Origin of the sequence: Halogeometricum pallidum JCM 14848, from assembly GCF_000337095.1 — an archaeon.
GTDB lineage: Archaea > Halobacteriota > Halobacteria > Halobacteriales > Haloferacaceae > Halogeometricum > Halogeometricum pallidum.
On record NZ_AOIV01000024.1, the window covers coordinates 1 to 111567 of the forward strand.

A 111567-nucleotide genomic window follows, 5' to 3' on the forward strand; every position below is an offset into this window, starting at 1 on the left:
AGATGTGTATAAGAGACAGCCCATCGGGAGCGCGAGCGCCAGCGTCCCGAGGCCGAAGACGAGCGAGTTGCGCACCGCCGTGAGGGGTCTGACCTGATAGCTCGTTCCGGTCCGCTGGCGTTCGAGCAGGAACAGGTAGTGGTCGAGCGTGAACTCGCCTTGTGGACCGGCGACGCTGGCGAGGAGCATCGACGCGACGGGGGCGACGAACACGAGGGCGACGACGACGCCGTAGCCGGCCACGGCGAGTCGCGTCGCGGCGGCGCGCCGCGCCCACGACGCGGGCCACAGCGGACGGCGACGCCGCGGGCGCGCCCCCCGACCGCTCGACGCCGTCCGCGCCTCGTACCGGAGGTAGCCGTACGTCAGACCGAGCGAGACGGCCGTTTCGACCACCGCCAGCGACGCCGCCTCCGCGAACGCGAGGTTCTGAACGCGCGAGTAGATGAACACCTCGACGGTCGCCAACTGGTAGCCGCCGAGGGCGAGGACGATGGGGAACGACGCGAACGTGAAGACGAACGTCAGCGTCGCGCCGACGGCTATCGCGGGGAGCAGTTGCGGCAGCACCACGTCGCGGAAGGCGCGCCGAGGCGACGCGCCGAGCGTTCGCGCCGTCTCCACCGCCGAGGCGTCGACGCTCTCCCAGGCCGCCGTCGTCACCCGCGTCACCAGCGGCGCGTTGTAGAACGCGTGTGCGACGAGTATCGCCGGCAGCGAGTACAGAAGCGTCACTTCGGGCAGTCCGAGGGCCTCCAACAGCCCGTTCAGCGTCCCGTTCCGGCCGAACGTGGCGACGAAGCCGATGGCGACCATGATGGAGGGCATGACGAACGGCAGGATGGTGAGCGAGCGGAGCGTCTCCCGCCCTGGGAACTCGAAGCGCGCGAGCACCCACGCGCCGGGGAGGCCGAGGGCGACGGAGGCGACGGTGGAGAGGAGCGCCTGGTACGCCGTAAACCGGAAGATGTCCCGGTAGAACGGCGAGGTGAGCACGTCGAGAATCGGTGCCGCCGTCCACTCGCCGCCGACGGAGACGGCGTCGACGAAGACGGTGCCGACGGGGTAGTAAAAGAGGAGACCGAGAACGACGGCGGTGAGGGCGGCGACGGCGGTCAGCGCGCGGCGTTCGCCCCACCGGAGGAGGGCGGCGACGCGGCGCACGCTAGTTCCCGACGAACTGTCGCTCCCACGCGCTGGTCCACTCATTCAGGTTCGCTTGCAGGGCGTCGTACGTGAAGGTGACCGCCTCCGGCGGTTCCTTCGCGTACTGCGCGAACGACTCGGGCAACTCCGCCGTCGTCGTCGCGGGGTACTGGACGTTGCGGACGGCTATCTCGGCCTGCACCTCGGGTCTGAGCACGAAGTCCATGAACGTGCGAGCGAGTTCGGGTCGGTCGGTTCCCTCGAACATCGCCATCCCCTCGGGGTTGGCGTAGCCCTGCCCGTTCGGGAAGCGCAACCGGTGCTTCGCCAGGTCCTCACCCTCCTCGTGGGCGTACACCTGGTCGGTGGAGTAAGAGACGACCATCGGCGCCTCGCCGTTCGAATAGGCGGTGTAGGAGGTGGTCCAGTCCTCGAGGACGCGCACGCCGTTCTCCTGCAGGTTCCCCCAGTAATCGAGGTAGCCGTCCTCGCCCTTCGCCTTGATAGTGTGGNGGTCCAGTCCTCGAGGACGCGCACGCCGTTCTCCTGCAGGTTCCCCCAGTAATCGAGGTAGCCGTCCTCGCCCTTCGCCTTGATAGTGTGGAGTAAGAACGCCTTCCCCGTCGCACTCGACACCGGGTTCTGCGTCAGCAGGTCTCCGGAATACTGCTCGCGCAGGAGGCCGTCGAACGTCTCCGGCGCGGCGAACCCGCCGTCGCCGAACGTCTCGTCGTAGACGATGCAGATGTACCCTGTGTCGTACGGGACGGCCCGTCCCCGCGGGTCGAACTCCAGCGACTCCTTCACCGTGTCGCGTCGGTCGAGGCCGTCGACGGGGGGGAATAGGCCCGACTCGAGGTTCTCGTCGATGCGGATGAGCATGTTCACGTCGAGGCCGACGTAGAGGTCCGTCGGGATGTCGACGTTCCGCATCGCGCGTTCGATGTAGTAGTTCACCTCGCTGTCGGGCGTCTCGTACCGCACCGTTGCGTCGAACTCCGATTCGAACGCCCGTTTCAGCCACGGCCCGGGACTCGTGCTCGGCGCGTCGACGAACGCGCCGTACGTGCCGATGACCAACTCCGGCACCTCGCCACCCGCGGTGCCCGTGGTCGTTCCCTCCGCGGCGGCCGACCCGGTTCCGCTCCCCGTCTCCGCTCCGCCGCCGTCCGTCGCCGTCCCGTTGCCGCCGGCGCACCCTGCGAGCGCAGCGACGCCGCTCGCGCCCGCCGCCGCGAGGAAACTTCGTCGGTTCATTACCCGGTAGTTTCACCTGGTGTTACTTAATCCGTGCCATCGACGGTCGCGGGCCGCCGCGGTCGCGCTTTCGTACCCGCTCCCGTTCCCGTTCGGGTCGCTCCCGTCGATTCCGCGTACCTGACTCTCAGTGAGGAACGACTTTGTACGTTCCCGTGTATCTGCAGTCGTGACTCTCGAACGTCGGCACGTATTCGGCGGGTTGTTCATCGTCGCCGGCGTCGCCGCCGCGTTCCTCCTCCGCTCGGTGCTCGGGACGGTGTTTTTCTCCGTCACCGTCGCGTACGTCCTCTGGCCCCTCCGGCAGGCGTTGGTGCACCGCGGCCGGTCGCTCCGCGTCGCCAGCGGACTCGCCACTGCCGCCGCGTTCCTCGCGGCGTCGCTCGTGCTCCTCCCCCTCGCCGTCGTCGTCTACCTCCGGTACGACTCGCTCGTCGCACTCGTCCGCAGCCTCCCCGACGAAGTCGTCGTCGAACTGTTCGGCATGGTCTACCGCGTCACGCTCGCAGAACTGGTTCCGGTGGTCCTCGGCTTCCTCCGGACGCTGGCGGGTTTCGTGGCTGTCGCGACGCCCGTCCTCCTCGTCAAGGTGACGCTGTTCGTCTTCGTCGTCTACTCGCTGCTCGTCCACGGCGAGGACGCCCGCCGCGCCGTTCTCGCGCTCGTTCCCACCTCCTACCAGGGCGTCGCTGGGGCGATGAACCGACGCGTGCGCGAGACGCTGTTCGCCATCTACGTCCTCCAGGCGGCGACGGCCGCCGGAACCTTCGCCCTCGCGCTTCCGGTGTTTCTTCTCCTCGGGTACGAACCGTTCGTCACGCTCGCCACTGTCGCCGCCATCCTCCAGTTCATCCCCATTCTCGGTCCGAGTTTCCTCCTCGCCGGACTGGCGGCGTACCACCTCCTCGTCGGGGAGGTGACGCAGGCGATTCTCGTCGTCGGCGGCGGCGGAGCGGTGGTAGCGTGGCTCCCGGACGTGCTCATCCGTCCGCGCTTGGCCCGTCAGACGGCCGACATTCCGGGCAGCCTCTACTTCGTCGGCTTCTTCGGCGGTGCGCTCACGCTCGGCGCCGTCGGCGTCGTCGCCGGCCCCCTCGTCGTCGGCCTGTTCGTGGAGACGGCGTCGCTGCTGTCGACGGAACTCCACCCGGAGTCCGTCGAGGACGGCGAGTAACCGCCGACGACCGCACCCGGTCAGGCCGTCTCAGTCTCCGTTTCCGTTTCCGTCGGACCGCCGCGCTCCTCCCACTCGGTGAGGCTCCCCTCGTAGAACGCCACGTCCTCGTATCCAAGCGACCGCAGGACGACGTACGTGTGGCTGATGCGTCGCGCCGTGTTGCAGTAGAGGACCACGCGCTCGTCGGGCGTCACTCCGACACTCTCCAGCACCGCCTCCAGTTCCTCGGGGGATTTCAGTCCGCGCGTCTCGTCGTCGACGAGTTCGCGCCAATCGAGGTTCACCGCGCCCGGCAGGTGTCCCTCCTCGTACTCCCAGTCCTCGCGGGTGTCGACGACGACGGTGTCCCCGTCGTCCAGGCTGTCCAGCACGGCGTCGTAGCCGACCAGCGGCGAGCGCTCGGGTTCGCGCACCTCGTACGTCGTCTCCCCGTACGCCGCCGCCTCCGTCGTCGTTTCGCGCTCGCGGTTCCACGCGCTGTAGTCGCCGTCGAGCAGGTGGAGTCGGTCCGTCGGGTGGCCGTACAGTTCCGCGGTGACGAGGAAGCGCGCGGCGAACACGCCGTGGGTGTCGTCGTAGGCGACGAGGTGGTCGTCGGGTCCGATTCCGACGGCGGACAGCAGCGACTCCCACGCCTCCTCGCCCGGGAGCATCCCCTCGTCGCCCTCCGAGGACCGGAACTCGTCGAACGGCACGCTGACCGCGCCGGGGAGGTGACCGATGCCGTCGAACTCCCAGGCGTCGCGCACGTCCACGAGGCGAACTGTTTCCGCGTCCGCTCCCTCGCTCGCGTCCTCCGCGTTCCCCTCACCGGCCGTTTCGTCGCCGACGCTCCCGTCGCCGCCCGCGCCGAGTCGTGCGGCGACCCAGTCGGGGGAGACGACGATGTGCTCGTACATGCGACCACGTTGCCGCGGCGACGCCTTCAACCCGGCCGGTCGGGGTGTCGTTCGCCGGGCGTCAGAGAACGCGGACGATGTTGCCGACGCTCGTCGGGGCGAGTGACCACGTTCCTCTCCCGCGGACTGTCTCTCGCGGTTACCTCGAATATACCGGCAAAATCGCCCTCGTAATGTGATGATGGGCAGTACGCGCCGTAGATACGAGAATTAAGCCGGAGGCGTGCGTAGGGGGGAACGTAATGACATCCGACGGCTACGCGAAGGACGTGCTCGTCTCGGCGGACTGGGTGGAAGACCACCTCGACGAGTTCCAATCCGACGACTCGGAGTATCGACTCGTGGAAGTGGATGTGGACACGGAAGCCTACGACGAGGGCCACGCGCCCGGCGCCATCGGCTTCAACTGGGAGACGCAACTGCAGGACCAGACGACTCGCGACATCCTCGACAAGGAGGACTTCGAGGACCTCCTCGGGAGCCACGGCATCTCCGAGGACTCCACCGTCGTCCTGTACGGCGACAACTCCAACTGGTTCGCGGCGTACACCTACTGGCAGTTCAAGTACTACGGCCACGACGACGTGCGCCTGATGAACGGCGGCCGCGACTACTGGTTGGACAACGACTACCCGCTGAGCGAGGACGCCCCCGACTTCGACGCCGTCGACTACGCCGCCAAGGGGCCGTACGAGTCCATCCGCGCGTACCGCGACGACGTGGATCACGCCATCGGCGAGGGGCTTCCGCTCGTCGACGTCCGCTCGCCCGAGGAGTTCTCCGGCGAGATTCTCGCGCCTCCGGGACTGCAGGAGACCGCCCAGCGCGGCGGCCACATCCCCGGCGCGGAGAACATCTCTTGGGCCGCGACGGTGAACGACGACGGGACGTTCAAGTCGGCCGACGAACTCCGCGATCTGTACGCCGACCAGGGCATCGACGGCTCCGAGACCACCGTCGCCTACTGCCGCATCGGCGAGCGCTCCTCTATCGCGTGGTTCGCGCTCCACGAACTGCTCGGCTACGACGAAGTCGTCAACTACGACGGCTCGTGGACCGAATGGGGTAACCTCGTCGGCGCGCCCATCGAGAAGGGTAACTGAACGGCGAGCAAACGTCACTTAGCCGCGCGGGCGTTCGGTCGCGCCCCCGGACGGCGGCCGAGCGCACCGACTTGACCTGACTCCGATTTTTCTCCGACCGTTCCGTCCGGAGTCCCGACTCCCGAAGCGTTTCTGCTCGCGAGGACGGCGCGCGGACGCGGAGGGGTGAGGCGGGTGTGCGGTCAGGCCGACTCCGCGCGCGGCAGCGATATCGAGAACACGGTCCCCTCGGGGTCGCGGTCCTCGACGCGAATCTCGCCGCCGTACGACTCGATTATCTCCCGCGTGAGATAGAGTCCGAACCCAGTTCCGTTGCTCTTGAGGCCCTTCCGGCCCTTCTCGAACATCTGCGCTCTCACCTCGTCGTCGACGCCGGGACCGTTGTCCGCGATGCGGACCGTCGTCTCTCTCTCGCTCGTCTCGACGTCGACCCAGACGCGGGGCGTCTCCTTGTCGTTGTGCTGGACGGCGTTGACGAGGAGGTTCTCGAACGCCTCCGTCAACAGGTCGTCGGCCAGCACCGTACCGGCCCCCGCGACGCTCTTGCCGACGTCGAACTCCGCGCAGTCGAACGCCCGTCGGGTTCGTTCGACCTCTGCGCCGAGCGCGGTTCCGAGGTCGGTCGGTTCCAGATCTCGCTCGTCGGTTTCGTCGACCGCTCTCATTAGCGTCCGAACCTTCCCGACGAGGTCTATCATCTCGTCCGTCCGCGTCTCGACCGTCTCCAGGTGGGTCGCCGCCTCGGGGTCGACCGCGCCTTCGAGCATTTCGACGCGAGCCCTGACCACGTTGAGGCTGTTCAGCAGGTTGTGGCGGACCAGTCGATTGAAGAACTCCAATCGCTCGCGTTCGTGCGTCAGTTCCCGTTCGTGGTCGATGACCGCGATGGCGAGGCCCACTATTTCGCCGAGTTGCGTGAGAATCTCTCGCTCCTTCTCGTCGAACGCGCGTTCTCTGGTGGTGTAGACGGTCAGCACGCCGTACCGCTCGTCCTCGTACGCGACCGGAATCGACGCCACGCCGGTGATCCCCCGCCTTGCCAGCTCCTGCCACGGCTCCGTGTCGGGTCCGACCTCGGTGTCTCTCAGGACCTGCGTGTCGCCCGTGCGGGCGGCGCGGGCCGCGAGGCCGCCCGCTCCGAGTTCCAGTATCTCCTCGGCGTCGGGGTGGGTCGCGTCGGTCGACGGTACCACGTCGCTGCCTTCGACGGTGCCGAACCAGGCGAAGGCGTACGAGTCAGACTCGGTGAATCGGTCGCACACCACCTGTTCGACCTCCTCGCGAGTAGACTGCTCGGCCAGTTCCCGGTTGATGTCGCGGGCGGTCTGGTTGAGGTTGTCCAACGCGACGAACTGGTCGGTCCGACGCTGCTTTTCGAGTTCGTAGCGGACCCACTGGCCCATCAGGTGGTGGAACGCCTCGTCGGCCGCCGAAATCTCCTCGCGCGGCCGTCGGCTGACGAACCAGAACGTCCGGTCGTCGGCGTCGTCGAACTCGAGGTGCGTTCCGAGATACGTCCGGACGCCGAACTGCTCGTAACAGAGGTTCTCCTCGAACTCCTCGGTGTCGGTGATAGCACGGGTCCCGCCGTCGGCGACGGCCACCCGACAGTACGTCTCCGAGAGCGGGTACTCGCTCCCCGGGACCAGGTCCTCGTGGTCGCCGTTCGTCACTTCGACCTCGAATCGGTCGGTCTCGGAGTCGACCCGCGCGAGGCCGCCCATCTCCATGTCGAAGCGCTCACAGCCCAGATCCATGAGGGCCAAGAGCTTCTCCTCGAAGGTCCCGTCGACGTCCGCGACAACCTCGTAGAGGGCGTGCAAATCGCGTTCGTGGTCTCGAAGCGCCACCCTTGACTCCTCCTGTTCGCGGAGCGTCCGGAGTCGCCTGTCGACTCTGTCGCCCGGTCGGTCGGGACCCAGCACTTCCTCGGGCGGCGTGTAGTAGATGTTCTCCGAGACCGTCTCGCCCTGAGCGATCAGCGGATGCGTCTCGATGACCTCGTCGATGACGCCGTCGGGGAACCGCGTCCGGTCGTACTGACAGAGGAGGGAGCACTGGTCGTCAGCGGCGAGGGAGTCGAGCATCGCCTCGTACTCGACCAGTCCCTCGGGAACCGACTCGCCGTCGAGCGCCAGCGTCATCTCCGCCGTCGCCCGGAATTCTCCGTAACCGCCAGATGCCACGTCCGCGAGCCTTTCGTGCCAGAATTCGAGCATCGCCTCTCGGTCGAACTCGCCGCCGGGGCGACGCGACTCCGGCGGCGCCACCACGGCCAGCGCGCCGGAGTCGAGTGCGGCGTCGACGTCGATACCCCGGTCCCGCAGTTCGGCGAGAATCGCGTCCGGAGAGCCGTCGTCCGCGACGTAGAGGCACTGCTCTCCCAGTTCGAGACCGCGGCGGAGGAACGATGCGACGGCGTCGAACTGCTCGTCGCGGTCCTCGTAGACGAGCGCTTGGTGCCCGCCGTCGTGGTCGTGACCGGCCGGTTCCGGCCCCGTCGGCCCTCGAATCGTCCGACTACCTCCGGCCTTCTCGTCAGTCTGCTCGGGGGTCCTTTCCTCCTCCCTGTCTCCGCTCCCCTGCAGCGTAGTCATTCGCCTTGTCGTGGGAGAGCGTCCCGAGCACAAAAACTCTTGTCGAAGAAATTCATCGAACGCGGTCACTCGCTCGGTTCGGCGCCGACCATCTCGCACGGGCGCCAGACCGGGTACTATCCGACGATAATCGACGCGATTTGCGGCGTGAGGAACGCCTCGACGAACGCGGCGACGACGAACAGCGGAACGAGACCGAGGAGCACGCGGTAGGCGTGGCGAATCGCCGCCGCGAGGCCGTCGGCGCCCGTCCGACCGCGAGCGACGCGGAGGCCGACGCCGCCCAACCAGAGACCGATGCCGCCGCCGAGGACGAGCGCCGGTACCTCGATGACGCCGTGCGGGACGACGAGGGCGACGAACAGTTGGGAGTCGAACACGCCGCCGAGTGCGCCGACGATGAGGCCGTTGAACGCGAGACTCGTGACCGAGGGAACGCCGAAGGCGACGCCGCTGTACGCCGCGTCCGCCGCGACCAGCCAGTTGTTCACCGCGAGGTTGACGAACGTCGCCAGCGGGAACGCGCCGAACACCGCGGATATCTCCCCCTCTATCGGGACCTCCACGGCGTACGGCGACGTGGCGGCCCACCCGCCCGCGAGGCCGCCGGCGAAACAGACGGCCGAGGCGACGTTCGCGAGCGGGTGGTCGCGGACGAACGCGCCCAGCGCCCGCAGGCCGCCGCCGTAGGCGTCTCGGAGCCGGTCGCCTATCGGCGGCGTCTCCCGCCGCGGCAGGTCGCGCTCGTCGTACAGCGCGGTCTTGAAACCGTCGAGCACCGGCGGGACGAGGACGGCGCCGACGAGCGAACTCACCCGCGCCGCGCCCCCGAGCGACGCGACGAACGCCACGCCGCCCGTCAGCAGGAGCGCCCCGAGGGCGACGGCGACGTACCCGACGAAGTCGGCGGGACGACGGAACGGGAACGCGGCGCTCCGACGGACCGCCGCGACCGCCCCCAGACCGTCGACGACGACGGCTTGCTCAGCGAAGGCGAACAGCAGGAGGACGGCCAGCGCCAGCAGAGCCGACAGCAGGGCACCGGCGAGCACCCCGAGGACGCCGGCGACGCCGGTACCGTGAGACAGTGCGACGCCCAGCAGGCCGAGGAGGACGAGCGGAACGGCGGACACCGCCAGCGCGGCGAGGAGCAGCAGGTGAATCCCGAGGAAGCTGAGCCAGTCGTCGCGGGCGCCGAGGAGTGCCGCGCGGACGCCGTCGTCGCCGCGGAGCAGTCCGAAGACGCCGTGGACGCTCGCGGCGTTCGCCACCGGCGAGACGACGAACGACAGGAGGAGCGACCCCAGCAGACCGAGACCGAGCAGCGCCAGCACCTCCGGGGAGAGGAGGTTCATCACGGCGTCGCCGAGTCCCGGGGGAATCGCGTCGGGATTCACCGACCCGTCTTCCACCGCGCCGACGTCCACCTCGCCGGCGATTTCGAGCACTCGACCGAGGCTGCCGTCGAGCGAGACGAGGGCGAAGGCGGCGAAGACGGCGAGCAGCATCGGGACGCGGGCGACGCCCGACAGACCGGTCGCGAGGAGGTACACCGGCAGGACCGACGAGGAGTACTCCGAGAGCATCCGACCGCCGGCGCGGAGAGCCGTGGAGACGTTCACGGGCGTACATCTCAGAGAGTCGTCATAACGCTGTGGGATTCGACGGCCGCGTCGGTTCGATGGCTACAAGCGGCGAGGTACCCTATCGCGTCCCATGAACGCAGACGACCTCGCAGACCGCATCCGCGACGACCACGAGACGGCGTTCTCCCGCCTCGGTTCCTCGAAGGCGCTGTACGCGTTGACCGGCGGCGAGATGGAGGCCGAGTCGGTCCGCGCCGCCGCGGCGACCGACCACCACGCCGTCGCGGACCTCCTCGACGACTGGGCGATGGCCGAACACGGCGACGCCGCGCCCGTGTTCGCGGACCTCGCCGAGGAGACGCGCGAACACGCCGAGTCGCTCGAACCCGACGGCTACGAACCCGCGGACGACCCCGACCTGTACGACCGCCTCGCGTTCGAGGACGAGACGCCGGGGCGCGTCGGCGCTCTGCTGGGACGGTACCTCGTCGTCTCCGAGTACGTCGGACAGATGGTCGGCTTCTTCATCGGCGACGCCGACCCGAAGGCGGCCGACGAGTTCCGCACGCTCCGCTCGGCCGTCGAGGACGAACGCGACCGGGTGCTCGACCTCTTGGACGACGTCTGCGGGGGCGACGACGACTGGGACGCCGCGGGTGAGGCGGCCGACGCCGTCGTCGAGGCGGCCTACGACGACTACGTCGAGACGCTCGAATCGATGGGCGTGAAGCCGAAGAACGTCTGTTAACCCACCTTTCTTTTCGGGGGTCCGAGCAGACGGCGAAGCCGTCTGCTCGAACCCCCGGAAGAAAGCTGGACCAAAGAATCGCCGCGAGGCTCACTTCGCTCGCCTCGCGGTACTACACGCTACTCTCCGCACCGCCTCCGCTTCCACTGCACCGCTCTGAACGCCCGGACCTCTCCCGACGACCGCGTTACTGAGGTCGTGTCACTCGGTTCCGTACACTTGATCGCGAGAACCGTCACCGTTTTCCACCCGAAACGAAGGGGTTTGGGAATCGGTCTCAGACACCTTCGACGCCCTTGCGGTACTCGAACACGTGGTCGCGGGCGGCCTGCGTGCGTTCGCTCACCTCGCCGGACGTCTCGCGGGCTATCTCCGAGAGAATGTTCATGTGACGGTCCAACCGTCCGTGGTCGGGGTCGCGGTCCGACATCGCCAACTCGGCCAACGCCTCGGCCTGTTCGGTGAGTCGGTCCTGCGTCTCGCCGTCGGCCGCCTCTGCGGCCGACCGGAGTTCCTCGCTCGCAGCCGTGAGTTCGTCTTGCGACATGCGTGGACAATCGGAGACGGCGGTAAAAAAGCGGTCGGTGGAACGGCGGTCAACGGTCGGTAACGCGGCGGCCGACGGTCGGAGCGCAGTTCAGTTGTTCTGACGACGCTGACGGAGGTACAGCGCCATCGCGAGTATCGTCTGGGGCCACTGGCCGACGAAGAGGGCTCGCTCGGTGTCGCCCTTGACGTAGTACTCGTACATCGAGAACGCGATGGACGCCAGCGACGCGAAGAGGAAGAGGTCCGTCCCCTTTGCCTCCTCTAGCTGGGCTTGGTTCGACTGCTGGTTCTGCTGCGATGCGGCGTTCGACTGCGATGATTCAAACAGGCTCATGCATTAAATTCGTAGGGCTGGATTTGATTAATTATATCGGCAAGACACTTTTCCGTGTTCCTCCCTGCAACCCCTCTCACCGACGTTCACGGCAGTTTGAGTGTAACGACCGCGCGGCTAAAGTGCCTCCGTCTCCACATACTGACAATGAGTGATTCCTCCGACTCCGGCGGCGCACTGACGCCGGACCGTCCCGGAGCAGACCGCCAGTTCCGCGTCGACGCGCCCTTCGACCCCGCCGGTGACCAACCCGAGGCCATCGAGCAGTTGGCCCGGGGGTTCCGGGAGGGCATGGAGAAGCAGACACTCCTCGGCGTCACCGGGTCGGGCAAGACCAACACCGTCTCCTGGACCGTCGAAGAGATACAGAAGCCCACGTTGGTCATCGCTCACAACAAGACGCTCGCCGCGCAGTTGTACGAGGAGTTCAAAAACCTCTTTCCCGACAACGCGGTGGAGTACTTCGTCTCCTACTACGACTACTACCAACCGGAGGCGTACGTCGAGCAGACGGACACCTACATCGACAAGGACATGTCCATCAACGAGGAGATAGACCGCCTGCGGCACTCGGCCACCCGGTCGCTCCTCACGCGCGACGACGTCATCGTCGTCGCGTCCGTCTCGGCCATCTACGGCCTCGGCGATCCGGCGAACTACACGGACATGTCGCTCCGTTTGGAGGTCGACGACCGGATGGACCGCGACGACCTGCTCCGCAGACTGGTCGACCTGAACTACGAGCGCAACGACGTGGACTTCCACCAGGGGACGTTCCGCGTCCGCGGCGACACCGTCGAGGTGTTCCCGATGTACGGCCGCTACGCCGTCCGAATCGAGTTCTGGGGCGACGAGATAGACCGGATGCAGAAGCTCGACCCCTTCAAGGGGGAAGTCAAATCCGACGAACCCGCCGTCATCGTCCACCCGGCGGAGCACTACTCCATCCCCGAGGACCAACTGGAGACCGCCATCTCGGAGATAGAGGAGTTGATGGAAGAGCGCGTCCGGTACTTCGAGCGACAGGGCGACCTCGTCGCCGCCCAGCGAATCGAGGAGCGGACGACGTTCGACATCGAGATGCTGCAGGAGACGGGCTACTGCTCGGGCATCGAGAACTACTCGGTCCACATGTCGAACCGCGAGTCGGGCGAGGCGCCGTACACCCTCCTCGATTACTTCCCCGACGACTTCCTCACCGTCATCGACGAGTCCCACCAGACCTTACCACAAATCCGCGGGCAGTTCGCGGGCGACAAGGCGCGGAAGGACTCGCTGGTCGAGAACGGCTTCCGCCTCCCCACCGCCTACGACAACCGTCCGCTCACCTTCGAGGAGTTCGAGGAGAAGACCGACCAGACGCTGTACGTCTCGGCGACGCCCGGCGACTACGAACGCGAGCACTCCGAGCAGATAGCCGAACAGATCGTCCGTCCCACCCACCTCGTCGACCCGAAGGTCGAGGTGTCGCCGGCGACCGGACAGGTCGACGACCTGATGGACCGTATCCAGAACCGGATCGAACGCGACGAGCGGACGCTGGTGACGACGCTCACGAAGCGGATGGCCGAGGACCTCACCGAATACCTCGACGAGGCGGGCGTCGACGTGGCGTACATGCACGACGAGACGGACACGCTCGAACGGCACGAACTCATCCGCGACCTGCGACTCGGCAACATCGACGTGCTGGTCGGCATCAACCTCCTCCGCGAGGGGTTGGACATCCCCGAGGTGTCGCTCGTCGCCATCCTCGACGCCGACCAGGAGGGCTTTCTCCGCTCGGAGACGACGCTCATCCAGACGATGGGGCGGGCGGCCCGCAACGTCGAGGGCGAGGTCGTCCTCTACGCCGACGAGACGACCGACTCGATGGCCTCGGCGATAGAGGAGACGCAGCGACGCCGCGAGATTCAGACCGATTTCAACGAGGAACACGGCCACGAACCGACGACCATCGAGAAAGAGGTCGGCGAGACGAACCTCCCCGGCAGCGACTCCGACTCCTCGCGGTCCTCTTCGGAGCAACCCGCGAACGAGGAGGAGGCGCGCGAACGCCTCGACTACCTCGAAGACCGGATGCAGGAGGCCGCGGACAACCTCGAGTTCGAACTCGCCGCCGACATCCGCGACCGGATGCGGAAGATACGAGAGGAGTTCGACGCGTTCGAGGCGGACGAGGGCGTCGAACCCGAGGCGGACCCCGAGTTCTGATCCGGTCGCGGTGACGGCCCATCCGTCGCTCTTCGGCAGTGAAGCCCAAAAAACCGCAGCGTCCGCTGCGGTCGTCGAACCGCGCGACGTGATACGGTTACGTGCTGGTGCTGGTGCTGGTGCCCGTGCCGGTGCTGTTGCCGCCCCAGTCCCACACGCCGTTGTCGATGTTGTTGTCGATGTCGATGCGGTAGCCGGCGGCGTTGCCGAGGTCGGCGCTCGGGAAGTCGATGGAGAACTGCCACTCGTCGCCGGAACCGAACGTCTGGATGTCCTCGCCTTCGGTGTTGTCGAACCACGCACCCAGCACGTCGTCCGTGTCGTCGAGCAGCGTCGCCTGCACTTCGATCTGCTCGTAGGTCTGGCTACCGGTGTTTCGGACGGTACCGGTCAGGCGCGCGCCGGCGCCGTCACCGTCGAGTCGCGTCAGTTGCGTGTCGGTGACCTCGAGACCCTGCGGGATGTTCCCCGTGTTCTCCTCGAGGTCCAGAGCTCCAGACGAGGTGGTTCCCTGTGCAGTCTCTCCCTCGGTGCCGGTTCCCATCTCGGTACCGGTTTCGGTCTCCGTGCCGGTTCCGGTCCCGGTCTCGGTTTCGGTACCTCCGCCGGAATTACCGGAACATCCTGCCAGGAGACCGCCGACCATCGTCGCACCTGCCGCCTTAACGAAGTTTCTCCGGAACATGTTATCGCCGTGCCAGTACATTATGTCCTGACAGTGTTAAAATCGGTGGCCAATCATGTGATAATAATCCTGACAGCGAACGGGTGCCGGCGCTCGGATATGGGGTTGGTACCAGGTCTCTAAGGACCGCTGGAACATCAAGACTTTTTACCGAATCGTCGTTACGGGCGGGTCACGATGCTCTGCGACACGGCCGACGACCGCGCCGAACTCGACCGCCGCGTCCCACTCCCGACGGGAGGGTTCTCCTGAATGAGCGACGGTGACGGCAGTCCGGCGAACAGCGACGACACTGTCCACTCCCGGCACCCCTCGGCGCGGACGGCCGCCGACGGCACCGACCACTGACTCCTAACGATGAGTTCTGACACCTCGGACCCCCTGCAGAAGACGTTCCTCAAGTATCAACACGTGTTCGTGCTCCTCGCGCCGGTGGTGTTCGTCACCACGGTCCTCCTCGCCGCGCCCACCCAGGGGAGCGTCGGCGTGGACTACTGGCTGGAGTTCTGGTGGCTGTTCCCGGCGTTCCTGCTCGGCGCCACCATCGTCAACACCGTCGGAATCAGCGGGTCGGCGCTGTTCGTGCCGTTCCTCATCTTCATCTTCCCCCTGTTCGCCGCCCCGTTGGCACCCGAGACCATCGTCAAGGTCGGTCTCATCAGCGAGGCGTTCGGCCTGTCGAGTTCGTCCATCGCGTTCATCCAGTACGGCCTCGTCGACCGCCGACTGGCGCTGACGCTCGTCGGCGGCGCCATCCCGTTCGTCATCGCGGGCGCTCTGCTGTCGTTCATCATCCCCGAAGTGGTGTTCCACTCGCTGCTCGGACTGGCGCTGCTGGCGGCGTCGTATCTGCTGTTCCGCGCGGACCTCGGCCACGACGAGTCGAGCAGTAGCGACGAGGCCGTCGCCGACGGCGGCCCCGTCGACCCGGACCTGCCGAACGACGCGGAGAAACTCGGCCCCGCCGGCGTCGACACCGACGCCGACGGCAACGTGACGCGCGTCGACCGCGACGGCGACGACTACAGTTACACGCGCGGCGGCTACACCCGTCGGTTCGCCAACTACAGCATCGGCGGTCTGTTCCAGGGTCTCGCCGGGTTCGGCGTCGGCGAACTCGGCATCATCTCGCTACTGGGCACGAAGGTGCCCGTCCGCGTCGCTATCGGCACGAACCACATCGTCGTCGCCCTCACCGCCATACTCGCCTCCCTCGTCCACGTCTTCGGCGGCGGACTCGTCGGCGGCCACTCGCTCAGTCTGGCGACGACGCCGTGGAACATGGTGGTCTTCACCGTCCCGGCCGCCACTCTCGGCGGGCAGATCGCCCCCTACGTGTCGAACGCCCTGGAGACGGACACCATCAAGAACTTCGTCGGCGTCCTCTTCGCCATCATCTCGGTCGCGCTGTTCGTCATGGCCGCGGGCAACGTCCTCTGAGGCGCTCTCGCCGTTTCCCTACTGGCTTCCGGCGTCGTCTGCGTCGCCGTCTTTGTCCTTGTCCACCAATCCCTCGCCGTCGTTGAGGTCGCCGTCGCCGTCGAAGCCGTGGTCGCCCAGTTGCTCGGAGGGCGTTGACCCCTTGTCGTCGACGTACACGTCGGCGTGGCCCTTCTCCATCCGCAGGCCGTGCCAGTCGATACCCCACTCGGTGAGGCGGGCGACCGTCTCCTGTGCGGCCTCCCACGGGCGCGCCGTCCAGACGATGATGGTGTGGCCCTGCCGGTACTGGTAGTTCACCCACTCGACCATCTCCTCGTCCGGTTCCTCGGCGCGCTTTGTGATGTAGGACTCCTCGCCCTTCGTCAGCGTCTTATCGAAGTCGACGGCGATTCGCTGGTGCTCGTCGGCGTCGAACGGTTCCTCGCCGTCGAGCATCACACCCTCGCCGTCGGTGTCACTGTCGCTCATCCCCTCTCTCGAGCGTCGCCAGCGACAAAATCGTGTGGGCCGCTCCCAGTCGCTATCGGTCGCCCGACTCCGCTCGACCCTCGGACGCGTTCCCGGCGACCGCCTGTACGCGCATCTCGACGTACCGTCCCGACCAGGTTCGGAGATGCCGCAGTACGCGGGCGACGACGCCGCCTTCGGCCGTCGGCCGCGGTACCGACGCCCCCTCCGGTCCGGTCGGACCGCGTTCGTGACTCATGGCCCCATATTATGAACTATTGTTCATAAGGTTTGTGCGACTCTCACGGGCGTCGAATGCTACCAACTAACACCTTCACTCGCGTAAAACCCGACGTGACCGACGAGTTCGAACTCCGCGAGGCGACGGCGGCCGACCGCTCGTACGTGCGGACGCTCCTCGAACGCGAGGGTCTGCCGTCGAGCGACGTCGGAGAGTCGCCCGCCCGCTTCTACGTGGCCGTCGAGGGCTCCGACGCCGTCGGCGTCGGCGGTATTGAGGCGTACGGCGACTGCGGCCTCCTCCGCTCCGTCGTCGTGGAGGCGGCCGCCCGGGGCGAGGGGACGGGGGCGGCGCTCTGCGACGCGTTGGAGGCCCGGGCGCGCGACGCGGGCGTCGAGACGCTGTATCTGCTCACGACCACCGCGGCGCCGTTCTTCGCCGACCGCGGATACGCCGAGACCCCTCGGACCGACGTGCCCGAGGCGGTGGCTCGGACGGCGGAGTTCGAGGACCTCTGCCCGGACGCCGCCACCTGCATGAAGAAGTCGCTGTGAACCCGGAACGCCGCGGTTCTACCGTTCCCGCGTCTCTTCGAGTTGAATCTCCCGCTCGCCGGTGTCGCCGTTCGCCAACTTCTCCACCTCGCCCAGAATCTCCTCGATGTCGTCGAGGCCGATGAGTTCGCGCGTTTCCTCGTCGAAGTCTCTGCTCTCCAGTCCCGCCGACTCCTGCACGTCGGAGTCGCTCAACTGCCGGCCGTAGCGGCCGAGGAGGCTGGTGAGTTCCTGCGGGAGGACGTACGTCGTCGACGGCGATTCGCCGATGCGTCGGAGCGACTCGAGTCCCCTGTCGATGATGGCGCGTTCACCCATCGACTCGGCGGATTTTGCTCGCAGTACCGTCGAGATGGCGTCACCCTGCGCTTCGAGTATCTGACTCTGCTTTTCACCCTGCGCGCGGATGATGTTCGACTGCTTTTCCCCTTCGGCCTGTTCGACGGCGGAGCGCCGCTTCCCCTGCGCTTCCAGAATCATGGCGCGGCGGCGGCGTTCGGCGGACGTCTGCTGTTCCATGGCGTTCTCCACTCCGGGCGAGGGCCGCACTTCGCTCACCTCGACGGACTCGACTTCGACGCCCCACTCGTTCGTCGGTTCGTTCAGTTGCTCGTGGATGCGGCGGTTTATCTCGTCGCGTCGCGACAGCGTCTCGTCCAGTTCCATGTCGCCGATGACGGCCCGCAGCGACGTCTGCGAGAGATACGACACCGCGTTCCGGTAGTCGTCGACTTCGAGGAACGCCTTCTTGGCGTCCTTCACGCGGATGTAGACGAAGGCGTCGGCCGTCACCGGGGAGTTGTCCTCGGTGATGGCCTCCTGCGAGGGGACGTTCAGCGTCTGCGTCCGCATATCGAACGGGTACGTCTTCGAGACGAACGGCGGAACGAGGTTGAAGCCCGGTTCGAGCAGTCCGCGATACTCCCCGAACACCGTCAGCGCCGTCCGTTCGTAGGCGTTCACTAGCTCGACGGCGCTGAGCACCGTGGTGACGACGAGGACGAGGGCGAGGGCGCCGAGGAGGACTATCGGGTCGAACCCTACCACCCCGAGCACCACGAAGACGGCGAGGACGCCGGCGACGCCGGATACCAGCCAGTCCGGAGGGCCGTTCGCGGACAGGCGGCCGAGTTCGCGGAAGAGGTTGGCCATAGTCGTCCCTTAGTGTCGACGGCATTAAGGGTACGTCCGCTCTGACGCTCCGACCCGCGAATCCGACGACTTTTCTTCTCCGGCGCCGACGCTTGGACGTGTTCAGCCTCAACGTGTCCGTTCCCGGCCGTGTCGAACGCCTCGCGTCCGAGCTCCACCCGGCGTTGACAGCGTTCGATTCGATCCGCGAACGGCACTCGCTGGTTATCAAACGGTTCGACACGACGCTCGACGACGACGCGAACTCGCTCCCGCGACTCCGCGAGCGACTCCGCGGGACGCTTCGCGGCGTCGAACCGTTCGAGGTGCGTATCGACGGTATCGACGCCTTCGAGATACCCACGCGCGGCGAGGGACCGGTCGTCTACCTCGGAGTCGAGAGTCCGGGGCTGTTCGACCTACACGACCGACTCTGCGAGGAGTTCGGCATCGTCCCCGAACTAGAGGGCGACGACTACACTCCGCACGTGACGCTCGCCCGCGGCGGGCGAATCGAGGACGCGCAGGCGCTTGCGGAACGCGACGTCGAGAGCGTTCGCTGGACGGTCGAAGAGGTCCACGTCTGGGACGGACGCTACCGCGAGGGCGCCGTGCGCATCCCGCTCTAACTCTCCTCCCGGCGCTTCAACTGCATCCCCATCGGCTCCTCGGGGTGCATCGTCAGCGACCCGCGGAGGTCGAACGGCTCATCTCGGACGTAATCGAGTTCGTACGCCTGCGTGACGGTTGCGAGGATGAGTTGCGCCTCCATCATCGAGAAGCGCTTGCCGATGCAGTGGCGCGGGCCGCCGCCGAACGGGAAGTACGAGAAGCGGGGCCGCTCGGCCCGGCGCGCCGGGAGCCACCGGTCGGGGTCGAACTCCTCGGGTCGGTCGTACCACCGCGGCGACCGGTGGACCACCCACTGCGGCAGCATGACGGCCGACCCCTCGGGGATGCGGTACCCGCCGAGGCGCACGTCGACCTGCGGTTCGCGGAAGATGACGTACACCGGCGGATACAGTCGCATCGCCTCTTGAATCACCCGCTCGACGTAGTCGAACTGTCGCACGTCGGCGGCGGTGGGCGTCTCGCCGCCGCACACCGCGTCGACTTCCTCCTGCACCTTCGTCTCCGCGTCGGGATGCTGTGAGAGCAGGTACCACGTGTACGTCAGCGTCAGCGCCGTCGTGTCGTGCCCGGCCAGCAGCATCGTCATCATCTCGTCGCGTATCTGCCGGTCGGTCTGTTCGCCGCGCCCCTGCGCGCGCAGGAGCACCGAGAGGAGGTCCATCGGCGGGCCGCCGTCGCCGTCCCCGCCCTCATCGCGGGTCACGGCGGCGCTCGGGTCGTTCTCGGTGCCGCGTCGTGCCGAGACGACGTCGTCGATGATGCCCTCCAGTACGGCGACGGACTCGGCGTACTCGCGGTTCTCCCGCGTCGGCGCCCAGTCGGGGACGAGAAAGCGCATCGGGTCCGGTTCGAACCGCTTGCCCAGCGGTTCGAGGTTCTCCTGTACCATCTTCACCCGTTCGTCGCCCAGCGACGACCCGAACATCGCGTCGACGATTATCTTCACCGTCACGCGCGCCATCTCCAACTGGACGTCGCGCACCTCGCCGTCCGCCCACCCGTCGACCATCGACTCGGCGTGGTCGGTCATCGTCTCGCCGAGCGACGAGATGCGCCCCGGGCCGAACGCCGGTTGCGCCAGTTGGCGCTGTTTCCGCCACGTCTCGCCCTCGCTCAGGAGGAGTCCGTCTCCGAGAAGCGTCCCGATGGCGTCGTCCTGGAAGTCGGGTTTCCGGTAGCGCGCGTCGTCGCTCACCAGCACCCGCTCGATATCGGCGGGGTTCGTCAGCATGTAGGTGTCCAGCGGTCCGAGTCCGAAGCGGACCACGTCGCCGTACGTCTCCGACACCTGCGTCAGGAACGTGAACGGGTCCTTCGCGTACTGCCGTCCGCTCCCGAACAGCGGTACGCCGTTCGGACCCGGCGGTCGGATACTCATGCGGGCGCTTAGCTTGCACACGTATGAGTGTCTCGGATGGTCGGGAAAGTGACAGCTATCGCCCCGTTCGCTACGGCCGCGGCGGTTCGCCCGCGTAGGCGTCGTGGTCGCCGTAGAAGTTCAGCATCGCGAACTTCAGCTTCTGCGCGGAGACGTCGACGAGTTCGGCGCGCTCCTCGGACGGGAACGACGAACGGACGCCGTACTTGCCCATCTCCGAACTCATCCGCGTGTAGCGCTTGTCGGCGAGGACGCGCACGCCGAAATCCTCGGGCGAGCGGATGACCCGCCCGAGGGCCTGTCTGGTCTTGCGGATGGTCGGAATCTCGACGGCGTAGCGCCACCCCGCCTCGCGGCGGCCGCTGTACGCTCGGTCGTAGGCGTCCTGAATTGCCTCCAGCCGCTCGGAGAGATGCGGGTACGGCACGCCGACGACGACGACGGTCCGCGCGTCGTTGCCGTCGAAGCTCACGCCCTCCGCGAGCGTCCCCCACAGCGAGGTGAGCATCACCGCGCCGTCGCTGCCGACGAACTTCGCGCGAATCTCCTCGGTGGGCGTCCCCGCCTCGTCGAGGAACAGGCGGTCTGTCACCTCCGGTCTCGACTCGAGACGCTCGTGGTAGCGCTCCGCCTCGGCGTAAGAGGGGAAGAACACGAGCGTGTTGCCGGGGGTGAAGCGCGAGGCGTCGGTTATCACCTGGGTCAGCTTCTCTTGCGTCGCCGGCTCTTCGCGCTCGGAACTGAACAGCGCGGGCGTCTCGACGGCCAGCGTTCGCCGGTTCTCCTCGGGGTATTCGAGCCCGTACGCCATCGTCACCGGGTCCGAGAGGCCGAGGACGTCCTCCATCACGTCGAACGGCCGAAGCGTCGCGGACATAAGGACGCTCGCGTGCACCTCCTCGAACAGCGCTTCGGTCACCTCTCTCGGGATGCAGGTGTACAGTTCGGCGCGGCCGTACACCTCCTCGGTGCCGCCGTCGCGGCGCACGGAGCACATCGGGTGCTGGCCCAACTTCGCGCCGTCGGCCATCCACGCGCCGACGAACTCGGCGGCCTGCAGGGTCTGACACTCCTTGCGCGTCGTCGTCTCGCCGTTCTTGTAGGCGTCCTCGTACTCGCCGTCGAGGCGCTTGCCCAACTGGAGGGCCAACTCCACCTCCGCGTCGATGCCGCGGCCCTCGTACTGGTCGAGGAACGTCAGCGTCAGGTCGTCGCGTCGGTCCCGGTTGGCGATGGGCAGGTCGTGCCAGTTCTCGCCGACCTGTTCGCGCTCGCCGAAGCCGAACGCCTCGTCGTACGTCTCCCGCAGGGCGTCGAGGAACGCCGAGAGGACGTTCTCAGCGGCGTCGGCGCGCGAGTCGTCGGTGTCCTCCAGTTCGTCCAACGCCTGCCGGAGCGTGTTCTCCGTCAGCGTCCGACTCGCGTGGTCGCGGGCGGCCGACTCGATGTTGTGCGCCTCGTCGAAGACGGTGATGACGTCGTCGGGGTCGCGGTCCAACCACCGGAAGAACTGCTCGCGGATGTTCGGGTCCAGGAGGTGGTGGTAGTTGCACACCACGAGGTCCACCCCCTCCATTCCCTCTTTCAGCAGTTCGTAGCCGCACAGTTTCCGCTCGTCGGCGTACTCGTAGATGTTCTCGGGCGTCCGCACGTCGTCGAACAACCACGAGAAGAACTCGTCAGTGTCCTCGGTGAGGTTGTTGTAGTAGTACTCGCAGACGTTGCCCTCCCGGAGGTCCTCCAGTTCCTCGTCGATATCTTCGAGTTCGTCGGTGACGGCCGTCCGCGCCTCCGCGGCGCCGTCTTCGCCCGCGCGCATCCGGTCGACGAGGGCGTCGGCCTGTTCGGAGAGTTCCTCTTTGTCCTCCTCTCTCTCCACGAGACTCCGCGTCGTGTCGCGGAGCGTCTGACACTCCTGGTAGTCGACGCCGATGTGACACATCGACGACTTGCCCTTGAACACGACGGCGCGAATCGACTCCGTCCGGGTGATGGCGCGCGCGTCCTCGACGAACTGGCGCATCTGCTGGTGGACGTTCGTCGTGATGACCACCGTCTTGTCCTCGCGGCGGGCGTACTCCAGGGCGGGGACTAACGCCGATAGCGTCTTGCCCGTCCCCGGCGCGCCCTCGATGAGCACGTCTCGCCCTCCGTCGAGGGCCTCGGCGATGCCGTCCATCGCCGCCTCCTGGTTCGGGTACGGGCGGTCGTACGGGAAGAACCGCATGTGTCCGCTCGTCTCAGCCACACGCGTTCTTGCGCGCCATCGGTTATAACATCCCGGTTGGCGATATCCGCGACTCCGGTTACGACGGCTCGAAAACATTCTCGGCGTAACTGTCGACTCTGACTACCAAAACCGGTTTTATTAACGGGTCCTTCTCTGCGTCCGAAACATGTCCGTTCTCAGTAGCGTGGCGGTCGCGCCGTTACAGACGACGCCGAATCCGGACCCGTGGCCGGACTCGGTGAACGAACTCCTCGCCCAGTACGGTGGACTCGTGGGTAAGGCCATCGCCTTCGTCGTCGCCTTCTTCGTGGTCTGGACGCTCGCGCGCCTCGTTCTCGTCCCAATCGCCAAACGCCTGCTGAAGGGGGCGGGCTACGACGAGACGGTGTTGAGCCTCGCGGACAGTCTCCTCGGCGCGTTGGCCGTCGTTCTCGCCATCGCCATCGCGTTCACTGTCGCCGGCTTCGGGCAGGTCATCGCGGCGTTCGCCACGCTGGCCGGCGCGTTGGCGCTGGCGCTCGGATTCGCCGCGCAGGATCTCCTCTCGAACTTCGTCGCCGGCGTGTTCATCCTGAAGGACAAGCCGTTCGAGGTGGGCGATTGGATCGAGTGGAACGATATGTCCGGACGCGTCGAGGACATCGACCTGCGCGTCAGTCGGGTGAAGACGTTCGACAACGAACGCATCACGGTGCCGAACTCCGAACTCGCGAACAACGCGGTGAAAAACCCCGTCGCGTACGACAAACTCCGGCAGAAGTTCGTCTTCGGTATCGGCTACGACGACGACATCGAACACGCTCGGTCGGTCATCGTCGACGAGGCGGAGACGAACCCCGGCATCCTCGACGACCCCGCGCCCGACGTGCGCGTGACCGAACTCGCGGACTCCTACGTCGGCCTCCAGTCGCGCTTTTGGATCGCGAACCCCTCGCGCTCGGACTTCACGCGCATCCGCTCGGACTTCGTGCAGTCGGTCAAAGAGCGTCTCGACGCCGAGACCATCGACATGCCGTACCCGTACCGCCAACTCACCGGGGCGGTGGAGACGACGGTCACCGACTCGGAGTCGCGGTCGACGGCGACCGACGACTGACGCTTCGGTCGGACGATTTCCCGCGACTGTTCCGCGTCGTCTCCGGTGCCGCCCTCGGCGAACCGCCTCGCACTCACTCCCTCGACGAACCGGTAATATTCTCCCTCTCTCGACCTAAACCTATCCCCTTCGTGCGACTCGCACACCCGCCCGGAGCGGCGTTATGTTCCTCTCTCACGCTACTGATTAGCATGTCAACCGAAACAGCCACGCAGACGGTCGAATCGACGTCGAACGACGACTGGCAGAGCGGCGTCGCCGCCGGACTCCTCGGCGGCGTTGCGATGGGGGCGCTGATGGCGGTGCAGATGCCCGGCGTCCTCGAGGTGGCCATTCCGTCGATGTACTTCCTCGCCGGTGTCCTCGCCGGCTTCACCGTTCACCTCGCGCACGCCGCGGTACTCGGAATCGGCTTCGCGGCCGTCGCGGCGACGCGGCCCGAACTCTCGACGGGCCGAAGCATCGCTCTCGGCGTGGCCTACGGCGTCGTCCTGTGGGCCGTTCTCGCCGTCCTCCTGATGCCCGTCTGGCTCTCGGCCGTCGGGTCCCCCGCTCATCCGTCGCTTCCGAACATCAACCCGGCAAGCCTCGTCGCTCACGTCGTCTACGGCGCCGTCCTCGGCGCGACCTACCCCGCCGTCCGGCGTCGACGCTGAGCGATTCCACGTCCGCGTCGCCGCCGAGAAACCGTCGGCGGCGCGGACAGTCGACCTCGGGACGCAAACAGCCTCTTCAGTCTCACGCCGCTACTCAGTGTTATGTTCGGTGCATACACTGTCGGAAAGAAGGCGGCGAAGTTCGGATACAAACGGCTCGGCATCCCGGGAGCGGTGGCCTCGGGCGGTCTCGCCCTCGTCGGCTACGTCGCCGTGCGACGGGCGCTGAAGTCCGCGGTGAAATCCGAGAACGTCTCCTCGGCCATCGACGCCGAGGAAATAAAGACCGCCGTCGACGAGGACGGTCTCTCTGCGGTGACGAACGAGGAGACGCTGGATAACGCGATAGACGAGGACGAACTGGAAGGCGTCGTCGACTTCGAGGAAGTCGGCTCGTCCGTCGAGACGGAGTCCGAGGAGTTGACCGACGGAGACGACGGCGTCGACGTCGTCGGTTCCGACGAGGACGTCGACGTGGTCGACCCGTCCGACGAGACGGACGTCTCGGGGTCGGTCGACGTCGTGGACGCGACGGACGAAGCGGCCGACGGCGAGGACGTGAGCGAGAACGAACCCGAGGACGCGAGCGACGACGAGAGCGAGAGCGACGAGTAAGTACGCGTTATCGCTACTCGCTCCGCCCGTCGTCCAGCAACTCCACCAGTAGCCCCTTCTGGGCGTGCAGGCGGTTCTCGGCCTGATCCCACACTAACGCGCGGTCGGATTCGAGCACGTCGTGGCTTATCTCCTCGCCCCGGTGGGCGGGCAGACAGTGCATCACCTTCGCGTCCGTTCCCGCGAGGAGGCCCTCGTTCACCTGGTAGCCCTCGAAGGCGGCCAGTTTCTCGTGGCGTTCGCTCTCCTGTCCCATCGATATCCAGACGTCGGTGTACACCACGTCGGCGTCGGCGACGGCCTCCTCGGGCGTCTCCGCGATGGTCGGTTCCCCGCCGTACTCGGCGGCGTGGGCCACCACGTCGTCGTCGATGCCGTAGTCGGCCGGCGTGGCGACGGTGACGTCGAGTCCCGCCATCGCCGCGCCGACGACGAACGACTGACCGACGTTGTTGCCGTCGCCGACCCAGGCGGCCTGCACGCCGTCGAAGCCGCCGAACTCCTCTCTGATGGTCAGGAGGTCCGCGAGCGTCTGGCAGGGGTGGGCGTCGTCGGTCAGACCGTTGACGACGGGCACGTCGGCGTACTTCGCTATCTCCTCTAAGTCCGAGTGGTCGAACAGGCGCGTCATCACCGCGTCGACGTAGCGCGAGAGGACCCGCGAGGTGTCCGACAGCGGTTCGCCGCGCCCGAGGTGGATGTCGTCGGGTCCGAGGAAGATGGCGTGCCCGCCCAACTGCGTCATCCCCGTCTCGAAGGAGATTCGCGTGCGGGTGCTGGGCTTTTCGAACACCATACCGAGCGTCTGGTCTTCGAGGCGGGCGTCGTCCGCGCCCGACTTGATGGCCGCGGCGCGGTCCAGTACCGTGACGAGTTCGTTCGTGCTGAGGTCGTCGATGTCGAGAAAGTGTGTGGTTTCGAGCATCCCTATCACTCCGTGAGCGTCTCGCAGACGCCGGTCAACACCTCGACGGCGGCGTCGTACTCCGCGAGGTCGAGGTGTTCGTTCGGCGCGTGGTCGAGATCCGAGTTGCCGGGGCCGTACGTGGCCATGGGACAGTCCCACTCGCCGGCGTAGATGTTCATGTCGCTGGTGCCGGTCTTCCGCAGGAGGCGGGGGTCGCCGTCGGCCTCCCGGATGGCGACGCGGAACGCCCGCGCCACCTCCGTCCGCGGGTTCGTCATCACGGGCGGGATGGGGCGGTTCCAGTGGACGCTTCCCTCCGTGAGTTCGCCCTCCGCGACCTCGCGCACGTCCTCGATGCCGAACCGCGGCGGGACGCGGAACTGCACGTCCACCTCCGCCTCGACGGCCAGTCCGTCATCCGTGGGGCCGCCGTGGAACGAGACGGGTTTCGTCGTCACGGTGTCGAAGACGCCCTCCTCCTCGTCGGCCTCGAAGAAGTCGGCGGTGCGCGACCACCAGTCGACGGCCGACTGGATGGCGTTGTTCTCCGGCCGCGAGGAGTGCCCGAGTTCGCTCGTCCCCACGTACGTCCCCGAGAGGATGCCGCGGTAGCCCAGCGTGATTCCGTCCCACCCCGAGGGTTCGCCGTTGATGACGGCGTCGGGGGCGTCCCTGTTCTCGACGAGGTGCCACGCCCCCTTCGAGGTGGTCTCCTCCTCGACGACGCCGACGAAGGAGACGCCCGTCTCGACGGCGGCGACGGCCATCGACGCGAGGGGGCCGGTGGCGTCGACGCTGCCGCGTCCCCAGAGCACGTCGTCCTCTATCTTCACGGGGACGTTGCCGGGGACGGTGTCGATGTGCGAGGTGAGAAGCACCGAGTCGTCGGCGGGCGCGCGCACGTTGCCCACCTCGTCTATCCACACCTCGCGGTCGTGCGCCTCGAAGAACGCCTTCAGGCGCTCGGCCGCCTCCGACTCGTTTCCGGAGACGGCCGGGGTGGCGACGAGGTCCGCCAGCAGCGTCTGCGCCTCGTTCAACCCGTCCGTCAGACCCGCCTGCACGTCGAACTGCATCGGTTCGTCGCCGGATCCGTCGGCCGCGTGCGCCGACCCCTCGGCGTCCGCGGCGGTGCCGTTCGCTCTCGTGCTCGCAGTCCCGTCCGCGGCCTCGTCGGCGACTCGCTCCTCCTCGCTTCGCTTCTCGTCGGTCAGTCGGGCGCTCATTTCAGCACCTCCGTGAACGCGGCGACGAACTCGTCGGCGTGGTCCTCCGTGACGACAAGCGGCGGCAGCAGGCGCACCACGGACCGACCGGCGGGTAGCGCCAACACCCCCTCGCTGATGGCGAGGTTCTTCAGGATGCGGTTCGCGCCGCGCTTCACCTGGATTCCGAGCATGAGACCCTGTCCGCGCACTTCGCGCACGGGCAGGTCGTGCTCCTCCGCGGCCGCCTCTAGCTCCGATTTCAGGTACTCGCCGACGGCGGCGGCGTGGCCGGGAACGTCCTCCTCGACGATGGTTTCCAGCGTGGCGTTCGCCGCCGCGCAGACGACGGGGCCGCCGCTGAACGTCGACCCGTGGTTGCCGGGTTCCTCGGCTATCCAGTCGGCGACGAGCGTCGCGCCCAACGGGAGGCCGTTGGCGATGCCCTTCGCGGAGGTGAGGATGTCAGGTTCGACGCCGGCGGCCTCGCAGGCCCACAGCGTCCCCGTCCGGCCGAGACCGGTCTGAATCTCGTCGAAGACCAGCGCCGCCCCGGCCTCCGCCGTGGCCTCGCGCGCCGTCTTCAGATACTCCGTCGCGGCGGGGTGGATGCCGCCTTCACCTTGGACGGGTTCGAGGAAGACGGCCGCCGTCTCCTCGTCCACCGCCTCGGCTAACTCCTCGGCGTCGCCGTAGGAGACGAACTCCACGTCGCCGGCGAGCGGTTCGAACGGCTCTTTGTACTTGTCCTTCCACGTCATCGCAAGCGACCCCATCGTCCGGCCGTGGAAGCCGCGCTTGGTGGCGATTATCTTCGAGCGACCGGTCGCCGAGCGCGCGAACTTCATCGCCGCCTCGTTGGCCTCCGTCCCGGAGTTACAGAGCCAGACGTTCTCCAGTCCGTCGGGCGCGACGGCGGCCAGCCTGTCGTACAGTTCGGTGCGGACGTCCACGGGGTAGGAAGCCTGCACGTACGTCAGCTTCTCCGCCTGCTTTTGCACCGCCTCGGTGACCGCCGGGTGGTCGTGTCCGAGGGAGGCGACGGCGTAGGAGGCGCCGAAGTCCAGATACTCGGTGCCGTCCTCGCCGTACAGGTACGCGCCCTCCCCGGACTCGATTTCGATGGGCTTCTCAGAGAAGACGAATCCGCTCATGCGTCCACCTCCGCCGCGACGGCGGCGGCGTCGACGTGCGTCCCGCCCCCGCCAAGCGCCTCCACGATGGGGTCGTTCGCGTTCGCGTCCGCGACGATGACCTTCGCGGCGCCGCCGGTCAGCGCCTCCTTCGCCGCCATGACCTTCTTCGTCATGAACCCTTCCGCGGCCGATTCGAGCGCCTCGAACTCCGCGGGCGTCCGGACCGACTCGATGAGCGTCGACTCGTCGTCGGGGTCCTCGTAGACGCCCGTCACGTCCGTGAGCACGACGAGTTCCGCGCCGAGGGCGCCCGCGACGGCCGCCGCCGCGCGGTCCGCGTCGGCGTTGACCGCCACGCCGTCGTCCGCCAGCATGGGGACGGTGACCACGGGCACGTAGTCGTCGCCGAGCAGCGTCTCCAGCAGGTCGGCGTTCACGCCGGTTATCTTCCCGGAGTGGTCGCCGCGCTTGATCATCTTCTTCCCGTCCTCGACGACCCGCACGGCCGACTTCCGAGGGCCGGTGAGCAGGGCGCCGTCGACGCCCGAGAGGCCGAGGGCGTTCACGCCCGCCCCCTGAAGCGTCGTCACGAGGTCGGTGTTGAGTTTGCCGGGCATCACCATCGAGAACACCTCCATGGTGCGCTCGTCGGTGAACCGACCGACGACGCCCGAGGGCGTCTCGACGTAGGTGGGTTCCTCGCCGAGTTCTTCGAGGGTGTCGTCCACCGCCGTCGACCCGCCGTGGACGACGACCACGTCGCGGCCGTTGGCCACGAGGTGCGCGACGTCCTGCACGGCGCCGGCCGGGTCAACCGCTCGCGCGCCGCCGACTTTGACGACCACCGGCGGTTCGTCCGCCGGAACGGTGCCGCCGTCGGCGCGGAGCGCGGCGTCGTTGTCGGCCAGTTCGTCGTGCATCGCGCACAGTTCGTCGCGTGTGTAGTGGGTCATCGGTGTGGGGTTGGAAGTCGTTCGTGTGGTGGTGAGGTGCTGCGTGGTCAGTCGTGGCCGGACGGCGCTCAGGGCGACCCGACCGGGTGCAGGCCCGTGAACTCCAGACCGGCCGTCTCCTCCAGTCCGAGGGCGACGTTCGCGGCGTGGACCGCCTGCCCGGCGGAGCCTTTCATCATGTTGTCGATGGCCGAGAAGACGACCACCCGGCGGTTCGAGGGGTCGAGTTCGAAGCCGACCTCCGCCATGTTGGTCCCGGCTACCGACTTCGGTTCGGGGTAGCGGTAGACGCCGCCGCCGCCCGCGACGGTGCGGACGAACGGTTCGTCGGCGTAGCTTCCCCGGTAGGCCTTCCACAGGTCGCCCTTCGAGACGGGCGACTCCGGGAAGACGTGACAGGTCGCGCTGGCGCCGCGAACCATGTCCACGGCGTGGACGGTAAAGGAGACCGAGAGGCCGAGGAACTGCTCTATTTCGGCCTCGTGGCGGTGGCCGATGGGCGCGTACGGACGGACGATGCCCGAGCGCTCGGGGTGGCTGGAGGCGTCGCCGCCGCCGGCGCCGCCCTCCGAGGAGCCGACTTTCACGTCGACGACCACCTGCTCGTCGCCCGCCAGGATTCCGGCGTCGAACATCGGCTTGAGACCGAGAATCGTCGCCGTCGCGTTGCACCCGCCCGAGGCGATGAGGTCGGCGCCGGGGAGGTTCTCGCGGTTTATCTCGGGGAGAGCGTACTCCGCCTTCTCCAGGTACTCGGGGCAGACGTGCCCGCCGTACCACTCGTCGTACTGTTCTTCGGTGTTCAACCGGAAGTCCGCCGAGAGGTCGACCACCGTGTCGGCGGCCTCCTGGAACTCGTCTATCTGCTCCATCGAGACGCCGTGCGGCGTCGCGGCGAACAGCGCGTCCACGGATTCGAGGTCTTCGGGGGAGGTGAACCGCAGGTCCATCTCGCGCAGGTTCGGATGGACGTGGCCGACGGTCTTGCGCTCCTTCGAGCGACTCGTCGCCTGCGCAACCTCGAAGTCGGGGTGCTGGTAGAGGAGGCGGAGCAGTTCGCCCCCGGTGAAGCCGCTGCCGCCGACGACGCTTGCGGTGTACTCGGCCTCGGTCGTATCCGCCGCGTGCTCCCCGCTCATGCGGTCGCCTCTGCGAAGCCGGCTTCGTTCTGTACCTTCGCCTCCAACCAATCGACGACGAGGGCGGGCACGTCCGCGTCGACGGCGTCGTTCAGCGCCTTGAACTCGACGGTGTGGTTGACCTCGTGGACGGTGTAGTCATCGCCGGTCTCCATGAGGTCGACGCCGAGCAGTCCGCCGCCGACGGCGTCGGAGGCCTTCTCTACGAGTTCGCGGACGCGGTCGTCCACCTCGAACGCCTCGACTTCGCCGCCCTTTGCGGCGTTCGTGAGCCAGTGGTCCGACGAACGCGTCATCGCCGCGATGGGTTCGCCGTCGACGGCGAGCACGCGGATGTCGCGGCCGGGTTTCTCGACGAACTCCTGCACGTAGAACACCTTGTGCTCGTAGTTGCCGAGCGTCGATTTGTGTTCGAGGATGGCCTCGGCGGCCGATTCGGAGTCGATTTTCGCCATCAGCCGACCCCACGACCCGACGACGGGCTTCAGCACGCAGGGGTAGCCGAACCGCTCGATGGTCTCCATCGCGCCGTCGGTGGTGAACGACACCTCCGTGTTCGGGGTGGGGACGCCCGCCTTCTCGAGGGCGAGGCTGTTTTTCACCTTGTCGGCGCAGACGTCCGCCGTCTCCGCCGAGTTCACGACGGGGACGTCGTAGTTCTCGAGGAACTTCGTGACGTACAGGCTGCGGCTCGTCGCCAGACAGCGGTCGAGGACCACGTCCACGTCGTCGAGTACCGCCGGCGGTTCCGCGATGTCGAACTGCTCTTTCCGGACGTCTATCTTCGTCACTTCGTGCCCGCGCTCGCGAAGCTCCGAGAGGAGGAGCTTCTCGTCTCTGCGTATCCGGGAGTAGAGCAGTCCAACGTTCATCTTACTCGCCCCAGTCCTCTTCGAGTTCGGGCGCCTCCTCCAGTGTCACGGGGTCGACGGAGACGACCTCCAGTTCCGCGCCGGTCGCGGGACTGTCCACGATTTCGCCGACTTCGACGTCGGCGGGAATCTCTATCTCTTCGCCCGTCACCGGGTCTTCGGCGGTAATGGTGTCTGCCATTGTACTCCTCGCTCGGCTGTGAGGAGACTTAAACCCATCGAACTTATTGGAGAATTGAAATGAACGGAGACGGCTCTATCGGGGTCAGAAGGTCGAACAGGCCGGCCGTGCGAAATCGATGTCTGATTTCATATGTTAGTTGTCCCCGGGCGGGGACGGTCGTCGCGGCGGTCGCGGGACCGGTCGAAGCGGCTTCGCGTCGATGCAGCGCGTGGCGGTCTGCACGGTGTTCGAATCAGTCACGGGACATCACCTCTACGTCCGCCGCGAGCCTCTCGGACGCCGAGTCGAGCGCCTCCCGACGCTCGGCGAGCGCTTCCCGGTGAGAATCGAGGTCCGTCGACGCCTCGTCGAGTTGGGCCGCGACGGCAGCGGGGGCGGGCCCGCCGGCGGAGTCGCGGCTCTCGACGGAGGCGACCGGGTCGAGCGCTTGCTCCACGTCACTACGGCTCACATACTCGAAGAGGGACGCATCTAATACGTCCTCCGCGGATGCGTCAAGTGTTGCGAGGTCCGGCGTTCCGTCCCCGCCGCGTTCGGCGGCGGCGGCGACGACTTCGTGCGCCGTGCGGAACGGGAGGCCGGCCATCGCGAGGGCGTCCGCGACGCCCGTCGCCGTCGAGAACCCCTCGCCTGCGGCCGATTCGAGCGTCTCCGCGGGCCACGTCGCCGACGACACCGCGCCGGCGGCGACGGCCGTCGCCTCGGAGACGATATCGACCGTCTCCCAGGCGTGCGGCGTCGCGCGTTGCAGGTCGCGGTTGTACGCCCGCGGGAGCCCCTTCAGCGTCGTCAGGAGGCCGGACACGCCGGATGCCGCGTCGCCCGCGACGGCGCGGACGAGTTCGAGCGTATCGGGGTTGACCTTCTGCGGCATTATCGAAGAGGTCGAGGAGTAGTCGTCGGACAGTTCCACGAACCCCTTGTTCGAGAAGAGGACGAGGTCCTCCGCGAGTCCGGACAGCGTCGTCGCGTGCGTCGCCAGCGCCGACGCGGATTCGAGGAGGAAATCGCGCGCCGAGGAGGCGTCCATCGAGTTCCGCAGGACGCCGTCGAAGCCGAGCAGGTCGGCCGTTTTCTCCCTGTCGACGTCGAACGGCGTCCCCGCGAACGCGGCGGCGCCGAGGGGCGACCGGTTCGTCCGGTCGTAGGCGTCCACGAGGCGCGCGGTGTCGCGGGCGAACGCCGCCTCGTAGGAGAGGAGGTAGTGCGCGACGGTCGTCGGCTGTGCGGGCTGTAAGTGCGTGTAGCCCGGCATCACCGTCTCCGCCTCCGCTTCGGCGGCTTCGACCAGCGATTCGCGGAGCGCGAGAGTGGCCTCGACGGCCGAGAGGAGGTCCTCGCGCAGACGGTAGCGGATGCACGTCGCCACCTCGTCGTTGCGGCTGCGGGCGGTGTGCATCTTCCCGCCGTCGGGGCCGATTCGCTCGATGACGGCCGTCTCGATGGCCTCGTGGACGTCCTCGCCGTCGGGGAGGGCGGCGTGCCCCTCCGCTTCGACGGCGTCGAGAGCGGACAGAATCTCGCCCGCCGTCGCCTCGTCGACGATACCCTGTTCGGCGAGCATCACGACGTGCGCGCGGTCCACCGCGAGGTCCGCGGCGAAGATGCGCTCGTCGGCCGCGAGGCTCGACATGAACCCGCGGGCGGGGCCACCGCTGAAGCGGTCCCGACGGACGACGCCCTCGTCGTCGTGATTCTCGCTCATCGGTCTACTCGTCTTCGTTCGCGTCCGCGTCCGAACCGCCGTCGCTGGCGAGTTCGGGCTTGTCCTTCGAGGCGTTCTCGATCGCGGCGTTGGCGAGGCGCGACTGGAAGCCGTGGTACTTCGCGACGCCGGTGGCGTCCTCCTGCGTGATGCCGCCGACCGTCTTCGTGTTGAACGAGGCGGCCTCCTCGGAGTAGACGGCGAACTCGGACTCGCGGGCGACGGGGCGGGTGCGGCCGCCGTCGAACTTGATGGTCACGGTGCCCGTCACGCGCGTCTGCGTCTCCGCGATGAACCCCTCCAGCGCCTTCACGAACGGCGCGTCGATGAGGCCCTGATAGCCCTTGTTGGCCCACTGCTGGTCTATCTGCGCTTTGAAGTCGCGCTCCTCCTTCGTGAGCACGAGCTGTTCGAGACCCTCGTGGGCGGTGAGAAGCGTCGTCGCCGCCGGGTGCTCGTAGTTCTCGCGCACCTTCAGCCCGAGCATGCGGTCCTCCATCATATCGGTGCGGCCGACGCCGTACTGCCCGGCGAGTTCGTTCAGATGCTCGATGAGGTCGGCGGGATCCATCTCCTCGCCGTCGACGGCGACGGGGTAGCCGTTCTCGAACTCGATTTCGACCGTTCCGGTCTCGCCCGACGGCGCCTCGGTCCACTCGTAGATGTCCTCCGGCGGAATGTAGCTCGGATCCTCCAGTTGGCCGCCCTCGATGGAACGGCTCCAGAGGTTCGTGTCGATGGACCAAACACCGTCGTTGCCGGCCTGCACCGGCAGGTCGTGCTCGTCGGCGTACTGCTTCTCCCACTCGCGGGTCAGACCCATCTCGCGGACGGGCGCGACGACCTCGAGATCCGAGGAGCGCCAGATTGCCTCGAAGCGGAGTTGGTCGTTACCCTTCCCGGTGCAACCGTGCGCGAGGGCGTCGCAGCCCTCCTCCTGGGCGACTTCGAGGATGGCCTGGGCGATGACCGGACGCGCCAGCGCCGTCCCGAGGGGGTAGCCTTGGTACGTCGCGTTCGCGCGAACGGAGTCGAAACAGAGGTCGGCGAACTCGTCTTTCGCGTCGACGACGTGGATGTCCAGGCCGTGCGCGTCCGCCGTCTGCTTGGCCTCCTCGAACTCCGATTCGGGCTGGCCGACGTCGACGGTGACGCCGACGACTTCGTCGTATCCGTACTCTTCCTGCAGCAGTGAGACGCAAACCGTCGTGTCCAGTCCGCCGCTGAACGCGAGTGCCACGCTTGTCATGTATCTCACTGTGGCCGTTCGGGGTTGATAAATTACACGGTGTTAAGTTACGAAATCAAGGGGTAGAGATGCCTATACGGGAGCTGAGCGCTTGAGAGTGTTCCAACGAACCGCCGAAGTGTAGTGTGTAGTAGGCCCTAAAGGGCCGGTCGTCGCGGTCGTCGGGCGCCGACGGGCCGCGTCGGGGGAGAAATCGCCGTCTCGGACGCCGAGCCGCCCGAACGCGCGGCTCTCGGTGTGCCACGAACGGCGACCGCCGAGACCCGCGTCATTGCGATACCTCTCCGAGTACGTCCTATTAAATCCTTTCGAGAGTGCAACGGTTGCCGCCCGGAGCGGCGGCCGACACGGGGGTCGATTCACCCCCCCGCCGGCTCGGTTCGTTCCTCGCCGTCGCGGAAGACGAGTCGTTCGACGACCGAGGACTGACCCATCAGGATCGTTCCGAGCATGCTCATCACGAGGACGTAGCCGACGGCGAACGCGGGGATGATCTCCCGCATGATCGGTGTCGACCCGCCGGCGGCGAGCGCTGCGATGACGAGCGAGAACTCCCCGCGGGGGACCATTCCGAGGCCGGCCCGGAGCGACCGGCGCTTCGAGAGGTCGTAGACGCGGCCGCCGAGATAGCCCGACAGCATCTTCGCGGGCGTCGTCAGCACCACCGCGACGACGAGGGGGACGGCCGCCGCGGCGAGCAGCGTCGGGTCGGTGCCGACGCCGATCCAGAAGAAGAACACCGCGCCGAACACGTCGCGGACCGGGGTCAGCCGACGCTCTATCTTCTCGCGGTGCCCGCTCGTGGCGAAGCCCATCCCGACGAAGAACGCCGCGACGGCCTCGCTCACGCCCAGCGCCAGCGCCGCCCCCGCGACAGGGACGACGACGGCTAGCGTCCGCAGGACGAACGCCTCCTGCTCAGAGACGTCGAGGACGCGCGAGAAGAACGCCGTCCCGTACTGGACGGCGACGAGGAGCAGTCCCAGAAAGCCGAACGCGACGGCCAACGACTGAACGATGCTCCCCATCCCGTCGCCGCCCCCGCCGAGCACCAAGGAAGTGACGACGGCGAGGTAGACGGCGATGAACAGGTCCTCGAAGACGAGCGTCCCCAACAGCGGTTCGGCTTCCGGGTTGGCGATCCACCCGAGGTCGATGAGCGACTTCGTGATGATGGCGCTGGAGGAGATGTAGACGATTCCTCCCAGCAGCAGCGACTCCACGAGCGACCACCCGAGGACGAGGCCGATGGCGATGCCCACCGGGAGGTTCACCGCGATGTCGACGACGCCCGAGCGGGTTATCTTCGTGCGCGACTCCAGCAGTCGGTCGAGGCTGAACTCCAGACCGAGAAAGAACAACAGGAGGACGATACCCACCTCCGCGAAGAGCGTCACTATCTCGCCGTTCTCGACGTACGGCAGGCCGAGGCGTCCGGCGACGAACGGGCCCGAGAGGACGCCGCCGACGACGTACAGGGGGATGACCGACAGACCGAGGCGGAGGGCGACGGCGCCGGCGACGGCGACGACGACGAACAGTTGACCGAGTTCGAGGAGGTCCGCCGCCATCAGTCGCCGCGCACCGTCGAGAGCACGTCGCGGCACGCGTCGGTCTGGCCGATGACGACGAGCGTGTCCCCCGCTTCGACGACGGCGTCGCCGCCGGGGGAGACGATGACGTCCTCGTTCTCCCGTTCGATGGCGATGACCGAGGCCCCCGTCGCCTGCCGGAGGTCCGACTCGGCGAGCGTCTTCCCCGCGACGGGCGAGTCGGGGCCGACCTCGACCCACTCCAACAGCGTGTCCTCGCCCAGGAGCGTCTCTATCCGGTCGGTCTGGACGGGCTGAAAGTACGCCCCTTCGAGGAGGGTTCCGACCTGCCTGGCGAGTTGGTCGGAGAGTTCGAACAGCTTCTCCGAGTCGCTGTCGGCGTCCGCCCGGCGGAACACCTCGCGCTTCCCGCTGTTGTGCGTCACGATGACGAGGCGGGCGCCGTCGCCCAGTTCGACCTCGTGCTTCTTTCCGACGCCCGGAAGGTCGCTCTCGTAGACAGTCACGGGCGAACTTCGGCGCCGGACGACAAAAGCGCTCCCCGACGCGACGGCTCCGTCCTCCCTCCTCGCCTCACACCGCCGGGACGTCCACGACCCACAGCACGGCGGCTATCGCCAGACACGCCGCGGGCGGGATGGAGGCGTTGTCGTCGATGACGTAACCGCGGACGACCGGTTTCATCCCGTCGGCGGCCGTCGCGCCCGCCGACCCCGCGACGGCGGCCAGGAGGCCGACGCTCCCCGCGAGGGGATACAGGATGGGCGCGCTGACGGCCAGACAGACGAGGAACATCGCGGCCAGCGTCCGGAGGCGCTTGGACTCGCCCGCCTCTCGCGTCCGCCCGAGTAGCCCGCTCACCGGGTCGCCGACGGCGAGCATCAACATCCCCGGCACCGCGACGTACGGCTCGAAGACGAGGGCGACGGCGGTCATGCTGTACATGTAGAGCGCGTAGCCCGCGAGGTTCGTCTGCTCGTACGACCGGGTGAGTTCGTCGTATATCGCCCAGTCGAGACCGACGCGGAGGCGCAGGAACTCCAGGACGGTGACGACGGCCGAGAACAGGAGCATCATGAGGGTGAGCCGTCGCCACGAGATGACGTCGAGGAGGTAGCCGAGCGGAACGGCAGCGCCGCTGACGTGGACGAGACGGCGTTTGACCTCGCTCTTCGAGAGGAAGGAGAGGCTCACCGTCGCCTCAGGCGTCCGCTAGCTCGCCGTAGTTCTCGGCCAGTTCGTCGAACGTCCGGTCGCCGCGCCGCACCGCGCCGAGTTCGTCGGCGAGGGCGCCGACGGGCGCGCGGACCTGTCGGCCGGAGTCGCGTTCCCGGATGGTGACGGTGGTCTCGCCGGCGCCCTCCAGACCGTCGCGGTCGACGGTGACACAGAACGGCGTGCCGACCTCGTCCTGCCGGCGGTAGCGGCGGCCGATGCTGCCGGAGTCGTCGTAGACGACGGAGAAGCCGGCGGTCCGCAGGTCCGCGACGATGTCGTCTGCGAGGTCGACCAGTTCGTCGACGTTGCTCACGAGGGGGAACACGCCAACGTCGCGGGGGGCGACGCCGGGCGACAGCGAGAGATACGTCCGCTCCTCGCCGTCCACTTCGTCCTCCTCGTAGGCGTGCGCGAGGAGCGTGTACACCGTCCGGTCGACGCCGAAGGAGGGTTCGACGACGTGCGGCGTGATGTGTTCGCCGCTGATGGTCTGCTCCTCGACGGCGAAGTTCGCCACGTCCGTCGGGACGGCGTACTCCTCGCCGTCCGCCTCGACGGTCACCTCCTCGTCGTCGAAGGCGTCCGGGTCGCGTTCGGCCAACGCTTCGAGCGCCTCCTTCACGTCGCCCGCGGCGCCGCCGAACTCGGGACCGAGGACGGACATATCGGGGTCGACGACGGCGCGTTCGACCGTCTTCGGTTCGTCGTACTGCCGGAAGACGGTGAAGTCGTCGTCGGCGTGTTCGCCGTGCTTCGAGAGGTCGTAGTCGGAGCGATAGGAGAAGCCCGCTATCTCTATCCAGTCGCCGTCCACCTCGCTCTCGGCGTCCCAGCAGTCGCTGGAGTAGTGGGCGCGTTCGCCCGCGAGATGCTGGCGGAACCGGAATCGGTCCATGTCGACGCCGATGCGCTCGTACCAACCCTGCGCGATACCGAGGAAGTAGCCCAGCCACGCGTTGCCGATGATTCCCTCCTCGACGGCGTCGCCGACGGTGGTCTCGATATACTCGCCGTCGTCGGCCTCCTGTTCGGTCGCCGGGTAGAGCAGCAGTTCGGTGTCCTCGACGGCCGACAGGTCCGGTTCGTCCCGCTCGGGGTCGATGAACTGCTCTAACTCCGCCTGCGTGAACTCCCGCGTGCGGACGATGCTCTTGCGCGGCGAAATCTCGTTGCGGTAGGCCCGACCCACCTGCGTCACGCCGAACGGGAGGCGGTTGCGGGCGTACTCCTTGATGCGCGGGAACTCGACGAAGATGCCCTGCGCCGTCTCCGGGCGGAGGTAGCCGGGCGTGGAGGACCCGGGGCCGATGTTCGTCTCGAACATGAGGTTGAAGTTCGTCACCGACTGGCCCGCCAGGTCGGCGCCGCAGTTCGGACAGACGAGTTCGAGGCTGGCTATCTCTTCGGCCGCCGCTTCGAGAGAGAGCGTCTCGGCGTCCTCCAACTCGGAGTTGTCCTCGATGAGGTGGTCCGCGCGGTGGGACTCGCCGCACTCGGGGCACTCGACGAGCATGTCGTCGAAGCCGTCGAGGTGACCCGACGCCTCGAAGACGGGTTCGGGCATGATGGTCGGAGCGTCTATCTCCATGTTGCCCTCCTGCGTCGCGAAGCGGTCGCGCCACGCGTCCTCGACGTTGGACTTCAGCGCGGCGCCCTGCGGGCCGTAGGTGTAGAAGCCGGAGGCGCCGCCGTAGGCGTCGCTGGACCCGAAGTAGTAGCCGCGGCGCTTCGCCAGTTCGGTGAGGCGTTCGCCCTCAGTTCGGTCCTCCGCCATTACAGCGCCTCCAGCAGGTCCACGTCGCGGACGATGCCGACGAGTTGGTCGCCGCTGACCAGCGGAATCTGCTCGATATCCTCCGTAATCATCGCCTGCGCCGCCTCCACGGCGGAGGTGCGCTTCGAGACGGTCACCATCTCCGTGCTCATGAACTTCGAGACGGGTTCGGCCGGAATCTCGACGTTACGGGTGGGGATGTACCGACTGCCGACGGCTTTGATCCCCTCCCACATCCAGTCGTTGTCCTGGGTCGCCACCGACTCGCCCGTCTCCTCTTCGCCCTCGACGACGCGCGCCACGTCGATGATGTCGACTTCGGTGAGGATGCCGGACATGGTGCCGTCGTCGTCGAGGGCGACGGCGTAGGGGACGTTGGCGTAGAATATCTCCCGCTCGGCGACGGTCAGGGGGGTGCTCTCGTACGTCGTGTTCACGTCGCGGGAGGCGACGTCCGCGGCGGCGACGTCGAGTCCGACCTCCTCGCGCGCGATGGCCCGAATCACGTCGGTGACCGTGATGATACCTTCGAGTTCGCCGTCGACGACGGGGACGCGGCGGGTGTCCTCCTCGACCATGAGGCGGGCCACCTCCTCGACGCTGGCGCCGACGCTCGTCGTCGGCACCTCGTGCATCAGGACGGCGAGTTGGTCCTCGTCGGGGTGTTCGATGAGGTCCTCGCGGGTGACGATGCCGCGAAACGCCTCCCCGTCGTCGGTCGGTTTGACGACCGGCACGGAGGAGAAGCCGCGCTCTTGGAGGTACTCCAACACGTCGTCGCGGGTGCCGGGAAGTTCCACGGTCACCACGTCCTCTCGCGGCGTCATCGCGTCGGCTACGTTCATACCCCGTCGTACTTGCCGCCTCCTCTTGTAGTCTGCGAAGGTCTGCGACGCGCTCTCGCGGTCACGTCTCGGGGTTACCCGCCGCGCTTCGACCGGCGCCCGCCCGAACGACCCGAACGCCTCCTCGCCGCCGCCCTCCGCGGACGGACCACGAAGACGCGCGTCTCGTTCTCCCGTCGCTTCCCCGGTCTCGGTGCCGAGGCAACCGCCACGCCGCGGGAATGGAGCCGTTCCGACGAGTTTATGTACGGTTGTCACACAGTATCATACATGACGCCGAATGCGACGGCTGCGTCCGACGCGTCGCGCGCCGAGGTGATGGCCTCGGTAGACTCTACCCCCTCCTGCCCGGAGTTCGTTATCGCGGACATCTCCTGCGACGACGCGTGGCTCTCGATGTGCGAAACCGAGGCGCCGTCGCTTCGAGACTGGGCCTGACGCGCCCCGCGAACCCGCGGGCGCGGCACGTCCGCGGTTCGACCCGTTTCCGCCGAGCGTCTCCGGTTCCGACGACGCTCGACGCTTTTTCGGCCGATTTCGCCGCCGAGCGGCGTCTCCGCCAATGTACCGCGGGAGACGGGTCGCCCGCGTCCGGACCTGCCGGCCGCGAACACTGAACACTTTTGACGGTCCCACGCAAGTTCTCGGCTATGAACTATCGGTCAGTCGAGTCCAGTCGCGAGTTCCTCGTCTCTCTGGACCACGGGGCGGACTGGCGCGAGGAGATAGAGGAGTTCGCCGAACTGGAGGACATCGAGTCGGCGTGGTTCAACGCCATGGGGGCAGTGCAGGACGCCGAGGTGTGGTTCTACGACCAGACCGAACAGGACTACCGCTCGGTGACGTTCGACGAACCGCTCGAAGTCGCCGCCTGCGTCGGCAACGTCGCCCTCCTCGACGGCGACCCGTTCGCGCACACGCACGCCGTCCTCTCCCGTCGGAGCGGACAGTCGCTCGCGGGTCACCTCAACGCCGCCACCGTGTTCGCGGGTGAGGTGTACATCCGCGCGTTCGAGGAACCCCTCGAACGCGAACACGACGACGTGACCGACCTCGACCTCTGGTTGTAAGCCGTGCACGAGGACGACGAACGGTACTTCGCGCGCATCGAGGACCGTCTCGACGAGGCGTTCGACCTCGCGCGCGCGGCGAAAGAGCAGGGACGCGACCCGCGACCCGAGGTGGAGATTCCGGTCGCCAAGGACATGGCAGACCGCGTGGAGAACATCCTCGAAATCCCGGGCGTCGCCGAACGCGTCCGCGAACTGGAGGGGGAGATGTCGCGCGAGGAGGCCGCCCTCGAACTCGTCAACGACTTCGTGGAGGGCAGCGTCGGCGACTACGACTCCCGCGCCGGGAAGGTCGAAGGGGCGGTCCGAACGGCCGTCGCCCTCCTCACCGAGGGGGTCGTCGCCGCGCCCATCGAGGGCATCGACCGCGTCGAGATTCTGGAGAACGACGACGGCACCGAGTTCGTCAACGTCTACTACGCCGGCCCGATTCGCTCCGCCGGCGGGACGGCGCAGGCGCTCTCGGTTCTCGTCGCCGACTTCGCCCGGTCGCTCCTCGGCATCGACGAGTACAAGGCCAGAGACATCGAGACCGAACGCTACGCCGAGGAGGTCGCCCTCTACGACAAGGAGACGGGCCTGCAGTACTCCCCGAAGGACAAGGAGACGAAGTTCATCGCGGAGCACATGCCCATCATGCTCGACGGCGAGGCGACGGGCGACGAAGAGGTGTCCGGGTTCCGCGATTTGGAACGCGTCGACACCAACTCCGCCCGCGGCGGGATGTGTCTCGTCCTCGCCGAGGGCATCGCCCTCAAGGCGCCGAAGATTCAGCGGTACACGCGGCAACTCGACGAGGTCGATTGGCCGTGGCTACAGGACCTCATCGACGGCACCTACTACGACGACGGCGGCGAAGGCGAGGGTGAGAGCGACGGTGCCGACGCCGACGACGCGGACGCCGACGGCGGAGGCGCGGACGATGCGGACGACGCGGACGACGACTCGCCCGAACCGCCCGGCCCCGCCCGCGTCGAACCCGCGGCGAAGTACCTCCGCGACCTCATCGCCGGTCGGCCCGTCTTCGGCCACCCGAGCGAGTCGGGCGGCTTCCGCCTCCGATACGGTCGCTCCCGCAACCACGGGTTCGCCACCGCGGGCGTCCACCCGGCGACGATGCATCTCGTCGACGACTTCCTCGCCACCGGGACGCAGATAAAGACCGAACGCCCGGGGAAGGCCGGCGGCGTCATCCCCGTCGACTCCATCGAGGGGCCGACGGTCCGCCTCGCCAACGGCGACGTGCGCCGCATCGACGACCCCGCGGAGGCGCTCGAAATCCGCAACGGCGTCGAGGAGATTCTCGACCTCGGGGAGTATCTCGTCAACTTCGGCGAGTTCGTCGAGAACAACCACCCTCTCGCGCCCGCCTCGTACGTCTACGAGTGGTGGGTGCAGGAGTTCGAGTCCGCCGGCGGGCCCGTGCAGGCCCTCGAAGACGACCCGGGCGTCGACCTCGAACACCCGAACCCCGAGAAGGCGTTCGAGTGGGCCACCGAGTACGACTGCCACCTCCATCCCGACTACACCTACGTCTGGCACGACATCTCGGTGGCGGAGTTCGAGACGCTCGCGGACGCCGCCGCGTCGGGACGAATCGCCGGCGTCGACGAGGGACGTTCGTCAGGCCCCCGGACGCAGTCCGACGAAGTCGAGTCCGACGGCGGGATGGTCGTCCGCCCGGACGCCCCCGACGCCGCCGACGGCGTCCTCGAACTGGACCGGACGCCGGACCTCTCTCGGATACTCGAACGCCTCCTCGTCGAACACACGCGGACAGAGGAAACGCTCCGCGTGCCGAACTGGCGACTCCTCGTTCGCTCGCTGGGTCTCTCCGAGTTGCTGGAACGGGAGTGGACCGACCTCTCTCCCGAGGCGCGCGAGTGGGAGGGCGGCGACAACGCCGTGAAGGCCGTCAACGAAGTCGCCCCCTTCGACGTGCGCGAACGCGCCCCGACCCGCATCGGCAACCGGATGGGCCGCCCCGAGAAATCGGAGTCCCGCGACCTCTCGCCGGCGGTCCACACGCTCTTTCCCATCACCGAGATGGGCGGCAACCAACGCGACGTGGGCGAGGCGGCCCGCGCCCGCAACGACCGCGGTCAGCGCGGCAAACTGGACGTCCTCGTCGGCGATCGGGCCTGCCCGGACTGCGGACAACACACGTACAAGAACCGCTGTCCCGACTGCGAGGTGCACACCGAACCGCACTTCGAGTGCGAGGACTGCGGCACCGTCATCGAACCCGACGAGTCCGGCCGCGTCTACTGCGAGCGCTGCGAACGCGAGGTCGAGAGCGTCGACTGGTTCACCGTCGACCTCGCGACGGAACTTCGCTCCGCGTTAGAGAGCGTCGGCGAACGCGAGTCCTCGTACCCCATTCTGAAGGGCGTGAAGGGGCTCACCTCCGCGAACAAGACGCCCGAACCCATCGAGAAGGGCGTCTTGCGGGCCAAACACGGCGTTTCCTCGTTCAAGGACGGCACGGTCCGCTACGACATGACCGACCTGCCGGTCACCTCCGTCAGACCCGCCGAACTGGACGTCACCGTCGACCACTTCCGCGAACTCGGCTACGAGACGGACATCGACGGCGAACCGCTCCGGTTCGACGACCAACTGGTCGAACTGAAGGTGCAGGACGTCGTCCTCTCGGACGGCGCAGCCGAGCACATGCTGAAGACGGCCGACTTCGTGGACGACCTCCTGACGAAATTCTACGGGTTGGAACCGTTCTACCAGGTCGAAGAGCGAGACGAACTCATCGGCGAACTCGTGTTCGGGATGGCGCCGCACACCTCCGCCGCCGTCGTGGGACGAGTGGTCGGTTTCACCTCGGCAGCCGTCGGCTACGCGCATCCGTACTTTCACGCGGCCAAGCGCCGGAACTGCGACGGCGACGAGGACTGCGTCATGCTCCTCATGGACGGCCTCCTGAACTTCTCGAAGGAGTACCTCCCGGACAAGCGCGGCGGACAGATGGACGCGCCCCTCGTGATGTCCTCGCGCATCGACCCCTCCGAGATAGACGACGAGGCGCACAACATGGACATCGTGCGGCGCTACCCCGAATCGTTCTACGAGGCGTCCCTTCGGATGGCCGACCCCGGAGAGGTCGAAGACGACATCAAACTCGGCGAGGACACCCTCGGTACCGACGAGGAGTACCGCGGGTTCGAGCACACTCACGACACCTCGGACATCGCCCTCGGCCCCGACCTCTCGGCGTACAAGACGCTCGGGTCGATGATGGACAAGATGGACGCGCAACTCGAACTCGCTCGGAAACTCCGCGCCGTCGACGAGACGGACGTGGCCGAACGCGTCATCGAGTACCACTTCCTCCCGGACCTCATCGGTAACCTCCGCGCCTTCTCCAGACAGCAGACGCGGTGTCTCGACTGCGGGGAGAAGTACCGGCGGATGCCACTGACGGGCGACTGCCGGGAGTGCGGCGGCCGCGTCAACCTCACCGTCCACCGCGGGTCCGTGAACAAGTACATGGACACCGCGATTCAGGTCGCCGAGGAGTTCGGCTGTCGCGACTACACGAAACAGCGCCTCGAAGTCCTCGAAAAGAGCCTCGAATCCGTCTTCGAGAACGACAAGAACAAGGCGTCGAAGTTGGGCGACTTCATGTGAGCCCACCTTTTTACTTCGTCGGGTCGCGCTCCGCGCGACCGCTCCTCGCAAAAAGCTGGATCAAAAAGATTCCGCGGACTCGCTCACTTCGTTCGCTCGCCGCGGCCTCCGTCCTCGTGTTCCCCGCGCCGCACAGCACCGCTCTCTGATGTCGCCCGTTCCTCACCCCGCTGGCCCGATACCGTGCAGGCCGTCGGCGGCGTCGACGTACACCGCGCTACCCACCGGCGTGACGCCGTAGACGCCCTGCATAATCTGGTCCGATACCTGTACCTCGGGCGTCCGGTACGACCACAGACCTTCGCCCGTCGTCGCGTCGTAAGCGTAGAGCCACCCATCCTGCCGAGCGTAGAGGACGTCTCCCGCGCGACAGATCGGTTCGGCACGGCGACCGAATTCCCTCACCTGCGCGCCGTCTTCGGCGTCGAGTGCAAGCATCGCGTCGCCTGCGCCGCCGACGTAGACGGTTCCGCCGGCGACGACGGGCGGGCCGGGGCGGTTCCGGAACGGGCCCGTCCGCCACTCGACGCTCCCGTCACTCGCGTTCAGAGCGTACACTCGGTCGTCTTCGTTGCCGACGTGCCCCGCGACGTACGCCGTCCCGTCGGAGACGACGACGTTCGCCCACCGGTCGTGAACCGTGTCGGTCACGAATCGCTCCTCGCCGGTGGCGAGTTCGACGGCGCGGATGTCCGCTTCGGTGGAGACGAAAACGGCACCGTCGCCGACGGCGGGCGTGGAGTTCGAGTCAAACCCTGACTCGTACGTCCAGCGCTCGGTGCCGTCGAAGTCGAACGCCGAAAGTTGCGGCTCCGTCTCGGTGAATCCGCCGCAGTTGACGAGGAGTGCGTCGTCTACGACGGTCGGCGCGCCCTGTATCCCTCTCGTCCGGGGGCCGCGCCACAGCACTTCGTCGCGGTCGGTGGCGAGACAGAACACTTCGGCGAACGTCGTGACGAACGCCCGGTCGTCGGCGACGGCGGGTGGACTGTTCGTGCCGTAATCGACGAGTTCGGTCCGTGAACGAACAGTAGCCGTCGCAGGGTCGCGCCGGGTAAAGTCCGTCGTCTCGTCGCCCACGTGGAGGTTGTAGAGCGCCCCGTCAGCGACGCTCGGAACGTGCCCGCCGTTGAGCGACCAGTAGCCCACGCCGTCGCGGAGACCCTCGGCCTCGGACGCGTACCCGGTGTTCCCCGCGTCGAAACGGTACTGCGGCCACGACCCGTCGGGGTTCAGGGGCGGGTCGCCGGGCGGCGTCCGCGTGAGGCGTTCGTCCGGTCCGTCGGTCGGTCCGTACGTCTCGGTAGCGGGCGGCGACTCCGTCGGCGTCGCCGTCGACGGGCGAGGTGGTGCGTCGGTCGGCGAGGACGCGTCGTCTCCCCGCGAAGCGCACCCCGCGGCGGCCGCGAGGGCGAGACCGGATAGTTGGAGGAATGATCGGCGGGTCGAACGTCGGTCCGAACGGCGCGGTGGAGGGCGCATATGCGCCGTTCGAAAAATCGGTACGAGTACTTTGTGGAGAATCGCCGACGTGATTTATTTCCTCGGCCGTCGAACCATCTCATATGGCCGACGAAAAACCGCGTGTCAGCGTGGGGAGTACCGTATACACCGAAGACGGCGAGGAACTCGGCACCGTTCGCGGGTTCGACGACGACGGCTTCTACGTGTCGACCCGGGAGGGTATCGTTAGTCTCTCGGTCGAACACGAGCGCTCGGGCCACGAGTTCGGCGAGGCGGAACTCATGTGGCGCTGTGCCGAGTGCGGCGAGATGGGTGACGTGGAGGAGATGCCCGACGCCTGTCCGAACTGCGACGCGCCCAAGGAAGAACTGTACTACTGGACCGAGGACTGACCCGGACCGCCGGACCCGACCGCTTTTTTGGACCGCCGTCAACCGATCGGCATGGATGTACTCGTCTTCGGCGCCGGTAGCCTCGGGACGCTTGCCGGTGCGCTTCTCGCGCGCGCACACCACGTGACGCTCGTCGGCCGCGACCCGCACGTCTCGCGCGTCCGCGAGGAGGGCGTCCGCGTCTCCGGGGCCGTCGAGGCTCGCACGACGCCCGCCGCGACGACGGAGTACGACGGCTCCGACGCCGATTTGGTCGTCGTGACGGTGAAGTCGTTCGACACGTCCGCGGCCGCGGACGCCCTCGCGACGGGGGCGTTCGACGCCGCTCTCTCCCTCCAGAACGGCCTCGTGGAGGACGAACTCGCGGCGCGACTCGACGCACCAGTTCTGGCAGGGACCGCCACCTACGGCGCGCGCCTCGTCGAACCCGGTCACGTCGAGTGCACCGGCGTCGGGCGCGTCGTCCTCGGCGCGAGGGGCGGCGGCACCGACCCGCGCGCCGAACGGGTCGGCAAGACGTTCCGCGACGCCGGTATCGAGACGCTCGTCGCGGCGGACATGCCCCGCCGCCGGTGGGAGAAACTCGCGGTCAACGCGGGTATCAACGCCGTCACCGCCCTCGCCCGTGTCGAGAACGGCGCGCTGGCCGACGACCCCGGGCGCACCCTCGCCCGCCGGGCGGCCCGCGAGACGGCCCGCGTCGCCCGCGCCGAGGGTATCCCGTTGTCGAATCGCCGCGCCCTCACGTCGCTGGCGGAGGTGGTCGACGCGACGGCCGCCAACCGCTCTTCGACGCTGCAGGACGTGGACGCGGGGACGCGGACCGAAGTTGACGCTATCAACGGCGCCGTGGTCGAACGCGGCGAGAAACACCGCCTCGACGTTCCGACGAACCGGACGCTGGCGGACCTGCTCCGGACGTGGGAGGCCGGACGGGGCGTCCGGGAGATGTAATCGGACCGCGCTCTGCCTCCGGAGTCGCGCCAGTGAAGGGCGTCCGCGCCGAACGGCCCGCGTGAACCAACAGACCGCGTGGTTGGTCCTCGTCTGCGCGGCGTTCTTCGAGACGGCGTGGGCCGTCGGGTTGGAGTACGCCGACGGCTTCTCGGACCTCCGCGCGACGGTGTTCGTCGCCGTCGCTCTCGTCGTGAGCATGGCCGGTCTCGCGAAGGCCGTCGAAGTGCTGCCGGTCGGCACCGCCTACGCCGTGTGGACCGGCATCGGCGCGGTGGGTACCGTCCTCGTCGGTATCGCCCTCTTCGACGAGTCCACCTCGCCGGTCCGACTCGCCTGCCTCGCCGTCATCGTCGCGGGCGTCGCCGGACTTCGTCTGGCGGGTTGAACCGTTCTTCTACTCCAGATAACCGAGGTCGCGGAGGCGTTCCTGCGTCTCGTCGTCCATCTCCTCGACGGAATCGTCCGACACGTCGGCGTCGAGGGCGTCCGTCCACGCGCCGCCGACGTTCGACTCGAACTCCGAGAGCGCGGATTCGGTCTCCGTCACCGCCTCGTCGTCGCTCTCGGCGAGGTTCTCCGTCTCGCCGGGGTCCTCGTCCAGTCGGTAGGCCTCGTCGGGGATGCGGTCGATGCGGACGTACTTCGCGTCGGTGCGCCGCGCCGCGCGCATCCGCGAGTAGAACCGCGAATCCTCCGGGAGCGTGATACCCGCGTCGGAGGCCTTCTCCTCCAACTGCTTGAGTTCGACCACGGGCCGGGAGTACTCCACGAAGGCGTACTCGCCGTCGCGGATCCGTCCGGGGTCGTCGTTGGTCGTCTCCCCCTCCGCGAACTCGCGGTAGGACTGCGAGAGCAGCGACCGGGTGCGGTCGAGGGCGACGGCGTCGTCGCCCGGCGAGGCGGGCGTGCCGCCCTCGACGTCGAGGGCGTCGAGAACGGTGTGATAGAGGTCGACCAGTTCGATCTGGTCCTCGCGGCGTTCTTCCTCCAGGGCGGGGTGTTTCACCATCAGGGGGACGTTCACGAGGGGGTCGTACAGGCAGAACTCGTGGCCGTACAGGTCGTGTTCGCCGTGGAGTTCGCCGTGGTCGGCGCAGACGACGACCATCGTGTCGTCCCAGCGTCCGGTCTCCTTCAGCCAGTCGAACAGGCGGCCGAGTTGGTCGTCGATGTGGGCGATCTCGGCGTCGTAGAGGCCGCGGATGGCCTCCCACTCGTCGTCGCCGATGTCGCGCGCGCCCGCGTTGTACTCCTTGGAGTTCTGGCACACCTCCGTGGAGTCGACGCCGGGGGCGAACCGCTCGGCGAACTCCTCGGGCGGGTGGTACGGCAGGTGCGCGTCCATGAGATTGATGAACGCGAATGACTCCTCGGAGGAGTCGATGAACTCCTTCGTCTGGTCGATGACGGCGGGCGTCTTCGAGTCGGCGCCGCCGCCGCCGGCGAAGTACTCGTGGGCGGTGTTGCCGAGGCTGACGAGTTTGTCCGCGACGGCGCGGAGGGCCTCGTTGTCGTTCATCGTCTTCCAGGCCTTCGCCAGCGGTCCGGAGAGGAACTCGCCGGGCATCACCTCGAAGAAGTTGTCCTGGCTGTCGAAGCCGTCTGTCAGGTGGGTGTACGGCGTTATCCACGCGTTCGAGGAGTAGCAGGCGGTGTCGTATCCCGCTGCGGACAGCGTCTCCGCGAGCGTCGTCGCGCCCTCCAAGTAGGGGTTCTCCTGGTCGGCGCCGTGGTGTGAGGGGTACATCCCGGTGAACAGCGACGCGTGGACGGGGAGTGTCCACGGTGCCGGGGCGACCGCCTGCTCGAAGACGGTCGCTTCCTCGGCGAACGCTTCGAGGTTCGGCGTCGTCTGTCGGCCGTAGCCGTACGGCGTGAGACGGTCCTTCCGCACCGTGTCCATCACGACGAAGAGAACGTTATCGGGTGTCTCGGTGCTCATACTCGCCTCTCGACGGGCGGGGACGAAAGAGTCACGGGTTTACATTCGCCGCACGAGACGGCGAGAAAACGGCTGTCGCCCGATTAGAAGGGGGCTTGCGGGCCTTCGTCGCTCCCGCCGTCGTCGGAACTCGACTCGCCGGGGAACGAGGGGGACATGCCGCCGTCGTGGCCGCCGTCGCCGCCCATCCCGGTGTCGGCGTTGACCTTCTCGATTTCGGGAATCTCTTTGACCATCCGGCTCTTGATGGCCTGAATCGTCATCGGGGAGATACCGCACCCCGAGCAGGCGCCGCCGAGCATGATGGTGACCTCGCCGGTCTCGCGGTCGAGGTGCTGGATGGCGGCCGATCCGCCGTGCATCTGGATCTGCGGGAAGTTGCGCCGCAGGAAGTTGGTCACGCGTTCTTTCAGGTCCTCGTCGGCGTTGGTCGCGTCCGTGCTCATGTCTCGCGATTCGGGACGGACCGGCTTAGGCCTTTGGTTCCCCGCGGTCCACTCACCCGCTCAGACCGAACACACGGCGGTGTTCGGCCCTCAACTCCTCGACGTAGTGCTCCAGCACGGCGTCCAGTTTCTCGTCGTCGACGACGACGCCCGTCAGTCGTTCCTCGGGGTTCTCGGGGAGTCGAATGTGGAACTCGCCGTCCTCGTAGACCGGTTCAGACTCGTTCAGAATCTGCTGGTCGATGGCGTGGATGAGGTTTGAGTCGTACTCGTCGTTCATCGTGCTGAAGGCGTTCTTGTAGGCGCGCTGGAGTTCCGGAAAGTAGTGGACGTACTTATCCTCGAACTTCTCGGGGTCGAACTCGGTCATACTCGTCTGTTCCCGTTCGAGAAGAAAAGTCGGACGGTCGGCGGCGCGGCCGTCGTCCTCGCCTCCGTCTATTCTTATTTCGTATCGCGCTATCCGATTTATCGTCCGCTCTATCCGCCGACCGCATATTCCGACGAATCAACATCTGACCGGGGTGAGAGCGTCGTCCGTAGCGTTTCTCTCTCGGTGAGTAAGTCGTCCCCGTCGCATCTCCTCCGTCACAGTGAGTCGATACTCTCGGCACGGCGATTCTCCGTCGGTTTCGCTTGCCCGCCGCTATCTTCCAAGCCCACGTGTTCGCGGACGCCTGACTCCCGCGCGTCAATCGTGGCGTCGAAAACGCCGGGACGGCCCGTGCGTTCGGTCGCGAAGCGACGTGGACGCCGTCCGATCCCACTGAATCCCAAGCGTCGTGCTCCTCGCAACATTTTCCCGTCGACACCGACCGGAACGACAAATGGCTCATCGTCCGTCGCTCCGGCCTCCGCTCCCGACTTCGACTCGGACTGTCCGGTTCCCGTCATCTGTCTCGGTTCTGACTCCACGTCTCGGACGAGAGTGCCTTCTCGACGCCTCTTCTCGATGATCCCGGGTTCCGCCTCTTCGCCACCGCCACGGAGTAGTAAATCACATAATGCTATACAAAATGTGGGTGACGCCCATCACAGACGGACGGAGCCCTCGCTAGCGAACCGAAATCGACCGTTCCGGAACACCGCAGAATCAGGGAATCGAAGACCCGCTCAGCGTCACCGACACCGAATCGACGAACGCGTCGTTGTGGTCGGAGGCGGCGAGGGTGGCCGTCTGGCCGACGGGAAAACGGGCGCCGCTCACGCTGGTCTGACCGGGGTCCACCGTGTCGCTCCAGACGCTGGAGCCCTTCGCGTCGATGATGGCCACCTTTCGGACGTTCTGCTGCGTCGTCGCGGTGTCGGTGAGCGTCACCTTCACGACGGCTTTGTTCGCCGTCCAGGACTCCGACAGCGAGAGGGAGTCGAATACCTCCGACTCGTCGACGCCGTCGGCACTCAGCGAGAGACCTGTCGTCACGCAGCCGCCGAGCGCGGCGACGCCGACGGCCGAGAGGCCGGCGAGCAGCCGCCTGCGCGTATGCGAGGAACCTTCCATAGCTGTGAACACGGTCGACCGACCGTACCGACAGTCCACCCGCGGCGTGCTTAGGCGGTTCGGCCGTCGCTACCCCAACTGCTCGCCGACGATGCGGTCGGCTTCCCGGAGGAACGCCTCGCGCGTACCCGCTGGGATAGTCGCGCCGGCGGCGACGTCGTGCCCGCCGCCGCCGCCGCCGACGGCGCGCGACGCCTCCCGCATCACCGCCGAGAGGTCGAGTCCGTTCCGGACGAGGGCGTGCGTCCCCCGCGCGGACACCTTCACCTCCTCGGTCGACTTCTCGGCGAACGCGAGGATGGGCACGTCGCCGCGAATACCCGCCGCGCCGACGGCCATCCCGGCGACGATGCCGACGATGGTCTCGCGGATGCGTGTCCCGGCGTCGAACCACTGGACGTGCTCTTCGACGGTGACGCCCTCGTTTTTCACCCACTGGAGCCCCTCCGAGAGGTTCCGTCGGTGGTTCCTCAGGAGCTTCCGCGCCCGTTCGAGGGCCTCGCCCCTGTCGCCGAGACAGACCGCCAGTCCCACGTCCGCGCGTTCGTACCGCGCGGTGGCGTTCAGCAGCGTGGAGAACTCGCTCACGTCGCGGAGTTCGGTGCCCTCCTCCTCGTCCAAGAGCGAGTACGTCGTCCCGACCAGTTCGTCGATGCGCTTTGCGGGCACGCCCGAGGCGATGGCGCGGCGCATCAGCGCGCTTACCACCGTCTTTCGCTCGGCCATCGAGAGGTCGACCCACCGACGCCACTCGCCGTCGGCCTTCAGTTCGAGGTCGAGGTCGGAGAGAAAATCGATGGCGCCGTTCTGATTATTCGAGATGCCGGGGATGCGCACGTCGCTCGCGTATTCCAGGAACTTCGGGAGCGGGCGCGTCTGCCGGCCGTAGATAGCGAGGTCCGTCGCCTCCTCGAGGACGCCCGCCGCCACGCCGTCGGCGACGATACCGGCGTTCGCGCCGTGCAACCCCCCCTGCGAGTTCTGCATGTCGCCGACGGCGCCGACGACGGCGAGGGCGGCCAAGTCCCGGTTCGCGCCCGGTTCGGACTCCAGCGCCCGCGCGAGGACGTAACTCGCGCCCGCGCCGGACAGTTCCGAGGCGCCGTTGATGCCGAATCGGAGCGGGTTGAGGTGGAACTCGGTGTCGGCGTCGGCCGGTTGGTGGTGGTCCGCGACGACCGGCGTGAACTCGCCCGCCGTCTCGTGCTCGGAAATGAGGTCCAACTGCCCGCTGCCGAAGTCGGTGAACAGGACGGTGTCGTAGTCGGCGGCGGCGATTCGCGCTATCTCCGCTTCGTCCAGTTGCTTCGAGAAGACGGTCTCGAAGGGGATTTCGGCCCGTTCGAGCGCCGAGGCGGCGACGGCGGCGCTGGTCAGACCGTCGGCGTCGATGTGGGAGGCTAAAAGCACCTCGTCGGCCGCGCGCAACCGCGCCGCGCAGTCGGCGGCGTGGTCGCTCATCTCCGGCACCGGTCCCTCAGACTCGGTCACGCCGTCCGCGCTCATACCCGGGAGTTTTCGCGTTCTCGGGTTTAAACCTGCGTTCCGTCGGTTCCGCCGGACGGGTTGTAGAGTCGTAGCGATCCGACTGTCTGGTGGGGACGACGCTACGTATCGAGCGTCTCGGCGGAGCGAACGACGAGCACGGGGCCGACGGACGCCGACGCCACCCGGTCGGACTCCTCGCCGAAGACGAGCGACCTGAACGACGGCGCTTTTTCCCCCATGATAACCGCGTCGTGACCCGGGACCTCGTCGATCAACGCCTCGAACGGGGAGTCGCTGGCTACGACCGTCGTCTGCACGCTGATGCCGTCGCGACGGAGTCGCTCTGCCGCCGATTCGAGTCGCTGCGTGGTCGCCTCCTCTTCGGTGACGAGAAACAGCGTCACGCCGATGTCGCGGTCGCCGACGAGTTCCGCCACGAACGACAGTATGCGTTCGACGGCGACGTCGCCCGACAGCGACACCAGAACCCGTTCGACGTCGCCGGTCGGCCCCGAAATCGCGAGGGCGTTCGCGCCGATTTCGTCGGCGACCCGCTCGACGGTCTGTTCTCGGTCGTGCGTGAACACGAGCCGGGAGTCGGCGGCGCCGCCGGCGGTCCGGAACTCGTCGGTCAGATCTTCGAGCGCGTCCGTGGCGTGGTCCTCGTACTGGAGTCTGGCCTGATCGGGCGGCGTCTGCTCGGGTAGCACGTGATATCCGAGCACGGTTACGTCGACGGTCCCGAGCAGGTTCATCAACCCGGGCGAGACTGTCCCTCCTTCGAGAATCGCGACGGGAACGAGTACGTGTGTCATCAGAGGACCCCTCTAAGTTTCACGTCCCGGGCGTAATAGAGGTACCACCCGGCGGTCGCGAGGATGACGACCGCGCCGACGGCGATCGAACGGGGGTCCATGAACGCGATGAGCCCGAAACTCGAGACTGCGCCCACGACGGGAATCGCCGGCCCGCCCGGGACGCGGAACGCCGGATCGTACCACTCGGGTTCGTCCCGACGGATCGCCACCAGCGCAACGCAGATCAGCCCGTACATGATCAAGTGGAGAAACGAAGCCACCTCCGCGAGCAACTGGACCTCTCGGGTCGCCGCCAGAACGATAATCGGACCGCCCGCCATCCCCAGCGCCACGTGCGGCGTCCCGTACCGCAGGTTGATTCGGCTGGCCCACCGCGGCAGGAGCGCGTCCTTCGAGACGCCGTAAATGGCACGGGAGGTGCTGAGAATCGACGCGTTCGCAGAGGACATCGTCGCGAGCAGGCCGCCGCCGACGATGACGAACGCGCCGCCGACGCCCAGCAGTTCGCGGCCGATTTCGACCATCGCCGTCTCGCCGAACTGGCCGAGTTGGTTTCGGTCGAAGACGCTCGTCGCGACGAAAATCGTCAACACGTACATGACCGTGACGATAACGACGGAGCCGATCATCGCCACGGGGAGGTTTCGACCGGGGCGTTTCATCTCGCCGGCGACGGTCGCGACCTGCGCGAAGCCGAGATAGGAGGTGAAGACGAGCGCGGCCGTCGAGAGGATAGGGAGCGCCGCCCACTGGTCGGCCTCGGTCCCGCCCGACGGTTTGGTACCGATGACGCCGAGCACGTCGAACATCCCGAACGCCAAGAACGCCACGAGCATCGACAGCAGCAGCGCGACGATACCGTTCTGGAGTTTCGCGGCGTTCTCCGTCCCGGTGACGTTCAGCACGGTGAACCCGATACCGAACAGCACGGCGAGCGCGGAGACGATGACGCCCGGAGACGCGCCGACGCTGACCCCGACCAAGGCAAGCGCGTCCAGCGCGTAAAAACCCAGTCCGACTAAGTAGAAGGCCGTCGCGAACACGAGGCCGAGCCACAGGGAGAGTCCGACGACAGTTCCGGCGAGCGTCCCGAGGCCGCGGGAGATGAAGTAGTAGCCGCCGCCGCTCTTCGGCATCGCGGTGGCCAACTCGGAGGTGGGTAACGCGACGAGCAGCGCCACGACGCCGCTGACCGCGAAGGACACCGTCGCGGCCGTTCCGACTTCGGCGCCCGCGAGCCCCGGGAAGACGAAGATGCCCGCCCCGATCATCGTCCCGATGCCGATAGCGAGGCCGCCGATAAGGCCGAGCGTCCGTTCGAGTTCGGCGTCGTCGGTGACGGTCGCCTCGTCGGTCTCGACGACCGTCTCGACGACCGGCGCGTCCCCCTCGATGTTGGTCCCGGTCGGCTGGTCGCTCATACGGACAATTTTTCCACGGCTGAACAGTTAACGATATGGGGCGTGAACCACCGCCGAAAAGTCGGCGGGCGCGTACCGCGGATTCGACCGGTTCCAGAAATAGCTCACACCCGCCGCCTGACGACGAACAGGAGCGTCGCGCCCACGAGTGCCAGGGCGGTCACGAACGCCCACGCCGCGTCGTAGCCCCACGTCGACTCGACGATGAGGCCGAACGCCGGCGGCGCGAGCAGTCCGCCCGTGTTCAGCCCCGTCTGTCCGCCCGCCGTCGCCGCGCCGATGTCGTCGTCGTCGACCACGTTGCTCAGACAAGAGTAGAACACGCCCGTCGAGCCGTGGATGGTGACGCCGAGACCGACGAACACCGCCGCGGTGACGAAGAGGGAGCCGCCGCCGTTCACGAGGACGGCGAACAGTCCGGCGCCCGCGGCCAGTTGCGCGAGGGCGACGGTGGCGGCGCCGCGCGCGCCGCCGAGTCTGTCCGCGAGCGTCCCCGCGCCGATGCGGCCGACGCTCCCCGTCACCTGCGTCGCCGCGAGCACCGCGCCCGCGACGGCGGCGCCGGTGCCCACCACGTCCTGCACGTAGAGGACGGTGTACCCGAGCATCGAGAAGATTGATGCGCCGAGAAAGAAGCCCGCGGCGACCAGCGCCACGTAGGCGCGGTTCGACGCGAGGCCGCCCATCTCGGGCCACGTCACCTCGCCGGTTCCTCCCTTTCCGCGGTAGACGACGGCGAAGCCGGCGGCGTAGACGCCCGCGAGGACGGCGACGGCCCAGAAACCCACCTGCCACGCCGCCACCGCCGCGATACCCGTGATGAGAAGCGAGGAGACGCCGCTCCCGGCGGTGACGCCGACCTGTTTCAGCCCCATGGCGAGGTTCGCTCGGCCGGGCGGCGCGCCGGCGACGATGCCGCGGTTCGTCCCCGGCATCGCCGTCGAGTACGCCGCGCCGAGAAGCGCGCCCGCGAGGAGCAACAGCGCGTACGTCGGCGCGAGCGTCACGCCCACCGCGGCGACGCCGAGGGCGACGAGTCCGGCCGTCATCACCCGCTTCTCGCCGTAACCGTCGACGGCCGCGCCGCTCGGAAACAGCGACACCGTGTAGCCGAGGAGCGCGGCGGTGAGAAAGAGCCCCACCCGCGACTCCGAGACGCCGAACGTCTCGCGGACGAACCCCGTCGCGGCGAAGATGCTGTAGTAACAGAGGCTGGCGGCCGTCTGCCAGCCGGCGACGACGGCGACGCTGCGCCACGACCCGCCGGATTCGGTTTCCGTCGACTCGCTCACCGATATCCGCTCCGGGCCGTCCCGGCGGTGGTCCGGGTCACTCGCGGTACGTCGGCGCCGCCGCTTCCACCACGGCGCACGCCAGTTCCTCGAAGTCGGCGTTCTCGGGGACCACGTCGACCTCGATACCGTGCGACTCCGCCGTCTCGCGCGTCGGCGGGCCGATGACGCCGACGACGGCGCCGTTCAGGCCCTCGATGGCTTCTTCGCGCACGCCTCGCTCTTCGGCCGCGGCGAGGAAGTTCTCTACGGTCAACGAAGAACTGAAACAGACACCTTCGAGCTCTCCGCCCGCGGCCATCACCGTCGACTGCCCGGCGCCCTCGGGACTGACGAGGCGGTACAGCACGGTCTCGTGTACCTCGGCGCCGGCCTCCCGCAGACCGTCCAAGAGCACGTCGCTGCCGTGGTCGCTCCGGGCGACTTCCACCGCCGCGCCCGTCACCTCCTCCCGGAGGCGTTCGACCAGTCCCGCGGAGGTGTACTCCTCGGGAACGATATCGACGGTCCAACCCGCCTCGCGGGCGCTCCCGGCCGTCGACGGCCCGATGCAGACCAGCGTCGCGTCGCCGGGCGACCACCCCGCCTCGGCGAGGAGTTCCACGCCCGTCTTGCTCGTCAGGACGGCGTAGTCGCCCGTTTCGGGCGTCGCGCCCGTCGGTTCGACGGCGAGCATCGGGTCCGGAATCGGCGTCGCGCCGAGGGAATCGAGCAGTTCCACGGCGTCGCGCATCCGGTCGTCGTCCGGGCGGAAGACGGCCACGCGGACCTGCCGGCTCACTCGTCGACCTCCCCCGAGTCGGGGTCGTCGGACTCCGCGTCCGCCGTTGCGTTCGCCTCGACCTCGCCGGTTCGGTTCCCCAGGAACTCCGCCACTCGCTCGCGCGTCCCGGCAACGTCGCCGACGACCGTGATGGCGGGCGGTTCTATCTCCGACTCGTCGCGCACGGCGACGATGTTCTCTAGGGTTCCAGTGGCGACGCGCATCTCGGGTCGCGTCGCTCGCTCGACGAGGGCGACGGGCGTTTCGGGTTCCATCCCGGCGTCGAGGAGGGCCCCCGTGTAGTCGGGGAGGCCGCCGACGCCCATCAGGACGACGATGGTTCCCCCGGTGGCCGCCAGCGCGTCCCAGTCGATGGCCGACTCCTCTTTCGTCGGGTCCTCGTGGCCCGTGACGAACGAGACGGAGGAGGCGTGGTCGCGGTGCGTCACGGGAATGCCGGCGACGCTCGGTCCGGCGATGGCAGAGGTGATGCCGGGCACCACCTCGAACGGGATTTCCTCCGCGGCCAGATGCTCCATCTCCTCGCCGCCGCGGCCGAACACGAACGGGTCGCCGCCCTTCAGGCGTACGACGGTCTTGCCCTCGCGGGCGAGTTCGACCATCCGGCGGTTCGTGTACTCCTGCGGCGTCCACTCGCCGCCCGCGCGCTTGCCCACGTCCTCGCGCTTTCCCTCGGGAATCGCCCCGAGTATCTCCGGGCCCGGGAGTTTGTCGTGCAGCACCACGTCGGCGGTTTCGAGCAGTCGCTTGGCCTTCACGGTCAAAAGTTCCGGGTCTCCCGGACCGCTGCCGACGAGATAGACGCGCCCGACCATCTCAGGCCCCGTCAGCGCCGGCCGTCTCCCCGGCGTCGCCGTCGACGTCGTCGAGTTCGCTCCGGGTGTCGTCGGTCTCCTCGCGCGCGCCGCCCCCGACGTCGTCGGCGTCCGCCTCCTCGCGCGCGGCGGCGATGAGGTCGTCCGCCCCGCGGGCGGCGAGGTCGGCGGCGAACTCCGCGGCCGCGTTCGCGTGGTCCCCCACCGGCAGGTCGCTGTTCGCCCGCACCTCCTCCTCGCCGTCCTCCGAGAGGACGCGCGCGGTGACGTGGACGTACTCGCCCTGCAGTTTCGCGTGGACGCCGATGGGCGCGATGCACCCGCCGCCGAGTTCCGCGAGCACGGTCCGCTCGACGGTCGTCGTCACGCGCGTCCGCGGGTCGTCGATGGCGTCGCGTATCTGGTCGAGGTCCTCGTGGTCGCGCCGGGCCGTGACGGCGATGGCGCCCTGACCGGGCGAGGGGACGAACTCGCTCGTCGGGAGCCGCTGGTAGTCGACGCGGTGGAGCAGCCCCGACCGCTGGAGGCCGGCCTCCGCGAGGACGATGGCGTCGTACTCGGTCTCTACGTCGCGTTCCAGCGCGCGGCGCTCTATCTCGTCTAAGCCGTTGAACCACTCGTCGATGGAGCGGTCGAACTCCGTCTCGTACTCCTCGCCGGACGCCTTCGCCTCGGCGGCGTTGCCCTTCTTCTCCCTGTCGTCGTCGACGCGGGCCTCGTGTTCGCGCTGGAGCGTCGGCGCGAGCAGTTTCTCGACGCGCGTGTCGACGTTGCCGCGGAGGGGTTCGACCTCCAGGTCAGGGCGGGCGGCGAGTATCTGCGCCTTCCGTCGGAGCGAGGAGGTGCCGACGACGGACCCGGCGGGCAGGTCCTCTAACTCCGTGCCGTCGACCGTGAGGAGCAGGTCGCCGGCCGCGGCCCGTCCGGGGACGCCGGCGACGACGAGGTCCCTGGGCTGTTCGGTCGGCATGTCCTTCATCGAGTGCACGGCGGCGTCCAACTCGCCGTCGAGCACCTCCTCGTCGAGGGCGCGGACGAACGCACCGGTCTTGCCGAGTCGGTGGATGAGTTCGTCGCGTATCTGGTCGCCGCGCGTGTCCACCTCCACGAGTTCCACGTCGAACCGGTGGTCGGCGAGTGCGTCGCGCACACTCGCCGCCTGCCGGAGCGCGAGGTCTGAACCCCGTGTCGCCAATCGGAGCGTCCCGCGTTTCATATCTACTCGAACGTGGACGCTGGTGCGTGAAAAGCCCACCAGTTCGCGTCCGGAGGCGCGGGGCGATGGCGGACGCGAGAACCCGTCTCTCCGCCGAACGGTTGCGTCCCACCGGAGCCGCTAAGTGTCGCTCGACCGCCGAGTCCGGTCCCGACACTTCTTCGTCGCCGCATCCTCCGATCGCTCTCTGTGATCGGGTCGCTGGCACTCCCGACCGAACTGCCGTGGCGATGGCTGCTCAACGACGGAAAATTGGATGGCGACGACCCGGCGTAGCGATCCGACTCAGGGCGTGCCGACCGCCTCGTGCCGCCGGTAGAGGTAGTAGATGCCGAACGGGACGCTCACCGTGAACGCCGTCACGACGACGCCCGCGAGGGCGACCAATCCGTACAGCACGGGGTCGGGCGACCACGGCGAGGCGGGGTCGTCCGAGAGCGCCCGCGCGTCCACGTAGACGGCGACGGGGAACATCACCGAGAGGACGAGGCCGACGAGGGCGGCGAGGCCGCCGAAGACGACCATCGCCCCGGCCGTCAGCAGTCCGCCCGTGAGGAAGACGTCGAACAGGAAGCCGACGAAGAACAGGCCGCCGGCAACCACCGAAAGGACGAACAGCGGAATCGGCGCGGCGATCCAGTACCACCAGTTCGAGTCGACCGACGCGTACGGAAGCAGGTCGCCTATCGGGTCGTCGTAATCCCCGCCGGCGCCCGCGCCGGTGTTCCGTGTGGAGGGTGGGCCGTCCATACCGGAGAGAGGTGCCGGCGGCACAAAAGCGCTCCCGAGCGGAACGGGGGCGCTCGGCCGCCGAACCCGCAATATCCGTTCGGCGCGCCGGCGAGACGGTGCGAACAGACATTTCTACGCTCGCGCCGTATCCGTTCTCATGTCGCGCCTCGCCGAGGCGTTTCGTGTCGTACTCGCCGTCGCCAGAGGGATGCGCGAACACGAGGTCGAGTACCCGGCGGCGTCGCTGGCGTACTACGGGTTCATCTCGCTGTTCCCGCTTCTCGTGTTGGTGCTGGCGGTGCTGAGCCAACCGGCCGCCGAGGCGATTCGGACGGCGACGCCGTCGTTTCTCACCCCGAGCACGCGGCAGTTGGTATACGAGGCGATGGCCGACCAGACCGGACGGACCGGAGCCATCCTGTTGGCCGGCGTCGTCCTCCTGTGGAGCGGAACGCACCTCACCCTCGGCTTCCGTTCGGTCGTCGAACGCGCCGAGGGGGCGGTCGAGGGGTCGCTCTTGACGCTCCTCCGTGACGGCGTCTGCGTCGTCGGGTCGCTGGGGCTCGCGGTGGTGTCAATCGGCCTCGCCAGCGCCTTCTTCTCGACGTTTCTGGCGCCGTCGGGAATCGTGGGCGTGGGCCTGTTCGCCGTCCTCACCGTCCTGTTCCTCCCGCTGTACTACGTGCCGTCCAGACTCGTCACCTCCTTTCGGGCGGCGGTTCCGGGGGCGGTGCTCGCCGCCGCGGGGTGGGCCGCCCTGCTCGGCATCGTACACGTCTACTCGGTCAACGCGGACCAGTACGCCGTCTTTGGCGCCATCAGCGGCATCATCATCGTCCTGACGAGCGTCTACGTCGGGGCGATGCTCCTCCTCGTCGGCGTCGTCCTCAACGCGACGATCGCCTCGCGGCGCCGGAGCGCCGCCTGAAACCCGCCTCGCCTCCCTTCAGAGCACTTCTTTGTACGCCTCCAGCGTCTCCTCGATGTCCTCGTCGGTGTGCGCGTAGGAGACGAACTGCGACTCGAACTGATTCGCGGTGAGGAATATTCCTCGCTCCTTCATCTCCTGCCAGAAGATGCGTTCCCATCGCTCCGTCTCGGCGTCGGCGATGTCGGAGGCGTCCTTCGGGCAGTGCTCGTAGCGCGGGCAGTCGGGACGCTGCTCGCACCCGGCCTCGCAGGCGCCGTCGAGGTCCGGCGGCCCCCCGCGCGTGAATATCGTCTTGAACATCGAGTCCGTTCCGACGACGGTGTAGGAGGGCGCTTGGTCCTCGACGATGTCCGTGATTCCGCGCCGGAGTTTCTCTCCGAGGCGGTTCACGTGCTCGTACACGTCGTTCTCGGCGGCGAACTTCAGATACTCGTAGCCCGCGGCCATCGTCACCGGATGCCCCGAGAACGTCCCCGACTGGAAGACGGGCCCGGACGGCGAGAACTGCTCGAGTATCTCGGATTTCCCGCCGACGGCGCCGACGGGGAAGCCCCCGCCGATTATCTTCCCGAACGTCGTCACGTCCGGCGTGACGCCGAACTTTCCCTGCGCGCACTGGAGGCCGCCGACGCGGAACCCGGTGATGACTTCGTCGAATACCAACAGCGAGCCGTGCTCTTCGGTGACGTCGCGCAGGTGTTCGAGATAGCCGTCGACGGGCAGGACGATGCCGTTGTTGCCGAGGATGGGTTCGGTGAGGACGGCGGCGATGTCCTCGCCGTGCGCCTCGAACACCTGGTTTATCGTCTCGAAGTCGTTGAACGGCACCGGAATCGTCTGTTCGGCGAACGACTCGGGGATGCCGCTGGTGCTGGGGTGCACGTCGCCGGGTTCCCCCTCGACGAGCGTCGACTCCTGCGCGCCGTGGTAGCCGCCCTGCATGACGACGATCTTGTCGCGGCCGGTGTAGCCGCGGGCGAGGCGGACGGCCGAGACGGTGGCCTCGGTGCCGGAGTTGACGAAGCGTATCATCTCCACGGAGGGGACGTGCCGCGCGACGAACTCCGCGTGCTCGACTTCCACCTCCGTGGGCGCGCCGTACATCGGCCCCTCGGAGGCGTGCGACTGGACGGCCGAGCGGACGGGGTCCGGCATGTCGTGGCCGTACAGCAGGGGGCCGTACCCCATCGCGTAGTCGAGATAGCGGTTGCCGTCGGCGTCGACGACGTGCGCGCCGTCGCCGCGTTCGACGAAGAAGGGGTATGGTCGCGTCGCCCGCACCGAGGAGTTTACGCCGCCCGGAATGACCGACAGCGCCCGGTCGTACAGCGAACGGGACTCGTCGTGGTTCATGCGCGGGCGTTGGGTCGGTACCAAAAAGAACTACTGGGTTCGGCAGTCGACGGCGGACGCGGAGCGCAGCCTTCGTTCCCGAACCGACGCCACCCACCTCCCGGTTCGGTACCGAACTGTCGGGTCAATACCGCTCTATCGCCGTCAGATCTGTCAGTATCAATATTATAAACGGCTACTACGTCGTCGGGTGCGTTTTCGAACGCCTCATGGCAGACAATCAGGCGGACGAGACCGTGACGAGTCGACGAAACGTGCTGCGGTCGGTGGGGGCCGCGACGGTGGGCGGCGTCTCGGCGTCCCTCCTCGACGCCGACATCGTGCGAGGGGCGGAGACGGAGACGGTGCAGGAGGGAAGCGCCGACTGGTCGACCGACCCGGACGAGGGGGCCTTCCCCCTCGCGGTGGCCAGCGGCGGTCCGACGCAGTCGGGGGCCATCCTCTGGACGAAGCTCTCGGCCGACGCCCGCGCCGACTCCGAGGACGTGTACGTCCGCGTCGGCACGGACGAACCGTTCTCCGAGACGGTGTACGAGGGCCGCGTCGCCGCCGAGTCGGTGACGGCGGACCACGACCACGTCGTCAAGGTGGACCTCGACGGCGAACTCCCCGGCGACAGCCACCTGTACTATCAGTTCCACCACGCGGGCGCGAACAGTCAAATCGGTCGCTGCCGGACGCTCCCCGCGCCCGACGCCAGCCCCGAACGCGTCCGGTTGGCCGTCGTCACCTGCCAGTCCTATCAGAGCGGCTACTACCCCGCCTACCACCACATCGCCGAGGAGGAGGTGGACTACCTCGTCCACCTCGGCGACCAGATATACGAGTACGCCGGCGACTCCGAACTGGAGGGTCGCTCCGTCGAACTCCCCAGCGGACGCGACGTGGTGTGGGGCCTCGACGACTACCGCCACCTCTGGGACACCTACCGCGGCGACGAGTTCTTCCAGGAGGCGTTGGGTCGTCACACGATGATTCCGACGTGGGACGACCACGAGATAATCAACAACCGCTACTGGGACTACGAGAACGACAACCCCTGGACCGCGGACCACCCGAAGGCGGACGACCCCGAGTTCCTCACGCGATTGTTCGCCGAGGGGATTCAGGCGTGGTGGGAGTACAATCCCGCGCGCGTCGAGTACAATCCGGACGCCGAGTCGCTTCTGGACCAGTTCCACCTCTGGCACAGCGTGCGGTTCGGTGACCTGCTCGAACTCCCCGTCACCGACGAGCGACTGTTCAGTTCGCTCCCGCCGGGCGGCGACGCCGCCGGCCAGCGTCAGTGGGGCGTCCCTCCGAACGCGCCCGAGGCGGACGACGCCGACCGGACGCGACTCGGCTTCGAGCAGCGAAAGTGGCTGCTCGACACGCTCGAATCGACGGACGCGACGTGGAAGGCGTGGACGAACGAAGTCGCGCTGTCTCCGCTGTGGCTCGCGTTCGGCGACGACGACCAGTTCGGCCGCAACTACGACGCGTGGGACGGCTACCAGCACGAACGGAAGGAGATCCTCGGGCGACTGAACCACTTCGGCGTCGACAACTTCGTCGCGTTCACGGGCGACATGCACACCTCCCTCGTCTCGACGCTGCTGAACGACTGGGAGTCCGTCGAGAACCGCACGGCCGTCGTCTCCGACGAGGAGAAAGTCGGCGTCGAACTGATGACGCCCGCCATCTCCAGTAACTCCGGCACCTCCGACTTCTGGAAGGCGGGCGAACGCATCGCCGAGGAGTCCGAGTCCGATTCGCTCACGAACGAGCGGATGACCGAAGTCGTTCTCGAGGAGAACCCCCACGTGGAGTTCTTCGACGCGAAGTACAACGGTTACTCCGTCGCGGAGTTCACGTCCGAGCACTGCACGTGGACGACGTACGCCGTCGACGACTTGGTGGACGACGCCGACGCCGCCCGCGGGGTCCTCCGGAAGTACCGCGTCCCCGAGGGGTCGGTCGAACTGGAGGAACTGGAGGCGACCGACTCGCCCGAGGGGTTCGAGGAGAACTGATCGACCCGCTCCGCTCGAATTCCCGCGTTCTCCCTTTTCCCCGCGTCGCTCGACGCTTCTCGCGTTCGAGAACCGCCCAGTTCGTCACGCCGCGACCGCTACTCAAGCCACCGGACGACCGACGGCGTCTCCTCCTCCTCGTCGGGGTCGGGCGCGTAGCGGTCGGCGACGAGCAGTCCGACGGCGTCGTTCAGCGCGTGGATGGCGATGAGCGCCGGCAGCGACCGGAACCAGAGGTACAAGAGGGTCGTGACCAGCGCCGGTTGCGCGATGCGGAGGACGGCCTGTCGGTCCCACGTGTCGCCGAGGTGACCGAGCGTGAACGCAAAGAAGGCGACGACGCCCGCGAACGGGACGCTCCCGGTCAGGGCGGCGAGTCGTTCGACGGCGTAGCCGTGGTACGGAATCTCCTCGGTGACGCCCGCCGTCGCCGCGACGAACAGGCGTTCGGGCACCGACAGCGCCGCGAACGAGCCGATTCCCTCGGCGAGGCTCTCGCCGCCGTCCCCGACGCGGGCCCACAGGGGCGCGAGGAGGAGGTTCGTCCCGAGCATCGCCGCGAGGCCGACGCCGACCCGCCAGACGAGAAGCGCCGTCGACTCGACGCGCCACCCGATGGACGCCGGCGTCGCGCCCTCGGCGGCGACGACGAGGAGGATTATCGCGGGGACGACCCACTTCCAGGCGTGGTCCGAGAGGGTGCCACCGGCCCACCCGAACCGGTCGCGTAGCCGGTGCAGCGACTCGAAGCCGACGAGGGCGACGACGAGTCCGAACGCTGTGACCGGCGTGAGTTCCACGTTCTCCGTCGGGGTGTCGGACCGCTTGGCTCTTTTCGTCTCCGGTGGGACGCGCGGCGCGTCGCCGGCTTCAACGCCGGTCGGTGCCGGTCGGCGGCGGAGCGCGCGCCTAGACGGCGTCGCGGCCGGTCTTTCCGGTCCGAATCTGCAGGGCGCTGTCGACGGACGTCACGAACACCTTGCCGTCGCCGGGTTCGCCGGTGTGCGCCCCGTCGGCTATCGCTTCGACGACGTCTTCGGCCGGAATATCGGAGACGACGCACTCTATTTTCACCTTCTGGTGGAGGTCGACCGTGTACTCCTCGCCGCGCCACTGTCCCTTCTTCGCCGGCTGAGAGCCGCGACCGGAGACGTTCGTCACCGTCAGCGACGGCGCGCCGGCCTCCGCCAGCGAGCGTTTCACGTCCGAAAGCTTGTCCGGTCGGACGATAGCTATCACCATCTTGATTCCTCCATCGTTCGGCAGTTCTTCGCTCATGATTCAGTTCTCTCCATCTTCCGTGGTAGTCTTTTCCACGCCACTGACCCGCCCGCCGTCGGCCGTTCGGTCCGACGGGGGACGCGACCCGCGAGTTCGTTTTCCGCCGTCAATCCGGACGCCGCCGTCCACGCGGACGGCCTCGTCCCGGCCGCCGAACTCGGGGTAGGTGTCGACGCCGTGCTCGGAGGAGTCGAGCCCTTCGAGTTCGTGTTCGCGGCTGACGCGCGCCTCGCCCGCGGCGCGGAACGCGCCGAAGACGGCGGCGGTGGCCGCAAGCGTCCAGGCGGCGATGACGACGACGCCGACGACCTGCGGGACGAGCAGTTCGACGAACGAGGCGTTCCCGGCCCAGAGGTCGACGGCGAAGACGGGGTACAACAGCGCCCCGAGGACGCCCGCGGAGCCGTGGACGGGGAAGACGGCGCAGACGTCGTCTATCTTCAGGCGCTTCTCGATGAACCCGAAGACGACGGGCAGTTGCGCGCCGGCGAGGAGGCCGACGACGATGGCGCCCGGCCAGACGATGGCGTCCGCGACGGACGTGATGCCGACCAGACCGGCGAGGACGCCGTTGGCGACGTACAGCGTGTCGACCTTCCCCGTCTTCACCAGCGAGAGGCCGCCCGCCCCCATGGCGCCCGCGGCCATGCCGAGGGTAGTGACGAGGGCGACGCGGCCGACGTAGGCGAACGACGCCAGCGTGACGCCGTCGGCCTCGGAGTACGCCAGGGGTGAGGCGGCGGTGCCGACGTTGAAGCCGTACCAACCGAACGCGAGGATGAGCGTCCCGAGGACGGCGAACGCCATCGAGTGACCGGGGATGACGTTGACGGAGCCGTCGTCGTTGTATCGGTCCATCCGCGGCCCGATTATCCACGCGGCCGTGAGACCGGCGATGCCGCCCATCGCGTGGACGATGACGCCGCCGGCGAAGTCGTGGAAGCCGAGGGTCGACAGGAAGCCGCCGGCCCACGTGAAGCCGACGACGACGGGGTAGATGACCCCCGCCAAGAGGACGGTGTACGTGATGTACGCGCGGAGTTTCGCGCGGCCGGCGACGGCGCCGGAGACGATGGTCGCGGCGGTCATGGCGAACACGGCTCCGAAGAGCCAGTTCACCCACGTGCCCGCCGCGCCCTCGGCGGGCATATAGAGGTCGGTGAACGCGCCGAGCACGTCGGCGCCGCCGCCCCCGGTGAAGCCGCCGACGATAGTCGAGACGGCGGCCCCGAGCAGGAAGTAGACCGTGACTCCGACGGACCACGTCAGGAGGTTCTTCGTCAACTGATTGGCGACGTTCTTCGAGCGGACCTGCCCCGCCTCCAGCATGGCGAAGCCGGCGTGCATGAAGAAGATGAGGAAGGTGACGGTGAGGACCCACACCATGTTCACCCCTTCGACGACGGTCGCGAGGTCGGACTGCAAGGGTGTCACGTGGCGATACCTCCGTTCGGCGGTGCTCCGGTTAGGTTTGGACGTTCGTTCATCAGTAGTCGGATTCGCGTTGGTTCGTGACGCGAAGCGTGGAAAATTCTATCCGGTCGAACACATATAAGGATAATCGTTGACAAATGTATGTTCTATGGGAGTATTATGGACGTTCGTCCGCTCTACAATCGGATAATAGCTGTATAAGGTCGTATCGTACGCGGATTCTCGGCAACTGTTGCCAAATTATCCGACGTACGTTTTGTTAAATATATGATAGAAGAAAGAACGAGGAGACTGCAGGGGACCGCGGCGCACGGGGTTCGCGGCCTACACCGCGTCCAGTCCTTCCTTGCCGGTCCGGACCTGCACGGCGCTGTCGACGGGCAGGACGAACACCTTGCCGTCGCCGGGTTCGCCGGTGTGCGCCCCGTCGCGGATGGCCTCGACGACGTCTTCGGCCGGAATATCGGAGACGACGCACTCCACCTTCACTTTCTGGTGGAGGTCGACCGTGTACTCCTCGCCGCGCCACTGTCCCTTCTTCGCCGGTTGGGAACCGCGGCCGGAGACGTTCGTCACCGTCAGCGACGGCGCGCCGACCTCCGCCAGACCGCGCTTGACGTCCGCGAGTTTGTCGGGTCGGATAACCGCCATCACCATCTTGATCTCGCCGTCGTTCGCGCTCATTGCTCCTCACCTCCTTCGGACGCGTCGGACGGAATCCACTCGCCGCCGTCCGTCCGCGCGGAGGACCCGCCGTCGGCCATCGGGTTCTCGCTCTCCGCGACGAACTCGGGGTACACCGAGACGCCGTGTTCGCCGAGGTCCAGCCCCTCAGCCTCTTCGCCCTCGGTGACGCGCAGTCCGACCGCCGCGTCGATGGCGTAGAGGACGACGCCGGACGCGACCGCGGTCCACGCCGCGATGACGACGACGCCGAGCACCTGCAGGACGAGTTGGTTCACCGCGAAGCCGCCGACGGCGAAGACGGGGATGAGCGCCGTGCCCACCGCGCCGGCGACGCCGTGCACGGCGAAGACGCCGCAGACGTCGTCGACCTTCAGCGTGTCGACGGTGTAGCGGAACGCGGGCAGGACGAGGAAGCCGCCGAGGCCGCCGAGGATGGCGCCGCCCCACCACGTGACGTGGGGGACCGCGCCGGTGACCGCCACGAGCCCCGCCAAGAGGCCGTTCGCGGTCCAGAGCGGGTCGGGCTTGCCCTGGTAGTACGAGGACATCACCATCGCCATCGCGCCGCCGGCGCTCATGCCGAGGGTGGTGACGAGGGCGACGCGGCCGAGCGCCTCGCCCATGAACGTCAGGCCGCCGTCGTCGCCGACGGCGAGGATGGTCGCCTGCGTGCCGACGTTGAAGCCGTACCAGCCGAACGCGAGGATGAACGTCCCGAGGACGGCGAGCAGCATCGAGTGACCCGGGATGGGTCGGCTCTCACCGCTGCTGTCGTAGCGACCCTTCCGCGCCCCAACCAACTTGGCGGCGACGAGGCCGGCCACCCCACCGCACATGTGGACGACCGTCGCGCCCGCGAAGTCGAGGTAGCCGGCCCCGAACGCGCTTCCGAGGAAGCCGCCCGACGAGAGGAGTCCGCCGCTCCACGTGAAGCCGACGACGACGGGGTAGATGACCGCCGTCATCACGACGGTGAACAGCACGTACGCGCGGAACTCCATGCGCTCCGCCACGGCGCCGGAGACGATGGTCGCGGCGGTCATGGCGAAGACGGCTCCAAAGAGCCACCCGATCCAGTCGCCGGGGTTGTTGATGTACGCGAACGCGCTCGCGACGTCGAACGTCCCCGAGGAGGTCAGGCCGCCGACTATCGTCGCCACGCCCGCGCCGACGACGAAGTACGTGAGCGTCCCGAGTATCCAGTCGTTCATGTTCTTCATCAGGACGTTCCCCACGTTCTTCGCCCGGACCTGCCCCGCCTCGAGGAGGGCGAAGCCCGGCTGCATGAAGAAGATGAGGAACGTCACGACCAGCACCCAGACGGTGTTGACCCCCGAGGCGATGGCCGAGGCGTCGGCTTGGAGGAGGAAACTCATACGTCCGCCTCCGACGATGGACAATCGTCAACTATTCCGACGTAAACTACTCCGTTCGTGTTCGAGTTCACGCGAGAACGTCAGGATAATATAGTACATAAGTGTATGCCTCCTACGTGTCCATTTATTAGCCGTATCATTCGACGAACGGCGCTTTTACCGCACAATCTAATGCATATAAGGCCGTTTATCTCCCGATTTGGCGACGAAAAAGCAAAATATCTGGACGAACGTTCACGCAATACCTGCCGGAGCGCGCGGTTCGGTTCGCGCGCAGGCGGGTCGCGCGGGCCCGGAGGGGACGCGAAGGCCCGCCTCAGAGCGAGGCGGCGACGTCCTCGGCGAAGTAGGTGAGAATCAGGTCGGCGCCCGCGCGCTTCATCGAGAGCAGCGACTCCGCCGCCGCCTCTTCGAGGTCCAACCAGCCGTTGTCCGCGGCGGCGTGGAGCATCGCGTACTCCCCGGATACGTTGTAGGCGGCGACGGGGTGGTCGAACCCCTCGCGCACCGCGCGCACGACGTCGAGGTAGGCGAGGGCGGGTTTCACCATCAGCACGTCCGCGCCCTGTTCTACGTCGGACGCCACCTCGCGCATCGCCTCGCGGGCGTTCGCGGGGTCCATCTGGTAGTGTCGCCGGTCGCCGAACGCCGGAGCGCCGTCGGCGGCGTCGCGGAACGGTCCGTAGAAGGCGCTCTCGTACTTCGCCGCGTAGGACATGATGGGCACGTCCTCGCGCCCGGAGTCGTCGAGTCCCTCGCGGATGGCGCCGACCATCCCGTCGGTCATCGAACTGGGGGCGACCATGTCCGCGCCCGCCTCGGCGTGCGAGACGGCCGTCCTCGTCAGGAGGTCCAGCGTCTCGTCGTTCTTCACCGTCAGCGTCGGGTCCGTTTCGGCGTGCTCTTCTACGACTCCGCAGTGCCCGTGACTGGTGTACTCGCAGAGACAGACGTCGGTGATGACGTAGGCGTCCGTCGCCTCCGTCACCCGCCGCGTCGCCTCCTGTACGACGCCGTCCTCGGCCCACGCCCGCGTCCCGCGTTCGTCCTTCGACTCGGGGATGCCGAACAGCATCACCGCCTCGACGCCGGTCTCTCTGACCTCCTCGACGCGCGCGACGGCCTCGGAGACGGGGACGCGCTCCTGTCCCGGCATCGACTCGATGGGGATTCGCTCCTCTGTCGTCGCGTCGACGAAGACGGGGGCGATGAGGTCGGAGGCGGAGAGGTCCGTCTCGCTGACGAGCGACCGGATACCGTCGGCCCGGAGACGTCGCGGCCGGTCGGTGAGATTCATACCCGACGTTCGAACCGCGGCGGAAAAACCGCATCGCTCCCGGCGACCGGGACGCCTCGCTCTGACGGCCCGACGCGGCCGGTCAGCCCCGTGACCGGTCAGCGAGACTACGTTCGGACGGAACGAAACTGGTATCAATCGTTCGGGGGTAGACCCTCCCAATGCAGGCCCTCCAGGTGGCGCAGATGCCCGCGGAACTGAAGGCGCTGTTGAACTCCGAGTGGGCCTACGTCGTCCTCTTCGGCGTCTTCGTGCTGGAAGGGGCGATGCTGATGTACTTCATGCCGAGCGAACTCGTCGTCCCGGCGTCGCTCGTCCTCCTCGGCACCGACGCCGCCGTCCCGGTCATCGGCGTGGCCGTCCTCGGCGCGACGCTCGGCCAGTACGCGCTGTTTAAAGTCGCTCAACGCGGCGGGCGCGAGTACCTCCTCCAGAAACGCTGGTTTAAGATCAGCGAGTCGAAACTCGACCGCTTCGACGGCTGGTTCGACCGCTGGGGTCCGGTCGTCGTCCCAGTGAGCAACTCGCTACTGTTCACCCGCGGGATGCTCACCGTCCCCGCCGGGTTCGCGGAGATGGACGATCACAAGTTCATCGCCCTCTCGGCCGTCGGGACGCTGTCGTTCGAGGTCATCCTCGCGGCGTTGTATCTCTACTTCGACACGCTGCTGTGACGCAACCGGTCGAACTCACTATCCGTTCTGTGAACTCGTCTGCAACGTGGTCGACCTGCAGGGTCTGCTCTTCGTCCTGACCGGTTTCCGAATCTGACGTGGTCTCGAAGCGCGCGACTCGGACTCCGATTCCGGCCGTCGCTGTGATGGCGCTCTTCGGCCTCGCGCGGTTTTCACTCGGGTCCCGTTCGCGTGAATCGGTCCGTGAAAACACCTGCGTCATTTCATCCGATACGCGTCTTCGGCCGTCCCCACTCGCTCGATGCGGTCGATGTTTCGTCGATATTCACCGAGAGGCGTTCGCGCGAGATTCACCCCGTTCGATCAATATCTGTCGGCGTCGACCGCGTCCTCGTTCGCATACGCTCACTCGGTTCGGTCGATATCTAATCGATATTCATCGAGAATCGTTCGCACGAGGCTCACTCCGTTCGATCAATATCGATCTGCTCCCGCAGGGCGGCGAGTTCGTCGGAATCGGCGAGTTCCTCGACACGCTCTCGGAAGTGCCGTTCGCAGAGGCCCACCTTTATCCCGTCTTTTTCGGCGGCGTACGCGGCTTTTCGGTCGCAGTAGTGGCACTTCATACACCCCTTTCGTTCCTCACCCGATTTAACTCTACGCTCCCGGTTATCGAGGGCGAGAGTCCGCGTCAGACGCTGGGAACGCGCGCGGCGAACGCCTCGAAGGCGTCTCGCGGCGGGCCGGCGACGCCGAGCGTCCTGTCGTGCGCGTCGCTCCCGCCGGTCAAGAGGAGGTCGTGCTCGGCGGCGACGCGTTCGACGAGGCCGGTATCCGCCCGTTCGGCGGCCGCGCCGCCGTAGGGGTAGAACCGCTCGACTGCGTCCAGTTCGGCGGCGCGTCCGAGCGCCGCCTCGGGGTCCGGATAGCGGAACGGGTGGGCGAGACCGATCACCGCACAGGCATCCCGAAGCGCTTCCACGCCCTCCTCGAACGCGGGGACGTACCGCTCCACGTAACAGGGGCCGTCGTTCCCGATGAGGTGTTCGAACGCGCCCGCGTAGTCGTACGGGGCGTCGCTCTCCTCGACGGCGCGCGCGATGTTCGGTCGGCCGATGCCCTCGCGGAGTTCGACGTCGAGGCTCACGCCGAGGTGCGACTCGACGCGTTCGACTATCTCTCGACCGCGCTCCTTTCGGTCGGCCTGAATCCGCTCCGTCACCTCGCGGACGCGGGGCGTGTCGCGGACGCCGTACCCGAGGAGGTCCAACCGCTGTTCGGCCGCCTCGACGCGGAGTTCGACGCCGCGTATCACCGTCACCCCGTCGCGTTCGGTGACGGGCGCGTCGAGGTCCGGATGGATCCGGTCGTGGTCCGTCACCGCGACGACGTCAACGCCCCCGGCGGTCGCGGCCGCCGGAACCTCCGGGACCGTCAGCACCCCGTCGGACGCCGTCGTGTGGAGGTGGAGGTCCGCGGCGGGGGCCTCGTCGCCGCCGTCGCCGTTCCGCTCTCGAATCACGGTCGTGGGTCGGCCGTGGCCCCTGAAAGCGTTTCCGACCGCCTCCTAATATGTGGTATAATGACCATAATACAGACTAATGTGTACAATCACGATAATGGAAAAACATTATGAATAGGGCCTGGCTACGACTGGGTGTAATGCGCCTGAACCGAACCGGCGACCTGATCGACGCCCACGAATACCCCGCGACCACCGAAGAACTCATCGAGGCGTACGGCGACCAGACCATCGAACACCCCAACGGCAGCGAACAGGTCGGAGACGTGTTCGCCCGCACCGGGTCCGAGACGTACACCTGCGCCGACGACGCCCGAAACGCCCTCCTTTGCGGTTTGGGCCACGAAGCCGTCGGTCGCCGCTACTACAGCGACCGGGACGTCTCCACCTTCGGCGAGGACGGTCCCGAACAGGTCTCTTTCTAAAAATTAGAACGGCACGTCGAGGGGGACGCGCCCCTTTGTGTAGCCGTCGAATCTACCGTCGGGCCGGACCCGAAACACCACCGCCGGCCGGTGGTGGACCTCGGGTTTCTCGTCGCGAACCGCGCGCCACTCGTCGTCCGGGAACGACGAGCAGTCGACGAACAGGACGACGCCGCCGCCGTGCTCCTGTAACTGTCCGCCGGACTTCGTCTCGGCGGTGTCGCGGACGGCGGCCACCGGCGTCCCCGCACTGCGCTTGCTCGTCGGAAGCGGCCGCGTCACCTCGACGAGCGTTCCGTCGCCGCCCTTCGTCGCGCGGTAGTCGATGGCGTGCCCGGTGGTGACGTCTATCTCGGGGACGATGTCGTAGCCCATGTCGACGAGGAACTTCCCGGCGTTGAACTCGCCCATCGACGCGGTCATCCGCGTCAGGTCGAGGTACTCGGAGGTGCCGAGTTTCCCCGCCATCACTTCCCGGTAGTCGTCGAGGACGCCCGTCGCGAGGAACTCCTCGTAGAACGAGAGCGCCTCCTCGCGCGTCGCGTCGGGGAACCCCGCGGCGTGGTCGTAGAAGAACGACCGGGTCGTCTCGCGGCCGTCCTTTGAGAGGAAGACGGGGAGGAAGTACCACGAGAGGTGGGGGTACGGCTCCAGCCACGGCGACTCCTCGTGCAGTTGCGCGGTCAGTTCGCGCGTCACCCACCGCCTTATCGCGTGGGGAACCTCCTCGAATCCTTTCTTGTCGGTCCGCCAGAGGGCCTCGGGGGTCTCCGTGTTGCCCATCCAGTAGGCGTCCTCGCCGTCCCAGCAGAACAGGGCGATGTCGCCGTTGTCCATCTCGAACCGCACGGCTTCGAAGCCGCTCGGCGGTTTGAACCACGGCGTTTCCATCGTCGCTCCGAGGTTCGAATCGAGGTCGTCGTACAAGTCTCGCCGGACGCGGGCCTCGTCCCACCGTCCCGGCGCGTAGCGAAATCGCAGGGGACGTGCCACGCACGTGATTTCTTCGGGCTCCCGTATAGCCGTTCCGCGTCGTCCGTGTCGTTCTCCGTTGCTTATATGTGGGAAGAACACACACGTTACCCTGTATCATGTCGATGGGTGCCTACGACGACGACGAGCACGAACGCAGAGAGCGGAAGAACGGCTCGGTCGACGCCGCCTTCGACGACGACCGGCGGGTGTACCGCGGGGAGATGACCTACGACGCGGGCGACTCCGCGGAGGCCCTCCTCGACCAGTTCCGCGAGATGCAGGAGCGCTAGGCCTCGTCGTCCACGTCGACGGTCACCGCGGCTATCGTCGAGACGACGGTAACGGCGACGACGTGGCCGCCGACGGCCATCAGCATCACGGGTTGGTCGAGGATGAACGGCACCAGCGCTAACTGCGCGACGCCGAAGAGGACGTTCCAGCCGTCCGCGATACGGAGCGTCCGCGCCGTCGCAGAGTCGACGGTGTAGCGCCAGGACCCCCACACCGAGACGATGGCCGCCCACCACGAGGTGCCGATGCGGTAGCAGAGGTCCCAGAGAACGAGTAGCGTGAGGTAGACGACGACGACGGGCGGTTCGCGTCCGAACACCGCCGTCACCAGCGTCGTCTCCCCCTGTAGCGGGTCGTAGACGAACAGGTGCGTGACGAGGGCGACGAACGCGAGGACCCCGAGGACGACTTCGATGCTCGACCCGAACAGCAGGCGCGTGTACGCGTCGGGGAGGTTCGTCTCCCGCGTCGTCCGGCCCATCCGGAGCATCACGACGCTGCCGACGGCGGCGACGCCGACGGCGATGCTTCCGGGGACGACGGCCTGCCAGAGGTCGTACGCCCACGCGAAGAAGACGACGAACACCTCGAACAGTCCCAGTTGGAGGGCGATGGCCTCACCGTCGGTCAGGTCGATGCCGGGGAGGGCGCCGACGATGCTCTCGTACACCCACGTCTCCCCGAACTGCGTGCGCGACACCCGCACGTCTCGCGGTGCGCGCGGCATTCAGCGGTCCGTCGGGTTCGCGTTCGATTCGAGGTCGGTTCCCCCCGCACCCGTCCTGGGTCCGTCGCCGTCGCTCTCGCCGCCATCGCCGGTATCGCGCTCCTCGATTTCGCCGTTCTCGTCGGCTGCGCCGTCGACGTTGTCGCCGTCGCCGTCGTCACCCCCTCGTTCTATCGCCGGAACCGTCCGTTCGCTCACCGACCCCTCGGCCTCTCCGAGGGCGCGGCGAACCGACTCGTCGAACGAGGTCAGCGACACCTCGACGTACTCTTTGATGCTGTCGTCGCGGACGACGACGGAGTTCTTCAGCCCGTCTATCAGCGGTCTGGCCACGGAGGGCGGCACGTCGGTGACGAAGCCGACCCAGTACGAGGAGAGACGCGGCGTCAGCACCGGCACGGAGAACAGTTTCGTCCGCCGGCCGAGGAGGCCGCCGACGCGCGTCAGCACCTCCCCGTAGGTCAGCACGTCGGGACCGCCTATCTCGAACGTCCGACCGGCCGTCTCCGGCGCGTCGAGGACGCCGACGAGGTACGCCACCACGTCGTCGACGCAGATGGGCTGACACTCCGTGTCCACCCACCGCGGTGTCACCATCACCGGCAGGCGGCCGGCGAGTTGGCGTATCACCTCGAAACCCGCGCTCCCGTCGCCGATGACGATGGCCGCGCGGAGCGTCGTCAGGTCGAACGCCCCCTGCCCGAGGATGAGTTCGACCTCTCGGCGCGACCTCAGATGCGACGACAGGCGGTCTTGGTCCTCGCCGAGGCCGCCGAGGTAGACGGCGCGTTCGACGCCCGCCTTCGACGCCGCCCGCTCGAAGTTCCGCGCGGCCCGCCGGTCGCGCTCCTCGAAGTCCTTGCCCGACTGCATCGAGTGAACGAGGTAGTAGGCGGCCTCGATGTCCAGCGCCGAGAGCACGTCCGCGAGCGTCCGGCTTCCCCGGTCGTCCTCGGTCGATTCGCCGTCCGGGCCGCCGTCGACGACGCGGTAGCTCCGCGGTTCGAGCAGGTCGCCCTCGACGACGCGAACGCCGTCCGGCAGGTCGCTCGACGCGGCGTCGCGGACGAGGACCGACACGTCGTGGCCGGCCTCCCGAAGCGCGGGGACGAGACGACTGCCGACGAACCCGGTCGCGCCGGTCACGAGAACTCGCATGGCCTTTCGAACGGACGCGACCCTGTTAACGGTTCGTCCCGCCCGGTCGGCGCACGGCCCCGCCGCGACCGCCGGGCGTCGCCCCGCCGCCTCCGCTCACTCGACGGACTCCCACCCGGGCGTCTCCGGGGCGCCGCGGGCGACTTCGACCGCTTCGCCGCTCGGGGCGTCGGAGGCGTCCTCGCCGACCGCTCCCGCGAGTTCGGCCCACTCGCCGGCCGCGCCGCCGGCCCACGAGTCCGCGTCGAGGACCGCCTCGCGGGCGTCCGCGGCGCGCGCTTCGTCCACTTCGACCGACCCCGGGTGCGACCCGACGGCGACGCCGACGAACGACGCGCGGTCCGCGTCGGTCAGTTCGCCCGCCCGCATCCTGTCGACGACGCCGTCGAGGCTCCCGGGGTCGGGGTGGGCGAACACCTTCGACCCGACGGCCTGCGGACCGAGGAGCAGGCCGCTCACGTCCGGCGCCTCGCGGTCCAGCAGTCTGTCGCCGCCGAAGGCGTCTTCGACTCGCTCGCACTCGGTCTGTTTTTCGAGCGCGAGATTGTGGCCGGGGTATTCGGCGCACTCGTCGGGGTACAGGTCGTCGCCGTGGATGCGACACTGGAGCGTCTCGGGGTCCAGAAAGGCGCAGGCGTCCATCCACGTCCGGCCGACGCCGAACGGCGAGACGGGTTTCGGCGACTTCCGGAGGCCGACGAAGAACGCCGGTCGGTCCCCGAGTGCGGCCACTTCGACGCCGTCTATCTCGACGCCGGGGTCGGATTCGCCCCGGTCGGTTCCCCCATCGTCGCCGTCGTCCTCGCTCTCTCCCTCGCCGGCGGCCCACATCCGCGGGACCAAGGCGTCCCCGAACCCGCCGCGGACGAACCCGGCCACCTCGTCGCGCGTCAGGGGGACGAGGTTGTACACGTCGTCGAGCGGTCGTCTCGGTCCGCGACGCTCGTGGTCCGAGGGCGCCGACGACACGGGGCGCCAGTCGACGCAGCATCCGGCGCAGCCCTCGCAGTTCACCTTCATGTACGTGGATTGTCGGCGGTCGGACAAGAAACTCGGCGTGGACCGGACGGACTGTCCGCGGACGCGACTGATAGGCCTCCGTCGAAGCGACCCGCCGCCACTCGGTGACCGAGCGCTCTTACCCGTCGAAGTCGTCCTCCGACCCGTGACGAAAGAACCGTGCGACGGCTGCGGTCAACCCGTCCGTATCGGCGGCGGCATCGGCGACTTCTGGTCGTTCTCGACCGAGTCGACGCAGGGAATCACGCTCGAATTCGACGACGGCGGCGAGTTCTTCCTCTGCTACGACTGCATCGACCGCCTGCCCGACGACCGCGCGGCGACGAGCGAGGACGTGAAGGCGCTGTGAGGGCGTTCGGGGCCGTCCGCCGACTCGGACCGCCGGGAGCGATGCTTTTACTCCCGGCGGCGGCCACTCGCAGACGTGGACCCCGACCGAATCCTCCCGTCGTTCCCGGCGCCCAGTTACCGCGGCGCGCAGGAACGGGCCCTCCGCGACGTGCGCGACGCCTTCGCCGCCGGCAACGATGTGGTTCTCGTCCGCGCGCCGACGGGGAGCGGCAAGTCGCTTCTCGCGCGCGCAATCGCGGGAGCCGCCCGGACGACCGAGGAGGCGAAACCCGCGCAGGCGACGGACGCCTACTACACGACGCCGCAGGTGTCGCAACTGGACGACGTGGCCGACGACGACCTGCTCTCGGACCTCAGCGTCATCCGCGGGAAGTCCAACTACACCTGCATCCTCAACGGCGAGACGGACACGCCTGTCGACCGCGCGCCGTGCGCCAGACAGAAGGGGTTCGACTGCACCGTCCGTCACCGCTGTCCGTACTTCTCGGACCGCGCCATCGCTTCTAACAGACAGATCGCGGCGATGACGCTCGCGTACTTCATGCAGACCGCCGGCTCGGACGTGTTCCGGCAGCGAGACGTGGTCGTGATAGACGAGGCGCACGGCCTCGCGGAGTGGGCCGAGATGTACGCGACCATCGACCTGAACCCCCGCACGGTCCCCGTCTGGGACGACGTGGGCATTCCGGACGTGACCGCCGCGGACGACCCCCTCGACCGAACGGTGCGGTTCGCCGAGGCCCTCCTACAGGTGTGTTCGAACGCGAAGGACGAACTGCTGACGAAGTCCGAACTCACGCCCGAGGAGGCGGCGCGCCGCGACCGGTTGCAGGAACTCCGCTCGGAGTTGAAGTGGCTCGTCGAGGACTACCGCGACCCGGAGAGTCCGACGACGTGGGTGGTCGACCAGTTCGGCGGCGAGGGCGAACCCATCACGGTGAAACCGCTCGACCCGGCGCGCTACCTCAAACACACCGTCTGGGACAGGGGGAACAACTTCGCCCTGCTCTCGGCGACCATCCTGAACAAGGAGGCGTTCTGCCGGAGCGTCGGTCTCGACCCCTCGAACGTCGCCCTGGTCGACGTCGAGCACACCTTCCCCGTCGAGAACCGCCCGCTGTACGACGTGACGCAGGGGAAGATGACGTACGAGCACCGCGAGGAGACGCTCCCCAAAATCGCTCGTCTGCTCGTCCGCCTGATGGCGAAACACCCCGACGAGAAGGGTCTCGTCCACTGTCACTCCTACGCCATCCAGTCCGAGTTGCGGAAGCGTCTCGCGCAGTTGGGCCTCGGCGACCGAATCCGCGGGCACGACAGGGGGAACCGCGACGCCGAGTTGGAGACGTGGAAGACCTCCTCGGGGGCGGAGATGTTCCTCTCGGTGAAGATGGAGGAGGCGCTCGACCTGCAGGGCGACCTGTGCCGCTGGCAGGTCGTCTGCAAGGCGCCGTACCTCAACACGAACGACTCGCGCGTCGCCCACCGTCTCGAAGAGGGCCAGTGGGCGTGGTACCGCCGCGCGGCGCTCCGAACGGTGATTCAGGCCTGCGGGCGCGTCGTCCGCGCGCCCGACGACTACGGCGCGACGTACCTCGCGGACTCCTCGCTGCTCCAACTGTTCGACCGGACGCGCTCGGAGATGCCCGACTGGTTCGCAGAGCAGGTCGACCGGATGTCGACGCCCGACCTGCCCGAGTTCGACCAGGAGGCCGCGGGCGGGCGGGGACGCTCCGGCGACGCGCCGCGTTCGTCCGCTGGTTCGGCGTCGACCGCGCCGCGCTCTCGGTCCTCGTCGCGGCGTTCGCGGTCCGGCGGGTCGAAGGGTTCGAACGCCGGCGCCCGAGCGAACGGGTCCGACGGGGGAGACGCCGGGGACGACTCCCGGTCGAACCACCCGCTGTCGGACGTCTGGGGCGACGGCTAACCGGGCGCGTACGCCCCGTCCCCACACGAATCCCACCGAGGCGGCGACGAAGTCCGTTACAGCAGGAGGCTGGCCCCGTACGCGAACGTCGACCCGCACATCAGGACGACGAGTATCAACGCGAGTATCTGTTGTCGGTCCACGTTCCTTCTGACGACCCGGGGGGTTTCAATCTTACTGCCTGACTGGTCTATCTGGAAGCATTTACACCGAACGGACCGCGGCGGCGGACGTTTACTTAATGATTGTTAATTCTATTACCTTCATGTACCGAAATTCTGGCGATTAGATTCCAAGTACTGCATTAATATCCCGGTAACCCTTATGTCTGTCACGCACTCTCACGAAATAGTTAACACCCTCGGGTTTGTTAGTGGAATTGTATCCGGCCATGCACACACACGCGCTGACGACGGCGATGACGCTGTATCAAAGCGGAACGCTGACGCTCTCACAGGCCGCGACCCGCGCGGGTCGTTCGGAGGCGGAGCTAGTGGCCGCCCTCCACCAACACGGTATCGAACTTCACGACGAAGCGGACGTGACCGCCGCGACGGCGGACGCGCCCATTCGAGCGGACTGATTACTCTTCGGCGTCCGACTCGACGGCGTCGTTCGGGAGAATGTGAAGCCCCGCGCGACTCTTGAGTACGGGGACCGAATCGGCGTCGCTGTCGAAGTAGGAGGGTCGCGAGATGGTCTTCGATTCGTACGTCTCGGGGTCCAACACCTGCACCGCGTTCTCGTCCTCGACGGTGACGACTGTCGTCTCCGCGGCGTCGTCGACGGTTCCCAGCCGACGGGCCTCCGGCGTCTCGCCCTCCTCGAAGCGCGCCTCGTACTCCCCACCGGTGTCGATGCGGACGCCCTTCAGGTTCCCGCGGACGCTCCGCACGAGGACGGGTCCGCCGTCGTCGTCGGTGTCGATTACCTCGCCCGGCGTGAACTTCGGCAGGCGGACGGCGTAGGTGACGCGGTACACCTCGTTACCGTCGCCGTCCTCGGTGACCAGCGTGGGGTACTCCTCGAAACTCCCGCCGAGTTCGCGGACGACGTGCTTGGCGATGCCGCCGCCCATCTGGTTCGTCGATATCTTGATGTCCGGCCCCTCGCCGGACTCCGTTATCTCGGAGATGAAGGCGTTCCTGTCGCCCGTCTCCTGTCGCTCGGCGATGTAGGACTCCGCTATCTCGATGGCGCGTCGCTCCTCTTCGTTGGTCGGGTCGCGGTCCTCCCCGCGTATCTGGACGATGCTGGCGTAGTAGCCGCCGGCGATGCGGCCGCACCGCTTGCAGGTCTGTCTGGATATCAGTACGGGCACCGTCACCGTCTCCTCGACGCGCGTCCCGCGGACGATACCGGAAAAGGTGCAGTGCATCCGGATGTTGTTCTCGTCGACCTGCTCGGGTTCGACGCCCCAGCGGACGTCCTCGGCGCTCAGGTGGACGCCGAGCGCTTCGGATACCTCCTCGACGGCGACGTCGGTGTAGTCCTGAGCGCCGACGTCCACCCAGCGATTCCCCTTGTGGACCGCACCGCACTGCGAGCAGACGCGGACCTCGATTCGCTCCGGGGCGTCCACGAGGTCGAAATCCTCGAAGTAGCACGAATCGCAGAGCACCGCGTCTTTGTCGCGCGGCATCCCGGGGAGGGGTTCCTCCCGTTCCGGGACCGGGTCGCCGCAGCGCGGACAGAAGTCGCCTGAACTCATTCGACTGTTTTAGTGGACGAGCGCGTTTAAGGACGGCGGACCGCTTTTAGTCCGTCACTCCTCCAGATACGTCAGCGCCTCCTCGTCGGTCACCTGCCCGAACTCCCGATAGTAGGCGCCGACGGCCGTGAAGTTCTCCGGCGTCTCCACGACTACCACCTCGTCCGCCTCCCCGCGGAGGTCTGACAGCGCCGACGCGGGGGCGACGGGGGCGCCGAAGACGACGCGCGAGGCGCCGCCCTCTCGAACCATCCGCAGGCAGGCCATCGCCGTCGCGCCCGTGGCGACGCCGTCGTCGACGACGACGACGCGCTTTCCCTCCACGTCCGGGAGGGGGTCGCCGCCGCGGTAGTCCCGAACCTTCTCGCGGGCGACTTCGGCCTCCGCTTCCCGCTCGGATTCGATATACGACTCGTCGACGCCGAGTCGCTCCACCAGCGAGTCGTTCAGCCAGAGGCTCCCGTCGCCGGCGACGGCGCCGACGGCCAACTCGGGGTTGTGCGGCGCGCCGAGTTTCGAGGCCACCGCCACGTCCAGTGGGGTGCCGAGGGCGTCCGCGACGGCGCGGCCGACGGGGAGGCCCCCGCGCGGAATCGCGAGGACGGCGTCCGCCTCGACGCCCGCCTCGCGCAGTCGCTCGCCGAGTCGCTTCCCCGCATCCGTGCGGTCTGTGAACATACATGTACCGTGGCTCGGCGGACCGAAAAGCGCTTCGCGGCCGCGGTTCGGCCCCGCCTACCCTTCGTACAGCGTCGGCGCCGGCACGTCCGCGTCCGCGGCGTCGCGCCAGGAGTGCGCGGGCGTCCATCCGAGCAGTTCCTCCGCCTTCGCCGTCGACAGGGCGGACTCCTCGCCGTCCAGCGAGCAGTCTGCGGGCGCCTCGCCGAAGCACTCGCGGACGGCTTCGACGGTGGGCCACCCGAGGTAGTTGTCCGCGGCGGCGGCGTGGAACGCCTCGTGACCCGCGAAGCCGGTGTCGGCGTCGAGGGCGGCGGCGACGAGTCCGGCCACGTCGCGCACGTCGACGTACGACCACCAGTTGCCCGCGCCGCCGGAGATGTCCGCCGAGGCGGCGACATCCCGGCAGTTGTACTCGCCGGGGTACTGAATCCACGACGGGCGAATCGATGCGACGCGGACGTCGAACCGACGGCTCACCATCTTCGCCACCTCCTCGCCGGCGGCTTTCGAGGCGCCGTAGGGGTCCTCTGGACGGAGTTCGTGCGCCTCGGTGACGGGGAGCTCGTCCGGGACGCTCTTCTCCTCGGCGAAGGCGAACCCGTACGCCGACTCGCTGGAGGCCCAGACGACTCTCGCGTCCGCGCGGCCCGCGCCGACGAGCGTGTTGTACGTGGCGAGGACGTTCGTCTCGAAGACGCGCCCGCCGGCGTGCCGCGTCGGCGAGGGGAGGTTCGCCCAGTGGACGACGGCGTCGGGGTCCAGTCCGGCCAAGAGGTCCAGCGCCTCTCCCCTGTCGGAGAGGTCCGCGGCCCGGAAGTCGACGTTCTCGCGCGCGTCCACCTCGAAGCCCGGATGCGAGAGGTCGACGCAGACTACTTCGTACTCCTCGGCGAGTCGGGCGGCTATCCACCGGCCGGAGCGACCACCCGCCCCGGTGACGACGACGGTTTCCATACCGACTCGACGACCCTCTCTCGCATAGTTCCGTCGCGTCGCTCGCCGTCGCCCGTCGAATGCGACGACCGGGCGGCTTCGAGCGTCGGGAGCGAAACTTCACACTCCAACAGCGTTTATACCGACGAACACGAAGATACGGGCATGGATTGGAAACCGGACTGGGGACTCCGTGGGCGCATGGTGCTCACGATGTTCCTGCTCTTCGCGCTCTACATCGTCTTCGTCGGCGCGCTCGTAGCCACGCGAAGCTGGGTCATCCTTCCGTTCGTCGCGGTGTTCCTGTTCGCGCAGTTCTTCTTCAGCGACAAACTCGCGCTGTACAGCATGGGCGCCAAGGAGGTCTCCGAAGAGGAGTATCCGCAACTCCACGCGACCATCTCTCGGCTCTCTCAGCAGGCCGACCTGCCGAAACCGAAGGTGGCCGTCGTTGACTCGCGCGTCCCGAACGCGTTCGCCACCGGCCGGTCGCAGAAGAAGGCGGCTGTCTGCGTGACCACCGGTATCATGCGGACGCTCGACGACGACGAGTTGGAGGGCGTCCTCGCGCACGAACTCGCGCACGTGAAGAACCGCGACGTGATGGTGATGACCATCGCGTCGTTCCTCTCGACGGTCGCGTTCATGATCGTCCGCTGGGGATTCTGGTTCGGCGGCGGCGGCAACCGCGACCGGCAGGGCGGCGGCATCCTCGCGGCCATCGCCGTCTCGCTGCTCGTCTGGATCGTCTCGTACTTCCTCATCCGGGCGCTCTCGCGCTACCGCGAGTACGCCGCCGACCGCGGCGCGGCGGTCATCACCGGCCGTCCCTCGGCGCTTGCGTCCGCCCTGATGAAGATATCCGGACGGATGGACCAGGTGCCGCAGGACGACCTGCGCGAGCAGTCGGAGATGAACGCGTTCTTCATCATCCCGATCAAGAGCGGCTTCATCAGCCGTCTGTTCAGCACGCACCCCTCCACGGAGAACCGCATCGAACGCCTCCGCCAACTCGAACGCGAGATGGAGACGGCGTAAGATGGGCTTCATGGACTCGATTCGCTCCGTCCTCGGAATCAGCGCCGAGGCGGACGCCACGCGTGACGCCGACCCCGAGGACCTCTTCGGGATGAGCACCGCCTACCTGACGATGGAAGCCGACCTCGGGTTCGAATCCGTCGGCGCGGCGGCGCTCTGCTTTTCGTCCGTCGACAGCACCGACTTCGCCGAGACGGTCGAGGAGGTAGAGGCCATCCTCAAGGCGGGCGAAGAGGAGACGGGGACGACGTTCCGCGTTCAGGAAGACGGCCACGGGTGGGAGTGGGTCGTCCTCGAAGACGACGACCCCGAGGACCTCGTGACGAGCGTTCACTTCGCCGCCGACGAGTTCATCGAACGCGGCTACGGGTCCCGCCTCCTCGCCGCCGTCTTCGGCTTCGAACGCGACGGCGACCGGGCGTACTGGATTTACTCGTTCCGGCGCGGCGCGTACTACCCGTTCGCGCCCGAACGCGGCCGCGAGCAGAACGACCGCGTCCTGCTGAAACTGGAGTCGGTCCTCGACGGCGAACTCGGCCTCGAACCGGACAAGGAGTACTGGTACCCCATGTGGCCCGACCGCGAGGGCGGACACCCGTGGCAGTGACTCGATAGGCCCGATCTCAGACCGCGACGCGACTTCGCTCACTACCCGGACCCCGACACGACCGGCCGGTCGACTCCCGGTCTCTCTTCTCTTCCGTGTCCCTTCGCGAGGAGCGCCGACGCCGCGAACCGTCGCTTAAACCTTCAGGATACGTTGAAAGATAGCGCGCCGCGGTCGACCGATTTCACTTCCACCACGGTGTTAACGAGGGTTTATGTGCTCGTGGGCCTCAGAGTGAGATACGATGCCCGAAGACGATCTCGAAAGTCTCCCCGGCGTGGGTCCCGCCACCGCAGACAAACTCGTCGAAGCCGGATTCGAGAGCTACCAGTCGATAGCCGTCGCCAGCCCCAGCGAACTCTCGAACACGGCCGACGTGGGCGAATCCACCTCCTCCGACATCATCAAGGCCGCCCGCAAGGCGGCGGACATCGGCGGCTTCGAGACCGGTTCGATGGTCCTCGAACGACGCCAGCAGATCGGGAAGCTCAGTTGGCAGATTCCCGAAGTGGACGAACTTCTCGGCGGCGGACTGGAGACGCAGTCCATCACCGAGGTGTACGGCGAATTCGGCTCCGGGAAGTCGCAGGTCACCCACCAGATGGCCGTCAACGTCCAACTGCCGCCCGAACACGGCGGTCTCGGCGGCTCCTGTATCTTCGTCGACTCCGAGGACACCTTCCGTCCCGAGCGAATCGACGACATGCTCCGCGGCCTCGACGACGAAATCCTCCAGGCCACGATGGACGACCGCGAGATAGAGGGGACGCCCGGCGACGAGGCGGCGATGGAGGAACTGCTCAGCGACGTCCTCGACAAGATTCACGTCGCGAAGGCGTTCAACTCCAACCACCAGATCCTGCTCGCCGAGAAGGCCAAGGAACTCGCGCGCGACCACGAGGACGACGAGTTCCCCGTCCGCCTGCTCTGCGTCGACTCGCTGACCGCCCACTTCCGCGCGGAGTACGTCGGCCGCGGTCAACTCGCCGACCGCCAGCAGAAACTCAACAAACACCTCCACGACCTGATGCGCATCGGCGACCTGTACAACACCGTCGTCCTCGTGACGAATCAGGTCGCCTCGAACCCCGACTCGTACTTCGGTGACCCGACCCAGCCTATCGGCGGGAACATCCTCGGTCACACCTCGACGTTCCGCATCTACCTCCGCAAGTCGAAGGGCGACAAGCGTATCGTCCGCCTCGTCGACGCGCCGAACCTCGCGGACGGGGAAGCGATCATGCGGGTGCAGGACGGCGGTCTGAAGCCGGAATAAACGGACTGCGGCGACGCAACCGGCTCTTCTCTCTTTTCGCTTCCGACGAGCGACGCCGTCGGTTCACCTCCATCCCGTCCTTCGGTTACCGTGCTACATGCTAACGACTATTAAGTCGGCGGAACCCGAACGGTGGCGGTATGGCCTCTCGAATCGACACCTCGTCGCTCACGACGCTCCACTACGTCGGTATCGCGCTCGCGGCCCTCTCGGGGGTGATCCACCTCGTCCTGGGCGTCGGCTCGCTGCCGACGGCGTTCGGCGTCTCTTTTCTCGTCGCCGCCGCCGGGTTCGCCGTCGGCATCGCCATGGTCGCGCTGAACGTCCGCCGCCGGTTGGCCTACCTCCTCGGCGTTCCGTTCGTCCTCGGACAGATCGTCATCTTCGGCTACACGGTGATTCAGGGGCTGAATCAGCTCTCTCCGGTCGCCGCCGCCGACAAACTCGCGCAGGTCGCCCTCGTCGCGATACTGGTCGTCCTCCTCGGTCGCGAGTAGTCTCGCCGGAAGCGGCGGTCAGGGAAGCGGCCTCTCTCGGCGCCCGGTGACGACGTACCAATCGACGAGAAAGTTGGCGAGAAACGGGAGCATCGTCGCCGTCGCCGCCGTCCACGCGACCCACTGCGGGACTGCGGGCACGAGGAGGACGGCCGTCGTCGCCATCTGCCCGCCGGCGAGCACGCGGCGCGAGGCGCTGTGCGGGAGGTCGAAGACGGGCAGTCCGCGCCGCCGCCGCGTCCACGCGCCGAAGACGAAGAGGTAGCGCGCGCCGCCGACGAGCGGGTACCACGGGGGGAGTGCCCCGGCGCCGACGCCGACGACGGCGGCGACGAGGAGTCCGGCGGCGTCGACGTTTATATCTAACCACGCCCCGAGGAGCGTCCGACGGTCCCGTGCGCGAGCGATAGCGCCGTCGAGAGGGTCGAGCGCGGCCACGGCCCCGTAGAGGAGGGTGGGCAGCCACCCCGTCGCCGACGGGACGGCGAGCAACCCGGCGAGCGAGGCGACGAGCGCCCCTCGGAACAGCGTCACCGCGTTGGCGACGCCCAGCGTGTCGAACGTCCGACTCCCGTCGGGCGGGTGGTTCCGACCGACGTTTCGGCGCGCGAGACCGACGGCGGCGGCGACCCCCGTCCCCGAGAGGACGGCCCACGGCAGGCCCGTTCCGGGCGCCCGTCGCTCGGCGACGGCGGCGGCGACGCCGATGCACGCGAGGAACCCGACGCCGAGCGCTGTCAGTTGCCGCGTGGTCCGAGACGATGCGGCACCGTCCGTCGGCCCCTTCGTTCCGTCGCTCGCCCGAGCCCGTGTCGTCTCGTCCGTCCGAGGTGCCGCCGCGCGGTTCTCCGATCTCTCCTCCACGACGTCCGCTAGGGGGGCGGCGGTGGTGAACGTTCGCACGCGCGACAGCTTTACCCTCGCTCACTCGTCAGTCGTGGTATGCACCGACAGACAGCGGCCGGGAGGGCGACGCCGTGCTCCGCGAGCGTCCGCCGGTGACCGATGCGAGGCGCGTCCGGTTCACCGCGCCGCGAACCGTCGACGTCGAGTCCGGCCCGGTCCCGCGACCGGCGGACGACGAGGTGCTCGTGGAGGCGACGGTGTCGGCCGTCAGCCCGGGCACCGAACTCCTCGTCTACCGCGACGACGTTCCGGCGGGCGTCCCACTCGACACGACGATAGACGGGCTGACCGAACCGCTGTCGTATCCGCTGTCGTACGGCTACGCGGCCGTCGGCGTCGTCACCGCCGTCGGCGACGCCGTCGACGCCACGTGGGCGGACCGCCGGGTCTTCGCCTTCCGCCCGCACGCGAGTCACTTCTGTGCCACTCCCGACTCGCTCGTCGTCCTCCCAGACGGCGTGTCCGACGAGGACGCCGCGATGCTGGCGACGGCGGAGACGGCGACGGGGTTCGCGATGGACGGCCGCCCCCGCGTCGGGGAACGCGTCGTCGTCTTGGGACAGGGCGTCGTCGGCCTCCTCACCACCGCGTTGCTCGCGCGGTTCCCGCTCTCGGAACTCGTCACGGTCGACCACCACGCTTCGCGTAGGGCTCGATCCCGGGCGCTCGGCGCGCACGAGGCGTTCGCGCCCGAGGCCGTTCCGGACGGCGTCGCCGACCGCTTCCCGGGGGACGGGCGGGCGGACCTCACCTTCGAGCTATCGGGAAACCCCGAGGCACTCTCGGACGCCATCTCGGTCACCGGCGACGACGGCCGCCTCGTCGTCGGATCGTGGTACGGCTCGAAGCCCGTCTCGCTCGACTTGGGCGGGCGGTTCCACCGCAGTCGGATGCGCCTCCGGTCGAGTCAGGTGAGCGAAATCGACGCCGACCACGCCGGTCGCTGGGACAAGGCACGCCGTCTCGACTACGTCCTCGACGCCATCGAGGACCTCGAACCCTCGTCGCTCGTCACCCACCGGTTCCCGGTCGAGGATGCCGCCGAGGCCTACCGGTTGCTCGACCGCGACCCGGCCGATACCGTACAGGTGCTCTTCACCTACTGATCGGACCCGACCGCGGCTTTACGGCGTTTCCGACCCACGAGGGGATATGTACGCCGTGACCGTCGTTCGACCCCTCGTCGCCCGGCACGCGCTGACCGTGCCGAATCCCGGCCCCGAGGGGGACCCCCATTCGCACCGGTACCGACTGGAGGTCGAGCTGACGGGCGAGACGCTGGACGAACACGATTACCTGGTCGATATCGACGCCGTGGAGGCGGCGCTCGACGACGTGGAGGAGCGCTACGCCGACGCGTTCCTGAACGACCTACCGGAGTTCGAGGGGTACAACCCGAGCGTCGAACGCTTCGCGCGGGTGCTCCACGACCGACTCGCCGCCGAACTCGACGCCGAGGCGGTGTCGGAGGCGACGGTCACCGTCTGGGAGGACGACGCGGCGAACGCGGCTTACGCCGCGCCGTTCTGATGCGCGTCGCCCTCGTCGTCCCCGGGTCGCTCGACACCGCCTCCGGCGGGTTCGCCTACGACCGGGCGCTCGTCGACGGCCTCCGCGCCGCGGGCGAGACGGTCCGCGTCGTCTCCGTTCCGTGGCGGCGGTATCCGCTGGGCGTCCTCGACTCGCTCGTCGCCCGACGGCTCTCGCCGCCCGAGTTCGATCCCGACGTCGTCCTCGCGGACGAACTCGCCCACCCGGCGCTCCTCCGTTCGGACACCGGCGCGCCCGTCGTCGCCCTCGTCCACCACCTCCGCTGCGACGCCGCCGACGGACTCGACGCCGCCGTCGCGGGGACGCTCGAACGACGCTTTCTCGACGGCTGCGCCGCCGCCGTCTGCACGAGTCGCCCGACGGCGAACTCGGTCGAACGGCGCGCGCCCGGACTCCGGACGCACGTCGCGCCGCCGGCGGACACGCAGTTTGACCCCGATGTGACCGCCGCTGACGTCGCGCGACGCGCTCGGAGAGATCCGTTCCGGGTGGCTTTCGTCGGCAATCTCGTCCCGCGGAAGGGGGTCCTCACGCTCCTCGATGCGCTCGCAGGACTGGAGGCGCCGTGGCGCGCCACGCTGGTGGGCGACCGCCCCGACGACGCCTACCTGCGCCGCGTCCGCGAACGGATCCGACGGCGCGGACTCGGCGACCGGACCCGCCTCGCGGGGTCGCTCCCGACCGAGGAGACGGCGTCGGTCCTCCGCGAGAGCCACGTCTACGCGATGCCCTCGGCGCACGAGGGGTTCGGCATCGCCTACCTCGAAGCGATGGGGTTCGGTCTCCCCGTCGTCGCCTCGGCGTCGGGCGGGGCGTCCGACCTCGTCGACCCCTCGACGGGCGTCCTCGTCGCGCCGGGCGACGTGGGGGGCGTTCGGGACGCCCTCACCGGATTCGTCGGGGACAGAGACCGCCTCGCGACGGCCGGCCGGGGCGCCCTCGACCGATACGAGGCGCACCCCTCGTGGCCGGAGACGGTGGCGGGCGTCAGACGCTTCCTCCGCGGCGTCGTCGACGAGGACGACGATATCGGCGGTGTGGGCGGTTTCGGGGAGAAGGACGACGCGGGGCGACCCCCGTGAAGGGGGACTTCCGACGGTACCTCGCGGCCAAGGAGTCCGTCGACGACCGAGCGTTCGTCCCCGGCGTGCGCCGCCTCGTCCGGTCGGACCTCGCCGACCGACCGGACGGCGTCCGCCTCCTCGACGCCGGGGCGGGCACGGGACCGTTCCTCCGCCGCCTCCTCGCGTGGGACGCCCCGGACCTCACGTACGTCGCCGTCGACGCCGACGGCGTGAACCTCGAACGCGCCCGCGAACGCGTCGTGGCGGCGCCGGCGGCCGGATACGCCGTCGACGCCGACGGCGAGCGGGCCGGCGACTTCGACGGACCGGGCGAGACGGTGGGGTCGCTGTCGCTAACGGGTGAGAACGCCGTCGACGTGCGCTTCGTCCGCGGCGACGCCCTCGACGCGGCCGACGCCGGCGGGTGGGACCTCCTCGTCGCGCAGGCGTTCGTGGACCTCCTCGACCCGGCGGGGGTGGACCGCCTCCTCGACGGCCTCGTCCCCGGCGGGCGGTTCTACTTCCCGATCACCTTCGACGGCGGCACGGCGTTCTCGCCGGCGCACGACGCCGACGACGCTGTCCTCTCGGCGTACCACGACACGATGAACGTCGGGGACCGCCTCGGGTCGCGGGCGGGGCGACGACTGGAGCGACACCTCGACGCGCGCGATGTCGATTACGTCGCGGCGGACGCTGACTGGTCGGTGCGACCGGTCGGGGGCGGCGGCGACGAGGGCGAGGCCGACTATCCGGCCGACGAGGCGTACTTCCTCCGAGTCATCGTGGATACGGTGGCCGACGCCGTCCGCGGACGCGTCGACGAGGCGACGAGGCGCCGGTGGCACCGCACGCGGCGGCGGGAACTCGACGCTCGTCAGTTGGAGTTCGCGGCGAGAAACAGGGACGTGACCGGAATCGTGTGACGCGGGCGGTGCGGGTCGGGGTCGCGGGTCGGCGACTGCCGAAGGGTCTCAGTCGTCCGCTTCGGTGGTCGTCGTCGCCTCGTCCGTGTCGCCCTCGTAGATGGCGGCGCCGTCCTGGGCCACCTGCCGCGCGAGGACGGCACATTTGATGCGCATCGGCGAGATGTCGACGCCGAGCATCTCGGTTACGTCGTCGGTGTCCATCTCGTCCAGTTCCGACAGCGTCGTCCCCTGCAGTCGCTCGGAGAGCATGCTCGCCGACGCCTGACTGATGGCACAGCCGTCGCCGGTGAACGCGACGAACTCGATGGTGTCGTCGTCGTCTTCGAGCCGCACCTGCATCGTGATGGTGTCACCGCAGGAGGGGTTCTCCCCGGTGTGCGAGAACGTCGGATCCTCCATCTCGCCTTTGTTCCGGGGGTTCTTGTAGTGGTCCAGAATCTGCTGTCGATACATATCCGAGCCCATACCCATAGTTATCGGTCGTAGGTGAGTTTGCCGGATAAGCGTTCCGGGGCGAACGATTCTCACCCGAACGCACTCGTATCCGGAGCGAGTGTTTCCACTCGATGGAGCCGACCAGACGCCTCGCTCACAACCTCCGGTCTCAGTCGCCCGCCTACGGCTACACGCTCACGATGTGGGGCGCGGGCCACCTCCTGATTCACGTCTACCGAATGCCCGACTCGCTTTCGGTGCTCGCCTACGTCGGCGGCGCCCTCGTCGGATTCGCGGTGCTGTCGACCGCCGCCTTCGGCGACCCCCCGGCCGACGTCGACGACGCGGACTCAGATACCGGCGTGACCGCCCTCTCGCTGGTTCACGTCACCGCGACGGCCGGTAACCTCCTCCTCATCTTGGCCGTCGCCCACCTCCTCCGGGCCGCGGGCGTTCGCTCCACGGTGGCGTTCGCTGTCGCCGGCGCGCAGTCGACCGTCCTCTACAACGCCTCGTTGCTACTCGAAGACCGCGTCTCGGAGGCGGTGGCGTCGGCGTTCGGCGCGTGATCACTCCGAACGCGCCGCGCCGACCCGCCGCCACTTCTTCTCTACTTCGCGGTTGGCGACGACGACCACGTCCCCCTCGTCGTCGCGGAACCGGCTCTTCCGCAGGCCGATGGATTCGACGACGCCCGTCGCCGGGTCCGACTCCACGCGGTCGCCGGGGTTGAAGTCCGGGTCGCGGAGCAGGTAGACGCCCGACACCGTGTCGGCTATCATGTTCGAGAGCGCGTAGGAGATACCCAGCGCGATGAACCCCGTCGCGGTGCCGAGACTCGCCGCCACGTCCCCCATTCCGACTATCTTGAAGAACGCCAGCGCCGCGCCGAACCAGAGGAACACCCCGGCGACGGTGACCCCGAGGCTGACTACGAGGTCCTGTTCGTCCGGATAGAGGGCGTCGAGCGTCCCCCGAAGCGCCCACAGCGCGAGTCTGATGACGACGTAGCTCAGGACGAGAAAGACGATACCTCCGAGGACGTTCGGAATCGCCTCGCGCAGTCCGGTGACGAACTCCACGAAGGTCCCGCGGACGACGTCGGCGACTGAGACGGCCGTTTGGAACACACGTCCCGCAGACGGGAGTCCGGCGAATAACGATTGGGGCGCCGCGCCGTCGTTGGATGATTCGGCCGCATCCGGGTCCCGGCTCGGCATCCCTCACCCTCGTTAACGATTTTATTTACTCAACGTGTAGTAAGTCTTTTCACCGCGTCCGCGTTACGCAGAAATATGGCAGTAACCTCCAACTCGCGCAGCAAAAATGAGGTAGAAGAACAATGATGTGGCAAGACATAGTTTTCCTCGCCGGAAACGTCTTCTCCGTCGCCGCGCTCGCGCCGACGCTGAGAGACGAGACGTCGAAGATTCCGCTCGGGACGAGTCTCCCCTCGCTGACTCTCGGGTTCGTCTACGGGACGGCGTTCCTCACGATGGGCATGACGTACTCGGCGGCCGGCGCCCTCCTCACCGGCGTCATCTGGGGACTCATCGCGCTGTTTCGCTCCCCGGCGGATGTCTCCGAACTCGGCGCGTCGCTTCGACGCTCGTCCGACGTGGCACCTTCGGCGTCGCCGCCGGGAGCGGACTGAACCGATACGGCCGTTTTGGGGGGTGCGACGACCTCAGGCGAACAACTGCCGGGCGTCGTCGACCGCTTCCACGAGTTTGTCTATCTCCTCGTAGGTGTTGTAGACGTAGAACGACGCGCGCGTCGAGGCGGCGATGCCCAGTTTGCCGTGTAGGGGTTGGGTGCAGTGGTCGCCGGCGCGGACGGCGACGGCGTGGTCGTTGAGGATGCTGGAGAGGTCGTGGGCGTGCACGCCGTCGAGGTTGAACGCGACGAGTCCGCCGCGGTCGTCGCCCGGCGGCCCGTATATCTCGACGTCGTCGAGTTCGGTCAGTCGGTCGTAGGCGTACTCGGCGAGCAGTTCCTCGTGCTCTTGGACGTTCTCCATCCCGACGTCGTCGAGGTAGTCGATGGCCGCGTGGAGGGCGATACCCTGTTCGATGACGGGCGTGCCCGCCTCGAACTTCCACGGGAGGTCCTCCCACGTCGAGTCCTCGTAGGTAACGCTGCGTATCATCTCGCCGCCGTAGAGGTAGGGGCTGGTCTCCTCCAGGATCTCCTCTTTGCCGTAGAGGACGCCGATGCCCGTCGGCCCGAGCATCTTGTGTCCCGAGAACGCGTAGAAGTCGGCGTCTATCTCCTTCACGTCGACCGGTCGCGTGGGAACCGCCTGTGCGCCGTCGACGAAGATGTACGCGCCGACGTCGTGCGCCAGTTCCGCCAGTTCGGCGACGGGGTTGATGGTTCCGAGCGTGTTCGAGACGTGGACGGCCGAGACCATCTTCACGTCCTCGTCGATCAGTTCCGCCGCGTGGTCCATGTCGAGGCGGCCCTCCTCGTCGATGCGGACGTACTCGACCGACGCCCCGGTCTTCTTGGCTATCTGCTGCCACGTGACGAGGGAGGCGTGGTGCTCCATCTCCGTGAGCACCACCGTATCGCCCGCGCCGAGTTCTTCGAGGCCCCACGCGTAGGCGACGAGGTTCATCGCCTCCGTCGTGTTCTTCGTGAATACGATCTCCTCGCGCCCCGAGGCGCCGACGAACTCCGCCACGCGGTCGTGGGCGTTCTCGTACGCGACGGAGGCCTCCTGACTCAGGTGGTGGATGCCGCGGTGGACGTTCGAGTTGTAGCCGTAGTAGTAGTCGACGATGGTCTCGACCACCTGCTTCGGCGTCTGACTGGTCGCCGCGTTGTCGAGATACACCAGGGGCAGTTCGTCGTCGTCGCCCTCGCCGGGTACCGTGAAGTCGCCGCCGACCTTCCGGTCGAGGATGGGGAAGTCCTCGCGGATGGACGCGACGTCTATCGGGTACGATTCCTGCACTCCCATTGTAACTCGGTAACCGCCCCAGCACTAACACGGCTTCGGTCCGCACGGCGCGACGAAACCGAATTCGGTAACGTTCCGAGCGAACCGCTACGGGAATCAGCTACGACTCGTCCGCTACCGCATCCAGAGCAGTTGGGCGTGGCGCGTGCCGCCGACGTCGAGGACCGACTCCTCGTCGACGATGCCGGCGTCGACGGCGACTTCGACGGCGCGTTCCCCGACGATGTTCGCCACCGTCGCGCGCGTGAGACTGTCGACGACGGCTTGGGCGTCCGCGTCGTCGGCCTCCTCGCCGCCGTAGAACTCTTCGGTCACTTCGAGGGACACCGGGCCGTCCTCGTACGTTTCGCCGAGGCAGTCGCGGTCGCAGACCGAGACGAGCAGTCCTTCCGGCGTGTCTCGCTCTCGGAGGAGCATCACTGGTCCTCGATGAGTTCCTGTTCGCGCTGCTGCCGGAGTTCGTTGGCCTGCTGTTGGACCTGGTCGGCCTCGTCCTCGCGGCCGAGGTCCTCCAGCGCGCGGACCTTCTCCTCTAAGACGTCGGCCGTCCGCATTCCCAGTCTGATCGCGTTGTCGAAGGCGTTGACGGCGTCCTCGCTCAGGCCGCGTTCCTGCAGGAAGAAGCCGCGGTTGTACCACGCCTGCCCGAAGCGCGGGTCTATCTCGACGGCGCGCTCGGCGTGCTGAAGCGCCTCTTCGGTCTCGCCGAACTGCCAGAGGGCGTAGGCGAGGTTCGTCTCCGCGGAGGCGGCGTGCTCGGAGTCGTCGTCGATGCGGAGCGCCTCGCGGTAGGAGCCGATTGCCTCGTCGAACTCCTCTAACTCGGCGTGCGCGGCGCCTTTGTTCACCCACGCCTCCTGCGCTTCGAGGGAGTCGTCCTCGGCGAACTGCGCGGCCCGCTCGAACGCCTCGGTGGCCTCCTCGAAGCGGTTTATCTGCATGTACGAGAGGCCGACGTCGACGAGTTGGTCGACGTCGACTTCGTCCTTCGCGATGTTCCGTTCGTCGAGTTCGTCGGCGATGACCCGGGTGTCGACCGGGTCGACCTTCGCCGGGTCGACGTTCAGTTCAGGCGGGTCGAGCGTGAACTCCTCGTAGTCCTCGCTGAACCCCTGTCCCTCGGAGAAACGGTGGGGTCTGTCTCGCTCGCCGTCTTCTGCCATGCGGCGCGCTTAGAGGTCGGGACGGTTAAGAACTGCGTCACGAATCCCGTCGCGCGGCGGTCTCTCGGGGGCCGGACCCCCGTCCGGCGTATGCCGGCCGAACGTTGAACCGTCGTCGGACCGTCTCCACCCGTATGCGCCTGTTCCTCAGCATCGACCTGCCCGACTCGCTCACGGAGGCCGTCGCGTCGGCGCAACAGCGGTTCGCCGGCGCCGAGGGGCTCCGGTTCGTCGCCCCCGAGCAGGTCCACGTCACGCTGAAGTTCCTCGGGGAGACGGACGAGGACCGCCTCCCCGACGTCGGGGCGGCCGTGGAGACCGCCATCGACGACTCGGGCGTCGAGGCGTTCGACGCCACCGTCGGCGGGTTCGGCGTCTTTCCCTCCTTAGAGTACATCAGCGTCGTCTGGGCCGGCGTCCGCGAGGGGGCCGGTGCGGCGGAGATGACGGCGCTCGCGGAGGCCATCGACCGCGAGACGGCCGCACGCGGCTTCGGGTCGGAGGACCGCGAGTTCACGCCGCACGTGACGCTCGCCCGGATGGACGACGCGCGCGGCAAGGACCTCGTCCAACGCGTCGTCCGCGAGGAGGATCCCGACGTGGGGACGTTTCCGGTGCGCGAGGTGCACCTGAAAGAGAGCGTGCTGACCGACGGCGGCCCGCGGTACGAGACGCTCCGGCGCTTCGCGCTCTGACGTCGAGACGCGCTGTCCCCCTTCTCACCGTCTCAGTCCGCGTCGCGCGGCATCCGCGCGTCGCCGTCGCACTCCCGTTCTCGCCGGTGTCCGCGTCCGCGTTCGAGCGCTCGCCGCACGTCCTCGCGCTTGACGAGCAGGAAGCCGACGAAGATGACGGCGAAGCCGGCGACGGTGGTCGCATCGAGCGCCGTCCCCCGAAGTCCCCACCCGGAGACGGCGGCGAAGACGGGGATGACGTACTCGAGGAGGCTCACCTCCACCGGTCCGACGCGGTCGAGCAGCCAGAAGTACATCACGAACCCGCCCGCGCCGGCGACGACGGCGAGGTAGAGGAGGGCGGCGACGGCCTCCGGGGTCCACTCGGCGGCCGCGAACGACTCCCACGGGAGGGCGGCGCTCGTCGCGTGCAGGAGGAGGGCCCCGACGAGCATCATCCACGCCTGCGTCGCGACGAACGGCAGGTCCGAGCGCGAGTCGTGCGTGAGCACCGCGCCGAGGGCGAACGCGACGGCCGAGGCGAGGACGAGGACGACGCCGAGGAGGTCCGACGCGCCGAGGTTCCCCGGGTCGGGGTCGGCGATGACGACCACGCCGACGAACCCGAGGAGGACGCCGGCGGCGCCGACGGGCGAGAGGCGTTCGGCCGCGGCGGTCAGACGGGTGAGCGCCGGCGTGATGACGGGGATGAGTCCGAGGAGCACGGCGGCGACGGCGCCATCGACGTACACCTGCCCGGAGAACAGGAAGGCGTGGTGGACGCCGATGGTGAGGGCGCCGCCGGCGAGGACGGGCAGCCACTCCGCGCGCGAGGCGGGCAGGAGCCGGTTCCCCCGGACGCGCGCGAGACAGAAGAGGAGGAGCGCGGCCACGTCGAAGCGAACGGCGGCGAACAGGGCCGGCGGCAGGGAGTCGAGACCCACCTCGGTGGCGACGAAGGCGGTGCCCCAGACGGCCGAGAGAAGGACGAAGACGAGGGAGGTCCGATGACGCATCTGGCTGTCCGGAAGCGGTCGGCCGTCGTGAATGGCTCGGTTCCGCTCCGGTCGGACGGTCGACTCGGTGGGGCCGGCAGCATCGGGACGGAGGCGATACCGGCCCCGGTCGTACTGACTATCGGCCGTGGCGGCCGTGAGGCATCCTCGCACCGGCGGAACCGAAGGAACAAGATTTTATGCGGGCCCGAGGTAGTTTCGGGCACCATGAGCAAGAAGTCCAAGGCCAAGAAGAAGCGACTGGCCAAACTGGAGCGTCAGAACAGCCGCGTCCCCGCGTGGGTCATGATGAAGACGGACATGGAAGTCACGCGAAACCCGAAGCGCCGCAACTGGCGGCGGAGCAACACGGACGAGTAAGCCATGAGCGCAAGCGACTTCGAGGAGCGCGTCATCACGGTCCCGCTCCGAGACGTGAAAGCCGTTCCCGCGCACGAGCGTGCGGGCCGCGCGATGAAGATCATCCGCGAGCACCTCGCGAAGCATTTCTCGGTCGACACCGAGGAGGTTCGCCTCGACCCCGCCATCAACGAGACGGTATGGGCGACGGGTCGACAGCAGCCCCCGAGCAAACTGCGCGTCCGCGCCGCTCGGTTCGACGAGGACGGCGAGCGAGTCGTCGAAGCCGAACCGGCCGAATAACGTGCTCCGCACCTCCTTCGCTGGCTCGGCGTACGTCGGCGTCTTCGCGTGCGCGACCGACGACATACTGTTGGTCCGCCCGGACGCCGAGGACGACGTCGTCGACGCGATAACCGACGAACTCGGCGTGCCCGCGGTGAAGACCACCGTCGGCGGATCGGGAACCGTCGGCGCCCTCGCGACGGGCAACGCCAACGGCATCCTCGTCTCCGCGCGCGCGACCGAGCGAGAGAAGGAGACCATCGAAGACGCCGCCGGCGTCCCCGTCTCGGAGCTTCCCGGCCGCATCAACGCCGCCGGGAACGTGGTCTTAGCGAACGACGCGGGCGCGTACGTCCATCCCGACTTCTCCGACGAGGCGGTGGCCGCCGTCGAGGACGCACTCGACGTGCCCGCCGAACGCGGCGACCTCGCGGACGTGCGGACCGTCGGCACCGCAGCCGTGGCGACGAACAGGGGGGTGCTCTGCCACCCCAAATCCCGCGAACCCGAGCTAGAGGCGCTCGAAGAGCTCCTCGACGTGCGCGCCGACATCGGCACGGTCAACTACGGCGCGCCGCTCGTCGGCTCCGGACTGGTCGCCAACGAGGCCAGCTACGTCGTCGGCACGGAGACGACCGGGCCCGAACTCGGCCGCATCGAGGAGACGCTCGGTTACCTCGACTGACGACCGCTACGCGACCGCTCTCCCTTCTCTCCGCTCCGCTCGGTTTGTCGCCTCCAGCGCCGCCGTCCGATTCGGCGCTCCGTTCCGGCGGCTCTGTTCCCTCCGAGTAGGAAGATACTTCCCGCTCGCGGGCCGACGATGCGGGTATGAGTCAATTTACGGTGAGCGGCCAGTTCCAGAGCCGGGACGGCCACAGCAAATTCGAGACAGTTGTCGACGCGCCGAACGAGAACGTCGCCCGAGACCACGTGTTCTCGAACATCGGGAGCCAGCACGGGCTCAAGCGCCCCCAGATCGAGATCTCGGAGGTGTCCGAGCAATGATGGGCGGCGGACAACAGCAGCTCCAGCAGCTCTCCCAGGAGCTTCAGGCCATCGACGAGGAGATAGAGGAGCTCGAAACCGACGTTGCGGACCTCGAACAGGAGAAAGAGGAGATAGACGAGGCCGTCGAGGCCATCGAGACGCTGGAGTCGGGGTCGACGGTGCAGGTACCCCTCGGCGGCGGCGCCTACCTCCGCGCGGAAGTGCAGGACATCGACGAGGTCATCGTCGACCTCGGCGGCAACTACGCGGCCGAGCAGGAGCAGAACGACGCCATCAAGGCCCTGCGCGTGAAGCAGGACTCCCTCGACGAGCAAATCGCGCAGGTCCGCGGCGAGATAGAGGACCTCGAAGACGAGAGCTCCGAACTCGAACAGCAGGCCCAGCAGATGCAACAGCAGATGCAGCAACAGCAGATGCAGCAGATGCAGCAGCAGCAGGGCGACGAAGACGGCGCGTAACGCCGCTTCGACCAGCTTTCACTCACTATGTTCGACGGACTGAAAAAGAAGCTCAACAGTTTCCGCGAGGATGTCGAGGATACCGCCGAGGAGAAGGCCGAAGCGGAAGCCGAGGCCGAAACTGAGACCGGGGACGAGACGCCGGTCGAAGCCGACGCCGAGACGTCCGAACCCGCCGCCGAGGCGGAGGCGGCCGAACCGGGGGCACCCGAGGCCGACGCGGACGCCGAGACGGTCGCGGCCGACTCCGAACCCGGAACGCCCGGTGTCGACGCCCCGACGACCGCCGACGGCGAGAACGAAGCGGGTTCGACGACCGCTGAGATGCCCGAGGAGGACCCCGGCGGCGTCTCGCTCTCCGAGAGCGCCGACGCCGGGACGACCGACGGGGCGACGGCGGACGCCGACGCGCGGACGCCGCCGGACGAGGACCCCGAGACGACGCCCGAGGTGGGGTCTGAATCCGACACGGCGTCGTCGCCGACCGGAACCGCGGACGCCGCCTCGACGAGTACGGGTACGGACGTAGGCGCGGACGCGAATACGTCGACGGCGGGAGCCGAAGCGGTCGACCCCGCCGACGAACGCGTTGAGGAGGCGGCCGTGGACGCGGACGACGAGGAGGCGCCGCCGCGCGAGCGTCTCGCGTCGGACGCCGCGAGCGAAGCGCTCGAACCCGGCGAAAAGAAGGACGGCGCCGGGCGACTCAAGCGCGCCGCGGCGTTCGCCACGGGGAAGGTCATCATCGAGGAGGAGGACCTCGAAGACCCCCTCTGGGAACTGGAGATGGCGCTCTTGGAGAGCGACGTGGAGATGCACGTCGCAGAAGAGATTCTGGAGACCATCCGCGACAAGATGATCGGCGAGTCGCGCAAGCAGGTCCAGACGATGGGCCAACTCGTCCACGAGTCGCTCCACGACGCCCTGTACGACGTCATCAGCATCGGTCAGTTCGACTTCGACCAGCGAATCGCCGAGGCGGACAAGCCCATCACGCTCACCTTCACCGGCGTCAACGGCGTCGGGAAGACGACGAGCATCGCCAAGATGGCTCGCTACTTCGAGAAGCAGGGTCTCTCGGTGGTCATCGCCAACGGCGACACCTACCGCGCGGGGGCGAACGAGCAGATTCGAAAGCACGCCGAGAACCTCGACACGAAACTCATCACGCACGAACGGGGCGGCGACCCGGCGGCGGTCATCTACGACGGCGTCGAGTACGCGAAGGCCCACGACATCGACGTCGTCCTCGGCGACACCGCCGGTCGCCTGCACACCTCCAACGACCTGATGGCCCAGTTGGAGAAGATAGACCGCGTCGTCTCCCCGGACATGACGCTGTTCGTCGACGAGGCGGTGGCCGGACAGGACGCCGTCGAACGCTCGAAGAAGTTCAACGACGCCGCGGAGATAGACGGCGCCATCCTGACGAAGGCCGACGCCGACTCCAACGGCGGTGCGGCCATCTCCATCGCCTACGTCACGGGCAAGCCCATCCTCTTTCTCGGCGTCGGACAGGGCTACGACGACATCGAGCGGTTCGACCCCCAACTGATGGTCGATCGCCTCCTCGGCGACGAGGAGTAGCCCGCCGACCCCCTTCGTTTCCACTCGAACCGGCTCGTTCTCCGGCCCGATCGAACCCCCCTGTTTCCACTCCAGCGCTCCTTCTCACTCGACGGCGACGCCGACGCCGAGCGCCACCATCACGCCGCCGCCGAGCCAGTTCAACCCCGAGGAGAAGCGCGAAGACTCGAGCGCCCGGCCGATTCGGCCGGAGCCGAGAGCGACGACGGAGAGGTAGACGGCGGTTAGCCCGGCGTACGTCGCGCCGAGCAGCAGCATCCGCGCGTCCGCACCGGAACCGGTCCCCGCGAACCCGGGGAGTAAAGAGAGGAAGAACAGCGCCACCTTCGGGTTGAGGGCGTTGACGAACACGCCCCGGCGGAAGCTCCCCTCCGGGTCGGTGCCGACCGTCGGGTCGAACTCGTCGTTCCGGAGCGCCGAGACGCCGAGATAGACGAGGTAGAGGGCGCCGACGTATTTCACCACCCGGTAGGCCGTCGGCGCGGCGCGGAGGAGGGCGGCGAGGCCGAACGCCGCGGCCGCGGTGTGGACGAGCACGCCGGTGGAGATTCCGAGCGCCGAGCGGACGCCGACGCCGCGACCCTGCATTCCGCGGGCGAGGACGTACATCGTGTCCGGGCCGGGCGTGAGGATGAGAGCGACGGCGGCCCCGCAGAACGCGAGGTACGTCGTCGTCGTCAGACCGGCGAGCAGTTCGGGCATCGGTGGTCGGTGTCGTCGCGGCGACTAAAACTCCCCCCTTAGCGCGAGAGCTGATTCTTCAGGTCGTCCCACTCGCCGGTCTCCTCGACGCGTTCGACGTTCTCGGCGAGGATGTCGGCGAGTCGCGTGAAGTAGTGGGGCGTGTGGCCCGACACGTGGGGCGTCAGGAGGACGTTCTCGAAGTCCCACAGCGGGTGGTCCCGCGGCAGCGGTTCGGGGTCGGTCACGTCCAACGCCGCCGCGCGGACGTAGTTGCGGCGAATCGCCTCCACGAGGGCGTCGGTGTCGACGACGCCGCCGCGGCCGACGTTCACGACGGCCGCGTCGCTCGGCAGCGAGTCCAGCGCCTCGGCGTCTATCAGTTTCTCCGTCGTCTCGGTCAGCGGGCAGGCGAGGACGAGGTAGTCCGTCCGGACGAGCGCGGACTCCAACTCGTCGAAGCCGACCACCTCGTCGGTCGGTCCGCCCTTCTCGGGCGTGTAGCGCGCGCCGACGGTGTCGACGTCGAACGGCTCCAACCGCTCGACGACGGCCTGTCCGATGGCCCCCAGTCCGACCACCGTGACGGTCGACCCCTTCAGTTCGCCGAACGCCTGGAAGTGCCGCCACTCGCGGCGCTGCTGCCGGCGGATGCCCTCGTCCAGCCGTCGGGCGAGCATCAGCAGCCATCCGAGGACGTGCTCTGCGATGTTCGGGCCGTGGACGCCCGAGGCGTTCGTCACCGCGACGCCGTGTTCGCGGAGGCGGTCGACGGGGAGGTGGTCGGTGCCGGCTGACTGGGCGGCGAACAGGCGCAACTCCTCGGCGGCCGCCAGCAGTTCGTCCGGAAGGTAGGTGCCGGTGATTATCTCGGCGTCCGCGGCCTCGTTCAGCCGTCCGTCCGAGGTTTCGGGGTGGACGACCGTCGCGTCGGGCAGTCGTTCTCGGAGCGCCGTCGCGTACTCCGAGGCGGGGATGCCGTGCGCCGAATCACCGAGGACGAGGATTTTGGTCATCACTCGGTGCCTCGGGCGGTCGCGTGATAGCGTTTGGGCTCCCCCTCAGCGCTCTCCCCGAGACACCACCGAGAACAACGGATAAAGCCTTTACACGGGCGGCGGCGTAGAGAAGGACAATGGTACTCGACAATCTCGGGAGTTCCCTTCGCGGCAGTCTCGACAAACTGCAGGGGAAGTCCCGGCTCGACGAGGACGACGTCGACGAGATCGTCCGGGAGATCCAGCGGTCTCTCCTCTCCGCGGACGTCGACGTGAGCCTCGTGATGGACCTCTCCTCGTCCATCGAAGACCGCGCGCTGCACGAGGAACCGCCGGGCGGCACGTCCGCGCGCGACCACGTCCTCAAGATCGTTTACGAGGAACTCGTCGACCTCATCGGCGAGTCGACCGACATCCCGCTGGAACCGCAGACGATTCTCCTCGCGGGCCTGCAGGGGTCGGGGAAGACGACCACCGCCGCCAAGATGGCGTGGTGGTTCTCGACGAAGGGGCTGCGCCCCGCCGTCATCCAGACCGACACGTTCCGACCGGGCGCGTACGACCAGGCCAAGCAGATGTGCGAAGAGGCCGAGGTGGAGTTCTACGGCGACCCCGACGAGGAGGACCCCGTCAAGATAGCGCGCGAGGGCATGGAGGCCACCGAGGATGCCGACATTCACATCGTCGACACCGCGGGCCGACACGCCCTCGAAGAGGCCCTCATCGACGAGATAGAGGAGATAGAGCGGCAGGTGAACCCCGACCGCTCCATGCTCGTTCTCGACGCGGCCATCGGACAGGGCGCGAAGGACCAAGCCCGGGAGTTCGACGACTCCATCGGCATCGACGGCGTCGTCATCACCAAACTGGACGGGACGGCGAAGGGCGGCGGGGCGCTGACCGCCGTCAACGAGACGGACTCCTCCATCGGGTTCCTCGGCACCGGCGAGACGGTGCAGGACATCGAGCGGTTCGAGCCGAACGGCTTCATCTCCCGCCTCCTCGGCATGGGCGACCTGAAGCAGTTGTCCGAACGGGTCGAGCGCGCGATGCAGGAGACGCAGGAGGGCGAGGACGACTGGGACCCCGAGGACATCATGAAGGGTTCGTTCACCCTCAAGGACATGCAAAAGCAGATGGAGGCGATGAACAAGATGGGTCCGCTCGACCAGGTGCTCGACATGATTCCGGGACTCGGCGGCGGGTTCAAAGACGAACTCCCGGACGACGCGATGGACGTGACGCAGGACCGGATGCGCTCGTTCGACGTCATCATGGACTCGATGACCGAAGAGGAGTTGGAGAACCCCCGCATCGTCGGCGCCTCGCGCGTCCGCCGCATCGCCCGCGGGTCCGGCAAGGGCGAGGAGTTGGTGCAGGAACTGCTCGAACAGCACAAGATGATGGAGCGCACCATCAAGCAGTTCCAAGGCATGGGCGACGGCGACATGCAGCGGATGATGAAGAAGCTCCAGAATCAGGGCGGCGGTGGCGGCGGCGGACTCGGCGGCATGGGTCCGTTCGGCGACTGATCGTCCCGTTCCGACCGCGACGTTCGACTGCTCCCCGTTTCGCCTCGCTCTTCGCTCCGCTTTGCTCCCAGTTTTCCGCCGGCCCGCGCGCTGAAACGCTTCCTTCTCGGCTGACAGCTTCGTCGCCGGTCGACGGATAGGTCGGGATTAAATCGCGCTCGACGTCGTCTCCGCACCGCAGACGACCGGACGCCCGCCGCGACGACTGTTCGATTACGTACTATCTACTAATGGTGGTTCCGGCACACTCCCGCACATGAACGTCGGAGACTGCGCCGCCACCTGCCGGGACATCCTCGACGAGGTGTCCCGCGCCGTCGTCGCCGACCGCTCGGTTCTGCGGTCGATACTGTTGGGCTATCTCTCGCGGGGGCACGTCCTCTTAGAGGACGTCCCCGGAACGGGGAAGACGCTCACCGCGCGGTCGTTCGCCACCGCACTCGGCCTCTCGGCCTCGCGCGTGCAGTTCACACCCGACCTGCTGCCCTCGGACGTGACGGGCACGCACGTGTTCAACGAGCGGACTCGGGAGTTCGAGTTCCAGGAGGGGCCGCTGTTCGCCAACGTCGTCCTCGCCGACGAGATAAACCGCGCCTCGCCGAAGACGCAGTCCGCCCTGCTGGAGGCGATGGAAGAGGGACAGGTCACCGTCGACGGCGACACGCACGCCCTGCCGGACCCGTTCTTCGTCATCGCCACGCAGAACCCCGTCGAACAGGAGGGGACCTTCGAGTTGCCCGAGGCGCAGAAGGACCGCTTCGTCGTGAAGACGAGCCTCGGGTTCCCGGACGAGGCGGGCGAACTCGAACTCATCGACCGGCGCGCGGAGCGTCACGAACAGTCGCCGTCGGCGTCGCGCGTCTGCGACGGGCGCACGGCGAGCGAGATTCGGACCGCCCCCGAACGGGTGCACGTCGAACGCGACGTGCGGAAGTACCTCGTCGACGTCGCCCGCGCGACGCGCGAGGACCGCCGCGTCCGCGAGGGAGTCTCGCCGCGCGCCACCCAGCGGCTGTTCGAGGCGTCGCGCGCCCTCGCCGCGATTCAGGGGCGGGAGTTCGTGACGCCCGACGACGTGAACGCCGTCTCGAGGCCCGTGTTGGCCCACAGGCTCGTCCTGACGCCGGACGCCCGCGTCGGGCAGGTGGACCCGCGCGATGTCGTCGACGACATCCTCGCGGACCTCTCCGTGCCCTCGGTGGACGTTCGGCGGCGCGCCTGACGGACCGTCTCTCGGAGAATCGAATTTACGCGCGAATTATTCACAGTGAAGACGGGGCGAAACAGCTACTCAGTATAGGGCGCTAACGTCACTGTGGATTGCAATCCACCAATCCATATCGAGAACTGCGACTGTGAACAGTCACCCAGTTAATCAATAGCCGGTTTTGCGTGAAATTATAAGTACTTTATCATGAACTCGGCTGTATTGCTACGTGCCATGCCATTGTTTATGGACGTCCACAGAAATGTTGACGCAACCGTCGAAGACGTTGTAGAGGCACACAAAAAAGACGTCGAGACCCAAGAGAAACACGGTGTGAAATACCTGAATTACTGGGTCGACGAGGACGAAGGTGCCGTCTTCTGTCTGTTCGAAGGCCCAAGCAAAGAAGCGGGTGAGAAAGTTCACGAAGAAGCCCACGGACTCACCGCAGACGAGATATTTGAGGTTGAACAGGGCGAGGCAACCTGAACCCCAACAAAAGCAATTAAAACGGCGGTAGTCGTATCTATAGAGATCGATTTCTCCACTGACGCTCGAACGCTGCTGGCCGATGCGCACCCTTCATTCGGTAGAGGACTCATGTCAGTACCCTCTCCCTGCTGACATCTAATATAGACATAAGCACGTGGTACGGGGTGATCTCAGCGTTCCTCTTTGGTCGGAAAAGACACCGGACTAATCGTCCTCCGAATCCTGTGATGTCGCCGCCCGCGCGTGTTCCTCAGTTCGACAGCGCCACCAGCAACGCGACGGCGGCGCACAGCAGCAACAGGAGACCGACGAGCGGAACGTCGGTGACGCCCATCCCGCGGACGCCGAGCGTCGCGGCGACGACGACGACGCCGTAGCCCGCGGTGGCGGCGGTTCGGCCGACTTCGACGGGCCACGTCCGGGCCGCGACGCCGACCTGTTCGCCCAAGGAGACGGCTCGCTCGCCGGCGTCCCACGCGACGACGGCGGCGACCATCGCGACGAGGAGGGGCGTCGCGCCCGTCTCCGTCAGGAGGCCCGCGAGGACGACGGAGACGGTGAGGACGGCGGCGCCGACGGTCACGAGTCCGCCCGCCCGGTTCGACCGAAGGGGGGCGACGCCCGCGCCGACGAGGGCGACGCCGGCGACGCCCGCGCCGGTCACGAGTCGCTCCGAGAGCGCTTCGGCCCCCGTCGCCGTCGCGGCGACGGCGGCGACGACGCCGCCCGCGCCCGCGAGCAGCAGCAGTCCGCCGACGACGGCGTGACCGCGGCGACGGACGGCCGCGGCCGCGACGAGGCCCGCGACGCCGAGAAGCGAGAGGCCGAGGCCGACGAGGGGGACGCCGGCGAGGGGTCCGGCGCCCGCCGAATCGGCCGCCCCGCTTCCGGTGACGGCGGCGACGACGAGGACGGCGGCGAGGACGGCGAGGACGCCGCCGGGGCGCGTCGGATGCGCGACGTGCCGCCGGGCCGTCGGTTCGGTCTCCGTCTCTGTCCTCCGCCCGGTTCGTCCGCTCACGCGAACCCCTCCCGCGCCCGGACGAGTTCCGGGCCGAGCGGTTCCGCGGGGTCCCAGTCGACGACGCGCACCTCCGCGCTCCGCAGTCGCCGAATCCGGTCGTCGCGTTCGACCGTCGCCAGCCGTCCGCCCCGCGTCGCCGTCGTCGTCGGGTCGGGCGAGACGACGGTGACGGCGGTTCCGCCGCGTTCCAGTTCGAGAGCGAACGCCGTCACCGCCTCGTCGGCGAGGGGGGAGAACAGCACGACCTGCGTCCCCGGGTCGAGGCGGCGCCGCAACTGCTCTAACTGGCCGTCCGCACCCCAATCGGCGTCCGGGGCGGGCGGGACGGTGGAGAAGGCGGGGTGGCTCCCCATCCGGCGGCGCGCCTCCGCGAGGTGGTCGCTCCCCGTTCGCGGCGGCAGCCAACAGGGCTGTCGGCCGACGGCCGCGACGCCGACGGGGTTGCGCGTGTCGGCCAACGCGGTCAGCACCTGCGCCATCCCCTCGCGACCGCAGGCGACGGCGTGGGGTTCGTCCTCGTCGGTCGCGCGGTAGGCCGAGGGGCGGGCGTCCAGACAGAGGACGACCGAGGCGAGTCGCTCCTCGCGGAACTCGATGGTGGTGAGTTCGCCCGTCTTCGCCCGCCGCCGCCAGTCGATGCGCGAGAGGGGGTCGCCGGAGCGGTACTCGCGGGTCTGGTGGAACTCGGTGCCGGCGCCGCCTTCATCGGTGACGACGGACCCGCCCGCCCGCATCGTCTGCTGCCGGAGGGGAACCTCGGGAACCGTCGCGGCGCACTCGATGGCGGTGTCCGTCTGTACGGTCGTCTCGACTTCGTGGGCGCCGGCCGCGTCGCGGGCGATGGCCGTCGCGGGGTCGAACTGGTGGCGTCCGTGTTCGGCGCGGACGGCGTAGGAGAACTCCGTCGTCGCGCCCGGCCGGAGGAACGCGGCGTGCCGGGGCGTCCCCCCGCTCACGGTGAGCATCGGTGGGACGCCGTCGACGACGCGGAGGTCCGTCAGCGTCGACGACCCCGTGTTCCGGACGCGGACGGTCACGTCCACGTCGGTTCCCGCCTCGGCGTCGTGCGGGTCGACCGTCCGCGTCAAATCGAGGTCGACGGTCGGCGGCGAGGTGAGCCACGGGTACGCCGCGTAGCCCGCGCCGACGGCGCCGAGGAGGAGGACGACGGGGTCCTTCGCGAGGAGGCCGACGGCGGCCGCGAACAGGGCGACGGCGACGACGCCGCGCCACCGACGGGTCCGCCGGACCGTCGTCATCGCCGGCCCCCGTCGGTGGCGGCTCTCGGCCCGTTCTCGACGTCGGCTCTCTCGTCCGCGACGCCCTCGACCCGACACACCTCGTCCGCCGCGCGCTTCGCGCCCCGCCGGAACCCCGGTCCCGAGAGCGGACCGAGGAGGCGAGCGGTCAGCGACGTCCGCTCGTCCTCGGAGAGGAACGCGGCCGCCACGTCGTCGTCCGTCCAGTCCCCGGCGTCGACGCGCGCCGCGGCCCGTTCGCGCGCGACGCCCTCGCGGTGCATCACCGACCGAACCGCCGCCTCGCGGACCCGTTCGCGGACGGTTTCTTGGTCCCCGTCGCGACCGACCGAGTTCCACGAGCCGTCTTCGACCGCGCGGTCGAACTCGACGCCCGGGTGTGCGGCGTTCTGAACGGTCTCCGGTTCGGGCGGCGTCGTTCGGGTCACCCCGTCGGCGCCGCGGAGGGCGAGGGCGGCGACGACGATCAGCAGCGCCACCGACGCGACGCCCGCCGCGAGCAGGTAGTCGTTGCCGGCGAAGGCGACGAGCGCCGCCGCCGCGTCGCCGAGGGCGTTCGGAAGCGCGACGAGAGCGAACGCACCCGCCGCCCCGACGGCGCCGACGCCACCGACGAGGAGTCGTCCCGCGCGGTTCACCGCCGGAGCCCTCCCGGCGTCCGCCCCTCGTCGAACCGCGAGAGGCCATCCTCCATCCGTCGGACTCGCTCGTCGGTCACCTCGCGGTCGCCGTATCTGACCTCCTCGAAGACGCGCCTGAGACGTTCGACGCCCTCGGGGTCGAAACCGCTCTCGACGGCGGCGGAGGCACACTCTTCGGGGGTCCGTCGCCACGGGTCCTCCACGTCGGCCCTCGAGAGGACGGACACCCACGCGCGTTCGATGGCGTTCTGCGGTTCGAGTTCGCGCGCGCCGGTCGGTTCCTGCCGGTCGGCGTCGCCTCCCAAGCGTCGAGCGAGCCTATCGCCGTAACGCGCCAGCAGCACCGCGACGCCGAGAAGGGCCGCCAGCGCGGCGAACAGCGGCAGGAACGTCTCTAAGAAGTCCATAAACACGTCGAGCCACTCGCGCGTCGCGTCGGACTGGGATTCCGACTGCGATTGAGACTGCTGGTCGTTCGACTGACCGTTAGAGTCCGCCGACCGCTGCTCCTCCTCGGCCGCACCGACGCGGGACTGTCCGTCACCGTCCCCGTTCGCCGACCGCTGGACGGCCGCTTCGGACCCCTGCCCCGTCATCGCGCGCTTGAGATCACCCGCGGTGTCGGGGCTGATGGGGACGGTGTTGTAGTCGAGGTCGACCACCTCGTCGGGGTTCGTCGACAGCGACGTTTCGAGCGTCGTCGACGCGACGCCGACCGATGCGATACAGGACAGAACGACGAGGGCGGTTGCGACTGTGCGTAGGTTCATCTCTCGGGGTGCGCGGTCGCGGTAGTGGTAGCGATTCGATCGCCGATGACGACTCCTAAACGTCGAACGCGTTCGGTCGTCCGGCGGTCGAGACGCCTCGCGGACGGCGGGAGTCTTGCGTTCGTGTCTCCGTCTTCGAGGCCCGGGTCCCGTCATCCGCGATAGCTGACTCGCGTGGATAGGCGACTCGCGCGCCCGCGGTAAGGTAATTGTGGCGCTTTCAGCTGAAACGCTCGCGTTAGCCATCCCTTAGGCGTGAAACCGTCTGAAACTGTTCGGACCGGCTAGACGGCCCGGTCGCGGGGGGAAGGCACCGCCGCGGACCGAGCGTCGCGTCCCTCGGACGTTCGGCACGGCGTGACACGTCCGACTTTTCATCCCCGCGCCCGTCGCCCCCTGTATGACTATCCGCGACGCGGCCGTGGAGGCGTACCGCGAAGCCCTTCCGGCACTCGTCGCGAGCCTCGTCGGCGGCCTCATCGCCGGCGTCGTCCTCACCGGCATGCGCGCGGAACTCCGGGAGGTACCCGGACTGCTCGTCCTCGTCCCCGCCCTCCTCGCCACGCGGGGGAACGTCTACGGGTCGCTCGGCGCGCGCATCGCCACCGCCCTCCACCAGGGGCTCATCGAACCCAGCGTCACCGCCGGCGACCGCCGCCTGCGCGCCGCCGCCGCCGCGGCGCTCGGAAACGGCCTCCTCGCCTCCGCGTTCGCCGCCGTCGCCGCCTTCCTCGTCCTCACGGCGCTCGGAAGTTCGGTCGCGCCCGTCGGCGTCCTCGTCGGCATCGCCGTCCTCGCGGGCCTGCTCTCGGGACTCGTCCTCGTCGCCGTCGTCATCACCGTCGTCTTCGCGGGCTACCGCCGCGGGCGCAACCCCGACACGCTCGTCGGTCCCATCGTGACGACGACGGGCGACGTGTTCGGCGTCCTCTTTCTCCTCGTCGCCGTTCGCACCGTACTGGCAGTCGTGGAGGTGCTCTGAATGGCGACCGAGTGGACCGTCCGGGACATCACGCGGGCGATGCTCCCCGTTCTCCTGGCGCTCACGCTCGTGGAACTCGGGAGCGGACTCGTCCTCGGGAGCTTCGAGTCCCAACTGTATCGGTATCCGACGCTCCTCGCTCTCGTCCCGGTCACCATCGGCACCGCCGGGAACCTGGGCAGCATCCTCGCGGCGCGTCTCTCCACCGCGTTCCACCTCGGGACGCTCTCGTTCGACCCGACCGACGAGGAACTCGCGGGCAACGCCGTCGCCACCGTCGCCCTCTCGGTCACCATCTTCCCCGTTGTCGGCGTGGGGGCGTGGCTCCTCACCTCGTTGGTCGGGGGCACGGCGCTGTCGGTGTGGACCGTCCTCACGGTGTCGCTCGCCTCGGGCGTCGTCCTCGCCGTCCTCGCCGTCGCCGTCACGCTCGCGGCGACGTACGCGGCCTACCGGTTCGAACTCGACCCCGACGACGTGGTCATCCCGCTGGTGACGAACTCCTGCGACGTGCTCGGCGTCGTGGTGCTGTTCGCGTCGGTGCAGATATTCGTCTGAAAAAAGGCCGACTGCGCGTTCGGTCCGCCTACTCGGCGGCGTAGAGGTAGCCGGCGACGAGAGCGACGACCGCTTCGGCGACTTTCGAGGCGATGGCCATCGAGTTCGTCGGCCCGCCCATGGCGACGTAGGCGACGATGGTCAGGACGGCGTAGCCGGCGGCGACGAGGTGGAGTTCGCGCCGCCAGTAGCGGGTGAAAAAGAGGGTGGCGCCGACGACCCATCCGGCCGCGTTCAGGTAGAACAAAACACCCGTCGTCGGGTCGAAGCCCATGACCACCGGTGCGAGATAGAGGTGGATCACCGCCGAGACGAGGGCGGCGACGACGCCGAGGTACGCGAGGTTGTTCGATGGAAGGCTCAACAGCGATGGGGACTCGGAGGCGGCAGTCGATTGACTGGCCATGCGCTCAGTAGCGCGACCGGGTGCAAATACCTTGACAGATTCGCCCTGGTTGGTAGTTCCGGTCTCTCTAGCGGTTCGGCCGTCGAACGGACGACGGCCGCCCCTCGTCTGTCCGCCGTCCGACACCGACCGCCGCCGATCAGGGCCGGCGGTCCCCTCCTTCATCCGTGCGGTCTGCCGACTTCCTCGAGGGACTCTGGCCCGTCGCCGTCGAGGTTCCCCCGCGCGTCGCCCGTATCGCGGTACTGGTCGCCGTCCCCGGAACTCTCCGAGTTCTGCTCGGAAATCGCGTAGCGATTTCAGACCGTCGGCGTCTTCCGAAGGCGGCCCTCGGCAAGAGCGGGACCAAAAGCGCGACCTCACCCCCCCTCCTCAGCGCGGCTTCGCAGCGCCCCGGGGATTCCTCGGTCCGCTCGCTCGCGGTGCGTGGCTCCCCCGCTTTCGACGAGGGCGGTTCTCGAACTAGGATATCGCCCACCCGCTTCTGTTCCGTCTCTTCAGCATCGTCAAAACCTACTCGCCGTGACGAGGGGCGGTCGGTTGTACTCGTCAGTTACTTCTATCATCGGATTCCGATACCTCCGTTACCGACGTGTCCTCCTCGTCCGTTCGACAAGCGTAACTCCGTCTACTCGCCTCGATTCTCAACGAGACCAACCGCGCTCGGTACGGTGGCATTTCAATCCGTTTCAGTCACAGCGCGAATGAATTCGTTCGGGCCGACCGAAGCCTCAAGCGTCCAACGGAGAAGGCTTCCCGCCGGTATCAACGGCGCGACCTGACATACTATCTCCTTCTCCGAAGGACCCCCCGGCGTGACCAGTACTCGCGGACGAGTCCTGCGAAGTCGTCACCGTGACTGCCGCGACCATCGTTCTCGGATTCTCGACATTCTGGGCATAGTCGCGACGTTTACCCTTCCGCATTTGAACGGCGGTTAGTAACAACCCGGGCGCTCACTGCTCTAACTCTCCATCTAAAGATGTCCACCAGACGGAAACCGGCCGACCATCCGCGTATCCACGACGAATCACTCACTCGGGATACCCC

115 protein-coding genes and 1 pseudogene are annotated in these 111567 nt (G+C 67.8%); 46 read left to right on the plus strand and 70 right to left on the minus strand.

Features of this window, described 5'->3' with window-relative positions:
* The coding region (locus C474_RS10035) for an ABC transporter permease (RefSeq protein WP_049916915.1) at positions 1 to 1209 on the minus strand (1209 nt) is incomplete at its 3' end.
* Positions 1166 to 2403, minus strand: a pseudogene (locus C474_RS10040) (thiamine ABC transporter substrate-binding protein). The gene C474_RS10035 and the pseudogene C474_RS10040, both read right to left, overlap by 44 nt.
* 169 nt (positions 2404 to 2572) lie before the next feature.
* Here C474_RS10040 and C474_RS10045 point away from each other — a divergent pair.
* Positions 2573 to 3577 carry an AI-2E family transporter gene (locus C474_RS10045; protein ID WP_008386439.1) on the plus strand — a complete coding sequence of 335 codons (1005 nt, stop codon included), beginning with the start codon at positions 2573 to 2575 and terminating at the stop codon, positions 3575 to 3577.
* Positions 3578 to 3597: 20 nt separating this feature from the next.
* On the opposite strand, the gene C474_RS10050 is transcribed toward C474_RS10045, so the two are convergent.
* Positions 3598 to 4479: a sulfurtransferase gene (locus tag C474_RS10050; RefSeq protein ID WP_008386440.1), complete on the minus strand. Its 882-nt coding sequence runs from the start codon at positions 4477 to 4479 to the stop codon at positions 3598 to 3600.
* A 242-nt stretch (positions 4480 to 4721) separates the two neighbouring features.
* Between C474_RS10050 and C474_RS10055 the strand changes: the two genes are divergently transcribed.
* Positions 4722 to 5582 carry a sulfurtransferase gene (locus C474_RS10055; protein WP_008386441.1) on the plus strand — a complete coding sequence of 287 codons (861 nt, stop codon included), beginning with the start codon at positions 4722 to 4724 and terminating at the stop codon, positions 5580 to 5582.
* A gap of 182 nt (positions 5583 to 5764) precedes the next feature.
* Here the strand turns inward: C474_RS10055 and C474_RS10060 are convergent, their stop codons facing one another.
* Positions 5765 to 8179 (minus strand): MEDS domain-containing protein, encoded by a 2415-nt coding sequence (locus C474_RS10060; protein ID WP_008386442.1) that lies wholly within the window; start codon positions 8177 to 8179, stop codon positions 5765 to 5767.
* A 116-nt stretch (positions 8180 to 8295) separates the two neighbouring features.
* Positions 8296 to 9801, minus strand: coding sequence for a stage II sporulation protein M (locus C474_RS10065; protein WP_008386443.1), 1506 nt, complete (start codon positions 9799 to 9801; stop codon positions 8296 to 8298).
* A 94-nt stretch (positions 9802 to 9895) separates the two neighbouring features.
* On the opposite strand from C474_RS10065, the gene C474_RS10070 reads away from it, so the two are divergent.
* On the plus strand, positions 9896 to 10513 hold the full coding sequence (locus tag C474_RS10070) for a hypothetical protein (protein ID WP_008386445.1): 618 nt from the start codon (positions 9896 to 9898) through the stop codon (positions 10511 to 10513).
* Positions 10514 to 10790: 277 nt separating this feature from the next.
* On the opposite strand, the gene C474_RS10075 is transcribed toward C474_RS10070, so the two are convergent.
* Both C474_RS10075 and C474_RS10080 read right to left on the minus strand, forming a co-directional pair.
* A complete protein-coding gene (locus C474_RS10075; RefSeq protein WP_008386446.1) occupies positions 10791 to 11060 on the minus strand; it encodes a DUF7553 family protein in 270 nt (89 codons plus the stop codon).
* A 90-nt stretch (positions 11061 to 11150) separates the two neighbouring features.
* On the minus strand, positions 11151 to 11396 hold the full coding sequence (locus C474_RS10080; RefSeq protein ID WP_008386447.1) for a hypothetical protein: 246 nt from the start codon (positions 11394 to 11396) through the stop codon (positions 11151 to 11153).
* A gap of 147 nt (positions 11397 to 11543) precedes the next feature.
* On the opposite strand from C474_RS10080, the gene uvrB reads away from it, so the two are divergent.
* Positions 11544 to 13610 (plus strand): excinuclease ABC subunit UvrB, encoded by a 2067-nt coding sequence (gene uvrB / locus C474_RS10085; RefSeq protein ID WP_008386448.1) that lies wholly within the window; start codon positions 11544 to 11546, stop codon positions 13608 to 13610.
* A 97-nt stretch (positions 13611 to 13707) separates the two neighbouring features.
* Here the strand turns inward: uvrB and C474_RS10090 are convergent, their stop codons facing one another.
* Positions 13708 to 14154: a DUF3426 domain-containing protein gene (locus C474_RS10090; protein ID WP_239640413.1), complete on the minus strand. Its 447-nt coding sequence runs from the start codon at positions 14152 to 14154 to the stop codon at positions 13708 to 13710.
* Positions 14155 to 14652: 498 nt separating this feature from the next.
* Here C474_RS10090 and C474_RS10095 point away from each other — a divergent pair, with 498 nt between their 5' ends.
* The gene (locus C474_RS10095) at positions 14653 to 15735 is read left to right on the plus strand and encodes a sulfite exporter TauE/SafE family protein (protein ID WP_008386450.1); all 1083 of its coding nucleotides are present in this window, start codon (positions 14653 to 14655) and stop codon (positions 15733 to 15735) included.
* An 18-nt stretch (positions 15736 to 15753) separates the two neighbouring features.
* Here the strand turns inward: C474_RS10095 and C474_RS10100 are convergent, their stop codons facing one another.
* Together C474_RS10100 and C474_RS10105 are read right to left on the minus strand one after the other, a co-directional pair.
* Complete coding sequence (locus tag C474_RS10100) at positions 15754 to 16206, minus strand: hypothetical protein (RefSeq protein ID WP_008386451.1); 453 nt, start codon at positions 16204 to 16206, stop codon at positions 15754 to 15756.
* Between the two features lie 52 nt (positions 16207 to 16258).
* Positions 16259 to 16444 (minus strand): hypothetical protein, encoded by a 186-nt coding sequence (locus tag C474_RS10105; RefSeq protein ID WP_008386453.1) that lies wholly within the window; start codon positions 16442 to 16444, stop codon positions 16259 to 16261.
* A 95-nt stretch (positions 16445 to 16539) separates the two neighbouring features.
* Here C474_RS10105 and arsN2 point away from each other — a divergent pair, with 95 nt between their 5' ends.
* On the plus strand, positions 16540 to 16980 hold the full coding sequence (arsN2, locus tag C474_RS10110; RefSeq protein ID WP_008386455.1) for an arsenic resistance N-acetyltransferase ArsN2: 441 nt from the start codon (positions 16540 to 16542) through the stop codon (positions 16978 to 16980).
* An 18-nt stretch (positions 16981 to 16998) separates the two neighbouring features.
* On the opposite strand, the gene C474_RS10115 is transcribed toward arsN2, so the two are convergent.
* Complete coding sequence (locus C474_RS10115) at positions 16999 to 18132, minus strand: SPFH domain-containing protein (protein WP_008386457.1); 1134 nt, start codon at positions 18130 to 18132, stop codon at positions 16999 to 17001.
* A gap of 98 nt (positions 18133 to 18230) precedes the next feature.
* On the opposite strand from C474_RS10115, the gene C474_RS10120 reads away from it, so the two are divergent.
* On the plus strand, positions 18231 to 18740 hold the full coding sequence (locus C474_RS10120) for a 2'-5' RNA ligase family protein (RefSeq protein ID WP_049916905.1): 510 nt from the start codon (positions 18231 to 18233) through the stop codon (positions 18738 to 18740).
* On the opposite strand, the gene C474_RS10125 is transcribed toward C474_RS10120, so the two are convergent.
* Together C474_RS10125 and C474_RS10130 are read right to left on the minus strand one after the other, a co-directional pair.
* Positions 18737 to 20122, minus strand: coding sequence for a cytochrome P450 (locus C474_RS10125; RefSeq protein WP_008386461.1), 1386 nt, complete (start codon positions 20120 to 20122; stop codon positions 18737 to 18739). The two genes, C474_RS10120 and C474_RS10125, sit on opposite strands and share 4 nt — an antisense overlap.
* Before the next feature lie 70 nt (positions 20123 to 20192).
* On the minus strand, positions 20193 to 22349 hold the full coding sequence (locus C474_RS10130) for an ATP-dependent DNA helicase (protein WP_008386462.1): 2157 nt from the start codon (positions 22347 to 22349) through the stop codon (positions 20193 to 20195).
* Between the two features lie 169 nt (positions 22350 to 22518).
* Here C474_RS10130 and C474_RS10135 point away from each other — a divergent pair, with 169 nt between their 5' ends.
* The 3 genes from C474_RS10135 (at position 22519) to C474_RS22900 (ending at position 24719) form a co-directional block, all read left to right on the plus strand.
* A complete protein-coding gene (locus C474_RS10135) occupies positions 22519 to 23448 on the plus strand; it encodes a mechanosensitive ion channel family protein (protein ID WP_008386468.1) in 930 nt (309 codons plus the stop codon).
* Between the two features lie 191 nt (positions 23449 to 23639).
* Positions 23640 to 24104 (plus strand): DUF6789 family protein, encoded by a 465-nt coding sequence (locus tag C474_RS10140; protein ID WP_008386476.1) that lies wholly within the window; start codon positions 23640 to 23642, stop codon positions 24102 to 24104.
* A gap of 102 nt (positions 24105 to 24206) precedes the next feature.
* Complete coding sequence (locus tag C474_RS22900) at positions 24207 to 24719, plus strand: hypothetical protein (RefSeq protein WP_008386477.1); 513 nt, start codon at positions 24207 to 24209, stop codon at positions 24717 to 24719.
* A 13-nt stretch (positions 24720 to 24732) separates the two neighbouring features.
* Here the strand turns inward: C474_RS22900 and argF are convergent, their stop codons facing one another.
* The 14 genes from argF to C474_RS10215 form a co-directional block, all read right to left on the minus strand.
* Positions 24733 to 25644 (minus strand): ornithine carbamoyltransferase, encoded by a 912-nt coding sequence (gene argF, locus C474_RS10150; protein ID WP_008386478.1) that lies wholly within the window; start codon positions 25642 to 25644, stop codon positions 24733 to 24735.
* Between the two features lie 5 nt (positions 25645 to 25649).
* Positions 25650 to 26852 carry a [LysW]-lysine hydrolase gene (locus tag C474_RS10155; RefSeq protein ID WP_008386479.1) on the minus strand — a complete coding sequence of 401 codons (1203 nt, stop codon included), beginning with the start codon at positions 26850 to 26852 and terminating at the stop codon, positions 25650 to 25652.
* Positions 26849 to 27985 (minus strand): aspartate aminotransferase family protein, encoded by a 1137-nt coding sequence (locus tag C474_RS10160; protein ID WP_008386480.1) that lies wholly within the window; start codon positions 27983 to 27985, stop codon positions 26849 to 26851. The genes C474_RS10155 and C474_RS10160 overlap by 4 nt, the downstream gene beginning before the upstream one ends.
* Entirely contained in the window at positions 27982 to 28920 is a 939-nt protein-coding gene (locus C474_RS10165) for an acetylglutamate/acetylaminoadipate kinase (protein ID WP_008386481.1), read from the minus strand. Before C474_RS10165 ends, C474_RS10160 begins: the two co-directional genes overlap by 4 nt.
* Before the next feature lie 68 nt (positions 28921 to 28988).
* Complete coding sequence (argC, locus tag C474_RS10170; protein ID WP_008386482.1) at positions 28989 to 30059, minus strand: N-acetyl-gamma-glutamyl-phosphate reductase; 1071 nt, start codon at positions 30057 to 30059, stop codon at positions 28989 to 28991.
* Positions 30056 to 30931 (minus strand): lysine biosynthesis protein LysX, encoded by an 876-nt coding sequence (lysX, locus tag C474_RS10175; RefSeq protein WP_008386488.1) that lies wholly within the window; start codon positions 30929 to 30931, stop codon positions 30056 to 30058. Before lysX ends, argC begins: the two co-directional genes overlap by 4 nt.
* A 1-nt stretch (position 30932) precedes the next feature.
* Positions 30933 to 31112 carry a lysine biosynthesis protein LysW gene (gene lysW, locus C474_RS10180; protein ID WP_008386491.1) on the minus strand — a complete coding sequence of 60 codons (180 nt, stop codon included), beginning with the start codon at positions 31110 to 31112 and terminating at the stop codon, positions 30933 to 30935.
* Positions 31113 to 31347: 235 nt separating this feature from the next.
* Entirely contained in the window at positions 31348 to 32820 is a 1473-nt protein-coding gene (gene argH, locus C474_RS10185) for an argininosuccinate lyase (protein WP_008386492.1), read from the minus strand.
* A gap of 4 nt (positions 32821 to 32824) precedes the next feature.
* Complete coding sequence (locus tag C474_RS10190; protein WP_008386493.1) at positions 32825 to 34069, minus strand: argininosuccinate synthase; 1245 nt, start codon at positions 34067 to 34069, stop codon at positions 32825 to 32827.
* Positions 34070 to 34428: 359 nt separating this feature from the next.
* Positions 34429 to 35640 (minus strand): cation:proton antiporter, encoded by a 1212-nt coding sequence (locus C474_RS10195; RefSeq protein WP_008386494.1) that lies wholly within the window; start codon positions 35638 to 35640, stop codon positions 34429 to 34431.
* Positions 35640 to 36128, minus strand: a complete 489-nt coding sequence (locus tag C474_RS10200) for a cation:proton antiporter regulatory subunit (protein ID WP_008386495.1) — start codon at positions 36126 to 36128, stop codon at positions 35640 to 35642. The genes C474_RS10195 and C474_RS10200 overlap by 1 nt, the downstream gene beginning before the upstream one ends.
* Before the next feature lie 67 nt (positions 36129 to 36195).
* Positions 36196 to 36816 carry a diacylglycerol/polyprenol kinase family protein gene (locus tag C474_RS10205; protein ID WP_008386496.1) on the minus strand — a complete coding sequence of 207 codons (621 nt, stop codon included), beginning with the start codon at positions 36814 to 36816 and terminating at the stop codon, positions 36196 to 36198.
* A gap of 7 nt (positions 36817 to 36823) precedes the next feature.
* A complete protein-coding gene (glyS, locus tag C474_RS10210; RefSeq protein WP_008386497.1) occupies positions 36824 to 38614 on the minus strand; it encodes a glycine--tRNA ligase in 1791 nt (596 codons plus the stop codon).
* Positions 38614 to 39459 carry a CBS domain-containing protein gene (locus tag C474_RS10215; protein WP_008386498.1) on the minus strand — a complete coding sequence of 282 codons (846 nt, stop codon included), beginning with the start codon at positions 39457 to 39459 and terminating at the stop codon, positions 38614 to 38616. The genes glyS and C474_RS10215 overlap by 1 nt, the downstream gene beginning before the upstream one ends.
* A gap of 270 nt (positions 39460 to 39729) precedes the next feature.
* Between C474_RS10215 and C474_RS22605 the strand changes: the two genes are divergently transcribed.
* From C474_RS22605 to C474_RS10225, 3 genes are all read left to right on the plus strand, one after another.
* Positions 39730 to 39897, plus strand: a complete 168-nt coding sequence (locus C474_RS22605; RefSeq protein ID WP_169330566.1) for a DUF7556 family protein — start codon at positions 39730 to 39732, stop codon at positions 39895 to 39897.
* 212 nt (positions 39898 to 40109) lie between these two features.
* On the plus strand, positions 40110 to 40529 hold the full coding sequence (locus C474_RS10220; RefSeq protein WP_008386509.1) for a PPC domain-containing DNA-binding protein: 420 nt from the start codon (positions 40110 to 40112) through the stop codon (positions 40527 to 40529).
* 3 nt (positions 40530 to 40532) lie between these two features.
* The gene (locus C474_RS10225; RefSeq protein ID WP_008386510.1) at positions 40533 to 44171 is read left to right on the plus strand and encodes a DNA polymerase II large subunit; all 3639 of its coding nucleotides are present in this window, start codon (positions 40533 to 40535) and stop codon (positions 44169 to 44171) included.
* A 162-nt stretch (positions 44172 to 44333) separates the two neighbouring features.
* Here C474_RS10225 and C474_RS10230 read toward each other — a convergent pair whose 3' ends face one another.
* A complete protein-coding gene (locus tag C474_RS10230; protein ID WP_008386511.1) occupies positions 44334 to 45653 on the minus strand; it encodes a PQQ-binding-like beta-propeller repeat protein in 1320 nt (439 codons plus the stop codon).
* 83 nt (positions 45654 to 45736) lie between these two features.
* On the opposite strand from C474_RS10230, the gene C474_RS10235 reads away from it, so the two are divergent.
* The 3 genes from C474_RS10235 (at position 45737) to C474_RS10245 (ending at position 47369) form a co-directional block, all read left to right on the plus strand.
* The gene (locus tag C474_RS10235; protein WP_008386512.1) at positions 45737 to 46027 is read left to right on the plus strand and encodes a DUF7130 family rubredoxin-like protein; all 291 of its coding nucleotides are present in this window, start codon (positions 45737 to 45739) and stop codon (positions 46025 to 46027) included.
* Between the two features lie 51 nt (positions 46028 to 46078).
* Positions 46079 to 46981, plus strand: coding sequence for a ketopantoate reductase family protein (locus C474_RS10240; protein WP_008386513.1), 903 nt, complete (start codon positions 46079 to 46081; stop codon positions 46979 to 46981).
* Between the two features lie 61 nt (positions 46982 to 47042).
* Entirely contained in the window at positions 47043 to 47369 is a 327-nt protein-coding gene (locus C474_RS10245) for a DMT family transporter (protein WP_008386515.1), read from the plus strand.
* Positions 47370 to 47378: 9 nt separating this feature from the next.
* On the opposite strand, the gene C474_RS10250 is transcribed toward C474_RS10245, so the two are convergent.
* The 12 genes from C474_RS10250 to C474_RS10305 form a co-directional block, all read right to left on the minus strand.
* Entirely contained in the window at positions 47379 to 48926 is a 1548-nt protein-coding gene (locus C474_RS10250; RefSeq protein WP_008386516.1) for a sulfatase, read from the minus strand.
* Positions 48927 to 49009: 83 nt separating this feature from the next.
* A complete protein-coding gene (locus tag C474_RS10255; protein WP_008386518.1) occupies positions 49010 to 49372 on the minus strand; it encodes a NifU family protein in 363 nt (120 codons plus the stop codon).
* A 52-nt stretch (positions 49373 to 49424) separates the two neighbouring features.
* Positions 49425 to 49742, minus strand: coding sequence for a DUF5783 family protein (locus C474_RS10260; protein ID WP_008386520.1), 318 nt, complete (start codon positions 49740 to 49742; stop codon positions 49425 to 49427).
* Positions 49743 to 50465: 723 nt separating this feature from the next.
* Positions 50466 to 50873: a hypothetical protein gene (locus tag C474_RS10265; protein WP_008386521.1), complete on the minus strand. Its 408-nt coding sequence runs from the start codon at positions 50871 to 50873 to the stop codon at positions 50466 to 50468.
* A 69-nt stretch (positions 50874 to 50942) separates the two neighbouring features.
* Positions 50943 to 52379: a DHHA1 domain-containing protein gene (locus tag C474_RS10270; protein WP_008386522.1), complete on the minus strand. Its 1437-nt coding sequence runs from the start codon at positions 52377 to 52379 to the stop codon at positions 50943 to 50945.
* A 101-nt stretch (positions 52380 to 52480) separates the two neighbouring features.
* On the minus strand, positions 52481 to 53176 hold the full coding sequence (locus C474_RS10275; protein WP_008386523.1) for a universal stress protein: 696 nt from the start codon (positions 53174 to 53176) through the stop codon (positions 52481 to 52483).
* The gene (locus C474_RS10280; RefSeq protein WP_008386530.1) at positions 53176 to 54600 is read right to left on the minus strand and encodes an APC family permease; all 1425 of its coding nucleotides are present in this window, start codon (positions 54598 to 54600) and stop codon (positions 53176 to 53178) included. The genes C474_RS10275 and C474_RS10280 overlap by 1 nt, the downstream gene beginning before the upstream one ends.
* A gap of 104 nt (positions 54601 to 54704) precedes the next feature.
* On the minus strand, positions 54705 to 55892 hold the full coding sequence (locus tag C474_RS10285; protein WP_008386532.1) for an MFS transporter: 1188 nt from the start codon (positions 55890 to 55892) through the stop codon (positions 54705 to 54707).
* 37 nt (positions 55893 to 55929) lie between these two features.
* Complete coding sequence (locus C474_RS10290; RefSeq protein WP_008386534.1) at positions 55930 to 56673, minus strand: uroporphyrinogen-III synthase; 744 nt, start codon at positions 56671 to 56673, stop codon at positions 55930 to 55932.
* Entirely contained in the window at positions 56670 to 57491 is an 822-nt protein-coding gene (gene cobA, locus C474_RS10295; RefSeq protein WP_008386537.1) for a uroporphyrinogen-III C-methyltransferase, read from the minus strand. Before cobA ends, C474_RS10290 begins: the two co-directional genes overlap by 4 nt.
* 1 nt (position 57492) lies before the next feature.
* A complete protein-coding gene (gene hemC / locus C474_RS10300; RefSeq protein WP_008386539.1) occupies positions 57493 to 58707 on the minus strand; it encodes a hydroxymethylbilane synthase in 1215 nt (404 codons plus the stop codon).
* Positions 58708 to 58992: 285 nt separating this feature from the next.
* A complete protein-coding gene (locus tag C474_RS10305; RefSeq protein WP_008386541.1) occupies positions 58993 to 59457 on the minus strand; it encodes a hypothetical protein in 465 nt (154 codons plus the stop codon).
* A 139-nt stretch (positions 59458 to 59596) separates the two neighbouring features.
* Here C474_RS10305 and C474_RS10310 point away from each other — a divergent pair, with 139 nt between their 5' ends.
* The gene (locus tag C474_RS10310) at positions 59597 to 60367 is read left to right on the plus strand and encodes a YihY/virulence factor BrkB family protein (RefSeq protein ID WP_008386544.1); all 771 of its coding nucleotides are present in this window, start codon (positions 59597 to 59599) and stop codon (positions 60365 to 60367) included.
* 18 nt (positions 60368 to 60385) lie between these two features.
* Here C474_RS10310 and hemL read toward each other — a convergent pair whose 3' ends face one another.
* On the minus strand, positions 60386 to 61723 hold the full coding sequence (hemL, locus tag C474_RS10315) for a glutamate-1-semialdehyde 2,1-aminomutase (RefSeq protein ID WP_008386545.1): 1338 nt from the start codon (positions 61721 to 61723) through the stop codon (positions 60386 to 60388).
* A 209-nt stretch (positions 61724 to 61932) separates the two neighbouring features.
* Between hemL and C474_RS10320 the strand changes: the two genes are divergently transcribed.
* Positions 61933 to 63735, plus strand: coding sequence for an alkaline phosphatase D family protein (locus C474_RS10320; RefSeq protein ID WP_008386546.1), 1803 nt, complete (start codon positions 61933 to 61935; stop codon positions 63733 to 63735).
* A gap of 98 nt (positions 63736 to 63833) precedes the next feature.
* On the opposite strand, the gene C474_RS10325 is transcribed toward C474_RS10320, so the two are convergent.
* The 6 genes from C474_RS10325 to hemB form a co-directional block, all read right to left on the minus strand.
* The gene (locus tag C474_RS10325; protein WP_008386547.1) at positions 63834 to 64535 is read right to left on the minus strand and encodes a CPBP family glutamic-type intramembrane protease; all 702 of its coding nucleotides are present in this window, start codon (positions 64533 to 64535) and stop codon (positions 63834 to 63836) included.
* Positions 64536 to 64644: 109 nt separating this feature from the next.
* Positions 64645 to 65013 (minus strand): P-II family nitrogen regulator, encoded by a 369-nt coding sequence (locus C474_RS23090; protein ID WP_008386548.1) that lies wholly within the window; start codon positions 65011 to 65013, stop codon positions 64645 to 64647.
* 3 nt (positions 65014 to 65016) lie between these two features.
* Entirely contained in the window at positions 65017 to 66402 is a 1386-nt protein-coding gene (locus C474_RS10330) for an ammonium transporter (protein WP_083862008.1), read from the minus strand.
* 372 nt (positions 66403 to 66774) lie between these two features.
* Positions 66775 to 67134 (minus strand): P-II family nitrogen regulator, encoded by a 360-nt coding sequence (locus C474_RS10335; protein WP_008386550.1) that lies wholly within the window; start codon positions 67132 to 67134, stop codon positions 66775 to 66777.
* On the minus strand, positions 67131 to 68513 hold the full coding sequence (locus C474_RS10340) for an ammonium transporter (protein WP_008386551.1): 1383 nt from the start codon (positions 68511 to 68513) through the stop codon (positions 67131 to 67133). Before C474_RS10340 ends, C474_RS10335 begins: the two co-directional genes overlap by 4 nt.
* Before the next feature lie 316 nt (positions 68514 to 68829).
* Positions 68830 to 69810 (minus strand): porphobilinogen synthase, encoded by a 981-nt coding sequence (gene hemB / locus C474_RS10345; protein WP_008386552.1) that lies wholly within the window; start codon positions 69808 to 69810, stop codon positions 68830 to 68832.
* A gap of 161 nt (positions 69811 to 69971) precedes the next feature.
* On the opposite strand from hemB, the gene C474_RS10350 reads away from it, so the two are divergent.
* Complete coding sequence (locus C474_RS10350; protein ID WP_008386553.1) at positions 69972 to 70484, plus strand: DedA family protein; 513 nt, start codon at positions 69972 to 69974, stop codon at positions 70482 to 70484.
* Positions 70485 to 70906: 422 nt separating this feature from the next.
* On the opposite strand, the gene C474_RS22610 is transcribed toward C474_RS10350, so the two are convergent.
* Together C474_RS22610 and C474_RS10355 are read right to left on the minus strand one after the other, a co-directional pair.
* The gene (locus C474_RS22610; protein WP_008386554.1) at positions 70907 to 71071 is read right to left on the minus strand and encodes a DUF6757 family protein; all 165 of its coding nucleotides are present in this window, start codon (positions 71069 to 71071) and stop codon (positions 70907 to 70909) included.
* Between the two features lie 65 nt (positions 71072 to 71136).
* On the minus strand, positions 71137 to 71967 hold the full coding sequence (locus C474_RS10355) for a PHP domain-containing protein (RefSeq protein WP_008386555.1): 831 nt from the start codon (positions 71965 to 71967) through the stop codon (positions 71137 to 71139).
* A gap of 140 nt (positions 71968 to 72107) precedes the next feature.
* Here C474_RS10355 and C474_RS10360 point away from each other — a divergent pair, with 140 nt between their 5' ends.
* On the plus strand, positions 72108 to 72392 hold the full coding sequence (locus C474_RS10360; RefSeq protein WP_008386556.1) for a DUF5789 family protein: 285 nt from the start codon (positions 72108 to 72110) through the stop codon (positions 72390 to 72392).
* Between the two features lie 3 nt (positions 72393 to 72395).
* Here C474_RS10360 and C474_RS10365 read toward each other — a convergent pair whose 3' ends face one another.
* Positions 72396 to 73385, minus strand: a complete 990-nt coding sequence (locus C474_RS10365; RefSeq protein WP_008386558.1) for a DUF5784 family protein — start codon at positions 73383 to 73385, stop codon at positions 72396 to 72398.
* Positions 73386 to 73483: 98 nt separating this feature from the next.
* On the opposite strand from C474_RS10365, the gene C474_RS22615 reads away from it, so the two are divergent.
* Positions 73484 to 73657, plus strand: a complete 174-nt coding sequence (locus tag C474_RS22615) for a DUF5786 family protein (protein WP_008386560.1) — start codon at positions 73484 to 73486, stop codon at positions 73655 to 73657.
* On the opposite strand, the gene C474_RS10370 is transcribed toward C474_RS22615, so the two are convergent.
* From C474_RS10370 to C474_RS10380, 3 genes are all read right to left on the minus strand, one after another.
* Positions 73654 to 74385: a DUF7530 family protein gene (locus tag C474_RS10370; RefSeq protein WP_008386562.1), complete on the minus strand. Its 732-nt coding sequence runs from the start codon at positions 74383 to 74385 to the stop codon at positions 73654 to 73656. The genes C474_RS22615 and C474_RS10370 overlap by 4 nt on opposite strands.
* Positions 74386 to 75543 carry an NAD(P)H-binding protein gene (locus C474_RS10375; protein ID WP_008386564.1) on the minus strand — a complete coding sequence of 386 codons (1158 nt, stop codon included), beginning with the start codon at positions 75541 to 75543 and terminating at the stop codon, positions 74386 to 74388.
* A 96-nt stretch (positions 75544 to 75639) separates the two neighbouring features.
* Entirely contained in the window at positions 75640 to 76563 is a 924-nt protein-coding gene (locus C474_RS10380; protein ID WP_008386565.1) for a zinc/iron-chelating domain-containing protein, read from the minus strand.
* 145 nt (positions 76564 to 76708) lie between these two features.
* Between C474_RS10380 and C474_RS10385 the strand changes: the two genes are divergently transcribed.
* The 3 genes from C474_RS10385 to C474_RS10395 all read left to right on the plus strand — a co-directional run bounded on the left by C474_RS10385 (position 76709) and on the right by C474_RS10395 (position 79424).
* The gene (locus tag C474_RS10385; RefSeq protein ID WP_049916919.1) at positions 76709 to 76912 is read left to right on the plus strand and encodes a DUF7561 family protein; all 204 of its coding nucleotides are present in this window, start codon (positions 76709 to 76711) and stop codon (positions 76910 to 76912) included.
* Positions 76913 to 76987: 75 nt separating this feature from the next.
* Positions 76988 to 78841, plus strand: coding sequence for an ATP-dependent DNA helicase (locus C474_RS10390; RefSeq protein ID WP_008386573.1), 1854 nt, complete (start codon positions 76988 to 76990; stop codon positions 78839 to 78841).
* A 391-nt stretch (positions 78842 to 79232) separates the two neighbouring features.
* Positions 79233 to 79424 (plus strand): DUF7317 family protein, encoded by a 192-nt coding sequence (locus tag C474_RS10395; protein WP_008386574.1) that lies wholly within the window; start codon positions 79233 to 79235, stop codon positions 79422 to 79424.
* Here the strand turns inward: C474_RS10395 and C474_RS10400 are convergent, their stop codons facing one another.
* From C474_RS10400 to C474_RS10410, 3 genes are read right to left on the minus strand one after another with little or no spacing between them, the layout of a single operon-like run.
* A complete protein-coding gene (locus tag C474_RS10400; protein ID WP_008386577.1) occupies positions 79425 to 80552 on the minus strand; it encodes a 60S ribosomal export protein NMD3 in 1128 nt (375 codons plus the stop codon).
* 54 nt (positions 80553 to 80606) lie between these two features.
* Positions 80607 to 81230: a phosphoribosyltransferase gene (locus C474_RS10405; RefSeq protein ID WP_008386578.1), complete on the minus strand. Its 624-nt coding sequence runs from the start codon at positions 81228 to 81230 to the stop codon at positions 80607 to 80609.
* A 57-nt stretch (positions 81231 to 81287) separates the two neighbouring features.
* Complete coding sequence (locus C474_RS10410; RefSeq protein WP_008386581.1) at positions 81288 to 82187, minus strand: NAD-dependent epimerase/dehydratase family protein; 900 nt, start codon at positions 82185 to 82187, stop codon at positions 81288 to 81290.
* A 144-nt stretch (positions 82188 to 82331) separates the two neighbouring features.
* Between C474_RS10410 and htpX the strand changes: the two genes are divergently transcribed.
* The 4 genes from htpX (at position 82332) to C474_RS10430 (ending at position 85584) form a co-directional block, all read left to right on the plus strand.
* On the plus strand, positions 82332 to 83204 hold the full coding sequence (gene htpX / locus C474_RS10415) for a zinc metalloprotease HtpX (protein WP_008386583.1): 873 nt from the start codon (positions 82332 to 82334) through the stop codon (positions 83202 to 83204).
* 1 nt (position 83205) lies between these two features.
* Positions 83206 to 83811, plus strand: a complete 606-nt coding sequence (gene pspAB, locus C474_RS10420; protein ID WP_008386585.1) for a PspA-associated protein PspAB — start codon at positions 83206 to 83208, stop codon at positions 83809 to 83811.
* 244 nt (positions 83812 to 84055) lie between these two features.
* A complete protein-coding gene (gene radA, locus C474_RS10425; RefSeq protein ID WP_008386586.1) occupies positions 84056 to 85087 on the plus strand; it encodes a DNA repair and recombination protein RadA in 1032 nt (343 codons plus the stop codon).
* 140 nt (positions 85088 to 85227) lie between these two features.
* Entirely contained in the window at positions 85228 to 85584 is a 357-nt protein-coding gene (locus tag C474_RS10430; RefSeq protein WP_008386587.1) for a hypothetical protein, read from the plus strand.
* Positions 85585 to 85602: 18 nt separating this feature from the next.
* Here C474_RS10430 and C474_RS10435 read toward each other — a convergent pair whose 3' ends face one another.
* The gene (locus tag C474_RS10435) at positions 85603 to 86448 is read right to left on the minus strand and encodes a CDP-alcohol phosphatidyltransferase family protein (protein ID WP_049916906.1); all 846 of its coding nucleotides are present in this window, start codon (positions 86446 to 86448) and stop codon (positions 85603 to 85605) included.
* 113 nt (positions 86449 to 86561) lie between these two features.
* Here C474_RS10435 and C474_RS10440 point away from each other — a divergent pair, with 113 nt between their 5' ends.
* From C474_RS10440 to C474_RS10455, 4 genes are read left to right on the plus strand one after another with little or no spacing between them, the layout of a single operon-like run.
* Complete coding sequence (locus tag C474_RS10440) at positions 86562 to 87596, plus strand: zinc-dependent alcohol dehydrogenase (protein WP_008386589.1); 1035 nt, start codon at positions 86562 to 86564, stop codon at positions 87594 to 87596.
* 46 nt (positions 87597 to 87642) lie between these two features.
* Positions 87643 to 88020, plus strand: coding sequence for a 6-pyruvoyl trahydropterin synthase family protein (locus tag C474_RS10445; RefSeq protein ID WP_008386590.1), 378 nt, complete (start codon positions 87643 to 87645; stop codon positions 88018 to 88020).
* Positions 88020 to 89123, plus strand: a complete 1104-nt coding sequence (locus C474_RS10450; RefSeq protein ID WP_008386591.1) for a glycosyltransferase family 4 protein — start codon at positions 88020 to 88022, stop codon at positions 89121 to 89123. Before C474_RS10445 ends, C474_RS10450 begins: the two co-directional genes overlap by 1 nt.
* On the plus strand, positions 89120 to 90031 hold the full coding sequence (locus C474_RS10455) for a class I SAM-dependent methyltransferase (RefSeq protein ID WP_008386592.1): 912 nt from the start codon (positions 89120 to 89122) through the stop codon (positions 90029 to 90031). The genes C474_RS10450 and C474_RS10455 overlap by 4 nt, the downstream gene beginning before the upstream one ends.
* 48 nt (positions 90032 to 90079) lie before the next feature.
* Here C474_RS10455 and sufU read toward each other — a convergent pair whose 3' ends face one another.
* Entirely contained in the window at positions 90080 to 90505 is a 426-nt protein-coding gene (sufU, locus tag C474_RS10460) for a Fe-S cluster assembly sulfur transfer protein SufU (RefSeq protein WP_008386593.1), read from the minus strand.
* Positions 90506 to 90600: 95 nt separating this feature from the next.
* Between sufU and C474_RS10465 the strand changes: the two genes are divergently transcribed.
* Positions 90601 to 91038, plus strand: a complete 438-nt coding sequence (locus C474_RS10465; protein ID WP_008386594.1) for a hypothetical protein — start codon at positions 90601 to 90603, stop codon at positions 91036 to 91038.
* On the opposite strand, the gene C474_RS10470 is transcribed toward C474_RS10465, so the two are convergent.
* Positions 91039 to 91551, minus strand: a complete 513-nt coding sequence (locus C474_RS10470; protein ID WP_394295420.1) for a mechanosensitive ion channel domain-containing protein — start codon at positions 91549 to 91551, stop codon at positions 91039 to 91041.
* A 260-nt stretch (positions 91552 to 91811) separates the two neighbouring features.
* Here C474_RS10470 and C474_RS10475 point away from each other — a divergent pair, with 260 nt between their 5' ends.
* The gene (locus tag C474_RS10475) at positions 91812 to 92123 is read left to right on the plus strand and encodes a hypothetical protein (protein WP_008386596.1); all 312 of its coding nucleotides are present in this window, start codon (positions 91812 to 91814) and stop codon (positions 92121 to 92123) included.
* 33 nt (positions 92124 to 92156) lie between these two features.
* Here the strand turns inward: C474_RS10475 and sufS are convergent, their stop codons facing one another.
* The 3 genes from sufS to C474_RS10490 all read right to left on the minus strand — a co-directional run bounded on the left by sufS (position 92157) and on the right by C474_RS10490 (position 94597).
* The gene (gene sufS / locus C474_RS10480) at positions 92157 to 93428 is read right to left on the minus strand and encodes a bifunctional cysteine desulfurase/selenocysteine lyase SufS (RefSeq protein ID WP_239640415.1); all 1272 of its coding nucleotides are present in this window, start codon (positions 93426 to 93428) and stop codon (positions 92157 to 92159) included.
* 120 nt (positions 93429 to 93548) lie between these two features.
* Entirely contained in the window at positions 93549 to 93851 is a 303-nt protein-coding gene (locus C474_RS10485; protein ID WP_008386598.1) for a DUF424 domain-containing protein, read from the minus strand.
* Complete coding sequence (locus C474_RS10490; protein ID WP_008386599.1) at positions 93851 to 94597, minus strand: tetratricopeptide repeat protein; 747 nt, start codon at positions 94595 to 94597, stop codon at positions 93851 to 93853. Before C474_RS10490 ends, C474_RS10485 begins: the two co-directional genes overlap by 1 nt.
* 134 nt (positions 94598 to 94731) lie before the next feature.
* On the opposite strand from C474_RS10490, the gene thpR reads away from it, so the two are divergent.
* Positions 94732 to 95292: an RNA 2',3'-cyclic phosphodiesterase gene (thpR, locus tag C474_RS10495; RefSeq protein WP_008386601.1), complete on the plus strand. Its 561-nt coding sequence runs from the start codon at positions 94732 to 94734 to the stop codon at positions 95290 to 95292.
* A 32-nt stretch (positions 95293 to 95324) separates the two neighbouring features.
* On the opposite strand, the gene C474_RS10500 is transcribed toward thpR, so the two are convergent.
* Positions 95325 to 96287 carry a DMT family transporter gene (locus C474_RS10500; protein ID WP_008386602.1) on the minus strand — a complete coding sequence of 321 codons (963 nt, stop codon included), beginning with the start codon at positions 96285 to 96287 and terminating at the stop codon, positions 95325 to 95327.
* A 207-nt stretch (positions 96288 to 96494) separates the two neighbouring features.
* Here C474_RS10500 and C474_RS10505 point away from each other — a divergent pair, with 207 nt between their 5' ends.
* The 6 genes from C474_RS10505 to ftsY all read left to right on the plus strand — a co-directional run bounded on the left by C474_RS10505 (position 96495) and on the right by ftsY (position 99967).
* A complete protein-coding gene (locus C474_RS10505) occupies positions 96495 to 96647 on the plus strand; it encodes a 50S ribosomal protein L39e (RefSeq protein ID WP_008386605.1) in 153 nt (50 codons plus the stop codon).
* Between the two features lie 3 nt (positions 96648 to 96650).
* On the plus strand, positions 96651 to 96929 hold the full coding sequence (locus tag C474_RS10510) for a 50S ribosomal protein L31e (protein ID WP_008386607.1): 279 nt from the start codon (positions 96651 to 96653) through the stop codon (positions 96927 to 96929).
* Position 96930: 1 nt separating this feature from the next.
* Entirely contained in the window at positions 96931 to 97596 is a 666-nt protein-coding gene (locus C474_RS10515; protein WP_008386608.1) for a translation initiation factor IF-6, read from the plus strand.
* Positions 97597 to 97742: 146 nt separating this feature from the next.
* Positions 97743 to 97919 carry a 50S ribosomal protein L18Ae gene (gene rpl18a, locus C474_RS10520; protein WP_008386610.1) on the plus strand — a complete coding sequence of 59 codons (177 nt, stop codon included), beginning with the start codon at positions 97743 to 97745 and terminating at the stop codon, positions 97917 to 97919.
* Positions 97919 to 98380, plus strand: a complete 462-nt coding sequence (gene pfdA / locus C474_RS10525; protein WP_008386612.1) for a prefoldin subunit alpha — start codon at positions 97919 to 97921, stop codon at positions 98378 to 98380. Before rpl18a ends, pfdA begins: the two co-directional genes overlap by 1 nt.
* Before the next feature lie 27 nt (positions 98381 to 98407).
* Positions 98408 to 99967: a signal recognition particle-docking protein FtsY gene (gene ftsY, locus C474_RS10530; RefSeq protein ID WP_008386613.1), complete on the plus strand. Its 1560-nt coding sequence runs from the start codon at positions 98408 to 98410 to the stop codon at positions 99965 to 99967.
* Between the two features lie 84 nt (positions 99968 to 100051).
* Here ftsY and C474_RS10535 read toward each other — a convergent pair whose 3' ends face one another.
* Positions 100052 to 100669: a LysE family translocator gene (locus tag C474_RS10535; RefSeq protein ID WP_008386615.1), complete on the minus strand. Its 618-nt coding sequence runs from the start codon at positions 100667 to 100669 to the stop codon at positions 100052 to 100054.
* A gap of 38 nt (positions 100670 to 100707) precedes the next feature.
* On the minus strand, positions 100708 to 101664 hold the full coding sequence (locus C474_RS10540) for a D-2-hydroxyacid dehydrogenase (protein WP_008386617.1): 957 nt from the start codon (positions 101662 to 101664) through the stop codon (positions 100708 to 100710).
* 119 nt (positions 101665 to 101783) lie between these two features.
* Here C474_RS10540 and C474_RS10545 point away from each other — a divergent pair, with 119 nt between their 5' ends.
* From C474_RS10545 to C474_RS10555, 3 genes are all read left to right on the plus strand, one after another.
* Positions 101784 to 103178 (plus strand): signal recognition particle protein Srp54, encoded by a 1395-nt coding sequence (locus C474_RS10545; RefSeq protein ID WP_008386619.1) that lies wholly within the window; start codon positions 101784 to 101786, stop codon positions 103176 to 103178.
* A gap of 256 nt (positions 103179 to 103434) precedes the next feature.
* Positions 103435 to 104400: an AAA family ATPase gene (locus C474_RS10550; RefSeq protein ID WP_008386621.1), complete on the plus strand. Its 966-nt coding sequence runs from the start codon at positions 103435 to 103437 to the stop codon at positions 104398 to 104400.
* 192 nt (positions 104401 to 104592) lie between these two features.
* Entirely contained in the window at positions 104593 to 104874 is a 282-nt protein-coding gene (locus tag C474_RS10555; protein ID WP_239640414.1) for a DUF4242 domain-containing protein, read from the plus strand.
* Positions 104875 to 105127: 253 nt separating this feature from the next.
* On the opposite strand, the gene C474_RS10560 is transcribed toward C474_RS10555, so the two are convergent.
* From C474_RS10560 to C474_RS10575, 4 genes are read right to left on the minus strand one after another with little or no spacing between them, the layout of a single operon-like run.
* The gene (locus C474_RS10560; protein WP_008386624.1) at positions 105128 to 105898 is read right to left on the minus strand and encodes a DUF7519 family protein; all 771 of its coding nucleotides are present in this window, start codon (positions 105896 to 105898) and stop codon (positions 105128 to 105130) included.
* On the minus strand, positions 105895 to 107160 hold the full coding sequence (locus tag C474_RS10565; protein WP_008386626.1) for a DUF58 domain-containing protein: 1266 nt from the start codon (positions 107158 to 107160) through the stop codon (positions 105895 to 105897). Before C474_RS10565 ends, C474_RS10560 begins: the two co-directional genes overlap by 4 nt.
* Positions 107157 to 107798: a DUF7269 family protein gene (locus C474_RS10570; protein WP_008386627.1), complete on the minus strand. Its 642-nt coding sequence runs from the start codon at positions 107796 to 107798 to the stop codon at positions 107157 to 107159. The genes C474_RS10565 and C474_RS10570 overlap by 4 nt, the downstream gene beginning before the upstream one ends.
* A complete protein-coding gene (locus C474_RS10575) occupies positions 107795 to 108571 on the minus strand; it encodes a DUF4129 domain-containing protein (RefSeq protein ID WP_008386629.1) in 777 nt (258 codons plus the stop codon). The genes C474_RS10570 and C474_RS10575 overlap by 4 nt, the downstream gene beginning before the upstream one ends.
* A 400-nt stretch (positions 108572 to 108971) precedes the next feature.
* Here C474_RS10575 and C474_RS10580 point away from each other — a divergent pair, with 400 nt between their 5' ends.
* Positions 108972 to 109553, plus strand: coding sequence for a magnesium transporter (locus tag C474_RS10580; protein WP_008386631.1), 582 nt, complete (start codon positions 108972 to 108974; stop codon positions 109551 to 109553).
* Entirely contained in the window at positions 109554 to 110111 is a 558-nt protein-coding gene (locus C474_RS10585; RefSeq protein ID WP_008386633.1) for a magnesium transporter, read from the plus strand.
* A gap of 28 nt (positions 110112 to 110139) precedes the next feature.
* Here C474_RS10585 and C474_RS10590 read toward each other — a convergent pair whose 3' ends face one another.
* A complete protein-coding gene (locus C474_RS10590) occupies positions 110140 to 110517 on the minus strand; it encodes a DUF7475 family protein (protein WP_049916908.1) in 378 nt (125 codons plus the stop codon).
* Between the last annotated feature and the right edge of the window lie 1050 nt (positions 110518 to 111567).

Excerpts from the sequence above, each read along its gene's own strand:
- C474_RS10050 (WP_008386440.1), bottom strand. The coding sequence starts at position 4,479 with ATGTACGAGCACATCGTCGTCTCCCCCGACTGGGTCGCCGCACGACTC.
- C474_RS10055 (WP_008386441.1), top strand. The coding sequence starts at position 4,722 with ATGACATCCGACGGCTACGCGAAGGACGTGCTCGTCTCGGCGGACTGG.
- C474_RS10060 (WP_008386442.1), bottom strand. The coding sequence starts at position 8,179 with ATGACTACGCTGCAGGGGAGCGGAGACAGGGAGGAGGAAAGGACCCCC.
- C474_RS10070 (WP_008386445.1), top strand. The coding sequence starts at position 9,896 with ATGAACGCAGACGACCTCGCAGACCGCATCCGCGACGACCACGAGACG.
- C474_RS10075 (WP_008386446.1), bottom strand. The coding sequence starts at position 11,060 with ATGTCGCAAGACGAACTCACGGCTGCGAGCGAGGAACTCCGGTCGGCC.
- C474_RS10080 (WP_008386447.1), bottom strand. The coding sequence starts at position 11,396 with ATGAGCCTGTTTGAATCATCGCAGTCGAACGCCGCATCGCAGCAGAAC.
- uvrB (WP_008386448.1), top strand. The coding sequence starts at position 11,544 with ATGAGTGATTCCTCCGACTCCGGCGGCGCACTGACGCCGGACCGTCCC.
- C474_RS10090 (WP_239640413.1), bottom strand. The coding sequence starts at position 14,154 with ATGGGAACCGGCACCGAGGGAGAGACTGCACAGGGAACCACCTCGTCT.
- C474_RS10095 (WP_008386450.1), top strand. The coding sequence starts at position 14,653 with ATGAGTTCTGACACCTCGGACCCCCTGCAGAAGACGTTCCTCAAGTAT.
- C474_RS10100 (WP_008386451.1), bottom strand. The coding sequence starts at position 16,206 with ATGAGCGACAGTGACACCGACGGCGAGGGTGTGATGCTCGACGGCGAG.
- C474_RS10105 (WP_008386453.1), bottom strand. The coding sequence starts at position 16,444 with ATGAGTCACGAACGCGGTCCGACCGGACCGGAGGGGGCGTCGGTACCG.
- C474_RS10115 (WP_008386457.1), bottom strand. The coding sequence starts at position 18,132 with ATGGCCAACCTCTTCCGCGAACTCGGCCGCCTGTCCGCGAACGGCCCT.
- C474_RS10125 (WP_008386461.1), bottom strand. The coding sequence starts at position 20,122 with ATGAGTATCCGACCGCCGGGTCCGAACGGCGTACCGCTGTTCGGGAGC.
- C474_RS10130 (WP_008386462.1), bottom strand. The coding sequence starts at position 22,349 with ATGCGGTTCTTCCCGTACGACCGCCCGTACCCGAACCAGGAGGCGGCG.
- C474_RS10135 (WP_008386468.1), top strand. The coding sequence starts at position 22,519 with ATGTCCGTTCTCAGTAGCGTGGCGGTCGCGCCGTTACAGACGACGCCG.
- C474_RS10140 (WP_008386476.1), top strand. The coding sequence starts at position 23,640 with ATGTCAACCGAAACAGCCACGCAGACGGTCGAATCGACGTCGAACGAC.
- C474_RS22900 (WP_008386477.1), top strand. The coding sequence starts at position 24,207 with ATGTTCGGTGCATACACTGTCGGAAAGAAGGCGGCGAAGTTCGGATAC.
- argF (WP_008386478.1), bottom strand. The coding sequence starts at position 25,644 with ATGCTCGAAACCACACACTTTCTCGACATCGACGACCTCAGCACGAAC.
- C474_RS10155 (WP_008386479.1), bottom strand. The coding sequence starts at position 26,852 with ATGAGCGCCCGACTGACCGACGAGAAGCGAAGCGAGGAGGAGCGAGTC.
- C474_RS10160 (WP_008386480.1), bottom strand. The coding sequence starts at position 27,985 with ATGAGCGGATTCGTCTTCTCTGAGAAGCCCATCGAAATCGAGTCCGGG.
- C474_RS10165 (WP_008386481.1), bottom strand. The coding sequence starts at position 28,920 with ATGACCCACTACACACGCGACGAACTGTGCGCGATGCACGACGAACTG.
- argC (WP_008386482.1), bottom strand. The coding sequence starts at position 30,059 with ATGAGCGGGGAGCACGCGGCGGATACGACCGAGGCCGAGTACACCGCA.
- lysX (WP_008386488.1), bottom strand. The coding sequence starts at position 30,931 with ATGAACGTTGGACTGCTCTACTCCCGGATACGCAGAGACGAGAAGCTC.
- lysW (WP_008386491.1), bottom strand. The coding sequence starts at position 31,112 with ATGGCAGACACCATTACCGCCGAAGACCCGGTGACGGGCGAAGAGATA.
- argH (WP_008386492.1), bottom strand. The coding sequence starts at position 32,820 with ATGAGCGAGAATCACGACGACGAGGGCGTCGTCCGTCGGGACCGCTTC.
- C474_RS10190 (WP_008386493.1), bottom strand. The coding sequence starts at position 34,069 with ATGACAAGCGTGGCACTCGCGTTCAGCGGCGGACTGGACACGACGGTT.
- C474_RS10195 (WP_008386494.1), bottom strand. The coding sequence starts at position 35,640 with ATGGCGGCGGACCTCCTCGAACTCGGTCAACTGTTCGTCGTCGTCGCC.
- glyS (WP_008386497.1), bottom strand. The coding sequence starts at position 38,614 with ATGGCGGAGGACCGAACTGAGGGCGAACGCCTCACCGAACTGGCGAAG.
- C474_RS10215 (WP_008386498.1), bottom strand. The coding sequence starts at position 39,459 with ATGAACGTAGCCGACGCGATGACGCCGCGAGAGGACGTGGTGACCGTG.
- C474_RS22605 (WP_169330566.1), top strand. The coding sequence starts at position 39,730 with ATGACGCCGAATGCGACGGCTGCGTCCGACGCGTCGCGCGCCGAGGTG.
- C474_RS10220 (WP_008386509.1), top strand. The coding sequence starts at position 40,110 with ATGAACTATCGGTCAGTCGAGTCCAGTCGCGAGTTCCTCGTCTCTCTG.
- C474_RS10230 (WP_008386511.1), bottom strand. The coding sequence starts at position 45,653 with ATGCGCCCTCCACCGCGCCGTTCGGACCGACGTTCGACCCGCCGATCA.
- C474_RS10235 (WP_008386512.1), top strand. The coding sequence starts at position 45,737 with ATGGCCGACGAAAAACCGCGTGTCAGCGTGGGGAGTACCGTATACACC.
- C474_RS10240 (WP_008386513.1), top strand. The coding sequence starts at position 46,079 with ATGGATGTACTCGTCTTCGGCGCCGGTAGCCTCGGGACGCTTGCCGGT.
- C474_RS10250 (WP_008386516.1), bottom strand. The coding sequence starts at position 48,926 with ATGAGCACCGAGACACCCGATAACGTTCTCTTCGTCGTGATGGACACG.
- C474_RS10255 (WP_008386518.1), bottom strand. The coding sequence starts at position 49,372 with ATGAGCACGGACGCGACCAACGCCGACGAGGACCTGAAAGAACGCGTG.
- C474_RS10260 (WP_008386520.1), bottom strand. The coding sequence starts at position 49,742 with ATGACCGAGTTCGACCCCGAGAAGTTCGAGGATAAGTACGTCCACTAC.
- C474_RS10265 (WP_008386521.1), bottom strand. The coding sequence starts at position 50,873 with ATGGAAGGTTCCTCGCATACGCGCAGGCGGCTGCTCGCCGGCCTCTCG.
- C474_RS10270 (WP_008386522.1), bottom strand. The coding sequence starts at position 52,379 with ATGAGCGCGGACGGCGTGACCGAGTCTGAGGGACCGGTGCCGGAGATG.
- C474_RS10275 (WP_008386523.1), bottom strand. The coding sequence starts at position 53,176 with ATGACACACGTACTCGTTCCCGTCGCGATTCTCGAAGGAGGGACAGTC.
- C474_RS10280 (WP_008386530.1), bottom strand. The coding sequence starts at position 54,600 with ATGAGCGACCAGCCGACCGGGACCAACATCGAGGGGGACGCGCCGGTC.
- cobA (WP_008386537.1), bottom strand. The coding sequence starts at position 57,491 with ATGGTCGGGCGCGTCTATCTCGTCGGCAGCGGTCCGGGAGACCCGGAA.
- hemC (WP_008386539.1), bottom strand. The coding sequence starts at position 58,707 with ATGAAACGCGGGACGCTCCGATTGGCGACACGGGGTTCAGACCTCGCG.
- C474_RS10305 (WP_008386541.1), bottom strand. The coding sequence starts at position 59,457 with ATGGACGGCCCACCCTCCACACGGAACACCGGCGCGGGCGCCGGCGGG.
- C474_RS10310 (WP_008386544.1), top strand. The coding sequence starts at position 59,597 with ATGTCGCGCCTCGCCGAGGCGTTTCGTGTCGTACTCGCCGTCGCCAGA.
- hemL (WP_008386545.1), bottom strand. The coding sequence starts at position 61,723 with ATGAACCACGACGAGTCCCGTTCGCTGTACGACCGGGCGCTGTCGGTC.
- C474_RS10320 (WP_008386546.1), top strand. The coding sequence starts at position 61,933 with ATGGCAGACAATCAGGCGGACGAGACCGTGACGAGTCGACGAAACGTG.
- C474_RS23090 (WP_008386548.1), bottom strand. The coding sequence starts at position 65,013 with ATGAGCGAAGAACTGCCGAACGATGGAGGAATCAAGATGGTGATAGCT.
- C474_RS10330 (WP_083862008.1), bottom strand. The coding sequence starts at position 66,402 with ATGGTGTGGGTCCTCACCGTCACCTTCCTCATCTTCTTCATGCACGCC.
- C474_RS10335 (WP_008386550.1), bottom strand. The coding sequence starts at position 67,134 with ATGAGCGCGAACGACGGCGAGATCAAGATGGTGATGGCGGTTATCCGA.
- C474_RS10340 (WP_008386551.1), bottom strand. The coding sequence starts at position 68,513 with ATGAGTTTCCTCCTCCAAGCCGACGCCTCGGCCATCGCCTCGGGGGTC.
- hemB (WP_008386552.1), bottom strand. The coding sequence starts at position 69,810 with ATGAATCTCACCGACCGGCCGCGACGTCTCCGGGCCGACGGTATCCGG.
- C474_RS10350 (WP_008386553.1), top strand. The coding sequence starts at position 69,972 with ATGCAGGCCCTCCAGGTGGCGCAGATGCCCGCGGAACTGAAGGCGCTG.
- C474_RS22610 (WP_008386554.1), bottom strand. The coding sequence starts at position 71,071 with ATGAAGTGCCACTACTGCGACCGAAAAGCCGCGTACGCCGCCGAAAAA.
- C474_RS10360 (WP_008386556.1), top strand. The coding sequence starts at position 72,108 with ATGCGCCTGAACCGAACCGGCGACCTGATCGACGCCCACGAATACCCC.
- C474_RS22615 (WP_008386560.1), top strand. The coding sequence starts at position 73,484 with ATGTCGATGGGTGCCTACGACGACGACGAGCACGAACGCAGAGAGCGG.
- C474_RS10370 (WP_008386562.1), bottom strand. The coding sequence starts at position 74,385 with ATGCCGCGCGCACCGCGAGACGTGCGGGTGTCGCGCACGCAGTTCGGG.
- C474_RS10375 (WP_008386564.1), bottom strand. The coding sequence starts at position 75,543 with ATGCGAGTTCTCGTGACCGGCGCGACCGGGTTCGTCGGCAGTCGTCTC.
- C474_RS10380 (WP_008386565.1), bottom strand. The coding sequence starts at position 76,563 with ATGAAGGTGAACTGCGAGGGCTGCGCCGGATGCTGCGTCGACTGGCGC.
- C474_RS10395 (WP_008386574.1), top strand. The coding sequence starts at position 79,233 with ATGCACACACACGCGCTGACGACGGCGATGACGCTGTATCAAAGCGGA.
- C474_RS10400 (WP_008386577.1), bottom strand. The coding sequence starts at position 80,552 with ATGAGTTCAGGCGACTTCTGTCCGCGCTGCGGCGACCCGGTCCCGGAA.
- C474_RS10405 (WP_008386578.1), bottom strand. The coding sequence starts at position 81,230 with ATGTTCACAGACCGCACGGATGCGGGGAAGCGACTCGGCGAGCGACTG.
- C474_RS10410 (WP_008386581.1), bottom strand. The coding sequence starts at position 82,187 with ATGGAAACCGTCGTCGTCACCGGGGCGGGTGGTCGCTCCGGCCGGTGG.
- htpX (WP_008386583.1), top strand. The coding sequence starts at position 82,332 with ATGGATTGGAAACCGGACTGGGGACTCCGTGGGCGCATGGTGCTCACG.
- pspAB (WP_008386585.1), top strand. The coding sequence starts at position 83,206 with ATGGGCTTCATGGACTCGATTCGCTCCGTCCTCGGAATCAGCGCCGAG.
- radA (WP_008386586.1), top strand. The coding sequence starts at position 84,056 with ATGCCCGAAGACGATCTCGAAAGTCTCCCCGGCGTGGGTCCCGCCACC.
- C474_RS10430 (WP_008386587.1), top strand. The coding sequence starts at position 85,228 with ATGGCCTCTCGAATCGACACCTCGTCGCTCACGACGCTCCACTACGTC.
- C474_RS10445 (WP_008386590.1), top strand. The coding sequence starts at position 87,643 with ATGTACGCCGTGACCGTCGTTCGACCCCTCGTCGCCCGGCACGCGCTG.
- C474_RS10450 (WP_008386591.1), top strand. The coding sequence starts at position 88,020 with ATGCGCGTCGCCCTCGTCGTCCCCGGGTCGCTCGACACCGCCTCCGGC.
- sufU (WP_008386593.1), bottom strand. The coding sequence starts at position 90,505 with ATGGGTATGGGCTCGGATATGTATCGACAGCAGATTCTGGACCACTAC.
- C474_RS10465 (WP_008386594.1), top strand. The coding sequence starts at position 90,601 with ATGGAGCCGACCAGACGCCTCGCTCACAACCTCCGGTCTCAGTCGCCC.
- C474_RS10475 (WP_008386596.1), top strand. The coding sequence starts at position 91,812 with ATGATGTGGCAAGACATAGTTTTCCTCGCCGGAAACGTCTTCTCCGTC.
- C474_RS10485 (WP_008386598.1), bottom strand. The coding sequence starts at position 93,851 with ATGCTCCTCCGAGAGCGAGACACGCCGGAAGGACTGCTCGTCTCGGTC.
- C474_RS10490 (WP_008386599.1), bottom strand. The coding sequence starts at position 94,597 with ATGGCAGAAGACGGCGAGCGAGACAGACCCCACCGTTTCTCCGAGGGA.
- thpR (WP_008386601.1), top strand. The coding sequence starts at position 94,732 with ATGCGCCTGTTCCTCAGCATCGACCTGCCCGACTCGCTCACGGAGGCC.
- C474_RS10500 (WP_008386602.1), bottom strand. The coding sequence starts at position 96,287 with ATGCGTCATCGGACCTCCCTCGTCTTCGTCCTTCTCTCGGCCGTCTGG.
- C474_RS10505 (WP_008386605.1), top strand. The coding sequence starts at position 96,495 with ATGAGCAAGAAGTCCAAGGCCAAGAAGAAGCGACTGGCCAAACTGGAG.
- C474_RS10510 (WP_008386607.1), top strand. The coding sequence starts at position 96,651 with ATGAGCGCAAGCGACTTCGAGGAGCGCGTCATCACGGTCCCGCTCCGA.
- rpl18a (WP_008386610.1), top strand. The coding sequence starts at position 97,743 with ATGAGTCAATTTACGGTGAGCGGCCAGTTCCAGAGCCGGGACGGCCAC.
- pfdA (WP_008386612.1), top strand. The coding sequence starts at position 97,919 with ATGGGCGGCGGACAACAGCAGCTCCAGCAGCTCTCCCAGGAGCTTCAG.
- ftsY (WP_008386613.1), top strand. The coding sequence starts at position 98,408 with ATGTTCGACGGACTGAAAAAGAAGCTCAACAGTTTCCGCGAGGATGTC.
- C474_RS10535 (WP_008386615.1), bottom strand. The coding sequence starts at position 100,669 with ATGCCCGAACTGCTCGCCGGTCTGACGACGACGACGTACCTCGCGTTC.
- C474_RS10540 (WP_008386617.1), bottom strand. The coding sequence starts at position 101,664 with ATGACCAAAATCCTCGTCCTCGGTGATTCGGCGCACGGCATCCCCGCC.
- C474_RS10545 (WP_008386619.1), top strand. The coding sequence starts at position 101,784 with ATGGTACTCGACAATCTCGGGAGTTCCCTTCGCGGCAGTCTCGACAAA.
- C474_RS10550 (WP_008386621.1), top strand. The coding sequence starts at position 103,435 with ATGAACGTCGGAGACTGCGCCGCCACCTGCCGGGACATCCTCGACGAG.
- C474_RS10555 (WP_239640414.1), top strand. The coding sequence starts at position 104,593 with ATGAACTCGGCTGTATTGCTACGTGCCATGCCATTGTTTATGGACGTC.
- C474_RS10565 (WP_008386626.1), bottom strand. The coding sequence starts at position 107,160 with ATGACGACGGTCCGGCGGACCCGTCGGTGGCGCGGCGTCGTCGCCGTC.
- C474_RS10575 (WP_008386629.1), bottom strand. The coding sequence starts at position 108,571 with ATGAACCTACGCACAGTCGCAACCGCCCTCGTCGTTCTGTCCTGTATC.
- C474_RS10580 (WP_008386631.1), top strand. The coding sequence starts at position 108,972 with ATGACTATCCGCGACGCGGCCGTGGAGGCGTACCGCGAAGCCCTTCCG.
- C474_RS10585 (WP_008386633.1), top strand. The coding sequence starts at position 109,554 with ATGGCGACCGAGTGGACCGTCCGGGACATCACGCGGGCGATGCTCCCC.
- C474_RS10590 (WP_049916908.1), bottom strand. The coding sequence starts at position 110,517 with ATGGCCAGTCAATCGACTGCCGCCTCCGAGTCCCCATCGCTGTTGAGC.